This is a genomic window from Methanolobus sp. WCC4 (assembly GCF_038022665.1).
In the GTDB taxonomy this organism is placed as follows: domain Archaea; phylum Halobacteriota; class Methanosarcinia; order Methanosarcinales; family Methanosarcinaceae; genus Methanolobus.
In genome coordinates, this window is record NZ_CP150629.1 from 2,651,770 (window position 1) to 2,767,112 (window position 115,343).

At 44.9% G+C, this 115,343-nt stretch carries 113 protein-coding genes, 3 tRNA genes and 3 rRNA genes (2 of these 119 only partly in view); 61 read left to right on the top strand and 58 right to left on the bottom strand.

The window, feature by feature from the left end:
• The 5 genes from V7O63_RS12535 to truD form a co-directional block, all read left to right on the top strand.
• Positions 1-190, top strand: partial view of a DUF434 domain-containing protein gene (locus V7O63_RS12535; RefSeq protein ID WP_340818883.1) — the 3' portion only. Its footprint begins 518 nt before the window's first position; only the last 190 of its 708 coding nucleotides appear in the window; the start codon falls outside the window, past its left edge; the stop codon is at positions 188-190.
• 197 nt (positions 191-387) lie between these two features.
• Positions 388-1,296, top strand: coding sequence for a tetrahydromethanopterin:alpha-L-glutamate ligase (gene mptN, locus V7O63_RS12540; RefSeq protein WP_340818884.1), 909 nt, complete (start codon positions 388-390; stop codon positions 1,294-1,296).
• Positions 1,297-1,316: 20 nt separating this feature from the next.
• Positions 1,317-1,664: a peptidyl-tRNA hydrolase Pth2 gene (gene pth2, locus V7O63_RS12545; RefSeq protein WP_340818885.1), complete on the top strand. Its 348-nt coding sequence runs from the start codon at positions 1,317-1,319 to the stop codon at positions 1,662-1,664.
• Between the two features lie 38 nt (positions 1,665-1,702).
• Entirely contained in the window at positions 1,703-2,881 is a 1,179-nt protein-coding gene (locus V7O63_RS12550) for a transglutaminase family protein (RefSeq protein WP_340818886.1), read from the top strand.
• Between the two features lie 14 nt (positions 2,882-2,895).
• Positions 2,896-4,209, top strand: coding sequence for a tRNA pseudouridine(13) synthase TruD (truD, locus tag V7O63_RS12555; protein ID WP_340818887.1), 1,314 nt, complete (start codon positions 2,896-2,898; stop codon positions 4,207-4,209).
• Between the two features lie 187 nt (positions 4,210-4,396).
• Here the strand turns inward: truD and pyrG are convergent, their stop codons facing one another.
• Genes pyrG through V7O63_RS12570 form a run of 3 tightly spaced genes read right to left on the bottom strand, consistent with a single transcriptional unit; the run spans position 4,397 to position 6,906 of the window.
• Positions 4,397-5,977, bottom strand: coding sequence for a CTP synthase (glutamine hydrolyzing) (gene pyrG / locus V7O63_RS12560; protein ID WP_340818888.1), 1,581 nt, complete (start codon positions 5,975-5,977; stop codon positions 4,397-4,399).
• A gap of 20 nt (positions 5,978-5,997) precedes the next feature.
• Complete coding sequence (locus V7O63_RS12565; RefSeq protein WP_340818889.1) at positions 5,998-6,705, bottom strand: hypothetical protein; 708 nt, start codon at positions 6,703-6,705, stop codon at positions 5,998-6,000.
• Between the two features lie 18 nt (positions 6,706-6,723).
• Positions 6,724-6,906: a methytransferase partner Trm112 gene (locus V7O63_RS12570; protein WP_340818890.1), complete on the bottom strand. Its 183-nt coding sequence runs from the start codon at positions 6,904-6,906 to the stop codon at positions 6,724-6,726.
• Positions 6,907-7,057: 151 nt separating this feature from the next.
• Here V7O63_RS12570 and V7O63_RS12575 point away from each other — a divergent pair, with 151 nt between their 5' ends.
• The 16 genes from V7O63_RS12575 (at position 7,058) to V7O63_RS12650 (ending at position 22,238) form a co-directional block, all read left to right on the top strand.
• Positions 7,058-7,996, top strand: a complete 939-nt coding sequence (locus V7O63_RS12575; protein ID WP_340818891.1) for a nucleoside recognition protein — start codon at positions 7,058-7,060, stop codon at positions 7,994-7,996.
• A gap of 338 nt (positions 7,997-8,334) precedes the next feature.
• Positions 8,335-8,691, top strand: a complete 357-nt coding sequence (locus tag V7O63_RS12580; RefSeq protein ID WP_340818892.1) for a response regulator — start codon at positions 8,335-8,337, stop codon at positions 8,689-8,691.
• Between the two features lies 1 nt (position 8,692).
• Complete coding sequence (locus V7O63_RS12585; protein WP_340818893.1) at positions 8,693-9,787, top strand: chemotaxis response regulator protein-glutamate methylesterase; 1,095 nt, start codon at positions 8,693-8,695, stop codon at positions 9,785-9,787.
• A gap of 69 nt (positions 9,788-9,856) precedes the next feature.
• Positions 9,857-11,914, top strand: a complete 2,058-nt coding sequence (locus V7O63_RS12590) for a chemotaxis protein CheA (protein ID WP_340818894.1) — start codon at positions 9,857-9,859, stop codon at positions 11,912-11,914.
• A 15-nt stretch (positions 11,915-11,929) separates the two neighbouring features.
• Complete coding sequence (locus V7O63_RS12595; protein WP_340818895.1) at positions 11,930-12,547, top strand: chemotaxis protein CheC; 618 nt, start codon at positions 11,930-11,932, stop codon at positions 12,545-12,547.
• A gap of 1 nt (position 12,548) precedes the next feature.
• Positions 12,549-14,669 (top strand): pilus assembly protein PilM, encoded by a 2,121-nt coding sequence (pilM, locus tag V7O63_RS12600; protein ID WP_340818896.1) that lies wholly within the window; start codon positions 12,549-12,551, stop codon positions 14,667-14,669.
• A gap of 14 nt (positions 14,670-14,683) precedes the next feature.
• A complete protein-coding gene (locus V7O63_RS12605; protein WP_340818897.1) occupies positions 14,684-15,493 on the top strand; it encodes a protein-glutamate O-methyltransferase CheR in 810 nt (269 codons plus the stop codon).
• A gap of 54 nt (positions 15,494-15,547) precedes the next feature.
• Positions 15,548-16,165: a chemotaxis protein CheC gene (locus tag V7O63_RS12610; protein ID WP_340818898.1), complete on the top strand. Its 618-nt coding sequence runs from the start codon at positions 15,548-15,550 to the stop codon at positions 16,163-16,165.
• An 11-nt stretch (positions 16,166-16,176) separates the two neighbouring features.
• Positions 16,177-16,791 carry a chemotaxis protein CheC gene (locus V7O63_RS12615; protein WP_340818899.1) on the top strand — a complete coding sequence of 205 codons (615 nt, stop codon included), beginning with the start codon at positions 16,177-16,179 and terminating at the stop codon, positions 16,789-16,791.
• Positions 16,792-16,793: 2 nt separating this feature from the next.
• Positions 16,794-17,267 (top strand): chemotaxis protein CheD, encoded by a 474-nt coding sequence (locus V7O63_RS12620; protein ID WP_340818900.1) that lies wholly within the window; start codon positions 16,794-16,796, stop codon positions 17,265-17,267.
• 49 nt (positions 17,268-17,316) lie between these two features.
• Positions 17,317-18,321, top strand: coding sequence for a DUF3795 domain-containing protein (locus tag V7O63_RS12625; protein ID WP_340818901.1), 1,005 nt, complete (start codon positions 17,317-17,319; stop codon positions 18,319-18,321).
• Between the two features lie 16 nt (positions 18,322-18,337).
• On the top strand, positions 18,338-18,964 hold the full coding sequence (locus V7O63_RS12630) for a chemotaxis protein CheC (protein ID WP_340818902.1): 627 nt from the start codon (positions 18,338-18,340) through the stop codon (positions 18,962-18,964).
• 35 nt (positions 18,965-18,999) lie between these two features.
• Positions 19,000-19,524 (top strand): hypothetical protein, encoded by a 525-nt coding sequence (locus V7O63_RS12635; RefSeq protein ID WP_340818903.1) that lies wholly within the window; start codon positions 19,000-19,002, stop codon positions 19,522-19,524.
• A 121-nt stretch (positions 19,525-19,645) separates the two neighbouring features.
• Entirely contained in the window at positions 19,646-20,272 is a 627-nt protein-coding gene (locus V7O63_RS12640; protein ID WP_340818904.1) for a hypothetical protein, read from the top strand.
• Positions 20,273-20,284: 12 nt separating this feature from the next.
• Complete coding sequence (locus V7O63_RS12645; protein ID WP_340818905.1) at positions 20,285-20,890, top strand: hypothetical protein; 606 nt, start codon at positions 20,285-20,287, stop codon at positions 20,888-20,890.
• Positions 20,891-20,957: 67 nt separating this feature from the next.
• Positions 20,958-22,238: a TRAP transporter large permease subunit gene (locus V7O63_RS12650; protein WP_340818906.1), complete on the top strand. Its 1,281-nt coding sequence runs from the start codon at positions 20,958-20,960 to the stop codon at positions 22,236-22,238.
• Positions 22,239-22,629: 391 nt separating this feature from the next.
• Here V7O63_RS12650 and fpoO read toward each other — a convergent pair whose 3' ends face one another.
• From fpoO to V7O63_RS12730, 16 genes are all read right to left on the bottom strand, one after another.
• On the bottom strand, positions 22,630-22,992 hold the full coding sequence (gene fpoO / locus V7O63_RS12655; RefSeq protein WP_340818907.1) for a F420H2 dehydrogenase subunit FpoO: 363 nt from the start codon (positions 22,990-22,992) through the stop codon (positions 22,630-22,632).
• 1 nt (position 22,993) lies between these two features.
• Entirely contained in the window at positions 22,994-24,445 is a 1,452-nt protein-coding gene (fpoN, locus tag V7O63_RS12660) for a F(420)H(2) dehydrogenase subunit N (RefSeq protein ID WP_340818908.1), read from the bottom strand.
• Positions 24,446-24,448: 3 nt separating this feature from the next.
• Positions 24,449-25,936, bottom strand: coding sequence for a F(420)H(2) dehydrogenase subunit M (fpoM, locus tag V7O63_RS12665; protein ID WP_340818909.1), 1,488 nt, complete (start codon positions 25,934-25,936; stop codon positions 24,449-24,451).
• Positions 25,936-27,951 carry a F420H2 dehydrogenase subunit FpoL gene (gene fpoL / locus V7O63_RS12670; RefSeq protein ID WP_340818910.1) on the bottom strand — a complete coding sequence of 672 codons (2,016 nt, stop codon included), beginning with the start codon at positions 27,949-27,951 and terminating at the stop codon, positions 25,936-25,938. Before fpoL ends, fpoM begins: the two co-directional genes overlap by 1 nt.
• A 2-nt stretch (positions 27,952-27,953) precedes the next feature.
• The gene (fpoK, locus tag V7O63_RS12675) at positions 27,954-28,256 is read right to left on the bottom strand and encodes a F420H2 dehydrogenase subunit FpoK (protein ID WP_340818911.1); all 303 of its coding nucleotides are present in this window, start codon (positions 28,254-28,256) and stop codon (positions 27,954-27,956) included.
• Positions 28,253-28,561 carry a F420H2 dehydrogenase subunit FpoJ gene (gene fpoJ, locus V7O63_RS12680; protein ID WP_340818912.1) on the bottom strand — a complete coding sequence of 103 codons (309 nt, stop codon included), beginning with the start codon at positions 28,559-28,561 and terminating at the stop codon, positions 28,253-28,255. The genes fpoK and fpoJ overlap by 4 nt, the downstream gene beginning before the upstream one ends.
• Positions 28,551-28,829 (bottom strand): NADH-quinone oxidoreductase subunit J, encoded by a 279-nt coding sequence (locus V7O63_RS12685; protein ID WP_340818913.1) that lies wholly within the window; start codon positions 28,827-28,829, stop codon positions 28,551-28,553. The genes fpoJ and V7O63_RS12685 overlap by 11 nt, the downstream gene beginning before the upstream one ends.
• Positions 28,814-29,257, bottom strand: coding sequence for a F420H2 dehydrogenase subunit FpoI (gene fpoI / locus V7O63_RS12690; RefSeq protein ID WP_340818914.1), 444 nt, complete (start codon positions 29,255-29,257; stop codon positions 28,814-28,816). Before fpoI ends, V7O63_RS12685 begins: the two co-directional genes overlap by 16 nt.
• The gene (gene fpoH / locus V7O63_RS12695; RefSeq protein WP_340820850.1) at positions 29,258-30,286 is read right to left on the bottom strand and encodes a F420H2 dehydrogenase subunit FpoH; all 1,029 of its coding nucleotides are present in this window, start codon (positions 30,284-30,286) and stop codon (positions 29,258-29,260) included. It abuts the gene before it with no gap.
• An 11-nt stretch (positions 30,287-30,297) separates the two neighbouring features.
• Positions 30,298-31,422 carry a F420H2 dehydrogenase subunit FpoD gene (gene fpoD / locus V7O63_RS12700; protein WP_340818915.1) on the bottom strand — a complete coding sequence of 375 codons (1,125 nt, stop codon included), beginning with the start codon at positions 31,420-31,422 and terminating at the stop codon, positions 30,298-30,300.
• A gap of 9 nt (positions 31,423-31,431) precedes the next feature.
• Positions 31,432-31,908 carry a F420H2 dehydrogenase subunit FpoC gene (gene fpoC / locus V7O63_RS12705; protein WP_340818916.1) on the bottom strand — a complete coding sequence of 159 codons (477 nt, stop codon included), beginning with the start codon at positions 31,906-31,908 and terminating at the stop codon, positions 31,432-31,434.
• 9 nt (positions 31,909-31,917) lie between these two features.
• Positions 31,918-32,478 (bottom strand): F(420)H(2) dehydrogenase subunit B, encoded by a 561-nt coding sequence (fpoB, locus tag V7O63_RS12710; RefSeq protein WP_340818917.1) that lies wholly within the window; start codon positions 32,476-32,478, stop codon positions 31,918-31,920.
• Positions 32,466-32,858, bottom strand: a complete 393-nt coding sequence (gene fpoA / locus V7O63_RS12715) for a F420H2 dehydrogenase subunit FpoA (RefSeq protein ID WP_340818918.1) — start codon at positions 32,856-32,858, stop codon at positions 32,466-32,468. Before fpoA ends, fpoB begins: the two co-directional genes overlap by 13 nt.
• A gap of 265 nt (positions 32,859-33,123) precedes the next feature.
• Positions 33,124-33,630, bottom strand: coding sequence for a hypothetical protein (locus V7O63_RS12720; protein ID WP_340818919.1), 507 nt, complete (start codon positions 33,628-33,630; stop codon positions 33,124-33,126).
• A 13-nt stretch (positions 33,631-33,643) separates the two neighbouring features.
• Positions 33,644-34,063, bottom strand: a complete 420-nt coding sequence (locus tag V7O63_RS12725; RefSeq protein WP_340818920.1) for a DUF22 domain-containing protein — start codon at positions 34,061-34,063, stop codon at positions 33,644-33,646.
• A gap of 98 nt (positions 34,064-34,161) precedes the next feature.
• Entirely contained in the window at positions 34,162-34,611 is a 450-nt protein-coding gene (locus V7O63_RS12730) for an Lrp/AsnC family transcriptional regulator (RefSeq protein ID WP_340818921.1), read from the bottom strand.
• 183 nt (positions 34,612-34,794) lie between these two features.
• Here V7O63_RS12730 and V7O63_RS12735 point away from each other — a divergent pair, with 183 nt between their 5' ends.
• The 8 genes from V7O63_RS12735 (at position 34,795) to V7O63_RS12770 (ending at position 41,563) form a co-directional block, all read left to right on the top strand.
• The gene (locus tag V7O63_RS12735) at positions 34,795-34,950 is read left to right on the top strand and encodes a 4Fe-4S binding protein (RefSeq protein WP_340818922.1); all 156 of its coding nucleotides are present in this window, start codon (positions 34,795-34,797) and stop codon (positions 34,948-34,950) included.
• Position 34,951: 1 nt separating this feature from the next.
• A complete protein-coding gene (locus V7O63_RS12740; protein WP_340818923.1) occupies positions 34,952-36,232 on the top strand; it encodes an NAD(P)/FAD-dependent oxidoreductase in 1,281 nt (426 codons plus the stop codon).
• A 65-nt stretch (positions 36,233-36,297) separates the two neighbouring features.
• Entirely contained in the window at positions 36,298-37,284 is a 987-nt protein-coding gene (gene cofG / locus V7O63_RS12745; protein WP_340818924.1) for a 7,8-didemethyl-8-hydroxy-5-deazariboflavin synthase subunit CofG, read from the top strand.
• Positions 37,285-37,337: 53 nt separating this feature from the next.
• Complete coding sequence (cofH, locus tag V7O63_RS12750) at positions 37,338-38,453, top strand: 5-amino-6-(D-ribitylamino)uracil--L-tyrosine 4-hydroxyphenyl transferase CofH (protein WP_340818925.1); 1,116 nt, start codon at positions 37,338-37,340, stop codon at positions 38,451-38,453.
• Between the two features lie 8 nt (positions 38,454-38,461).
• A complete protein-coding gene (cofC, locus tag V7O63_RS12755) occupies positions 38,462-39,094 on the top strand; it encodes a 2-phospho-L-lactate guanylyltransferase (RefSeq protein WP_340818926.1) in 633 nt (210 codons plus the stop codon).
• 120 nt (positions 39,095-39,214) lie between these two features.
• On the top strand, positions 39,215-39,391 hold the full coding sequence (locus V7O63_RS12760; RefSeq protein WP_340818927.1) for a 4Fe-4S binding protein: 177 nt from the start codon (positions 39,215-39,217) through the stop codon (positions 39,389-39,391).
• Positions 39,388-40,608, top strand: coding sequence for an NAD(P)/FAD-dependent oxidoreductase (locus V7O63_RS12765; RefSeq protein WP_340818928.1), 1,221 nt, complete (start codon positions 39,388-39,390; stop codon positions 40,606-40,608). Before V7O63_RS12760 ends, V7O63_RS12765 begins: the two co-directional genes overlap by 4 nt.
• Positions 40,609-40,720: 112 nt before the next feature.
• Entirely contained in the window at positions 40,721-41,563 is an 843-nt protein-coding gene (locus tag V7O63_RS12770) for a class I SAM-dependent methyltransferase (RefSeq protein WP_340818929.1), read from the top strand.
• Positions 41,564-41,597: 34 nt separating this feature from the next.
• Here the strand turns inward: V7O63_RS12770 and V7O63_RS12775 are convergent, their stop codons facing one another.
• The 8 genes from V7O63_RS12775 to V7O63_RS12810 form a co-directional block, all read right to left on the bottom strand.
• Positions 41,598-43,076: a hypothetical protein gene (locus V7O63_RS12775; protein WP_340818930.1), complete on the bottom strand. Its 1,479-nt coding sequence runs from the start codon at positions 43,074-43,076 to the stop codon at positions 41,598-41,600.
• A 187-nt stretch (positions 43,077-43,263) separates the two neighbouring features.
• Positions 43,264-44,697 carry a TrkH family potassium uptake protein gene (locus V7O63_RS12780; protein WP_340818931.1) on the bottom strand — a complete coding sequence of 478 codons (1,434 nt, stop codon included), beginning with the start codon at positions 44,695-44,697 and terminating at the stop codon, positions 43,264-43,266.
• 17 nt (positions 44,698-44,714) lie between these two features.
• A complete protein-coding gene (gene trkA, locus V7O63_RS12785) occupies positions 44,715-46,049 on the bottom strand; it encodes a Trk system potassium transporter TrkA (RefSeq protein WP_340818933.1) in 1,335 nt (444 codons plus the stop codon).
• Between the two features lie 154 nt (positions 46,050-46,203).
• Positions 46,204-47,358: a molecular chaperone DnaJ gene (gene dnaJ / locus V7O63_RS12790; protein WP_340818934.1), complete on the bottom strand. Its 1,155-nt coding sequence runs from the start codon at positions 47,356-47,358 to the stop codon at positions 46,204-46,206.
• Positions 47,359-47,455: 97 nt separating this feature from the next.
• A complete protein-coding gene (dnaK, locus tag V7O63_RS12795) occupies positions 47,456-49,312 on the bottom strand; it encodes a molecular chaperone DnaK (protein ID WP_340818935.1) in 1,857 nt (618 codons plus the stop codon).
• An 87-nt stretch (positions 49,313-49,399) separates the two neighbouring features.
• Positions 49,400-49,915: a nucleotide exchange factor GrpE gene (grpE, locus tag V7O63_RS12800; RefSeq protein ID WP_340818936.1), complete on the bottom strand. Its 516-nt coding sequence runs from the start codon at positions 49,913-49,915 to the stop codon at positions 49,400-49,402.
• A 156-nt stretch (positions 49,916-50,071) separates the two neighbouring features.
• Positions 50,072-50,476 carry a heat-shock protein gene (locus V7O63_RS12805; protein ID WP_340818937.1) on the bottom strand — a complete coding sequence of 135 codons (405 nt, stop codon included), beginning with the start codon at positions 50,474-50,476 and terminating at the stop codon, positions 50,072-50,074.
• 156 nt (positions 50,477-50,632) lie between these two features.
• The gene (locus tag V7O63_RS12810) at positions 50,633-51,418 is read right to left on the bottom strand and encodes a winged helix-turn-helix domain-containing protein (RefSeq protein WP_340818938.1); all 786 of its coding nucleotides are present in this window, start codon (positions 51,416-51,418) and stop codon (positions 50,633-50,635) included.
• Between the two features lie 1,136 nt (positions 51,419-52,554).
• On the opposite strand from V7O63_RS12810, the gene V7O63_RS12815 reads away from it, so the two are divergent.
• From V7O63_RS12815 to V7O63_RS12835, 5 genes are all read left to right on the top strand, one after another.
• Positions 52,555-53,484, top strand: coding sequence for an ATP-grasp domain-containing protein (locus tag V7O63_RS12815; protein WP_340818939.1), 930 nt, complete (start codon positions 52,555-52,557; stop codon positions 53,482-53,484).
• Positions 53,481-54,470, top strand: coding sequence for a hydantoinase/oxoprolinase family protein (locus tag V7O63_RS12820; protein ID WP_340818940.1), 990 nt, complete (start codon positions 53,481-53,483; stop codon positions 54,468-54,470). Before V7O63_RS12815 ends, V7O63_RS12820 begins: the two co-directional genes overlap by 4 nt.
• Before the next feature lie 61 nt (positions 54,471-54,531).
• A complete protein-coding gene (locus tag V7O63_RS12825) occupies positions 54,532-55,161 on the top strand; it encodes an amino acid kinase (protein WP_340818941.1) in 630 nt (209 codons plus the stop codon).
• Between the two features lie 90 nt (positions 55,162-55,251).
• Complete coding sequence (locus V7O63_RS12830) at positions 55,252-55,419, top strand: zinc finger domain-containing protein (RefSeq protein WP_340818942.1); 168 nt, start codon at positions 55,252-55,254, stop codon at positions 55,417-55,419.
• Between the two features lie 10 nt (positions 55,420-55,429).
• Positions 55,430-55,699: an elongation factor 1-beta gene (locus V7O63_RS12835; RefSeq protein ID WP_340818943.1), complete on the top strand. Its 270-nt coding sequence runs from the start codon at positions 55,430-55,432 to the stop codon at positions 55,697-55,699.
• Between the two features lie 168 nt (positions 55,700-55,867).
• On the opposite strand, the gene V7O63_RS12840 is transcribed toward V7O63_RS12835, so the two are convergent.
• Complete coding sequence (locus tag V7O63_RS12840) at positions 55,868-56,380, bottom strand: chemotaxis protein CheW (RefSeq protein WP_340818944.1); 513 nt, start codon at positions 56,378-56,380, stop codon at positions 55,868-55,870.
• Positions 56,381-56,396: 16 nt separating this feature from the next.
• Positions 56,397-60,986 carry a methyl-accepting chemotaxis protein gene (locus V7O63_RS12845; RefSeq protein WP_340818945.1) on the bottom strand — a complete coding sequence of 1,530 codons (4,590 nt, stop codon included), beginning with the start codon at positions 60,984-60,986 and terminating at the stop codon, positions 56,397-56,399.
• 678 nt (positions 60,987-61,664) lie between these two features.
• Here V7O63_RS12845 and V7O63_RS12850 point away from each other — a divergent pair.
• A complete protein-coding gene (locus V7O63_RS12850; protein WP_340818946.1) occupies positions 61,665-63,269 on the top strand; it encodes a hypothetical protein in 1,605 nt (534 codons plus the stop codon).
• Between the two features lie 189 nt (positions 63,270-63,458).
• A complete protein-coding gene (locus V7O63_RS12855; RefSeq protein ID WP_340818947.1) occupies positions 63,459-63,602 on the top strand; it encodes a hypothetical protein in 144 nt (47 codons plus the stop codon).
• 84 nt (positions 63,603-63,686) lie between these two features.
• Here V7O63_RS12855 and V7O63_RS12860 read toward each other — a convergent pair whose 3' ends face one another.
• Positions 63,687-64,457 (bottom strand): winged helix-turn-helix domain-containing protein, encoded by a 771-nt coding sequence (locus tag V7O63_RS12860; protein ID WP_340818948.1) that lies wholly within the window; start codon positions 64,455-64,457, stop codon positions 63,687-63,689.
• 202 nt (positions 64,458-64,659) lie between these two features.
• On the opposite strand from V7O63_RS12860, the gene V7O63_RS12865 reads away from it, so the two are divergent.
• The 5 genes from V7O63_RS12865 (at position 64,660) to V7O63_RS12885 (ending at position 69,279) form a co-directional block, all read left to right on the top strand.
• Positions 64,660-64,899 (top strand): MTH865 family protein, encoded by a 240-nt coding sequence (locus V7O63_RS12865; protein ID WP_340818949.1) that lies wholly within the window; start codon positions 64,660-64,662, stop codon positions 64,897-64,899.
• Positions 64,900-65,044: 145 nt separating this feature from the next.
• A complete protein-coding gene (locus V7O63_RS12870) occupies positions 65,045-67,051 on the top strand; it encodes a cation:proton antiporter (RefSeq protein WP_340818950.1) in 2,007 nt (668 codons plus the stop codon).
• Between the two features lie 720 nt (positions 67,052-67,771).
• Positions 67,772-67,948 (top strand): hypothetical protein, encoded by a 177-nt coding sequence (locus tag V7O63_RS12875; RefSeq protein ID WP_340818951.1) that lies wholly within the window; start codon positions 67,772-67,774, stop codon positions 67,946-67,948.
• A gap of 51 nt (positions 67,949-67,999) precedes the next feature.
• On the top strand, positions 68,000-68,824 hold the full coding sequence (locus tag V7O63_RS12880) for a nitroreductase family protein (protein ID WP_340818952.1): 825 nt from the start codon (positions 68,000-68,002) through the stop codon (positions 68,822-68,824).
• Positions 68,825-69,036: 212 nt separating this feature from the next.
• Complete coding sequence (locus V7O63_RS12885) at positions 69,037-69,279, top strand: hypothetical protein (RefSeq protein WP_340818953.1); 243 nt, start codon at positions 69,037-69,039, stop codon at positions 69,277-69,279.
• A 79-nt stretch (positions 69,280-69,358) separates the two neighbouring features.
• On the opposite strand, the gene V7O63_RS12890 is transcribed toward V7O63_RS12885, so the two are convergent.
• The 3 genes from V7O63_RS12890 to V7O63_RS12900 all read right to left on the bottom strand — a co-directional run bounded on the left by V7O63_RS12890 (position 69,359) and on the right by V7O63_RS12900 (position 71,633).
• Positions 69,359-70,141: a DUF1638 domain-containing protein gene (locus tag V7O63_RS12890; protein ID WP_340818955.1), complete on the bottom strand. Its 783-nt coding sequence runs from the start codon at positions 70,139-70,141 to the stop codon at positions 69,359-69,361.
• A 62-nt stretch (positions 70,142-70,203) separates the two neighbouring features.
• Positions 70,204-70,995 (bottom strand): ABC transporter permease, encoded by a 792-nt coding sequence (locus V7O63_RS12895; RefSeq protein ID WP_340818956.1) that lies wholly within the window; start codon positions 70,993-70,995, stop codon positions 70,204-70,206.
• A complete protein-coding gene (locus tag V7O63_RS12900; protein WP_340818957.1) occupies positions 70,995-71,633 on the bottom strand; it encodes an ATP-binding cassette domain-containing protein in 639 nt (212 codons plus the stop codon). The genes V7O63_RS12895 and V7O63_RS12900 overlap by 1 nt, the downstream gene beginning before the upstream one ends.
• 261 nt (positions 71,634-71,894) lie before the next feature.
• On the opposite strand from V7O63_RS12900, the gene bcp reads away from it, so the two are divergent.
• Entirely contained in the window at positions 71,895-72,374 is a 480-nt protein-coding gene (bcp, locus tag V7O63_RS12905; protein WP_340818958.1) for a thioredoxin-dependent thiol peroxidase, read from the top strand.
• A 19-nt stretch (positions 72,375-72,393) separates the two neighbouring features.
• Here bcp and V7O63_RS12910 read toward each other — a convergent pair whose 3' ends face one another.
• The 13 genes from V7O63_RS12910 to V7O63_RS12970 all read right to left on the bottom strand — a co-directional run bounded on the left by V7O63_RS12910 (position 72,394) and on the right by V7O63_RS12970 (position 83,538).
• Entirely contained in the window at positions 72,394-72,570 is a 177-nt protein-coding gene (locus V7O63_RS12910; protein WP_340818959.1) for a hypothetical protein, read from the bottom strand.
• A 29-nt stretch (positions 72,571-72,599) separates the two neighbouring features.
• Positions 72,600-73,217, bottom strand: a complete 618-nt coding sequence (locus V7O63_RS12915; protein WP_340818960.1) for a V-type ATP synthase subunit D — start codon at positions 73,215-73,217, stop codon at positions 72,600-72,602.
• A gap of 17 nt (positions 73,218-73,234) precedes the next feature.
• Complete coding sequence (locus V7O63_RS12920) at positions 73,235-74,614, bottom strand: ATP synthase subunit B (RefSeq protein WP_340818961.1); 1,380 nt, start codon at positions 74,612-74,614, stop codon at positions 73,235-73,237.
• A gap of 1 nt (position 74,615) precedes the next feature.
• The gene (locus V7O63_RS12925) at positions 74,616-76,352 is read right to left on the bottom strand and encodes an ATP synthase subunit A (protein WP_340818962.1); all 1,737 of its coding nucleotides are present in this window, start codon (positions 76,350-76,352) and stop codon (positions 74,616-74,618) included.
• Entirely contained in the window at positions 76,343-76,642 is a 300-nt protein-coding gene (locus V7O63_RS12930; RefSeq protein ID WP_340818963.1) for a V-type ATP synthase subunit F, read from the bottom strand. The genes V7O63_RS12925 and V7O63_RS12930 overlap by 10 nt, the downstream gene beginning before the upstream one ends.
• Positions 76,642-77,715, bottom strand: a complete 1,074-nt coding sequence (locus tag V7O63_RS12935) for a V-type ATP synthase subunit C (protein ID WP_340818964.1) — start codon at positions 77,713-77,715, stop codon at positions 76,642-76,644. Before V7O63_RS12935 ends, V7O63_RS12930 begins: the two co-directional genes overlap by 1 nt.
• A 7-nt stretch (positions 77,716-77,722) precedes the next feature.
• Positions 77,723-78,274: a V-type ATP synthase subunit E gene (locus tag V7O63_RS12940; RefSeq protein ID WP_340818965.1), complete on the bottom strand. Its 552-nt coding sequence runs from the start codon at positions 78,272-78,274 to the stop codon at positions 77,723-77,725.
• 46 nt (positions 78,275-78,320) lie between these two features.
• On the bottom strand, positions 78,321-78,554 hold the full coding sequence (locus V7O63_RS12945; protein WP_177187911.1) for a V-type ATP synthase subunit K: 234 nt from the start codon (positions 78,552-78,554) through the stop codon (positions 78,321-78,323).
• 4 nt (positions 78,555-78,558) lie between these two features.
• Positions 78,559-80,511, bottom strand: a complete 1,953-nt coding sequence (locus V7O63_RS12950; RefSeq protein ID WP_340818966.1) for a V-type ATP synthase subunit I — start codon at positions 80,509-80,511, stop codon at positions 78,559-78,561.
• Positions 80,504-80,830 (bottom strand): ATP synthase archaeal subunit H, encoded by a 327-nt coding sequence (gene ahaH, locus V7O63_RS12955; protein ID WP_340818967.1) that lies wholly within the window; start codon positions 80,828-80,830, stop codon positions 80,504-80,506. The genes V7O63_RS12950 and ahaH overlap by 8 nt, the downstream gene beginning before the upstream one ends.
• 218 nt (positions 80,831-81,048) lie before the next feature.
• Positions 81,049-82,239 (bottom strand): radical SAM protein, encoded by a 1,191-nt coding sequence (locus tag V7O63_RS12960; protein WP_340818968.1) that lies wholly within the window; start codon positions 82,237-82,239, stop codon positions 81,049-81,051.
• Positions 82,240-82,275: 36 nt separating this feature from the next.
• Positions 82,276-83,145 carry a polyprenyl synthetase family protein gene (locus V7O63_RS12965; protein ID WP_340818969.1) on the bottom strand — a complete coding sequence of 290 codons (870 nt, stop codon included), beginning with the start codon at positions 83,143-83,145 and terminating at the stop codon, positions 82,276-82,278.
• A 12-nt stretch (positions 83,146-83,157) separates the two neighbouring features.
• Positions 83,158-83,538: a cytochrome c maturation protein CcmE gene (locus tag V7O63_RS12970; RefSeq protein ID WP_340818970.1), complete on the bottom strand. Its 381-nt coding sequence runs from the start codon at positions 83,536-83,538 to the stop codon at positions 83,158-83,160.
• A gap of 344 nt (positions 83,539-83,882) precedes the next feature.
• Between V7O63_RS12970 and ahbD the strand changes: the two genes are divergently transcribed.
• The 11 genes from ahbD (at position 83,883) to V7O63_RS13025 (ending at position 93,699) form a co-directional block, all read left to right on the top strand.
• Entirely contained in the window at positions 83,883-84,929 is a 1,047-nt protein-coding gene (gene ahbD / locus V7O63_RS12975; RefSeq protein WP_340818971.1) for a heme b synthase, read from the top strand.
• Between the two features lie 6 nt (positions 84,930-84,935).
• Positions 84,936-85,391: an AsnC family transcriptional regulator gene (locus V7O63_RS12980; RefSeq protein ID WP_340818972.1), complete on the top strand. Its 456-nt coding sequence runs from the start codon at positions 84,936-84,938 to the stop codon at positions 85,389-85,391.
• Positions 85,392-85,424: 33 nt separating this feature from the next.
• A complete protein-coding gene (ahbB, locus tag V7O63_RS12985) occupies positions 85,425-85,883 on the top strand; it encodes a siroheme decarboxylase subunit beta (RefSeq protein ID WP_340818973.1) in 459 nt (152 codons plus the stop codon).
• A gap of 60 nt (positions 85,884-85,943) precedes the next feature.
• Positions 85,944-86,618: a bifunctional precorrin-2 dehydrogenase/sirohydrochlorin ferrochelatase gene (locus V7O63_RS12990; protein WP_340818974.1), complete on the top strand. Its 675-nt coding sequence runs from the start codon at positions 85,944-85,946 to the stop codon at positions 86,616-86,618.
• 52 nt (positions 86,619-86,670) lie between these two features.
• Positions 86,671-87,963 carry a glutamyl-tRNA reductase gene (hemA, locus tag V7O63_RS12995; RefSeq protein WP_340818975.1) on the top strand — a complete coding sequence of 431 codons (1,293 nt, stop codon included), beginning with the start codon at positions 86,671-86,673 and terminating at the stop codon, positions 87,961-87,963.
• Complete coding sequence (hemB, locus tag V7O63_RS13000) at positions 87,942-88,916, top strand: porphobilinogen synthase (RefSeq protein ID WP_340818976.1); 975 nt, start codon at positions 87,942-87,944, stop codon at positions 88,914-88,916. Before hemA ends, hemB begins: the two co-directional genes overlap by 22 nt.
• 13 nt (positions 88,917-88,929) lie before the next feature.
• Complete coding sequence (hemL, locus tag V7O63_RS13005; protein WP_340818977.1) at positions 88,930-90,195, top strand: glutamate-1-semialdehyde 2,1-aminomutase; 1,266 nt, start codon at positions 88,930-88,932, stop codon at positions 90,193-90,195.
• 37 nt (positions 90,196-90,232) lie between these two features.
• Positions 90,233-91,174, top strand: a complete 942-nt coding sequence (gene hemC / locus V7O63_RS13010; RefSeq protein ID WP_340818978.1) for a hydroxymethylbilane synthase — start codon at positions 90,233-90,235, stop codon at positions 91,172-91,174.
• Positions 91,171-92,076: a dihydroorotate dehydrogenase gene (locus V7O63_RS13015; protein ID WP_340818979.1), complete on the top strand. Its 906-nt coding sequence runs from the start codon at positions 91,171-91,173 to the stop codon at positions 92,074-92,076. The genes hemC and V7O63_RS13015 overlap by 4 nt, the downstream gene beginning before the upstream one ends.
• Complete coding sequence (locus tag V7O63_RS13020) at positions 92,076-92,855, top strand: dihydroorotate dehydrogenase electron transfer subunit (RefSeq protein WP_340818980.1); 780 nt, start codon at positions 92,076-92,078, stop codon at positions 92,853-92,855. The genes V7O63_RS13015 and V7O63_RS13020 overlap by 1 nt, the downstream gene beginning before the upstream one ends.
• A 187-nt stretch (positions 92,856-93,042) precedes the next feature.
• On the top strand, positions 93,043-93,699 hold the full coding sequence (locus V7O63_RS13025) for a PEF-CTERM sorting domain-containing protein (RefSeq protein WP_340818981.1): 657 nt from the start codon (positions 93,043-93,045) through the stop codon (positions 93,697-93,699).
• Between the two features lie 106 nt (positions 93,700-93,805).
• On the opposite strand, the gene V7O63_RS13030 is transcribed toward V7O63_RS13025, so the two are convergent.
• On the bottom strand, positions 93,806-94,042 hold the full coding sequence (locus tag V7O63_RS13030) for a FeoA family protein (protein ID WP_340818982.1): 237 nt from the start codon (positions 94,040-94,042) through the stop codon (positions 93,806-93,808).
• Between the two features lie 221 nt (positions 94,043-94,263).
• Here V7O63_RS13030 and V7O63_RS13035 point away from each other — a divergent pair, with 221 nt between their 5' ends.
• The 3 genes from V7O63_RS13035 (at position 94,264) to V7O63_RS13045 (ending at position 96,615) form a co-directional block, all read left to right on the top strand.
• The gene (locus tag V7O63_RS13035; protein ID WP_340818983.1) at positions 94,264-95,487 is read left to right on the top strand and encodes a peptidase U32 family protein; all 1,224 of its coding nucleotides are present in this window, start codon (positions 94,264-94,266) and stop codon (positions 95,485-95,487) included.
• A 219-nt stretch (positions 95,488-95,706) separates the two neighbouring features.
• The gene (locus V7O63_RS13040) at positions 95,707-96,024 is read left to right on the top strand and encodes a B12-binding domain-containing protein (RefSeq protein WP_340818984.1); all 318 of its coding nucleotides are present in this window, start codon (positions 95,707-95,709) and stop codon (positions 96,022-96,024) included.
• Between the two features lie 159 nt (positions 96,025-96,183).
• On the top strand, positions 96,184-96,615 hold the full coding sequence (locus V7O63_RS13045; RefSeq protein WP_340818985.1) for a nucleoside deaminase: 432 nt from the start codon (positions 96,184-96,186) through the stop codon (positions 96,613-96,615).
• A 4-nt stretch (positions 96,616-96,619) separates the two neighbouring features.
• Here V7O63_RS13045 and V7O63_RS13050 read toward each other — a convergent pair whose 3' ends face one another.
• The gene (locus tag V7O63_RS13050) at positions 96,620-98,452 is read right to left on the bottom strand and encodes a PAS domain S-box protein (RefSeq protein ID WP_340818986.1); all 1,833 of its coding nucleotides are present in this window, start codon (positions 98,450-98,452) and stop codon (positions 96,620-96,622) included.
• A gap of 322 nt (positions 98,453-98,774) precedes the next feature.
• On the opposite strand from V7O63_RS13050, the gene V7O63_RS13055 reads away from it, so the two are divergent.
• Genes V7O63_RS13055 through V7O63_RS13065 form a run of 3 tightly spaced genes read left to right on the top strand, consistent with a single transcriptional unit; the run spans position 98,775 to position 101,051 of the window.
• Positions 98,775-99,548, top strand: coding sequence for a GTPase (locus V7O63_RS13055; RefSeq protein ID WP_340818987.1), 774 nt, complete (start codon positions 98,775-98,777; stop codon positions 99,546-99,548).
• A gap of 49 nt (positions 99,549-99,597) precedes the next feature.
• Positions 99,598-100,479, top strand: coding sequence for a zinc metalloprotease HtpX (gene htpX / locus V7O63_RS13060; RefSeq protein ID WP_340818988.1), 882 nt, complete (start codon positions 99,598-99,600; stop codon positions 100,477-100,479).
• On the top strand, positions 100,479-101,051 hold the full coding sequence (locus V7O63_RS13065; RefSeq protein ID WP_340818989.1) for a hypothetical protein: 573 nt from the start codon (positions 100,479-100,481) through the stop codon (positions 101,049-101,051). The genes htpX and V7O63_RS13065 overlap by 1 nt, the downstream gene beginning before the upstream one ends.
• A gap of 39 nt (positions 101,052-101,090) precedes the next feature.
• On the opposite strand, the gene V7O63_RS13070 is transcribed toward V7O63_RS13065, so the two are convergent.
• Positions 101,091-101,369 carry a hypothetical protein gene (locus V7O63_RS13070; protein ID WP_340818990.1) on the bottom strand — a complete coding sequence of 93 codons (279 nt, stop codon included), beginning with the start codon at positions 101,367-101,369 and terminating at the stop codon, positions 101,091-101,093.
• On the bottom strand, positions 101,366-102,064 hold the full coding sequence (locus V7O63_RS13075; protein ID WP_340818991.1) for a PspA/IM30 family protein: 699 nt from the start codon (positions 102,062-102,064) through the stop codon (positions 101,366-101,368). The genes V7O63_RS13070 and V7O63_RS13075 overlap by 4 nt, the downstream gene beginning before the upstream one ends.
• A 141-nt stretch (positions 102,065-102,205) precedes the next feature.
• On the opposite strand from V7O63_RS13075, the gene V7O63_RS13080 reads away from it, so the two are divergent.
• Positions 102,206-102,724 (top strand): NYN domain-containing protein, encoded by a 519-nt coding sequence (locus tag V7O63_RS13080; protein ID WP_340818992.1) that lies wholly within the window; start codon positions 102,206-102,208, stop codon positions 102,722-102,724.
• A gap of 67 nt (positions 102,725-102,791) precedes the next feature.
• On the top strand, positions 102,792-104,234 hold the full coding sequence (locus tag V7O63_RS13085) for a dicarboxylate/amino acid:cation symporter (RefSeq protein WP_340818993.1): 1,443 nt from the start codon (positions 102,792-102,794) through the stop codon (positions 104,232-104,234).
• Between the two features lie 359 nt (positions 104,235-104,593).
• Here V7O63_RS13085 and rrf read toward each other — a convergent pair.
• From rrf to V7O63_RS13125, 8 genes are all read right to left on the bottom strand, one after another.
• Positions 104,594-104,715 (bottom strand): 5S ribosomal RNA (gene rrf / locus V7O63_RS13090).
• Positions 104,716-104,741: 26 nt separating this feature from the next.
• Positions 104,742-104,813, bottom strand: a tRNA-Cys gene (locus tag V7O63_RS13095).
• Positions 104,814-104,911: 98 nt separating this feature from the next.
• Positions 104,912-107,835: ribosomal RNA gene (locus V7O63_RS13100) — 23S ribosomal RNA — on the bottom strand.
• Positions 107,836-107,956: 121 nt separating this feature from the next.
• Positions 107,957-108,029, bottom strand: a tRNA-Ala gene (locus tag V7O63_RS13105).
• A 99-nt stretch (positions 108,030-108,128) separates the two neighbouring features.
• Positions 108,129-109,602 (bottom strand): 16S ribosomal RNA (locus tag V7O63_RS13110).
• Together the 16S, 23S and 5S rRNA genes with 2 tRNA genes alongside form the textbook arrangement of a ribosomal RNA operon.
• Positions 109,603-110,197: 595 nt before the next feature.
• Entirely contained in the window at positions 110,198-112,444 is a 2,247-nt protein-coding gene (locus V7O63_RS13115; RefSeq protein WP_340818994.1) for an amino acid permease, read from the bottom strand.
• Between the two features lie 200 nt (positions 112,445-112,644).
• Positions 112,645-112,729: transfer RNA gene (locus tag V7O63_RS13120), tRNA-Leu, on the bottom strand.
• A 137-nt stretch (positions 112,730-112,866) separates the two neighbouring features.
• On the bottom strand, positions 112,867-115,343 hold the 3' portion of the coding sequence (locus V7O63_RS13125; protein ID WP_340818995.1) for a cohesin domain-containing protein. It continues 217 nt past the right edge of the window; 2,477 of the gene's 2,694 nt are visible here — the last part of the coding sequence; its start codon lies beyond the right edge, outside the window — the gene reads right to left on this strand; it ends in the stop codon at positions 112,867-112,869.

Here is a 115,343-nt window from a genome sequence, read left to right on the forward strand (position 1 = left end):
GATAACAGGTGATGCAAAAACATCAAAACATGTGGACCATGACCTGAAAAACTGTGATGGTTCATATATCGTAGCCACTGCAGATGGGATAATTATCGATTCTGTCGGAAAGGTCATTGATATCCCCGGATGCATATACAGGAATAAGGCCTCTGTAAAAATCCCCTATATTAGTACAAACCACAGATGAACACAGATAAACGCAGATTCAAATTATCGATATCTGCGTGACCTGCTGAACGAAAGTTCAGCAGGCATCCAACTCCGAAGGAGATGGATGTATCTGTGTTTATCTGCGGTTATTAGTGTAGCTCATCAACAAGTAGGATTTCTACAGAGCCGGAATAAGCAACAAATCTAATAATACTGAATACTTTAAGTGCTCACATGAAAAAGCTGGGAATCGTTGTAACCGATCCTGATGATTGGACTGCAAATGCATTGATACAGGAAGCCAGAAAAAGAGGTTTTGAAACATGCTGCCCAAACCTTGGAAAACTGGAAACCTCTATCATGAAGGAGACCGAGCATACTGCAGATGATGTGAACCTCTCTGAACTTGATGCCATAATCATAAGGGATATGGGACCTGGTAAGAACGATGCCCACATATTCCGTTTCGATGTACTTCAGGAACTTGAGGAAAGCGGAAAGATAATGATCAATCCTCCGGTTGCGATCCAGAATGCCGCCAACAAGTTCCGTGCAAGCTGTCTGATAGCAAAGGAAGGGATTCCCACACCTGATACATTTATCACACAGGATACCGAAACAGCCCTGAAGTTCATAGAGGAGAGGAACGATGTTGTCCTCAAACCGGTTTTCGGGTACAAGGGAATTGGCATCAAGCGCATAAAGGACAATGTTGTCCTTGGCCCTGACGGAAACCGGGAAGGAACAGATGCCTGTGACCTTGTATCATCTTATATAGAAGAAAAAGGAATTGTTTATATACAGGAATTCATCGAGAATCCCGGCCAGGATATCAGGGCATTCGTGGTCAACGGAAAGGTCACAGGTGCTATCTATCGAAAAGCACCGGATGGATGGTGGCTGAACAATCTCAGTCAGGGAGGCACTCCGCAGGAATGTAAGCTTTCCACAGAACAGGAGAATATGTGCCTGAAAGCTGCAAAGGCTATCAATGCCGTATATGCCGGAGTAGACCTCATTGAGAACGAAGAAGGATGCTATGTCCTTGAAGTGAATGCAACACCTTCAGGAGCAGGCATCTACAGGTCCCTGAACATAAACGTTGCAGAACATATATTGGATACTATTGAGAACAGGCTATGAAATGCCTAAAAGGAAGAAAAATGAGCGAATATAAACAATGTATTGTCATCAGGGATGATCTGAAACTATCCAAAGGCAAACTGGCCGTACAGGTGGCACATGCTGCCGTTTCTGCTTCGGAGTGGGCTGACCGTAACACCCTGGACAAATGGAAAGAAGGTGGACAGAAGAAAGTAGTTCTCAGAGTTCCCACATTGAAGGACCTTTTCGCACTGAAGGAAGTGGCAAGGAGAGAAGGACTTCCAACTGCACTCATACAGGATGCAGGACGCACGGAGATAGCACCCGGAACAGTTACTGTACTTGGTATCGGACCTGCGAAGGAAGAGGAACTTGACAGAGTTACGGGAGACCTGAAGCTTCTTTAAGGGACTTTCCTGTGCCTGCAGGTTTTTCGGTGGTTACAATGAAAAAGGATACAAAAACGAACTTGCTGATGTATGCAATAATTTGTGTGGCATTGACAGGAGCTATACTGTCATCCGGATGCCTCTCAGAACCGATGAGCAAGGTGGGGGATATCTTCAGTCCCTCTTCCGGGAACCTTTTCCAGAAAGATGATCACTATATACTGGATACAGCCGACCTCACCATTCCTGTTGTCACGACCGATCAGATAGATAAATATGAGGATATGCCTGACGAGCTTTCAGACAGGTCCCCTGGTTTTGAACTTTCGAGTTACTACAAATACATGCAATTCTATGAAGGAAGCGAGAGTGTTGTCAGTGTAAACGTTAAGAACACTGGAGATAACTCCGTCTTCGTATACCAGTTCGGCTTAAAGCTGACATCTGAAAATGAACTTATAGCACAGGATACTGGTGTGACCATAGAGCCGGGTGAAGAAAAGAATATCGGCATCATAGCACTTGATGTTCCCAAAAATGTAGAGGAAATAGAACTTGAGCTGCAGTTGTCAATGCTGGCACAGACAAAAACAGACAGATGGCATGATTACAAAGAACAGTACTTTGAGGAGATAACTATAGACGTTTCCGAAGCCCAGGCCATGCAGGAACCAGAATACACATCCAACCCCGAGAACCTGTTCACGCAGATCAATGAGATGATAGACCCTTCTGATGTAGGTGTCCGTACCATGGCTGCTGCCTCAGCAAAGAAATATCCCGGACAATACAACATATATCAGATATGTGCCCTTTTCGACGATACGAAAGAAGAGATACAATACATCAGCGACCCAAGAGGCAAGGACCTGTGGTGCGCTCCGGGAGATACGATAACAGTAGGTGCAGGGGATTGTGATGATTATGCCATACTCCTCTCATCATTGATAGAGGCCATCGGAGGAACCTCAAGGGTCTACCTTACAGACACGCATGCCTTTACAGCAGTATACATAGGCAATGAAACGGAAGAGATAGCAAACGCAATTGGAGAATACTACGGCCCTGTACCGATATATTACACTACGGACCAGTACGGTTCATGGCTTATGCTGGACCCCACATCAAGCATATATGCAGGAGGACTTCCCGGAGGAACTGCTCCCACAGATGAGGGATGGACCTTCCTGGACACCACCACGGTCACAGTGATCGACATTGCACCCAAGGAATAACAGGATGATAACAGATGATACCACCGATCGAAAAGAAGATGGGAATTGACCTTTATAGTACAGACACCAGCGGAATAGGAGGTGTATTGAGACAGGTCCCTGAGGATTTCATTGTCAGGGAGATTACCAACCGCGAGGAAGGTGACAGCGGAAAACAGCTCATCCTTGAACTTACAAAGACCAACTGGGACATGCACCACCTCATCAGGGATATGTCCCGCAAACTTGGCATCAGCCAGAAGAGGATCGGTTTTGCCGGTACCAAGGACAAAAGGGCAAGGACCACCCAGAAGATCAGTATATACGACATCTCTAAGGAGGATATCGAGGGATTCTACCTTAAAGATGTTGAATTGAAGGTGATTGGAAGGTCAAAGAGGTCCATCGGACTTGGTGACCTCTATGGGAACGAGTTCATGATCACAATAAGGGACATAGATCTCAGTCAGGATGAACTGGAGAAAGAGCTCAAGAAGACCACAGACGAGATCGTTTCCTTCGGTGGTGTGCCTAACTTCTTCGGCATCCAGAGATTCGGGGCTATCAGACCTGTCACCCATTTGGTAGGTGAACAGCTCCTCAAAGGAGACTTTGAGAAAGCAGCCCTCACTTATATTGCACAGTCCTTCCCTGATGAGACAGATGATGTGAAGGAAGCAAGGGACTTTGTGATGGAGACCAGGGACTTTGTTGAAGGACTCAAGATATACCCTCTGCGTCTCAGGTATGAGAGAGCCATGATGCATTACCTCGTTGAGAATCCGGGTGATTTTGCCGGTTCTTTCGGTGTACTTTCAAATAACATAAGCCGGATGTTCATCCACGCCTACCAGTCATACATCTTCAACCGTATCATATGCAGGAGAATAGAGAAAGGACTCGCCCTTGATAAGGCATATCCTGGAGATATCATCTGCTTCAAGAACAAGGAAGGTCTTCCTGATGTCACAAAGATGCAGAAGGCAGACGAAGACAACGTTGCTGGCATGAACAATCTTCTCAAAAGAAGAAGGGCATTCATCACAGCACCACTTGTGGGATATGAGACAGAGTTCGCATCGGAACTCTCCGGTGAGATCGAGAAAGAGATGTTCGAAGAGACAGGGATGGAACAGGAAGATTTCAAGATCTCGCAGATATCAGACCTTTCATCAAAGGGTCTTCGCAGGGAGATATTACTCTACTGTGAACCCGTTTACGAGACGGGAGAGGATGAACTCAACCCCGGAAAGAGCAAAGTCACGCTGACATTCTCCCTTCCAAAGGGCAGTTATGCCACTACGGTACTCAGAGAGTACATGAAAACAGAACCTTTAAAAATGAGTTAGATGTCCGAAAATATTTCGGGCTTTTTGACTCTGTAGGGGAATCCTCAGTAATATTAAACCACAGATTAACGTAGATACACACAGATAGTGTTTGTTCGCATCTGTGTTGATCTGCGTGTATCTGCGGTTTTTGTAAAATGAGATAATTCTACAGAGCCGACTTTTTATTCTTATTTTAATTGATTATTTAGTCCAGCATTGACTGGATGAAGGCCTTGAAAGGTGGGGATGGCCTGCCCGGTCTGGACTTGAATTCCGGATGGAACTGGGATGCGAAGAAGAACTTCTTGCCGGGTATCTCAGCAATCTCCATCCTGTTCCTGTTCTTGCCGGAGAACACCATGCCACTTTCCTCTATCCTTTCAACGTAGTTAGGATTGACCTCATACCTGTGCCTGTGACGCTCTATTATCTGGGACTGACCGTATATCTCCTCTGCCAGTGAACCTTCCTTCAGGTCCGCATAGTAGTCACCAAGACGCATTGTCGCACCCATGTCAAGCACACCCTCCTGTTCAGGAAGGATATCGATAACAGGATAAGGTGTGTCCTCGTCGAACTCGGTACTGTTGGCATTCTCAAGACCTGCCACATTTCTGGCGAACTCTATAACGGAAAGCTGCATACCAAGACAGAGACCAAGATATGGGATGTCATTCTCCCTGGCAAACTGTATGGCTTTTATCTTACCCTCGGTACCCCTTTCACCAAAGCCTCCCGGAACAAGTATACCGTCATATTCCGAAAGTGATGAAATGGATGCAGGGTCATCCTCGAAGGATTCGGCATTGATCCAGCAAACATCATAATTCACACCGCATTCGATAGCGGCATGTTTAATGGAAGCACTGATACTCAGATAAGAATCCTCCAGGTGTGTGTATTTTCCCACTATACCTATCTTTACCTCACCTTTAAGGGAGTGCATCCTGTCGACCATCTTAGCCCAGGAATCATCTGAACCAGTAGCTGTCAGTTTGAGATGCTTCATCAGGAAATCGGTAAGTCCTTCCTTTTCCATCATCAAAGGTACATCATAAATATCCTTTGCATCATGGGCGCTGATGACAGCTTCTTCAGGTACATCACAGAAAAGGGATATCTTTGAGACAGTACTTTCAAGCAGAGGTTCAGGACATCTTGTTACTATAATATGGGGTTTCAGGCCAAGTTCCCTTAACTCTTTAACGGAATGCTGTGTTGGCTTAGTCTTCTGGTCACCCTGTGGGTCCATGGGTACAAGTGTAACATGGACAAAAGCCAGGTTCTCTGCCGGTTCTTCCCTGTACATCTGCCTTACAGCTTCAAGGAAAGGCATACTCTCGATATCACCAACAGTACCTCCTACCTCTATAAGACAGACATCTGCCCCGCTCTTAGCAGCCACCCTACGGATCCTGTCCTTTATCTCATTGGTTATGTGAGGAATGATCTGTACGGTCTTTCCGAGGTATTCACCCCTGCGTTCCTTGGAGATAACGGCCTCGTAGACCTTTCCTGTGGTCAGGTTGTGTTCTCTGGTAAGCTCTGTGTCAAGGAAACGCTCGTAGTTCCCAAGATCAAGGTCAACCTCACCTCCGTCCTTAAGTACGAATACCTCTCCATGCTGGAAAGGACTCATAGTACCCGCATCGATATTGATATAGGGATCGATCTTGATGGCTGTGACCTTGTATCCCTTGTTCTTGAGGTTACGCCCGATAGAGGCAGTGGTAATTCCTTTTCCTAGCCCACTCATTACGCCGCCGGTTACTATGATATATTTCATATTGATCATCTACACCTTGATTATTTTCTAATATTGGGAAGTCGTATTAACAGATAAAACATAAATGCTGTCAGTAATATCGAATAGAATACTGACTGATAGAATCCAAAGAACTGTGAAAGGTCAACTGACCTTATGGCAACAACAAGAACTGATAGTACCAGCAACAACAGGACCAGTCTTACTAGTATTCCCAAATGCGAACCAACCATTCCTGAGATAGAGTTTATCATCTCAGCCGAAAGTGCAGGAAGCTGAGCACTCCAGTGGTCCCTGTCATACATGCCGGTAGAGGATGGTTTTGATGGTTTGGAAGGCTTTGCTGCTTTAGATACCTGTGCAGGTTTGTACAACGATTCGTCAACATCCACCACAAAGTTCTTTTCATCTGGTCCCGGATAACCCAGATTCAGATTAAAAGCCTGTCTTTTGGAACCGTAACCAACGGTTATGAAGATCTGACCTTTGGTATATAGCCTGCCATCATAGGGTATCCTTGTTATCAGCGGGATATACTCCTCATGTCTGACATAAGGATTGTCCTCAAGGATCGTGATATTCTCCCTTAAAGGGTCACTCACAGATATATTTACATGGGTCGGTGCACCGTAGTTGATCATCACGATCTCAAAACTACGTTCCTCGCCGGGAGATAACGGTAACTCCACCGTATCCGTCTCGAACTCTATCGAATTAACTCCCAGTCTGTTAATATGCACCTGCTGCAATGGATTTCCTCACTTAGTTCATTCCCTGAGGTCAGGAGGAAGCATGTTTGGTATCCCATCCTCTATAGGGTAATATTCATTGCAGACAGAACAGTACAGGGTGCCCGAAATAACCTCATCCCCTTCCTCTTTCTCTATATTGAGGACAAGGTCCCCTTTGCATACAGGACATGCCAGAATATCCATAAGGTTCTTTTTCACTCGATCACCACCCTTCAATACGTTATCATCAATATAAGGTTTTTCTATCGCATGTCCAGTATAATAGTTCAGACAATGAAACTCGCAATGACAGACACTATCAACCAGATAAGAGATAATTTAATCTACTTCCAGACATGTACAATAACCCATGTTCTCGATCTTCCTTAAGGTGCTGGAGTTTGCCATTCCCATACTTATCATGATCTTTGTGGGACTTTTCGGCACAGGCATCCTTATCGAACTTGGATTCATGCAGAAGTTCGCAGGGCTTGTCAGGCCTATTTTCAAATACACCAACCTTCCTGACACATGTGCATCCTCTTTTCTTGTAGCATTGGGTTCTACTGTAGCTGCAAATGGTATGGTTGTCAACTTCAAGGAAAGCGGTTGTATCAATGAGAGGGAGACAATGCTCTGTGCATTGCTCAACAGCACTCCCGCCTATGTAAGGGAGATAATAACCTACCAGATACCCATAGTCCTTCCTGCACTCGGACCTGTTGTAGGTGGGTTCTATGTAATGGTGTTCATAATTACAGCGATCGTCAAGGTCAGTGCAGTGATACTTCTCAGCAGGATATTCCTGAAGAAGAACAGATGTATGTATGACGAGAATATCTCATCTAAGAAAGTGACACTGAGAGATGCAATCAAAGGCTCCATGAAGCGCAATCGCAGACTGTTCACAAAGATAGCTGTCATATACCTTTCAATGACAACACTGGTTTTCATACTCAGGGAAAAAGGAGCATTTGAGATATTCAGTGTCCTGCCACTTGCAGATCTCTTCGGGATCCCATCCGAGAGCATAGTGCCCCTTACCAGCTACGTTGCAAGTCCCATACTTGGCATCTCACTCCTGGGACCAATGATAAGCAACAATGGCATATCCAACTTGCAGGCAATGATAGTCCTTATGCTCGGAAGTATGTTCATGCTCCCCATGTTCAGCATTAGGACACTTTTGCCAAGATACATATCAATATTCGGAGCACGGGTCGGGATAAGGATCGTTGCTTTCTCTACAGGGATCAGCATACTCGTGAGGTTCTGCATATTGCTAATACTATTATCGATAGCACCCTGAAGTTGTACATAGTCCTGTAGTAATTAGTTGTTCTGTCAGCATGGAGTCCGGATACCCCTTTATTTACAGGGATATATGCTTGCATATATACTTTACCGGAACTTCCATATACAATTGATCAAATGTAAAATTTGCACATTATTTCTTAGACGTTTTACTCAAGAAAAAGTATAAGTGAATACATCAGGCCTTCACTATAAAGGCAAAAATCATATTGAACAATAAATTAATATAATATATTAGCCTCTATATAATAACATAGAGATAGAATACTCTTTCTATCTATTCGCTGTGCAAACTTTGCATATATTGTACCAAATATGGGAGATATGAATAAAATGGTAAAAGTAATGATCGTTGACGATGCTGCATTTATGCGCATGGTCATCAAGGATATTTTAACAAAAAATGGTCACGAAGTAGTTGCCGAATGTGTTGATGGTCTTGATGCCGTTAATCAGTATCCACAGGTAAAACCTGAGCTTGTCTTTATGGACATAGTCATGCCAAATATGGAAGGGATCGATGCTCTCAAGAAGATCATGGAAATGGACCCTGCTGCAAAAGTTGTCATGTGCTCATCCATAGGACAGCAGTCTGTTGTGACAGATGCCCTTAAAACAGGTGCCCTTGACTTCATAGTCAAACCGTTCGATGCAGCTAAGGTGCTGGAAGTAATCGGAAAAGTAGTCTGATATGACGATCAATGTACTTGTAGTCGATGACTCTGCGCTCATGCGTAAAGTAGTCTCTGACATCTTAACAGAAGATCCGGAGATGAAGGTTGTAGCTACTGCAAGGAATGGACAGGAAGCCGTAGAAAAGGTCGAGAAATTCAGGCCTGATGTTGTAACTCTTGACGTTGAGATGCCAGTTCTGGATGGATTGCATGCTCTTGGATATATTATGAGTGAGTGTCCAACCCCGGTAGTGATGTTAACAGCGATCGACTCCAGGTCAGCAGAAACTACATTGAATGCATTCGAGTATGGAGCGGTGGATTTCATACAGAAACCATCAGGAAATATAAGTTTGAACATCGCGGATATTGCTAAAGAGATCCGCATTAAAGTAAAAATGGCCTCTAAAGTGGACCTGAAGAAATTGGGGTTCATGGAAGAACACGTGAAGAGATCACGTGAAAATGAAGGGAAAAAAGTGCGTCCCACACAAAGAAAACAGGCTATCAAAAAGAACAGACACCATGCAAATGGCAAGATCATTGCTATTGCCTCTTCAACAGGCGGACCTCGTGCTCTTGAACAGGTCATACCTAAATTACCAGGAAACCTGAAAGTTCCTGTAGTGATCGTCCAGCACATGCCTGCAGGATTTACAGCATCACTTGCACAAAGACTTGATGGACAGTCCCAGATAACTGTGACCGAGGCAAAGGATGGAGATGTACTCCATGCAGGACATGCATACCTTGCTCCGGGGAACTATCACATGGAGATAGTATCCAGGGAGAAGGGAGGCGTTTTCCATGAAGTCATCAAACTCAATCAGAACCCAAAAGAACAGGGAGTTAGGCCCTGTGCCAACATATTGTTCAAGTCACTGGTACCTATCTATGGATCAAACATAGTAACTGCTGTTCTGACCGGTATGGGGACAGATGGGGCGGACGGAGTAGAGGATATCAAGAAAGCCGGTGGCAAAGCAATTGCAGAGGATGAAAGATCATGCGTGGTCTATGGCATGCCTAAGGCGATTGTGCAACGAGATCTTGCAGACAGTATCGTGCCACTGGAAAAAGTATCAATTGAGATACTCAGGATGCTGGAGTGATCCGGTGATCGAAATGTTCAGGGAAAAAAAGAAGATCATAATGATCCCAGGGTTGGTGTGACCATGGATATGTCAGAATACAAAGAAATATTTAAAGCAGAATCAGAAGAACATCTTCAACAACTTAATGATTCTTTACTGGGGCTTGAACAGAATCCCAATGATCTGGAATACATCAATACCATGTTCCGTTCAGCTCATACATTGAAGGGAATGTCAGCAACAATGGGTTTTAACACCATTGCAGAGCTGACCCATGAAATGGAGAATCTGATGGATATGGTGAGGAAATCACAGGTAGCTGTGAGCAACGGACTCATTGACATTCTTTTCGAGTGTCTCGACACGCTTGAAGCTCTTGTGGAAACAGTTGACAACAATGATCAACTGGACATCAGCACCCTTCAGGCTACGCTTGCAAAAGCAATGGAGGGAAACCTGCCTGCAAATAATGCAGCAGTGAATGTCACTGAAAACGTGAATAACATAGAGAATGATACTGGAGAAGAAACGATACCTGAAGAGGAAATATCTCCCGAGATAGGTATTGAACTATCAGATATTGAAAAACAGGCGATCCAATGCGCTGCTGCCGAAGGTAACAGGGTTGTTTCTTTAAAGGTCGTTCTTGATGATTCCTGCGTCCTCAAGTCAGCCAGGTCCACACTTGTACTTATCAACATCACAAAGATGGGAGAGATCATAAAGTGCGAGCCCAGCGAAGAAGAGCTGGAGGATGAGAAATTCGATCTTGATTTCACAGTTATATTTGCTACGAAGACCGGAGATGAAGAGATAGTTGCAACCCTGAAGAAGATATCCGAGATCAAAGATATCATTCCGACAACTATAGCTGATGAAAACTCCGCTTCTGAAGATGCAGAAGAAGATGCTGCTGAGAAAGAGACAGAGAGTAAGAATGACAATGAACCACAGCAGAAGAATGCTTCCACGGTTAAAAGATCGGACGCAGTAAAAAGCATACAGAGTGTCAGGGTCAATATTGAAAGACTTGATAATCTGATGAATCTCGTGGGAGAACTTATCATTAACAAGATCAGGCTGAACCAGCTTGCTTCCGATCTTAATGCCAAGGATCTCGATGAATCACTTGCAAACCTTGACCGTCTTACAAATGAGATACAGACCGAGGTCATGGAATCAAGGATGGTCCCTATAGACCAGATATTCAGCAGATTCCCGAGAATGGTAAGGGATCTGGCCAAATCCGAAGGGAAGCAGATCAATCTGATCATTGAAGGAAAAGAGATCGAACTTGACAGAACGGTCCTCGATGAGATAGGAGACCCGCTCGTCCACCTGCTTCGTAATGCGGTCGATCACGGTATTGAACCTGAGGAAGAGCGTAAGAAGCTTGGAAAACCTGTTGCAGGTCTTGTCAGACTGGCTGCCTCACGTCAGAGGAACAGTGTCCTTATTGAAGTAGAAGATGACGGAAAGGGAATGGAACCCGGACATCTGAGAGATGTGGCTGTCAAGAAAGGGATTATGACCAGGGAGGAAGTGGACAAGCTCTCTGATACAGATGCCCTTAACATTATTTTCATGCCTGGATTCAGCGGGGCCAAAGTGGTCACTGACGTATCCGGAAGAGGCGTGGGAATGGACGCTGTCAAGACAAAGATAGAAGCCCTTGGCGGAACTGTGAAGATTACTTCAGTACCCGGACAGGGTAGTATCATGAGATTACAGCTTCCTTTGACAGTAGCTATCATCCAGTCCCTGATGGTCACTGTTTCCGATGAGACATATGCCATTCCACTTGGTAATGTTATCCGCGATGTAGGGATCAAGGCCAGTGACATAAAAAGCATAGAAGGAAAAGAAGTGATCATGCTGAGAGGCGAGGTGTTGCCACTCCTCAGACTGCATGATGTACTTGACTGTCCGGCCGAACAGGAAGACAAAGAGAACCTGATAGTTGTTGTTGTCGAAAAGATGGGAAACAACATAGGATTTGTTGTTGACGACCTTCTTGGACAGCAGGAAGTAATAATCAAAACACTTGACAATAAAATTTTGAAGAATACCAGGGGATTTGCAGGTGCAACCATTCTGGGAGATGGTAGTGTCGCACTTATCCTGGACATTGCTACATTGATCTAAAAATGAGGGAATAACATGGCAGAAATGGACGAAATGACAAAGGGAGCATTTCAGGAAGCAGGAAATATTGGAATGGGCCATCTGGCCACCTCACTTTCAAAAATGGTGAACAGGGACGTTAAGATCGACATCCCTACTGTTGAAATGATGAGTCTGGAAGAGATAATCACAAAGAGTAATGAAGAAGGCAGGAACAAGAGCGTCGTAGGTATACATCTGCATATGACAGGTGATGTTACCGGTGGGACCCTTATACTGCTTCCTAAATTCTCAGCACTTTCATTTTCAGACCTGCTTATGAAAAAATCCATAGGCTCTACAAACAAGATAGAAGAACCACAGATAAGAAAACTTCGTGAGATGGGACTTAACCTCTGTAGTTCCTACATGCGTGTTGTAAATGAGTTCTTAGGAATAAACCTCAAGATAGGTGACCCGAACATCGAGGTGAACCTGGAAGGAGTAGGTGACTTCATTAGGCAGGAGATCGGTGACCTTGCTGATGAGTTCATAGTTGTGAAAGGAGAATGCCTGATACCTTCCACAAATTCAAAGAATGAATTCAACATGCTCTTCGAACCAGGTGCATCAGACATTATCATGGCAGCTGTTATGAAAAAGATGATGGGATAAGATGAGTGGTTCCCATTTTGCGCTGGATATCGGAACAAGGACCGTTGTTGGGCTCATTACAGATCAAGAGCACCTGAACATCAGGGCTGCCTGCATACACGAACATGGCGAGAGAAGTATGCAGGACGGCCAGATACATGATGTTGACAAGGTAGCGAAAGTAGTGAGTGAGGTCAGGAAGGATCTGGAAGGGCAAATAGGACACGAACTCTCAAATGCATCTGTCGCCGTTGCCGGCAGAGCATTAAAGACATCAAAAATAAGACTTTCTCTGGAGATCCCCTACAGGGAGATCACAAAACAGGATATCTCCGAGCTTGAGTTCGAAGCTGTTGCAAGAGCAGGGAATGAACTGGGAGCTGATGAAGGGTTCAACTGTGTGGGATACTCTGTTGTCAGTTACGAGCTTGACGGGCAGAGGATATCCAACATAATAGGACAGAAGGGCAATTCCATTTCCGTGGAAGTACTGGCAACTTTTCTACCCGAGGCTGTGATCAATAGTATGTTCGCTGTCCTTGATAGGTGCGGACTTGAAGCCTCCAGTGTGACACTGGAACCGATCGCTGCATTGAATGTGGCCATACCGGCAGATATGCGCAAGCTCAACATTGCACTTGTGGATATCGGGGCTGGTACATCAGACATTGCAATTACGGATAATGGAACTGTCATCGGCTATGGAATGGTGCCGGAGGCAGGGGATGAGATCACGGACTTCATCTGTGACAGGTATCTTGTGGATTTTAAAAAGGGAGAGATGATCAAAAGATCCCTTACTACGCAGGAGACAATTGAACTGGAGGACATCTTTGGAGTGGTCACGGAAGTTCCTGTTAGCCAGGTAATCTCTGACATCGAGGAAGAGGTAGACAAACTGGCGCTACATATCGTTGAAGAGATAAAGAAGCTCAATAACAGAACTCCCAGAGCTGTAGTGCTCGTTGGAGGAGGGTCACAGACAGCAGGACTGAAAGAGCACATATCCAGACATCTGGAACTACCGATACAAAGGATAGGATCCCGTCTTCCAAAACAGGTGGAGGACTTTTCAGATAGCACCGGTATGATCAACGGTGCGGACATGATAACGCCCATGGGAATAGCAAGTATGGGCATCAGGAAAGAAGGGATGGAATTCATCGATGTTACTGTGAATGGTTCCGATGTGCATCTTCTGGATGTCAACGGGGCATCCATTATGGATGCACTTGTTGCTGCAAAGATCAAACGCCTCTACCCGCGCCCGGGAATGGCACTTAGTTTTAATGTTAATTCAGAATTCATCACCGTTGAAGGTGAGATGGGAGAACACGCGATGATCACCATCGATGGGGAGAAAGCAACCCTTGGAGACCATATTCACAAGGGAGCTGCAATAGACTTCACAGCACCGGTAGATGGTAAGGATGCGCATGTGAAGATAAAAGACCTCATCGAAAGGATCGGGATCAGGAACGATATCAGGATCACGGTCAATGGAGAGGGAAGAGAACAAGATCCTTTTGTCACGATAAATGACAAAAAAGCATCTATTAACGATAATGTTCCTGACAGGGCACAGGTAGTGATAAGAACTGCCAGTTTACAGGACATCCTTGAACAGGAATTCGACACTGCAGAAGCAGAGATGATCACGATCACGATCAATAACCGTATACAGTATTTTGACAGCACAAAGTTCGTTGTAAAACTTAACGATGAGGTGATCGACCCCTCCATGCTCGCAGATACACTAATCGAGGATGAAGATAGGATAGATATCAAAAAGGCCGAGTTCGAATACAGGCTGGAAGATATCCTTTCAAAACCCGAAGATGGCAGAAAGATAACCGTGGTCCTGAACGGCGAGGAAGTCATCTTCGATGGTTCCATGCCGTCTATCAGCCTTAACGGGAAGAGAACGGACCTTTCTGCGAAGGTGAAGGATGGCGACAATGTCAGCTTCAAGAATGGAGATGAAGCGGACCCCATTCTTTCTGATCTTTTTGAATTTATGGATATTAAAAAGGAAGAACTTGTTGGCAAGAGGATGAGACTCCTTGTGAACAATGTTCCGGCCAGGTTCACAACCCCACTGAGAGATGGAAACAATGTGACTATAGAATTTGTAGAGGGATAAAAATGCTTGATACCATGCAAAAAAAAGATGCAGACTATGAGATGCTTAAGAAACTCATACACCAGAAGCTTGGATTCAACTGTGAACAATACAAGGATTCACACTTCAAGAGAAGGATCGATGTCAGACTACGTGCCACCAATTCGAAGACATACGGAGAATATGTTGCATGCCTGCAAACTGACAGGAATGAATTTCCGGAACTAATGGAGACACTGACCGTTAACGTAACGAATTTCTTCAGGAATCCCGAGGTTTATGATGTCATTGAGAAACAGGTACTTCCTGCGATCATCAAAGCAAAGAGCACTGGTCTGCGATCAATTCGCATATGGAGTGCAGGATGTTCCATCGGTGTCGAAGCATATTCCATCGCAATGTTGTTGAAGCACCTTCTGGGTGATGATTTCAAGAGATACAGTATCAAGATCACGGGAACTGACATTGACAAGGAAAGTCTTGCCAGGGCCCAGAGAGGTGTTTACTCCAGGATGGAGGTGAAGGATGTAAGACCTGCTTTCCTTAATAAGTTCTTTACAAAGGAAGGTAACGATTACGTCATCAACGATGAACTGAAGAAAATCACACAGTTCAAGAAACAGGATCTCATATCCGGACCAAAGATGAGCGGTTTTGATGCAGTCTTCTGCAGGAATGTAACAATATATTTCGAGAAGGAACTTCAGGAAAAGCTCTACATGGATTTCTATAATGCCCTTTCAAAGGATGGGTTCTTCGTAATGGGAAAGACAGAGACATTACTTGGACCTTCAAAGGACACTTTCAAACCATTCAATTCCAAAGAAAGGATCTACCAGAAATGACATGCGTTGTCCTTGAGAAGTGACAACATCTAAAATGTGATCAGGAGTTAGCAAATGAAAGATAAGATAGCAGATCTGACCGAATTACAGATCAGTGCACTAAGAGAAGTTGTTAATATCGGCGTTGGTAATGCTGTTACTTCCCTTTCAAAGATGATCTCTAAAGAGGTCAGGATAGAAGTTCCGGGACTTAAGGTCGAATTGATCGAGAGAGTGCCGGAAGTTTCTGGCGGAGCAGATGCTGTCGTAGCTGGTGTTATTATACAGGTAGCAGGTGACATTGAAGGATACATAATGATGATGCTTTCCGAAGAATCTGTAAAGACCGTATGTGCAACCATCACAGGTGACCATAATGCGGATATCCTGGATCCTTTGAGCCAGTCCCTCATAGAAGAGGTGGGGAACATACTGGCAGGATCCTATGTCAGTTCACTTTCAGATTTCCTTAACCTGGGCATTAAGCTGTCGCCCCCTATGCAGACCTTTGACATGCTTGGTGCGATAATCGACCATATCCTGATAGAGATGAGTAAGAAAGCTGAGCATGCACTGCTCTTTGACACATTGTTCACGATCGAAGGACATGAGATGGATGGAATACTCCTGACACTTTTCGATCCGGATTCAATGGATGTACTGCTTGAACGCATAGACGGAATGATGGGATAGGAGAGAGAAAGATGAACATAATACTTGATAAATTCTATTATGATGCATTGAATGAAGTAGGGAACATCGGGATGGGAAATGCGACCACTGCCCTGTCACAACTTGTCGACAAGACAATAAGCGTAAGCGGTTCATCCCTTACCCTGCTGGACGCACGTGACCTTAGCAAGAATGTACACCTTGACAGAGTCGGAGCGATCGTACGTGTAATGGGAGACCTGAACGGCGGATTCATACTCAGTATCAGAAAACAGCATTCAGATGCACTTACTGAACTGCTGGTAAAGGATAGTGAACATGCAGAGGATGAATATCTGAGAAGGTCGGCTTTTGTCGAGGTCTCGAACATCCTTGCAGGAAGTTACTACAATGCACTTTCAAAGTTCCTGAATCTCTCAATAGTCCCTTCGCTACCAAAAGTAACAGAAGGAACCTCTGATGAGATTTTCACCAAGGCAAAACAGCACATCAACGGGAAGATGGAACATGTTTTCGGATTGACAACGCTTTTCGAGGTTATGGGAGAAGATGAATACCACAGCCTGGGAGGGGACATGTACATGTTACTGGATTCAGCTTCATTGCAGACCATACTTGAAAGGATAGAAGAGATGCGTACGAGATAGACATGATAATAGTGGGAATGGCAGATAGTGCGGTGGCGAAGAAGCCTTTGAAGCTCACGACCCTTGGACTTGGGTCATGTGTAGGTATCTCACTGTATGATAAGAGCACTGGTGTTGGCGGAATGGTACATATCATGCTTCCAACCGTTGAAAGTGCAAGATCAAAAGAAAATATTGATAAGTTTGCCGATACCGGCATACCCGCACTTCTTGACAGTATGGTAAAAGAAGGTGCATACAAGCACCGCACGGTCGCTAAGATCGCAGGTGGTGCGAGCATGTTCTCATTCAATTCCAACTCCAATCTCAATGTAGGAGAGAGGAACATAGCAGCTACAAAGACAGCTCTTAAAGCATTGAAGATTCCCATTGTTGCAGAAGATACAGGACAGAATTACGGACGTACGATCATACTTGACACAGAGAATGGAGAACTGACCGTCAAGAGTGCGCTTAAAGGCATAAAAACATACTAATATATAAAAGTAGAATAATATATCTGAGATAGATACAGGTGGCGGCAGGATGTTAACCCCGGAGATTACAATAATACACATAATATTCGTTTCCATATCGATGGCATGCGGATTGGCAGCGATATACTTCTGGCTCAGGGTCTATTTTGAGACTAAGAAAGGATCCATTGCCTGGTTACTCCTGGCACTTACAGCCATATTCCTTATCACAACATCAGTATTCCCATCGATCGCCATAAGTTCCCAGGATGCGGATATAACCGAAATGATATTGTTGTTCATGGGTCTGTGGAGTATGGTCTATACAGGCATCTTCGCTGCGGCCGGAATTATGATGTTCCAGGCATTCCAGACAGTACCGAGGGAGAAACTTGGAGATTTCCTGATCGAAGGAATGGTATTCACTGAACCTGAAGAGGGAATGGAGACACTTCCGGAAGTAGAGCAGATATCCACCCTTCTTAGCAGGTCCACCCTGATAGAGTACACACCCAGGACCAGGTATGAGGATTCTGTCATAGAGATATGCCTGCGTCTTTACGGAGAAATGGTGAACACCGTCCTTGTATCCACACAGCCTCGTACCGCCATGTACCAGGAAAAGATCGGAGACCTCATGGATATCGGTGCTATGAAATTCATAGAGATCTCATCCACCAACAAGAATCTCAGCAACGAGGAAGGGATCATCAAATTACCAGATGATGAACTTGATAAGTTCTTCGAACTTACCAGCAAGCTTCCAAAGGGTTGTGCTGTTGTCTTCGAACCGATCACCCAGCTACTCCTTACAGAAGGAGAAGAGAAGTGCTATACATTCATTTCAGAAATGGTTCAGAGGTTTGCATCCAGCGAACTTCTGCTTGTAGGTATGATAAACAAGGCCGCCCATGATGAACAGACTATCTCACGCTTTGAAGGATTATTCCTGAACCTTGCAGAGGAAGAAGATGCAAAGATACGACTGGTAAAGGGTGGAAAAGAGGAATACATCAGATTCTATGTTGGAGATAAATTCTACATGGAACCGGATGTTGAAGTAAAACTTGAATGATACAGGAGAATTGCAGATGGATAAAGAACTGGACAGTTTGTCAATTGATGCTTTCAAGGAAATAGGAAGCATTGGAATGGGGAATGCTACAACATCCCTTTCCAGACTGATAGAGAAAAGGGTCCAGTTGAATATGTCGGATGCCAGGCTGTTCGAACCATCCGGCATCATTGATATGATCCCTGAATCGGTTACCATGACAGGTATAATGGTACCTCTGAAAGGTGACCTGAAAGGACTTGTTATGCTGATGTTCGAATTCAGCAATGCTGTATATCTTAGCAACCTGCTACTTCAGGGTTTTGAACACGATGATGATCCTAACCTGTATGAATCAGCGCTTCTTGAGACCGGAAACATCATCGCGGGATCATACCTTAACTCACTTTCATCTTTCCTTGGAATGGAATTACTACATTCCGTACCTGACATCAGTATAGGGAATATAAAGGACATACTTGACAAAGGAATGAGTAAACTGGGAGATAAACCTGCAAAGATATTGAACATTGAAACGATGTTCGTGGTCTATTCCTCTGAGAAAGATGTTGGAGCCGGAACTATCTACGGAGATATGTTCCTTTTATTAGATTCAGATTCACTTGACAAATTACAAAGCTCACTCATGAATATGCTGGGATGAGACTTAATTGACAAAATAACCGATGGTTGAACTCTATGAAGAATATATGGACACAGCATCTTGAACGGTCTGCAGATAATGACCGTAGCAGGAACACTACATTCCCCGGGATGCTGCATTCCCTTGTAAAGAACAGTGTAGAAGCAGATGCAACTGCCGGAACAACTCTTTTCCTTCCGGATGATGTTAGTTGCAAAGAGATACCGTACCCTGTCAGAGATAATGCCGGAAATGAAGCACTGACGGAAGAGACAACACCTGTATTGAACGATGATGGTGTTGATGTTTCCTATGCGGCTGAGACCGAACTAGCGGTCTGGACCGCAAAGAGCCAGAAAGGATACGAGCTTGGACTTACAAGCTGTGACGAGGATTCTGTAAAGCTCCTTATGAGTGAAGGTGGCAGACTGTTCCTGCGTTACGATGTTGCCGGAGAGAGTCCCTTTGAGATGAACGTGAGATCAGAGGAAGAAGCCGAACAGATAATAGAGGAAGACAATTCGACAACTGAACAATTGTATCCATCTGAGCCAGAGTTGAAATGGATTAAAATAAATTGAATTTAATAAATTTCAGCGAATTCAATGGCAAAGATTAAAAACCATTACGACAATAAATATATAAATATACAAATATAGTGTGAATATAAATTATACCGGACGATAAAGGAGAGCTATAATCATGATGGACATTGCAATATACTCACTTGTTGATGATATGGTCAGCAAGGCAGGGACTGAAGGTGTCGTGGAATACTGGCTTCGTGTAGGTGAAAGCTACGCTGAGAGGATGGGAAAAGAAGCATACGTAGGATGGCCAGCCTTTAATGTAGCAATGAAGGATGGAAGGACATCACTTACAGTTGAGGGAGATGTCAATGTCCAGACCGATCTTGCTATCACAGATAAGGACGGGGATGTCATCGGTTACGTTTATGCCCTTAAGGTCTGCCCGATGGCACCAAGTATGGGACGATATATCTCAAGGATAGGACCTATCCCGGATTCAGACACCGATGTTGCGGACAGCTATAACAATCGTATCAGGGATTCCGCAGTTTCAAATTATTGTATAACACACCAGAAGTTCAGAGAAGTTGCAGCTAACAACATCACTGTTGCAAAACAGGCACTTGAATGCCTGCAGCTTGCAAATAAAGGAATGACCGGTGAAGTGAAGATGGTACCTGAGAACCTTGCAAGGATCAATGTGGATGAGAGACACATCAAGAGTATACTGCGTAATGCATCCTGTGTCTTTGCCCTCATTGTGAAAGGTAAGAGTGCAGGTGAAGAGATAATCGATTAAGGGTGATCACACATGGCTGAGAATATCGAGTCAAATCCTTTTGTTGATGTATCGGTTTTCCTCTTCTTTGAGGATATATCGGACAAACAGGGTGTTGAAGGTTTTACGAACTATATGGTAGGACAGGCAGAGTCACTTGCAAAATCAGTACCAGAGGAAGAATACAAGACCTGGGAAGATTTCACAAATGCTGTTATTAACGGAGAATCCGTCCTTTCATCTTTCGAACACATAGGACAGATAAGTGAATACGGTTTCGTTACAAAGGTATGTCCATTCTCCAAGGCTATCAGAGAATACATCAAACGTATCGGGAATTTCAATCCTGTACACATGGAAGCTACCGACCACTATAACCATACTATCCAGCCTTCCGCTGCACACAGTGCATGCATGATGCACCAGACATACAGAAAGGAAGTCGCAAAGAGAATAAAGATCGGCGGCAAACCACTCCAGTATGCCCAGATAGCAGCAAAGGCATATACCGGAAAGATAGCACTCCCACCTGAATCATGGAAGAAGGTATTACTGGAAAAAGCAGGAATATCAGAAACCCAGGGATTCATGGAGATGCGTGAGAACAGCTGTCTTTATCTCCTCTACGTTGAAGAATAAATTTCCTGACATAGATCGGTCGGGCAGTATGGGAAACTATATACTGCCCTAAACCGAACATCTATTGATGCACCCTATACTCATTTTCCTTTTCTCTTTAATCCTTATCCTCATCCTCACCGCAAAGCTGAGGATACATCCTTTTCTTGGACTCATCCTAACATCGGTCATCACCGGAGTACTTGCAGGTGAAGCATCGACCACCATCAGTACAATAACCACCGGAATGGGAAAGGTCTTTTCCAATTTCGCGATAATCATCGCTGCAGGAAGCATCATTGGACTGATACTACACAGAACCGGCGGTGCAAGGCTCATTGCAACTGATGTCATTAAGCTATCAAGAAAACCACTTTTCGGACTGAATATACTTGGATTCATCTTCTCAGTGCCACTTATGTGCTGCATCCTTGCCTATGTGATATTTATCCCTGTGGCAAAGGAGATAAGGATAAGACAGGAGTTGCCAAAGGTACTCACTGCATCGGTACTTGTCTTCGGTACACTGGCATCCTATAATCTAGTTTATCCTTCCCCGGTGGTCTATTCCGCAGTGTATGAACTGGGACTGAAAAGTAGCGATATACTGATTCCGGGAATTGTCATAGCATTTATTGTTTCAATTGCAGGATATCTCTATGCAGTTAAATTCTGTAACACTGGTGATCTGTCAGGTCTCCTTGATGATATAGAGAATGATGACCAGACAAATGGAGAGCCTTCCAGGATCGCTGCCTATTCACCTATCGCCATCCCTGTTACCCTCATATTCGCAGATGTATTCACAAACATACAGTTCTTCGACATCCTTGGTGAACCTGACATGGCACTCCTGATCGGTGTTGTCCTTGCAATACTCTTCGCTTACAGACAATATGATATCAGTAATGTCAGGGAATGGCTGGAGAAAGCTGTCAGAAGAAGCGGCGTGGTTATCCTTGACATGTGCGGAGGAGGAGCGCTCGGAGCAACTCTTGCAATGACAGGAGTTGGAGAAGAGATGGGAACCCTCCTTTCAGGACTACCGTTGCCTGCGATACTTGTCCCATTCCTCATCGCCGTTGCTATACAGAGCGTTCAGGGTTCCCGTGTGGTTACCTTGCTTGTGGCACCTTCAATAGTTATACCACTTGTGCCGGTCCTCGGACTACCACCTGAGATAGTGCTTTTCTCAATGACTTCAGGAACATTTCTCATCTCACATTTCAATGACCCTTTCTTCTGGATCTATAAGGATCTGGCAGAGCTGGAGACTTCCGAGGTTCTTAGAAGTTATACACTGGGTGGAGCTGTGATGGGGGTTGTCAGTCTGGTGCTGACTGGTGTGATGTATCTGTTGTTCTATTGATCAAGTAACACAAAAACAATCTACAAACTAAAAACAAGGCAAGCATCCGCCGAAGGCGGCACATTCCAATACCACTGTATAGAAATATTTCAAAAAATAATTGGATTTTTGCTTCCAAGTCTGGGAAGTACACAATAATTTCGTTAATAACACATTCAAAAGTACTACGCAAATTGTTTTGTTTCATCTTCTGGGAAAGCGCCGGCTTCGCCGGACCCTCCGGGATGGCTTTAGTAATCCATAATGAAAATTGATGAATCCAAAATTACAGCAATTGCAGAATTCTACAGATTTGATATTAAATAAGTGCTATATCGAGAGCAACAATAAAAACAGTAATCCAAAAAAAGAAAAGAGCTGACCGGCCAAAGCCGGTCTTCTATTTTAAAATTTAATGATGTGCGTGTTCGTCTTCAGCCTTCTGTTCTTCCCATGCCTCGTGTGCTTCGTTGATAGAACCTAGACACTTCTTGCAGAGCTTGACGTTGTCCTCTTCAGCACCCATTGAGAATGAAGGTCTGCTGATGGTCACATCGTAGAGCTGTGCGATTGCACCACAGAAATCACACTTGCCTGCTTCGCCGCAGCCTGGTGATTCTTCCAGTGCATCATGGGTTTTTTTTCCGGCATTCAGGCATCCTTCGCAGAGTCCCTGCCACATTCCATGAGGATATGAGTGGGCGTACTTTGGTTTGTACACCCTTACAGGAGCTACTGTTGGGATTCCTACTCCACAGAGATCACAATCTGTCATTTTACATACCTCCAGGAATCAGTACTTTTGCAGCTTCCATTGCCCAGTAGACAAATGGCTCGGACCAGAAACCAATTACAAGTACACCAATTGCTGCAATTATCAGTGCAACAGTGTATGGGAATGGTTCTGAGACCTTCTCCTGGTCAGTTGGAAGGAAGTACATGTACTTGACGATCTTCGCATAGTAGCCAAGTGAGATCGCACTGTTGAGGATAGCGATCACTGCAAGCCATACGAATCCTGACTGGATGGTTGATGAGAACAGTACGAACTTGCTCATGTAACCTGCTGTGAGCGGGATACCTGCCAGTGCGAACACGAACAGTGTCAGGCACACAGCAGTTATTGGCATTCTCTTACCGAGACCTCTGAAGTTATCGATGTGGTCAGGGTCAGGAGAGTCCTTGTTCTCTGAAAGTACCATGTATGTCACTGCGGCTGTTGCAATGAAAGCTCCTGCCTTCATGAAACCGTGTGACAGTGCATAGAATATACCACCACCAAGTGCCAGTGGTGTGAGTACCACGAATGCCATTGTGATGTAACCTGCCTGTGCAAGTGAGGAGTATGCAAGCATTCTCTTTACACTTGTCTGTTTGAGAGCTACAACGTTACCGTATGTCATTGTGACAACTGCGAGTATCGCGAATACGGTCTGCCATTCAGCCTGGAGTGCTATGAGAGCCACTACGAATACCTTGAGAGCTGCTACAATACCCATCTTCTTGGATCCTGCTGCAAGCAGTGCGGATACAACTGATGGTGAACCCTGGTATGTGTCAGGTGCCCACATGTGGAATGGTACAAGAGCGATCTTGAAACCGAATCCTGCGACCAGGAGAACAACTGCTACAATACCCATTGGGCTTGATGCAAGTACACCTGCGCTGGCTGCGATAGCCGGAATGCTGGTGGTTCCTGTTGCTCCGTAGACATATGAGATACCAAGAAGCATAAGTGCTGCTGAAAGTGAGCCGATGATGAAGTACTTCATAGCTGCTTCCAGTGACTTTGCGTTCTGTTTCTCAAAGCCTGCAAGTGCATAGGTTGCAAGACTTGCAAGTTCGAATGCGACGAAGAGTACCATGAGGTCGTTTGCGGATGCAACGAACATCATACCGATCGTACCGAATATACCGAGCGCGAAGAACTCCTCTGTGTGACTGTTGCCTTCAGTGTATTTGATACCTGCGATCGTAAAGAGCAATGCGACCACAAGGAACACTATCTTGAAGTACTGAGACAGGGCATCGATGGATACCGTGTCATTGAATGCTGTTGCTTCGGTTCCGAGACTGGAGACAGTGAGAAGCAGGGCAATTAAGACACCAATGGATGCCAGGTAGCCGAGTATCTTCTTAGAGTCTGTCGGAATGAATAATCCGATAAGCAATACTGCCAGTCCTGTGAGAACAAGGGTAATTTCAGGTGCGAATAACATTACATCCATACCTTACACCCCCATTACAGCCATAAGGCTGACTATCTGATCAGAGTTCGTCAACATCATTTCAAGCACCGGGCTTGGGTTAAGTCCGAAGTACAGTATGAGTATCGCAATGACTCCCATGGAGAATGTCTGGAAGGTATTGATATCTGCCACTGTACCGAGTTTCTTATTATATACACCAAACATTGCCCTCTGGAGAGCCCACAGGTGATATGCTGCGGTTATCACGATTGCCAGAAGTGCGATCATCACATATGATGGCAGGTTCACGAAGCTTCCTGCAAGTACTGATACCTCTGCAATGAAACCACTGAGACCTGGAAGTCCGAGTGATGCCATGAAGGTCATTACCATAATGACTGCAAGTTTTGGCATCTTCTGTGCAAGTCCGCCAAGGTCGTTGATGATCCTTGTGCCTGTTGCATTGTTGATAATACCGCATGACATGAACATAATGCTCATGATAAGTCCGTGTGAGAACTGCTGGAACATTGCTCCTGAAACGGAGAGTGATACCATACCGGCTGCACCGAGTGTTACGTAGCCCATGTGGCTTACACTGGAGTATGCAACCATTCTCTTGAGGTCCTTCTGTGAGAGTGCAAGGAATGCACCGTAGAGAACACTCACTGAACCAAGGGCTGCCATGATGGTTATCATCAGGTTTGGTGATGCTGTGAATGGCAGCATTGGAAGCATGACCTTGAAGAGTCCGTATCCACCGATCTTGAGCATGACAAAGAGCACACTGCCGGCAGTTGGTGCCTCAGTATATGCATCAGGAAGCCATGAGTGGAATGGGAAACTTGGTATCTTGACAATGAAACCGAAGAGCAGTGCAAGGAAGATCATATCCTTTGCAATTCCGGATTCAATGAACTGGAACTGGGCAATGAGTGTTGGTATGTCCAGTGAAGGGGTTCCTGTCAGTTTCCATGCTTCGAAGTAAAGTCCGAATATACCCAGAAGCATCACAAGTGAAGCTACGTGAGTGTAGATAAAGAACTTAATTGCTGCGTTGTGTTTGTTGGGTCCTCCCCATATGCTCACCATGAAGAAGAGCGGTATGAGAGTAAGTTCCCAGAATACGTAGAACAGGAAGAAGTCCAGTGCGGTGAATACACCAATTACTGCACCCTCTGTTGCGAGTATGAATGCGTAGAACTTGTTCGGTGATTTTCTCTCGTCGTTCCATGTGAAGAGAACGAGAAGTGGAAGAACGATAGCATTGAGAAGTATCAATGGCATTGCAATTCCGTCAACACCGAGGTGGTAGGTAATTCCAAGGGATGGTACCCACGGGATAAGTTCCTCGAATTGGTTATCTGCTATAGTGCTGTCGAAGTTAAAGTACATGTATACTGTGAGCAACAGTACGATAACAGTACCGGTAAGAGCAATTACTCTTGCCTGTTCCTTTGTTTTTGTAAATAATGTAAGTGCTGCGAATATCAGAGGTATCAGCACGATCATTGAAAGTATCGGCATCATCAGATTACCTCCATTACCACTTTAACAAGAATCACCAGGAGACTTACTCCGGTTATTACTGCTGTGGCGTAATTCTGTACTGCTCCTGTCTGGAACTGGCGCAGTGATTCACCGGCCTCCAGTGCCAGGTCACTGAACCACTTGGTCATCCAGTCAAATCCTCTGTCAGTGGCACGTCCTGCGAAGGCCAATCCTTCGTAGATGAACTTGACGGAGAAGAAGTTGGTGAACAGGGAGTTCTGGTAGTACCTGTTGTACAGGAGTTTGTAAATTGGGTTGTTTCTTGAAACAAGACTGTCCATGTTGACGATCCTGAGTCCGTATACAAGGTAAGCAATGACCAGACCTGCAAGTGCTACTATAAGTGGCATCCAGAGGATGATCAGTGGTTCGTGGTGACCGCCATGTTCTGCAAGGTGATAACCACCGAGTGTTGCAAGCTCATGGATGTCCATGTGTACGAAATCGTTCACAAATGTCTCACTGACAAATGTGTTGAATGTCTTTGATGTCAGGGCTCCGAAGAACAGTGACAGCAGTGCAAATATTGAAAGTGGGATCGTCATAGATGCAGGTGACTCATGGCCTCCGTAATCTGTACGTGGTTTTCCGAAGAATGTCATGAAGATCAATCTGAAAATGTACAGTGAAGTGAGCAGAGCTGCAAGGATGGAGAATATGTATGGCAACCATGTACCTGTTGTGTCTCCGAAGAGGTATGCGCTCTCGATGATCGCATCCTTACTGAAGAAACCACTTGTACCTATTACCGTACCTGGAATACCCATACCAGTGAGCGCCAGTGATGCGATGATCATTGTTGCTGCGGTTATCGGCATTACCTTTGCGACACCTCCAAGCTGTCTCATGTCGTGTGTACCTACAGCGTGGATAACGCTACCTGCACACAGGAAGAGAAGAGCCTTGAAGAATGCGTGGTTGACCAGGTGGAAGATGGATATACCGACTGCCTCAGCACCGATAGCTGCTCCAACACCAAGTCCGAGCATCATGTAACCGAGCTGACTTACTGTGGAGTATGCGAGTACACGCTTAAGGTCGTTCATCACGATACCCATTGTTCCTGCGAACAATGCAGTGAATCCACCTACGTATGCTACAACCATGAGTGAATCAGGAGCTGCGATGAACATTGGGAATGTCCTTGCAACCAGGTAGACACCGGCTGTAACCATTGTTGCTGCGTGTATGAGAGCTGAAACTGTGGTTGGACCTTCCATTGCATCAGGAAGCCACACATGGAGTGGGAACTGACCTGACTTACCAACAGCACCACCGAAGAACAGGAGTGTTATCAGGGTGATGTGGCTGACCTCTATTCCGAGGATGTTCGCATTCATTGCTGCGAGTTCCGGAATGTGGGCAAATATCTCGTCGAACCTGAGTATATAGACACCATCAGGGATGGTACCGTTGAATATCTTGAAAAGGTCTGAGAACAGGACGATTATACCTGCAAGGAACATTACGTCACCGATCCTGGTGGTGAGGAAAGCCTTCTTAGCTGCTGTTGCAGCGGATGGTTTCTCGAACCAGAATCCAATAAGCAGGTATGAACAGACACCCACAAGTTCCCAGCAAATGAAGAGCTGGAGGATGTTGTCAGAAAGTATCAGACCAAGCATTGAAGCTGTGAACAGTGCTGTCTCGGCAAAGTACCTGGAAGGTGCCTTGTCGTGTGACATGTAACCTGTAGAGTAGATGTGGATAAGCAGACTTGCGAATGTTACCATTGTAAGCATGACTGCTGCCAGTGGGTCAACAAGGATACCTATGTTGAGCATGGCAAACCAGCTATATGACTGGCTCACTACCTCTTCAGGGTTTGCAAGCAGTTTCAATGTAATTAACAGTGATATCACAAATGATATTGCAATAGCTGTTATTGGAATTATTGAACCGCCATTTGGTAATTTCTTCCCGAGGAAGAATGTCAGTACAAAGGCCAGTGCAGGCAGGACCGGTATTAAGAATGCATAGTTTTCTACTGCCATTTTTACCACCTCAGTACGTTAATGTGGTCAAGACTGATCGTATCCTTCATTCTGTAAAGGGCCATCAGTATAGCAAATCCGATAGCTGCCTCACATGCTGCCAGTGCGATAGAGAACAGTGCGAAAACCTGTCCTGTAAGGTCACCGTTGTAGCTTGAGAACGCCACAAGGTTGAGGTTGGCGGCATTGAGCATGAGTTCCACGCACATGAGAATACGAATACCACTGCGCTGTGTCATAAGTCCGTAGAGACCTATTGAGAATATTATTGCTGCAACAGCAAGATAAAGTGCAATTGGTATCATTTGTTATCATCTCCTTTTGCCATGTAGATGGCACCCATCAATGAGGACAACAGTACGATAGACATTATTTCGAACGGAACCACGAAATCTGTAAAGATAAGCACTCCGATACCCTCGATGTTACTCTGATCCCCGATATTCTGAGGGAGCTGATCGAGTGATGGCCAGTTTGTAAAGGCGATTGCCACTATCATAACTGACAGGAACAGAGCAGCTATTACCATTCCAAGGATACGTGGTCTAAGGTAGTCATACACAGATGTGATAATGTCCATTGCTGTGAATGATATCTCTTTATTCAGCATCTGTACCAAACTCCTTCTTTGTAAGCATTACAGCGAACAGGATCAATACTCCTACTGCACCGATGTATACCAGTACCTGGGCAACACCAAGGAACTGCGCATTCAGCATTATGTAGAAAGCTGCAACAACGAACATTGTCACTACAAGCCCGATCGCGGCCCTTACTACATCCTTAGCTGTCACGACAAATATTGCGAACACTATCGATACAAGAGCAAGGATCACAAAGATGATCAATTCAATTATATTACCTATTGTGGGGTCCATCTGCTCACCTCTTCACCAGCCTCTTCTTCAGCATTGATATCAACTTCCCTTGCCAGCATGTCCGGCGTGAAGAGAAGATCCTCATGGTTCCAGCGGATAACACCTGTCAGGTATACCTTTGTGCTCTCGAGTGCGTCCTTTGGACACTGGTCGATACAAAGGCCACAGAACAGACAGTGACCAATATCAATTGCAGGGAACCATCTCTGCTTGTCACTTTGTGGATTGATACGTGCTCTGACTATCTTAATAGCATTATTTGGACACGTGTTGGCACATATTCCACAACCGATACATTTCGTTTTATCTAACTTTTGCAAGCCCCTGAACCTGTCTGAAAGTTTCGTTGGTACTTCCGGACACATTCTTGTAACAGGCGGGCCGAAATAAATGTTCTTTACTGCTGTTATGATATTTTTAATAACCATTTAGTATACCCCCAGCAGACCAAGTCCGATAACCCATCCGAGGTTAAGGAGGGACAATGGCAGAAGTTTTTTCCAGCTCAGGTCTACTACCTGATCGATCCTGTACCTTGGAACAGCCCATCTGATCATGATGATAAAGAGGATCACCAGTGCTACCTTCAACAGGAAGAATGCTGTTGGAAGGATAATACCAAGGATCGTGATATCAGTCAGGAATGCAGGCAGATTCCATCCACCAAGGAACAATAGCACAACAAGCATTGAACCAAGGATCAGGTGAATATATTCTGCAAAGAAACAGTAACCGAATCTCATACTTGTGTACTCGGTCATCCAACCTGCAATAAGCTCTTCCTCGGACTCGTTCTGGTCAAAAGGAAGACGACCCATATCAGCCATAAGAGCGATGAAGAACACAAAAGCTCCAAGAGGCTGCATTATTATGAACCAGAGAGGGCTCTGAGCCTCGGCGATCTCTACTATGTTCAGTGAACCTGCCATGATAGCAACACTCACGATACAGATACCAAGAGGGACTTCGTATCCGATCATACGTGCAAAGTTCCTGAAAGCTCCGAGAACAGAGAACTTGTTGTTCGCACTGTATGCAACCATGAAAATACCGATAATTGAGATAGCGGACATCGCTTCAATATAAAGGATACTTATATCCATCTCGGTTGCTGCGATCACATAACTCTGACCATCTATGATGATAGCGCCAAAAGGCATTGCGACAAGCATCAGGAAAACAGATCCCATAAGGAGGATCGGTGCTGAAACGAATAATAACCTGTCAGCGTTCTTTGGTATGATATCTTCTTTCGTGAACAGCTTGATAGCATCGGCAACAAGCTGAAGTAATCCGTGGGGACCTACCCTCATAGGACCGTATCTCTGCTGGACATCTGCAGAGAGTTTACGCTCGAACCAGACAGCTACACAGGCGCCACCGAAAACTGCACCCATGATACATAATCCCAGGATACCTCTTAAAAGAGGGTTATAGATTATTGATTCTATATCCATTGACATCATGATCACCTGTCAACCTCACTGGTACATGTGTCCATACTGCCGGCAATTGCCACAATATCTGCAACAGGCACACCTTTAAGCAGTGGTGGCAGTGTCTGCAGGGTTGGGTACACAGGTCCTCTTATCTTTACACGGTATGGTTTGTCCGATCCATCGGATACCATATAGAATCCCATCTCTCCTCTTGGGTCCTCTACACGGTGGAAGACCTCTCCGGCTGGAACTCTCATTACAGGGGATCTCTTACCATACGGAGTGTTCTCCGGGAAGAGTGGTCCTGAAGGGATCTGGTCAAGACACTGCTCGATTATGTACATGCTTTCACGCATCTCATCGAGACGGACCTGGATCCTCGCGTAGACATCACCATCTGTCTGGGTACATACCTTGAAATCAAGGTCCTTGTACACAAGGTAAGGTTCATCCTTACGGATATCAAAAGCAACACCTGTTGCCCTGAGCGGAGGACCGGAAACACCAAGGTCCTTTGCAACATCTGCTGTAAGTACTCCGATACCTTTTGTTCTTGCCTTGTAGATCTGATCGGTACTGTACAGCTCCTCATAATTGTCAATTGCCTTTCTAAGGTTTCCGAAAACGTATGCAACGTCATCCTTGAATCCTTCAGGAAGATCATCCTTTACACCACCATAACGCAGGAAACTATGTGTGACACGTGCTCCTGTTACGGAGTCGATAAGTGACATCACATCTTCCCTGTCCCTGATGGTGTACATGAACATACTCACAAAACCAATGAAGGATGCATATTCACCCATTCCAAGGATGTGACTCTGTAACCTTGAAAGTTCTTCCATTATAACGCGGATGTACTGTGCTCTTTCAGGCACTTCAATGCCTGCAAGCTTCTCAACACAACCAACGTAAGCTTCTTCGTTTGTCATTGCTGCAAGATAACATATCCTGTCAACAATGGTGATACCCTGGAGATAGGTCTTGCTCTCAAGGATCTTCTCGATCCCTTTGTGGATCCAACCCATCTCGACCTCGGAGTCCACAACGGTCTCACCCCTCAATTTTGCATTCAGCCTGAATGGTCCTGGCATCATGGGGTGTTGCGGGCCAAGGTGTACTATCATTTCAGAAGGTCCAACTATTTCATCCATATTTAACCCTCACACCAAATTCCTGGCAGTCTTGTTTGGGAAGCCTCCGTAATCCTTACGCAGTGGCCACTCACCGAGCATATCCTCCGGAAGTACAAGAGGTCTAAGGTCAGGGTGGTCAAGATACTTCACACCAAACAGTTCGTACGTTTCTCTTTCGTACCAGTTAGCATTCCAGTAAACAGGCACTACGGACTGGATCACCGGGTTATCCCTTGGAAGGAGAGCCTTCATGGTAAGGATGACCGGGTGTTCGTAGGAACCTATTACGTATATTACTTCGATCTCATTCCTGTCAGGATAGTCTGCTCCGAATTCACAGCAGAGGTGTCCGAAAGACAGGTCTTCCTTGAGGTAGCGGCAAACTTCCACTACATTTTCCGGCTTCACTTTGGCAACGGTCCTTATGTCAGACTCGATGTCTGCATCATAGATGTCTTCAGGGAACTTACCTGTAAGTGAAGAAATTATAGAATTAGCGTCCATCAATTCACCTCAATAATCAGTACCTTTGTCCTTCTTTGCTTCGATCTTTTTCTGAAGCTCAACAAATCCCTGAATTAGAGCTTCACATCTTGGTGGACATCCGGGTACAAAAACGTCTACAGGGAAGATATCATCAACGTTCTGATGGGTGCTGTATGATTCATAGAATGGGCCACCACTGATAGCACAGTCACCGAAGCATATTACCCACTTTGGTGCTGGCATCTGATCCCAGACCCTCTTCAAAGCTGGAAGGTACTTCTTTGTAACGTAACCACTGATGATCAGTACGTCGGCGTGTCTTGGGGAGTTACGTGGGATAATACCAAAACGGTCAGTATCGTAGTGAGCCATACCTGTAGCAAGCAGCTCTACACCACAACAACCCATTGCATTGACCATAAACCATAAAGAGTTCTTACGACCCCAGTTGAGAACATCCTGGACCTTTGTTTTCTTAATGAATTCGCAGATCGCATTTGAGTCGGTAAGCATCGTTCCCGGAACGTCGGTATACCCAACGTCTAAAACATCATTTTGTTCGACATTCGTCTGCTCTATTTCATCCATTTAAGAGCCTCCTTCTTGATCAGATAAACGTAGCCAAACAATACAACAAAAATAAAGACTAACATTTCAACGGTTGCTATAAAATCAATATTATGTCCTTTGAAGATCGTAGCCCATGGATAAAGGAAAAGGACTTCAATATCAAAGAGAACAAAAGCAATGGCATAGAGGTAATACTCGACATTGAACTGTATTCTGGCAGTTCCTATCGGTAAGGAACCAGCCTCATATGTCGTGTACTTTGCTGATGCTTTACTCCTTGGACTTAACAATTTAATGATAAGCATTGTCATAGGAGGCATCACTAGTGCCACAATGAGAATTATTGCAACCGGTATGTAACTATTGGCTATGTTACTAATATCGATTATTCCTGACATAAACTATTCTCCTGAAAGTTATAAAGGTAGATAGACTATTTGTATAAAACACCTTCGTGTATGAAAGACACAAACAGTGCTATGTCCACGCTTCGATAAACCATATCTGCCGACATATTTTTCAATAGATAGAGTTCTAATAATTGATAATAATTCATCATATTTAAATTGTCTCAATTACGATAGTAAGAGACATTGAAGTGGACCAAAATCCTAATAAGAAAGAAAAAAGGAAATTATAGATGCTCAAAAAAAGAGGATGAACTCAGACCAGTTTTGGAGAGAAATACTTCTTGATGACCGTCTCACACTCCGAGCATGAGATGACCATCCAGTCACCCATATCCATACGGGCGTATTTATCAAAGATAGATGCACCGCAGTTGGGACATACATAATAATCCTTGAAATAATAGTGATAGAACTGCGGGGTTGATCCCAGCCAGTCCAGAACCTTCTGCATGTGTTCAAAATACCTTTTCCTGGAAGGATGGTCGCTGCCATTCTCAAGAACACCTGAAACCCGGGCACTTATGTCCTTTATGTGCTTGTCGGACTTCTGTGACAGTTTCTTGTAATCTGATATGTACTTCGTAGTGTTATTAAGATAATTCAGGTATGCTCCATGGGCCTTAGGTTCACTTTTCCATATAGTACGAAGGAAGTACTCGCCCATGACATCCTCCATGATATCGGCACAGGTCGTACAGATATTATATTCGTTAAAGTGTTTGAAATCCTGAAGTTCCCCACATATAGCACAGGTTTCCATGAAATACCTCCATTTATCTGATAGAACGCGGCGTCATTGCTTCACGGGTGAACATTATTGGGAAGATGTTGAGTACCGCAAGCAGATCACCCTCTCTTATGCGACCACTTTCCTGGCCTATCACATAAGCCGAATTTATGGTACGTTCACTATCTACAGGTTTGGCGCCTCCCTTTGCACCGACCTTGATGAGTGAGACGACCGCATGATGGGAGAACGTACATGGAAGTGCAACCATGTCCGGATCAAGCTGGATCTCTTTTACATTGACCCTTTTAAACTCGCCAGCCCGTATCTCTGCATCTTCGTCCGATATGACCATCTCCCATTTAGCCCGTGTAGCCATGGTAAATTCATATGGTGCAGCCTTTACTTGCTTTGATGTCAATTCCCCATTTTCCCTGGAGACGACCTGGATAACTTCTTTCTTCATAAGGTCACCTAAAAATTAAACGTACCTGCAACTATAAAAATGTTCCGCGAATCGTTCATGAATAATCATGACATAATGTGTATCTGTGCTCATAAGAGTTATTTTTGAAGGATCACACAACTTCTCTCTTTATGACATTTAGTTGTCAGGATGCTCTGAGAATCCTTTATACCATCCATATTACCAATGACCTGAAGAACATTTTCCTTCAATGAATGTATATCGAATGTCCTTACCTTCAAAAGCATATCATAGGGTTCAAGAAGCTCATATATCTCAAGCACATCATCTATGCCCTTAAGGCGGTTCAGTATATTGATCCTCTTACTCTGTTCGATATTGACACCAATGAAGGTCGTGACATTCAGCCCCACTTCTGCCGTGTCCACCTTGACCGTGAATTCCTTGATCACACCTGTTTCACGCATTTTCTCAATTCTCTTATGCACCGTTGATGTAGCCAGCTCCAGATCGGTTGCGATCTCAGTACTATGCATCCTTGAGTTTTTGCAAAGGTGATCCAATATAGCAAGGTCAATTTCATCCATGAAATATAATTACACCTCGATAATAATAAATATTTCTGTTTGGAACAGGAAATGACCAATATGATCACACTACCAGAGTAATGGAACTTAAAGATCATCCATGATAGAATATCAACACAAAAAGAGGACAATAAGACTTTTTATTGTTGAAAACCTTATACAACGAAATCCGGTGAATATACTATGAAAGTGAACGAGAACTGTGTAGGATGCGGTCAATGCACTGCTTTTTGTAATGTTGGTGCAATCGAAGTAAAAGGTAAAGCAACGATCACCTCCGCATGTGTGGATTGCGGATCATGTGTCGCGTACTGTCCGGTCAAAGCAATAGAGGCATAGGATGAAAGCAATAATTATCGGGTCCGGGCTGGGAGGTTTGCTCAGTGCAGCAAAGTTATCAAAGGAAGGCTATGATGTCGAGGTCTTTGAGCGTCTCCCCATAATAGGAGGAAGGTTCACGAATTTCGACTATGATGGTTTTCAGCTCAGTACAGGGGCATTACACATGCTTCCACATGGACCTACCGGACCACTGGCACAGCTTCTTAGTGATGTTGGGGTCAATGTGGAGATCGTCCGCAAGAAACCAACTGCAGTCATAAGGATCCCAAGGAAAAGAGGAGATACCGATTATAAATACGGACATAAGGACCTTCTTTTCGAGGACTTTAAAGTTCCTTTCTCATTGTGGAACCGCATCAAGCTGATATATTACGTAATAAGTACCCGGAAGAACCCACCATCAGGAAAGTCCTTCGAGCAGTGGTGCAGAGAACACATTGACCAGGACTGGACATACCGCATATCGGATGCATTCTTTGGATGGGCACTGAGCCTCAAAGGCGCGGATGTACCGGTGGAAGAAGGCTTTGCGATCATTGAGAAACTCTATCATTTTGGCGGACCCGGCGTTCCAATGGGAGGATGCAAGGCGATCACAGATGCACTTGCAGACATCATCAGAGCAGATGGAGGAAAGATCCACACCTCTTCAGAGGTCAGTGAACTCAGGGTCGAAGATGGAAAGGTCACAGGCGTCGTTGTTAATGGAGAAGTACACAATGCAGATCTTGTCCTCAGTGATATCGGTCACCCTGCTACAGCAAAGCTCATGGGTGAAGTGGAAGGCATCAATGGACTTGACAACTATGGAAAGAAGGCTTCTGAACTGAAACCATCTGCCGGGATAAAGATATGCCTCTCATCTGACAAGCCACTTATAGGACACGGAGGAGTACTGCTCACGCCTTATGCAAAGAGAGTGAACGGGATAAATGAGGTCACGAATGTCGACCCGAGCCTTGCACCAAAAGGAAAACACCTCACAATGGCCCATCAATGTGTACACTGGGATGACATAGATGACCTTGACAGAGAGATAGAGCTCGGACTTGAGGATCTCAGGGACATATTTGCAGGAAAGGAATACGAAGTACTTCTGATACAATCATATTCCAACGACTGGCCTGTTAACAGGTCACCATCAGGAGCGGATCTTAAGAACAGGACACCGATCCCAAACCTATATGTAGTAGGAGATGGAGCGAAAGGAAAGGGTGGCATAGAAGTGGAAGGTATTGCACTTGGAGTAAAGAACTCCATGCAGGATATTCTGGCATGAACCAAGCTATAAAAGACATAAGTGAATAAACTTATGTAACTGATCATCCAATCAAGGAAATAACTATGAATGAATTTGTCACATTCTGTAGAAATGTTTTCATACCGGTAACGAACATCTGCCGCAACAAATGCGACTACTGTACGTTCCGTCGCGAGCCTCAGGATACAGAGGCAAAGCTCATGAAGATAGAAGAGATCACCCCCATACTTGAGCAGGGGAAAAAAGCAGGATGTACAGAAGTTCTTTTTACTTTTGGGGAATATGCAGAAGAAGTACCCGAATACAGGGAATGGCTCAATGAACTTGGTTATTCCAGTACAATCGATTACATCTGTGAGCTTTGCAGGCTCGCCATAGACATGGGCCTGTTACCACATACCAATGCAGGTGTCATGAACTACACAGAGATGGAAAAGCTCAAGCCATTGAATGCCAGTATGGGACTGATGCTCGAGACCACTGCAGATGTCAAGGCGCATCAGGGATCACCCGGAAAGGAACCTTCACAGAGGATCAAGACGATACGCTATGCAGGGGATCTGAACATTCCTTTTACAACCGGTCTGCTCATCGGCATTGGAGAAACACTTGACGACAGGATAAATTCCCTGCTCTCGATAGCGGAGATACATGAGGAGTACGGCCACATACAGGAAGTGATAATACAGAACTTCACTCCAAAACCGGACACTCCAATGGCTGATGTACCTGCACCAACTGAAGAAGAGATGATGCAGACGATACTGATCGCAAGGGAGATACTTCCTGACGATGTTGCCATTCAGGTTGCACCAAATCTTATCGACCCTTACATCCTGATACAGTGTGGTGCCAGTGACCTTGGAGGGATATCACCCACTACAAAGGACTGGATCAACCCTGAGACCGAATGGCCAAGTGTGTCTGAGTTGAAAGGAATGGTGCGTGAGTTCACCCTCAGGGAAAGACTTCCAATCTATCCTCAATACATAAAGAAGGGTTGGTACAGCGATGAACTGAAAGACCTCATAGAGAGTCTTGCAGATAATGATGGATATCGGAAAGTTTGATCCCCCAACGGGGCACATCTTTTAAATACAAAAGAAAGGTATCAGTGAGAACTATGAACCCTATTATTCCGGAAGAGATCATTGAACGAGCCAATAAGGGCATGACCACAAAGGAAGACGCGCTTTTTCTATTGGAAGTGCCGCCGTTCAAGCTGTTTGAACTTGCGGACAGGTTGCGTCAGGAGACCATAGGAGATACTGTAACCTATGTGGTCAACCGCAACATCAATTTTACCAACCGCTGTATCGGGAACTGTGGGTTCTGTGCGTTCTGCGATAATACCGGCTATATCCTGACCATTCAGGAGATACTTGAAAAAGTAAGGGATGCAGTGAGCCAGGGAGCAACTGAGGTCTGTATTCAGGGTGGACTTCTTCCTGATGTCGATATTAATTTCTATACAGACATAATCAAAGCTGTCAAGGCAGAATTCCCACATATTCACACACATGCATTCTCCCCTATGGAAGTGTACCATGCTGCTAAACAGACAGGTATTACTGTCGATGAGGCACTTATAATGCTTAAGGAAGCAGGACTGGACACTATGCCAGGAACTGCAGCAGAGATACTTTCCGACAGGGTAAGGGAGATCATTTGTTCCAGCAAGCTCAAGACCGATGAATGGGTGGATGTTGTCACAAAGGCACACCAGACAGGGATCAATACAACTGCAACTATAATGTACGGCCACATTGAGACTGTTGAGGAACGTATTGACCATATAATGCTCATCAGGGATATACAGAAGAAGACCGGTGGTTTCACGGAATTCGTTCCACTGACGTTCATGCCGTATAACAATAGGATCGGCAGTGAAATGATAAAGCAGGGCAGATATGCGACCCCGGGAATACAGGACCTCCAATTATATGCGCTCGCACGCATCATACTTAACACTCATATCGAGAACATTCAGGCAAGCTGGGTCAAGCTCGGCAAGAAACTTGCGCAGGTGGCACTTTACTGCGGCGTCAATGATCTTGGCGGAACCCTCATGGAAGAGAAGATATCAGCTTCCGCAGGTTCTACAACTGGCCAGTTCATGTCCGCAGAAGAACTTGAATGGTTCATCAAGTCCTCAGGAAGGAAGCCACTTCAAAGGAACACCATCTATAAGCCGATAATCAACAGTGATCAGGAACAGATGAAACTCAAGGTTGCCTGAGGAAGCCGATGAAAGCATTGATACCATACAAGAAGAAAAATGCCAAATCAAGGCTTTCGCCTGCACTTACCCTTGAAGAAAGGGAGAGTTTCGTGGAGCTTATGTTAAGGGATGTTGTCAGCAGCCTTCAGGAAGCAGGAGTAAAAGAGATAGACATACTCACAACACCTGATAACGGCGTACCAAAGGACATCAATGTGAATGTGGTGCTGAACGAGCATGACCTGAACGAGGCCATCAATGAATACCTGAGCCATGAGAAAGAACCGATATTCATAATCATGGCAGACCTTCCGCTTGTAAGAGCAGAACATGTGAAGGATATATGTTCAAGACCAGAGGATGTTGTCATTGTTCCGGGAAAGGGCGGAGGTACGAATGTCATATTCATAAAGGACCCTTCCAATTACCACGTGAAATATTACGGCTCCAGTTTCCTTAATCATTGCAATATAGCAAAGGACAGGGGCTGTTCGGTATACATCTACGATTCTTTCCTGCTGAGCACCGACATAGACGAGCCTCACGACCTTGTAGAGATAATGCTTCACGGGCATGGCAGATCAAAAGAATATGTCCTGGACAGGTTCGATATGGAAACCGGCAAGACAAGAGCTAAGATCAGCTCTTCTAATGCATAAACAACATATAGTCCCTGTACCATAATGAGTTCGATATTCATGTTATTCTAATTCATGCATCAGAAAGATATATTTCCTTTTAAACAATTAGAGACAAATTATACAAATCTATAGGTGATAATGGTGACCATTAATGTAAACAAGTTCAAATGCGGATATTGCGGCGCATGTGTAAGTGTATGCCCGACGGGAGCACTTGAATTGGTCGAAACCTGGATCGAGGTCAGTGAGAAATGTACCACATGTGGCATTTGTTCAAAGATATGCCCGGTTGGCGCTATTGAGGTGAAAAAGTGAAGAGCGAGTATGATGTTGTTGTGATCGGTGCAGGACCCGGTGGATCCATTGCCGCAAAGACAGCAGCTCAGAAAGGTCTGGACGTACTCCTTATCGAGAAAAGGCAGGAGATAGGGGATCCTGTAAGGTGTGCAGAAGGCGTCAGCAAGATATGGCTCAGGAAGCACATAGAACCAGACCATCGATGGATCTGTGCAGATGTGAAAGGATCACGCATATTCGCACCTGACGGCACCATGATAGAGATGTCAGAGGAGATCGCTGGCGGAGAGGTCGGATATGTACTTGAGCGTAAGATATTCGACAGGGCACTTGCATATGAAAGTGCAAATGCAGGTGCTGAAGTTATGGTCAAGACAAGGGCCACAGACCTCATAATAGAGAATGGTTTTGTCAAAGGGGTCAGGGTAATGCACCTTGGCGAGACACACGACATTCGTGCAAAGGTGGTCATTGGTGCTGATGGTGTCGAGTCGAAAATCGGAAGATGGGCAGGGATAGATACCTCACTAAAGCCCGCAGACATAGAAACCTGTGCACAGTACCTTATGAGTGGTACAGGCATCGATCAGGACTATTGTTATTTTTACATAGGTAATGAGATAGCTCCGGCAGGATACATATGGTTGTTCCCAAAGGGCAAAGGCCTTGCTAATGTAGGTATTGGAATACTTGGCAGCAAGTCCGGTGAGAAACATGCGATCGATTACCTGAACGAGTTCGTCGAGAAGAACTACCCTGAAGCAAAGATACTCGAAATGGATGTAGGAGGAGTCCCTGTAAGTGGTTCCATCGAAAAGACAACAGTCGATGGACTGATGCTTGTAGGAGATGCAGCCAGACAGTCCGACCCGATCACAGGAGGAGGCATCATCAATGCAATGGAAGCCGGGAAGATCGCAGGTGAAGTTGCATATGACGCCATATCCAGAGGCGATGTATCGGCCAGTGGACTTCAGGAGTATGAAAAAAGGTGGCGTGATTTCATTGGACGTGAGATAGACAACAGTCTGATAGTAAAGGACATATTCACAGATTTCAGTGACAAAGATATCAACTCCCTTGCGCATTCACTGGAAGGGGTCAATTTCTCAAGCATGAGCCTGTTGGATCTTCTTTACGCACTTTTCAAGGCTAACAAGAAACTCCTGTGGGACCTGAGAGTCCTTTTCAAGAACGTTGTCAAATACGAACTTGATTTTGAACATGAGAAGTGACCGACCGGTCACTTACCCCTATTTTCATCCTATCTTTTTTTGCATCTTCTGCATAATCTTTTTTACATACCCCACATAGACAATACTACCAGTATATTCTGTGGAGGACATCATGGGAAAAAGGAAGATGACAATCTCCGAAATTGAGGAAATGAACTATTATGACTTCATGAGTTATCTGGGAGTTCAATATTTCCACATTGGGGGACCGCGTTCAACCGAAGAGATGGCAAAGCTATGCCACATAGACAGAACAAGCAAAGTACTGATGGTAGGTTGTGGAAGCGGTTTCAGCGCCTGTTTCCTTGCAAAGATAACAGGCTGTTACGTCATCGGTATCGATATTGCAGAGATGCCGATAAAGAATGCAAGAGTGCGGAGCATTGATGAAAGGGTTGAAGACAGGACTGAATTCATTACGGGTGATGCTTATAACCTGCCTTTCAAAGAAGATTCCTTTGATGTCGTAATTACAGAGTTCGTTTCCCAGTTCCTTGATAAGGAAAGAGCATTCGGAGAATTTATGCGGGTCCTTGGGCCCGGAGCTTATGCAGGGATCAATGAGATGTACAGGGACGATGACATTGAACCTCATCTTAAAACAAAGATAGATGAAGCTGAAGCTCTCTTTACAGAAGTTACCGGGCTGCACTTCAATATGCATACACCCGAGGAATGGAGATATTATTTCGAAAGAGCAGGATTCAAAGACATAGAGATCCACAAGCACAGACCGTTTGAAGGATTCAGGGACATGCTTGATACCTTCAGGTCCATGGGAGGGATCCTGAATACGACGACCTTAATCGTGAGAATGTTGAAATATATGATATTAAGCAAGAGGATCAGAGCTCGTTTTTCAAGACTGGATAAAGGAAAAAGGATCCTGTTCAATAATAAAGATACGCGAGAGCATGTCGGTTACATACTAGGTATCGCAAGAAAATGTCCTTGAAGTGACCAGTTGGTAACTTTATCATTTTATTTAATTATTCCAAAAATTGACCCTTAAAGCTTTCAAAGTCCCTGCCAAGCTCTTCGATGTGCTTCTTTGCTGCTTTGTTTTTTCCCATTTTCAAATTAAGGAGTGCATATCCTTCATGATATGTCTCCTCCCATGAGGATTCAAAAGGAAAATCAGGATCTTTTGTTATAATCTCCTTGCGGATACTTTTTGATCTGTCAAAAGCATATTTTGCCTTTGTTAGCTGATCATTTGCACTCAGCGAGTTCGCAAGCCGGATATATATGTTTGCCATTTCATATTGCAGTATAAGATCATCAGGAGAGGACTTGAGATATTTACGACACAAATGAAGGAGTTTTTTGTAGACTGCGATTGAATCCTCTTGTTTGTCAGTGTTGTAGTATATGATTCCAAGAGCATGCAGAATTTGACGATAAGTACTAATCTCCAGGGCACTTGGTACATGAAATTCTGCATAATCAACAATAATTTCAGAGTATTCCCGAAGGCGTTCATAATAAGGTACTGCTGCCCTAAATTTGTTCTGTGAAAGATAGTAAGCCCCAATGCCTTCCATTTCTTTTCGTACTTCATATGGGAACCAATCCATACCATGACGTACAATGAGATGATAAGTCCATGCTGCATTTAAATTATATTCCATAGACCTTTTTTCCTTTCCCAGCTTGTCAAATGTTATTCCCAGAGAAGCATAGACATACCCCAGCAGTTTTATTTTCGCCCAGTTTATTTCCTTTTTCGTAACAATGGTGAGCAGAAAAGCATCCCTATATTGAGCAGACCCATAAACATCCTCTATAGAATCGATTATTTTTTTATGTAATCTAAGAATCTTCCTGAATTTCCCTTGGTTTTCATAAATTCCAGTAATGTACCTTACTGTTTTTCCATGTTCCAGGTTGAACTTTTCATCCTGGAAAAGATTATCACTAATTCTTTCATATGTATCCAGAGCCATTTCGAGGTACTCTTGAGCCGCACCTTCATCACTATCTCTCAAGAGATACCCCAATGAGGAAAGAGCAAAAGCAATATTCTTTTCATACTGAGAGTCATGCGGATGATGATGGGCAAGTTTGTTGTAAAGCAGCATTTCTTTTTTGTAGATTTCCTTTGCATCTTCAATTGAATGATTGTTTGCATATAGTGTAGCCAATCGATTGAAAATTCCTGCAACACATTTTGTATTCTCAATAATATCAAAATTTCGTGACAGAAGATGTTCGTAGATTCGAATTTCATTCATATAGCATGCTTTTATTTTTTCATATGACCCTTCATCCTCAAAAATAACTGCAAGGTCTGAAAACGACTGAATAAGAGACAAAAGAAGCGATTCTGATGGAGTTTTATTCAATGAGTTCTTTGTTGATTCTTCCAGAACAACAAGAGCTTTTGCATAATCTCCATCTTGAATGTTTCTTGCGCTTAATATGAGTGATTGCTTAATTGAAGCAATTTTTTGATGCGACACATCCATACCAACTATAATTTAACTGATTTAATATAAATTTTTAGTATTAATTAAAAAAATATCAATCATATTCGCTGTTTTTCGACAAAAGTAAAAATATGATGCATAAAAAAATGTTGATGCTTTCTGCTGTGCTGAAAGTTCAAAAAAAGTTAGAATCGGAATCAATGAAACAATAAATGATGAAACAATATCATCGTTTCCAGAACTCAGGCGTCAGCAGTACTATTACTGTGAAAACCTCAAGCCTTCCTATCCACATATTAGCTATAAGCAGTAGCTTCCCGACAAATGGTATCATATCGAAACTAGCCATCGGCCCTACAAGACTGAATCCCGGACCTATATTACCAAGTGTTGCAATGGATGCCGTGATCGATGTCAGCATATCCATACCCATGAGGGCAAGAAGTGATGCTGAAATGGCAAATATCATCAGGTAGATGACCACAAAAGAAACTATTGCCTGCATCACGTCATCAGGAACGGTCTTGTTGTTGAACTTAATGGGTTTTACAGCCCTTGGATGTATGGACTTGAAAAGAGCACGCTGACTGTATTTGAGCAGAAGAAGGAACCTCATGACCTTTATACCGCCTGCCGTTGAACCTGCACTTCCCCCTATGAACATGACCGCCAGCAGAACTATCCTTGCAGAATCAGTCCAGAGATTGAAATCAACCGTTGCATATCCGGTTGTGGTCACAATTGAGACTACCTGGAAGATAGCATACCTGAAGGCTGTAAAAATGTTCTCACCAACATCATTCCAGAGAGAGAATGTCAGTATCAGGGTAGCTACCAGGACTATCAATGTATAGAAACGGAACTCGTTATCGTTAATGAGACTCTTACGGTCGGAGTACAATGTTTTGTAATGAAGGGCAAAGTTCGCACCTGCAATGAACATGAAAAGTGTGATAATACCTTCAATAAGAGGACTTCCGAATTCTGCAACACTGTTAGCATAAGGTGAAAATCCTCCACATGCCATGGTTGTGAATGTATGGGTCACTGCATCGTATGCATCCATACCGGCAAGCATCAGGGCAACTACCTCTATAGCAGATATTACTACATATACCAACCACAGTACCTTTGCAGTCTCCCTTATCCTGGGTTTAATCTTGTCCTCGGTTGGGCCCGGTGCTTCGGCACGGAACAGCTGGCGTCCGGCAACACCAAGTTTAGGCAGGATGGCAATGAAAAGCATGATGATACCCATGCCACCTATCCACTGGGTCATGCTACGCCAGAAAAGAATGCTGCGAGAATGGTTTTCTATATCCAGCATGATGGTCGCTCCGGTAGTGGTAAAGCCGGACATTGATTCGAACAATGCATTTACAGGAGTGAAGCCATCAAACAAATAAGGAAGTGCTCCAAATACAGCAGCAAGGAACCAGCTGAAAGCAACAATAGCAAAACCTTCCCTCTTTTTCCAGTCCCCCTCTGATCTGTACCTATTAGAGAGGAACAGACCTGTTATTCCCGTTATGACAACGGAAAAAGCAAAAGGATACGGAGAATCACCATAATACAGGGCTACGAGTAAGGGGATGATCATCAATAATGCAAGGAGAGAAAGGAGATTGCCCATTACGTTTAAGATTACCTTTTGATTCACTGCAGCACCCGATCAGCTTACTTGAAAAGTTTTTCCACTTCTGCGTTTGCGGACTGCAGGGCAAAAACAACCACCCTGTCGCCTTCCTCGATCACATATTCACCACGAGGGACTACAGTATTGCCATTGTGCACCACAATACTGACAATGGCATCATCAGGGAAGTTAACATTTTTTAAAGGCTTACCTACGATCTTCGAACCTTTTGAAGCCGTATACTCTATGATCTCTGCCTTCTCACCCTCGATAGTGGTTATGGATTCAATTCCATGACCCATGCTCAATTTCAGTACTTCGTTAACAGTGGCCTGTCTTGGACTTACTGCACTGTCAACACCAACCATTTCGAAAAGAGAGACATAATCAGAACGGTCAGACCTTGCTATGACCTTCTTAACACCCAGCTGTTTGGCAAGCAGGGAACAGAGCAGGTTCTTCTCATCACTGTTAGTAACTGCGATGACAACATCCATCTCGGACACATCCTCGTCCTTGAGCAGGTTTATGTCCGTGCCATCCCCGTTCAGGACAAGTACATCAGGCAGTTCCTCTGCGATCTCAGCAGAGCGCTGTGCATCGGATTCTATTATCTTGAGGTCGAATTCACTGTGCTCTATGAGATTTGCAAGATAGAAACCAACGATACCACCGCCTATGATCATTACCTTGCTGCGTTTTCCGGACTTATCGCCGAACTTGTCACGAACCTCTTTCATGGCAGCAGGTTTTCCGATAACAACGAGATGGTCGTTCTCCTCGATCGTATCCTCGCCACGGGGAATTATGACATCTGAATCTCTGAAAAGAGCACTTACGATACAGCAGTTGGCAAGATGCAGTTCCTTCATATCCTTACCCACAAGGGCATTATCCTCGGAGACTACGAATTCCATCATCTCCACCTTGCCGTCTGCGAAATATTCTGCCTCTATGGCAGATGGTATGGCAAGGATCTCTGCAACTTCCGATGCAAGGGACAGTTCGGGGCAGATCATAGTATCTATGCCTATCTGGGTACGTTTTGCCACAGGCCTGTCGATATAATCCGGATTACTTACCCTTGCAACCGTTTTAAGCTTCTCTTTATCCTTGACGATGAGCTTGGATGCCATACATGCAACTATGTTCACCTCATCGGAACCTGTGACTGCCACAAGCAGGTCTGCATGATCAAGAAAATTACTTAGAATAGAGACATTCGCACCGTTACCCTGTATGACCTGAACATCCAGCTCATCCACTCGCTGACATGCCTTTTCATCAGAGTCTATAACCACAACATCATGTGACTGGTAAAGTGCCTTTGCAATATGGTAACCGACCTCGCCAGCACCAATAATAATAGTTTTCATGATATTCCTTCATAAAATTCCTATAAAGCATACCCTCAAAACAAACACGCCTTATAGCAGGTACTTGTTTTTAAATCTTGCTGTATGAAGGTACAAAAAGAAAATTGAAAAAATGACGATAGGGAACTGGCAAAGAAAAAAAGTAAAAAAGATATTATGCCTCAAAAGCACCTTTTACTTTTTCAAAGATACCTTTGCCGCCTTTCGTGCTCTTTACATCAGGACCATCCTCAAGCTCCTGAAGTTTCTGGAGGAGATCCTTCTGTTCACCGCTGAGCTTTGTTGGGGTCTTCACAATGATCTTCACAAGCTGATCACCATGCGCATGACCATGGAGATGAGGCATACCCTTACCCTTCAGACGCAGTATGGAATGTGTCTGCGTTCCGGGTTTGATGTGCATCTTGACCTTTCCATGAAGCGTCGGCACCATTACATCCCCGCCAAGTGCAGCCTTGGTGAAAGAGATAGGCTGTTCATAGACGATATCATCGCCCATGCGCTGGAACTTATCATGAGGCTCCACATGTATGACAACATAGAGGTCACCGGATGGTGCACCCGGACTTCCGTCCTCACCTTCGCCCCTTACCTTGAGACGAAGACCGTTGTCAGCACCCTTTGGCACCTTGACAGAGATCTTACGGACCTTCTTCATCTTGCCGGTACCCTTACATGCAGGACATGGGTTATCTATTGTCTGACCACGTCCGTGACAGGCACTACAGGTGGTTGTTGACATGAATCTTCCGAATGGAGTGTTGCGTGCCTGTGTGACCTGACCTGAACCATGGCATGTGGGACATGTCTTCGGACTTGTACCTGCCTTTGCACCGGTACCGTCACATGACTCACAGTTCTCGGCCCTCGGGACATTGAGAGTTGTCTCTACACCCTCTGCTGCCTGCTCAAGAGTTATACCCAGATCATAGCGAAGATCGGAACCCCTCGTCGGACCCTGTCTCCTCTGTCCGCCACCGAAACCTCCGAAACCTCCAAAGCCACCGCCGAATATACTTCCCAGTATATCCCCGAGATCACCGAAGTCAGCACCTCTGAAGATATCCTCCTGACTGTAGCGACCATCGATACCTGCATGGCCGAACCTGTCATACTGTTCCCTCTTCTCAGCGTCGGAAAGTACAGCATAGGCCTCGGAGATCTCCTTGAACTTCTCTTCAGCGTCCTCTTCCTTGTTCTTGTCCGGGTGATATTTCATTGCAAGCTTTCTGTAAGCTTTCTTTATCTCGGACTCTGTGGCATCCTTTGATAAACCTAAGATCTCGTAATAATCGCGTGTCGTGGACATGGATGATTCCTGTGATAATATATGATATTCATTGAATTAAAAACTAAAGTAAGATACTCGCCTTCAGGAGTATCCTACTGTGTTATCCATGTTTAACTTATTTGTCTTCATCGACCACTTCGTAGTCAGCATCCATAATGGTCTCATCTTCATCTGAGCCTGTGGAGCTTTCAGTGTCCTCAGCAGCAGATGCTGCAGCTGCAGCTTCTTCCTGAGCCTTCTGGTACATTGCAGCGGACACATCGTAGACAGCGGTCTGAAGTTCTTCGGTCTTGGCCTTGATATCCTCGATATCGTCACCTTCAAGAGCAGTCTTAAGAGCACCTATTGCTGCCTCGATCTTTGACCTCTGCTCATCGGTTGCAACCTCGTCTGCTTCCTTGAGTGTCTTTTCAGCAGCATTTACAAGGGATTCGGCCGTGTTCTTAACCTCAACCTCGTCCTTACGCTTCTTGTCCTCTTCAGCATGCATCTCTGCATCCTTGACCATCTGGTCGATCTCCTCATCTGTGAGACCGCCTGGCTTCTGGATGGATATGGACTGCTCCTTACCGGTTCCCATGTCCTTTGCATTTACATGGAGGATACCGTTAGCATCGATATCGAATGTGACCTCGATCTGTGGAAGTCCTCTTGGTGCTGGTGGTATACCATCAAGTGTGAACCTGCCGAGGGACTTGTTACCTGAAGCAACACCCCTCTCACCCTGAAGGACATGGATCTCCACAGATGGCTGGTTGTCAGCTGCTGTTGAGAAGATCTGGCTCTTCTTTGTAGGGATGGTGGTGTTCCTTTCGATAAGAGGTGTTGATACTCCTCCAAGGGTCTCGATACCGAGGGTCAATGGAGTTACATCGAGCAGAAGTACATCGTGGACCTCTCCACCAAGTACACCAGCCTGAATTGCTGCACCAACTGCTACAGCCTCATCAGGATTGATATTCTTGTACGGATCCTTTTCTGTTGCCTTCTTTACAAGCTCGGCCACAGCAGGCATCCTTGTGGAACCTCCTACAAGAAGTACCCTGTCAATGTCCTTTGCTGAGAGCTTTGCATCCTTCATTGCCTGGTTGACAGCTACAAGTGTCCTGTCAAGCAGGTCAGCGGTCATCTTCTCGAACTGTGCCCTTGTAAGATCGATGTCAATGTGCTTTGGCTGTCCATTGGCATCTGCAGTGATGAACGGAAGGTTGATGTTGGTAGAGGTCACGCCGGAAAGCTCGATCTTTGCCTTCTCTGCTGCATCCTTTAAACGCTGGAGTGCTGCCTTGTCCTTTGAAAGGTCGATACCTTCGGTCTTATTGAACTCCTCAACAAGGAAGTCAACGACCCTCTGATCAAAGTCATCTCCACCGAGGTGGGTATCTCCTGCGGTTGCGAGTACTTCGAATACTCCGCCACCAAGCTCAAGGATGGATACATCGAATGTACCTCCACCAAGGTCGTAGATGAGGATCTTGTGGTCTTCCTCGTCCTTGTCAAGACCATATGCAAGTGATGCTGCGGTCGGCTCGTTGATAATTCTCATTACCTCAAGACCTGCAATGGTACCTGCATCCTTTGTTGCCTGTCTCTGTGAGTCATTGAAGTATGCAGGAACAGTGATGACCGCCTGTGTGATGGTCTCACCAAGGTATGCTTCCGCATCTTCCTTCAACTTACGAAGGATCATTGCAGAGACTTCCTGTGGAGAGTATTCCTTGTCATTAAGGGTTACTTTGTAATCACCTTCACCGATATGTCTCTTGATAGAGCTTACACTGTTATCGGCATTGGTAATGATCTGCCTTTTAGCAACCTGACCTACCAGTTTCTCCCCCTTTTTGGAAAAACCTACTACAGAAGGAGTCGTCCTTCCACCCTCTGCATTAGGGACGATTGTAGGTTCTCCACCTTCGATCACAGCCATACATGAGTTTGTAGTTCCCAGGTCAATTCCCAATATCTTTCCCATATTATTACCTCTTATGAATTAATTGCAGTATATGTTAATAATTATTTTCACTTATATTGAAAGTATCCTTCGTTCCTGATCCAGAACCTATTTCTCAGGTTTCTTTGAAACGGTCACCATAGCAGGCCTTATGACCTTTGTATGCAGGTAATACCCTGGCTTGCAGACATCTATGACCGTGTTCTCATCATGGTCGGGATGTTCCACATGCATCATAGCTTCATGAAGGTACGGATCGAACTCATTTCCTACACACTCGATCCTTTGAAGACCTTCCTTCTCAAGTATTCCTGTAAACTGTTTGAAGACCATTTCAACTCCCGTGATAACAGATGAGATATCATCGGTCTGTTTTGCAGAGTCGATCGCACGCTCGAAGTTATCATAGACCTCAAGGAGATCCATAATTATCTGCTCCACAGCAAACTTACGATATTCCTCTTTTTCCCGGGAACTTCTCTTTCTGAAATTATCGAACTCGGCTGTCAGGCGCAGGAGTTTATCCTTAAGCTGTGCAGCCTCGTCTTCAGCAGAGTTACCTTCGACAGTTTCATCTACTGGTTCAGTATCTAAATTCTCACAATTCTCTGATCCATTAGCCATTATCAATATCTCCGCATAGTCTATGCGCGGTAATGTGCATCCGAGCTAATGATTGTTTGAAGTTCTATAAATAGTTTTCGCATACATCCCTTGTTTTATCGAAATGATATGCACAAAACAGAAAAAAAACCTACATATTGAATGCAGGCCAAATGTTCAAAAAGCATTCTTCAATTTATGCTGCAGAATCCGGATAATGAACATGCTGGCCACCATACAAATAGCAAGAGCAGAAACTACCTGCCCGGGACCAAGTTCAACTATACCACCCTCTATGCCATACTTCACACCACTGAAAAAAGCCGTTGTAGAGAATGTTGCAACCAGAGAAGCTATTGCCCCGCCTGCAAGGGAACCTATATAATCGGCACCCTTTGATTCAAAATAGACCGAACCTGCTATGAAGATCACTGCAAAGATAAGAAGAATGAGCGGTATCGGAACATCAAGGCCTTCTTTTGCCATGTCCATAAGCCCAAAGGCCACACCGACCATGAAGATCGCCATTGTGGTTGAAACTACCATTGCCTGCACAAATGGATTCTCAGTATTTACATCCATATTCATCCCAGCCCTCTATCAGTGATCATAGTATATAGATATTGTTAATATATAGATATAAACTATATATAAGTGGATTCATGAGAAAGCACCACAAAGGCCCTGTTGACATCCCGGCATATTGTAAAGACGAACAACATTACGACCAGGCTTTGACTACAGGTCAGTTATTGGCTTTGACCTCAAAAGATAATACTCGAACAGTTCCCTTCCCCAGTTCAGTGCATCTTCATTGCAGAATACGAGATCTTTGCGGTCATAGTTCCCACTTCTGTCGAAAAGACACATCATAAGGAATTCATCAGTGATAAAAAGCGAAGCAAGGTCCAGGTTCCCGGGATAGACGAAAAGCTTCCCCTTTTTACTTTTAAGGAATACCTCTAGCTCATCCTTATAGTCCTGTATATGCTTTTCCAGAGCAGGTTCGGACATCACAATAGAAACATCGATACCATTTTTTACAAGATCCAATAGAAATGAAGGAAAAGCAGGATGTAAAAATGAAGTAGCACCCATTATAGATCCCGAGTTCAGTGCCTGTTCAACCAGTTCCCGGTTAAGTTCGAACATGTCATTAAGATCAGGCTCCAGCACATGACAGCTATGCAATTCCCTTATCCTTCTGAGAAGATGAAGAGGAATAGGACTTAGATCGTGTTCCATCCAGTACTGGTGATTCCCCTCAAGAGTAGCAATCGTGCCTACCAGAGGTGACATATCATCTACTATGATCTCACCCATTTCAGTGAGTCTGCAAATATCTTTACTCTTGATCACAAGACCATGTTCAGATAATATCTTTATCTGAGGAAGCATGGCATGGCGAGTGACATCAAGGGTCTCAAGTATCTCTTCCATTTTACGAGGGCCATTCCTGAGGAGCAATAACAGATTCTTTCTTTTCTCTGACATGAAAACAACATCTATCAGTGAACGTCGCATAACAGGAGCCTCCTTTTTTCAATTATAATTATGTATTCAGCCAGTATAAACATTATCCATCAGAAGCCATTGATACCCTGAAAATAACAATAGGATCTAAAAGAGCATGAAAAATGAGAATATATCACTCAAATCCCTAAAAAGAGTGAAATAAGACATAATTTCGAATTGATCGCTTATTTCAAATAAAATGAGCACTGGTCATGCTGCCACATTGAGGACAATAGTAGACAATATTCACGCCCAGTTTTTGTTTTTTCAATGTGCCCCTGCAACGTCCACATGACCTCTGTGATTCTTTTTCCATTTTAAACAACCGATTATAGTAACGCTGTAACTTCGTCATAGATCATCAATGACCCAGTTCTAGCTGTGTTCTCCCCTGTCCAGTACCCACATACCTTACAGACCAATACCCCTTTTATTCCGGTTTGAAATTCACCATGACATTCCGGACATTTTTTTAATGACCCCATATTTGATACTCCACTTTTTTACACTTGAATCCTGAACATTGTCAACCCACATACGAAAGGTGACAGGATGGCAATGATCCATCCTGTCCATTTATGCCTGGTTCTGTTCATACCACCTGAAAATGACAGCAGACATTCACCTTTCTATGGATTCCCTTATTCAGTCCCTTAATTCCTTACTCCACCCCCACGGCTCATGCTGGTCGATCTGAATGGCACCGCCTCAGTGACATATACCGTTTCAGTAGACCCGCATAGCTGAAGAAACCCCTCCCCAGCCCGCAGATGATTTCGATCGAAATGCCTTATTCGATCGCCACTATATCGATTACAATTCTTTGTATATAAGGTAATTTTGATGTAAAATGTCAGGCCTTACTAAATTATAACGACGTTATAATTTCAGATACAACATTAAAAGCGTGTGAACTTTAAGAAATTGAGAAAAATACCACTATTACATTAGCACACTATTGATTGCCAATAATACCGTACTATCATTAGTATGTTACGCCAACTCAGGAAACTTCAGGGAACTATCCGGATAGAACACTGGCCAGTGATCGATACACTTTAAAATCAGGATCTAAAAATACCTGATCCAAAAATGATGGCTACATAATAGCAAAGGATATATTAAATAATGCAGTTGCATCCAACATGAAGATACTGCTTGCAGAATACGCCATGGGAATAGGACTTGAAGGAACACTGCTCCTTGAAGGAAAAGCAATGTTAAGCACACTTGCTGACAGCTTCCATCGCCTTGGACATGAGGTCACATACCTCAGCGCAGGCAGCATTCTCAAGAGTGGGAACATGGTAGGTTCGGACGAAGCAACATTCGAAACGGTTCTTGAAAAAGTATCAAAGGAAAGTGATGCAGGTCTTGTGATAGGACCTGATGAACTCCTCGGAGACCTAACGAACATAATAGAAAAGAACACAGTGAATCTGGGATGTTCTTCCGTGTCTGCCAGAATGTGTGCAGACAAACTGACATGTACACAGATACTGGAATCCGCTTCTATAGATGTTCCGAAGATACTGGGTGAAAAAGATAACTCTGAGTGCGTTACAAAACCCAGGTTCGGATGTGCATCCGAAGGGGTCCGCATGGGCCAGACTGACAGACCAGAAGAAGGTAATGAAGAATACATCGCAACCGAATACATTGAAGGAGAGCACCTCAGTGTAAGCATGATATGCGGGCAGAGAACACTTCCAATGAGCCTGAATAAACAACTTATTGAGATGATCCGGGACGATAGCGGGACGATATTCGATTACAAAGGGAATCAGGTACCTTATATAACAGAATACGAGGATGAAGTGTTCAATGTTGCAAAAAGGACAGTTGAAACACTTGATTGTAATGGTTTTGTAGGGATAGATGTGATATACGGCGATAGACCGTACGTCATAGATGTCAATCCCCGACCTACAACAGCTATATTAGGCCTGGCAAAGATACTTGATCATGAGATAGCAGAACTTCTGCTTTTGAATATGTTCGGAACACTTCCCGATTCAGTAACCCTTGAAGGGGAGTGTTATTTTACCAAAGATGACATTGAGGACATCATATGAGAATAATAGGGATCGATATTGGCGGTGCAAATACCAAGATAGCATCTGCCGACGGAGAGATCATAGAACTTCACTATATACCGTTGTGGAAGGACACAACATTGCCAACCTCCCTGGAGGACATTGCAGAAGAACTTAAACCTGATATGGTAAGCGTTGTAATGACAGGAGAACTTGCAGATTGCTTTGAGGACAAACTCCAGGGAATAGATTTCATTATGCGCTCTGTCAATGATGCATTCGATTGCGATGTCAGATACATTGACAGTAATGGACATTTCTTTAAAGAAGCAGAGAACATGCGGGATCTGGCTGCAGCGAACTGGGCAGCATCTACAAGGCTGATAGGCTCGGAGATGGGAGATTGTCTTTTCGTTGATGTGGGAAGCACGACCAGTGATATAATCCCCATAAAGGACGGAAAGCATGCTGCAGGACTTACGGATTTCTCAAGGCTGGTGCGCAATGAGCTTTTCTATGCAGGGACACTCAGGACGAATCTGGCTTACCTGCTGGATAAAGTGAATGTAGCGGATGGAGAGTGCAATATCGCATCTGAGCTGTTCTCCACCACTGCCGATGCATACCTCCTGCTGGGGGACATCACAGAAGAGCTATACACCTGTGAGACTGCCGACGGTGCAGGCAAGAGCAAGACCGATGCCATGAGAAGACTGGCACGTGTTATATGTGCTGACCTGTCAGAGGTCTCTGCAGACGAGATATACAATCTGGCACAGCAGGTCAGGGAAAGACAGATAACGCTTTTGAGCGAGGCTATAACGGTTGTCGCCGAAAGGAACCGCCTGAACAGGATAGTCTGTGCAGGTCTTGGAGAGTTCCTTATCAAGGAAGCTGCTGCAAGACTTGGTTTTGAATGCACTTCCGTTGCTGACATATGGGGAGCTGATATCTCGAAAGTATTCCCTGCATATGCAGCAGCAAGGATACTTGAAGAAGAGGCGGAATATCCGGGAAAAGAATAAGTCATGTCAGGACAGATATCTAATATCTGAGGATATTCGAGTATCCAGGGGGCAAGGTTGAATGAGGGCTGTTATAAAGATAGGTGGAAGCCTGATGAGGGATTCTCCCTCCATCATAAAGGCACTTCAAGATTATTTTGCGGACAGGGAAGGGGACTCTATACTTATAGTACCAGGAGGAGGAGTGTTCGCCAACCACATACGTTCCATAAGCGAGAGATGTTCTATCGGCGATGATGCATCCCACTGGATGGCCATCCTTTCAATGGAACAATATGCGTACTACCTTATTGACAAGACAGAGGCGACTCCTATAGATGCCATAGATGAACTACCATCTGGTGTATCCGTACTTTTCCCTTACAGACTTCTCAGGGAGAGTGACAGGCTTCCACATTCATGGAATGTCACATCCGACACTATCGCAGCATGGGTGGCAAGAGAGACAGGATCACGTTTTGTCAAGGTCACCGATGTTGACGGGGTCATGGCAGACGATATAGTCCAGACCTGGATGACAGCAAAGGAACTTTCAAGAATGGGAGTTACCTGTATCGATAGCTCACTCCCCGGTTTTTTGATGGAGAGCATGATGGACTGTGTCGTTGTCAATGGGCTATATCCTGAAAGGGTCATTGATGCCGTTATCGGAAAAACTGTCCTGGGCACTCACATCAAGGGGAATATTTAAATTATATACTGCGTATGTACTGAAATCACTGACATGCTGATTTTTCAGTATTTATATTGATCATATATCATTTACAGTAGGAGATTATAAATGGCAAGTAAAGTCGATAATTGCACCACATGTAACAAGAGTCTTGTGGAAACAGGCTATGTACGCTTCCCATGCCCGGTTTGCGACAAAGAGCTCGGTAGATGTACAAGCTGCAGACAGCAGAGTAATCCATATGAATGCCCAAAATGTGGCTTTACAGGAGCCTGAGGTGAATTAAATGGGAGAAGTAGCAGCAACAATGAAGATCATGCCAGTCGATGTCGAGACAAACCTTGAGGACCTCAAGGACAGGCTGATCGCAGCATTGCCGGAAGGAGCAAAGTACGGCACCCACGAAGAAGAGCCTATCGCTTTCGGACTTAAGGCTATCAACATGGTCGTCCTTGTAGGAGACCTTGAAGGCGGCACAGAGAGCGTAGAGGAAGCCTTTGCAGCAGTCGAAGGCGTAGAGAGCGTACAGGTTACCAGCCTCGGTAGACCAGTATAATACTCTCGATCTTTCTTTTTTTTATTCATTTTTCAACTTCATAATTTTTTTCAGGTGCGTCGACCAGGGACTCATCATTACGTTCGCAATGTAAAGACCGCGAGTTCAGACCCCACCCGACCCAGTGAAAAAAAGAGGGACATATCGTCCTCAGTTCAAAAAATGGGATCATGCAGGAATAGCACCTGCACCATCCATGTTGGCCATCATCTCTTTCTGTTCATCGGTGAATATCCTTTCAATATCCAGAAGGATGAGCAACCTTTCATCTATTTTCCCAACGCCCTGTATATACCTCTCACTTACACCTCTTGTAATGATATCAGGTGCTTTGTCAATATTGTCAGGAGATATACGGAGCACCTCACTTACAGAATCAACTATCATCCCGGCAGTAAGGTTACCAAGTTCCACAACAACTATGCGTGAATCCTCATCCGTTGTGCTCCGTTTAAGGCCGAACCTTTCAGCAAGATCGATCACAGGAACCAATGATCCCCTCAGATTGATAACACCTTCCACATAATTGAGTACCTGGGGGATCCTGGTGATCTCAGGCATACGGATGATCTCTTTAACTCCGGATATCTTAATGCCGAACTCTTCACCGGAAAGTTGACATATGACCAATTGTAGCAGCTCTTCAGAAGAGCTGCTTTCCCTCGTATCTAATTCTGCCATCAGAATACCCACTGAATCATACCAATACATTCCGGGAATAGTCTGTAGACAGTTCCTGGTCCTCTAATGATCGGACCTGATCGATGTCAACAGTTGAATCCTTGCCTGCAGTATCCAGTTTGAACTTGGAAACTACCAGTTGCATGTTGGCTGCAACATCTGAAAGTTCCTGAGCTGATCTTGCCAGTTCCTGCATAGAAGCTGTCTGCTCCTGTACAGATGCAGAAGCCTGTTCTGAACCTGCAGCTGATTGCTCGGATATAGCAGATACCTCTTCTACAGATGATGTGACCTCTTCGATAGAAGCGGACTGTTCTTCTGCAGCGGCAGCAATCTCCTGGACCATGTTAACGATAGTATTTCCAGCCTCTACCACCTCACCGATCGCAACTACGGAGTTCTCAAGGGAAGCTGCACCTGTATCAACTTCTTCAGCACCTCGCTTCATTGAGGAAACAGCATCCATGGTTCCTTTCTGCATCTCAGTAATAAGTTCTGCGATCTGCTTGGCAGCATTACCCGAATCCTCAGCCAGTTTCCTAACCTCATCAGCAACCACGGCAAATCCTTTGCCATGTTCTCCTGCCCTTGCAGCCTCAATAGCTGCATTAAGGGCAAGCAGGTTGGTCTGATCAGCAATACTTGTGATCAGGTTCACGATCTGTCCGATCTGATTGGACTTCTCATCCAGCTCATTGATAACATCTGATGAATCACCAACAGCAGATTTGATACTGTTCATCTTTAACATGAGATCCCTTGACATCTCTCCGAGGTTCTGTATCAATTTGTTGGATTCAACGGCATTCTGTGCAGCCTTATCAGAATTTGTAGCTACTTCCTGAACAGTACGATTCATATCACCCATTGCCCTTGATACTTCTTCAGCCTTGCTGGACTGGACCTGAGTACCTCTTGAGATCTCAGCCACAGTACCTGTGATCTGTTCAGCGGTAGCAGACATTTCTTCGCTGGATGCAGACATCTCCTGAGCGGTTGATGCAATAGCCTCAGCGTTATCCGTTACAAGACTTACCATGTCATTAAGTGAGGACCTGCAGTTCTCCACACCTTCAGTGAGCTGGACAAAGTCCCCTACACCATACACGGATACCTTTCTTGTGAGGTCATTTGATGATATAGCATCAAGAACAGCACATGAATCGCCAATGATACCCTGTAATGTGTCACCGAAACCATCAAGCGTGTCCCCAAGGACCTTGAAGTCGCCCCTGGCATCAATAGCAACCCTTGCGTCAAGGTCACCTTCTGCATAGGATGTGATTATCCTTGAAGCCTCATTCACCGGACCTACAACAGCATCAAGACAGTTATTGACACCTTCGACGATCTTGAGATAATCGCCCTGATGCTTTGATGCATCGGCACGAGTGCCCAGTTCACCGTTAATACCGGCCTGTGCCAGGACATCTGCATCGGCAACCAATGTGTTTATCGCATCAATACAGGTGTTAAGGTTATCCTTTATCTCATTGAAATCACCATGGTATTCATCTGTTATGTGTTGAGGGATATCACCATGGGCGATACGGTCAACATATTCAGCAGCCACGTTGAGTGGACCGATAACGGCATCAAGAGTATCATTAACACCTTCGACAATAGCTCTGTAATCACCATGGTGCCTGGAAGCATCGGCACGAGTATCGAGCTTACCTTCGACCGCTGCTACGGAAAGCATATTGGCATCCGAAACAAGCAGGTTTATTGCATCGATACACTGATTGAGGTTGTTCTTGATGGTGTTGAAATCACCGTTGTAGTTATCAGTGATCCTTTCAGGAACATCGCCTCTGGATATCTTATCGACATAATCGGCTGCCACATTGAGCGGACCGATGACAGCATCAAGAGTACCATTAACACCTTCAACAATGGCCCTATAATCACCGTGGTGCTTGGAAGCATCGGCACGAGTATCAAGCCTTCCCTCTACAGCAGCCTCTGATAACATATTGGCATCGGCAACTAGTTCGTTTATTGCAGTGATACACTGGTTAAGGTTGTTCTTGATAGTGTTGAAGTCACCGTTGTAGTCGTCAGTGATCATCTCAGGAATGGCACCTTTAGAAATGTGATCGACATAATCGGCTGCCACATTAAGCGGACCGATAACAGCATCAAGGGTATCATTAACACCTTCAACGATAGCCCTGTAATCACCGTGGTGCCTGGAAGCATCGGCACGAGTATCAAGCTTACCTTCAACAGCTGCTGCAGAAAGCATATTGGCATCAGAAACAAGCAGGTTTATTGCATCGATACACTGGTTGAGGTTGTTCTTGATGGTGTTGAAGTCACCATTGTAATCATCAGTGATCCTCTCAGGAACATCGCCTCTGGATATCTTATCGACATAATCGGCTGCCACATTGAGCGGACCGATAACGGCATCAAGGGTATCATTGACGCCTTCAACAATAGCACGATAGTCACCGAAGTGCTTGGAAGCATCGGCACGAGTATCAAGTCTGCCCTCTACAGCAGCCTCCGATAACATATTAGCATCAGCAACAAGCTCATTTATTGCATCGATACACTGGTTAAGGTTATCCTTGATCTCATTGAAGTCACCATTGTAATTGTCAGTGATCTTATCAGGTATCTCACCATGAGATATACGATCAACATATTCAGCAGCCACATTGAGCGGACCGATGACAGCATCAAGGGTATCATTAACACCTTCGACAATAGCACGATAATCACCGTGATGCTTAGAAGCGTCAGCACGAGTATCAAGACGACCCTCAACAGCAGCCTCTGATAACATATTGGCATCATCAACAAGCAGGTTTATTGCGTCGATACACTGGTTGAGGTTGTTCTTGATAGTGTTGAAGTCACCATTGTAATCATCGGTGATCCTCTCAGGAACATCTCCTCTGGATATCTTGTCGACATAATCGGCTGCCACATTAAGTGGACCGATAACAGCATCAAGAGTACCATTCACACCTTCAACAATGGCCCTATAATCACCGTGGTGCTTGGAAGCATCGGCACGGGTATCAAGCCTACCCTCAACTGCTGCTTTGGACAACATATTAGCATCAGCAACAAGCTCGTTTATTGCATCGATACACTGGTTAAGGTTGTTCTTGATCTCATTGAAATCACCTGAATATTCATCACTTATCTTGTCAGGTATTTCTCCATGTGATATACGGTCAACATATTCAGCAGCCACATTAAGCGGACCAATAACAGCATCAAGGGTATCATTAACACCTTCGACGATAGAACGATAATCTCCCTGGTGTCTTGAAGCATCAGCACGGGTATCAAGCTTACCTTCAACAGCTGCTGCAGAAAGCATATTGACATCTTCCACCAGAGCACCGACAGTATCTATACACTGGTTTAGATTGTTCTTGATCTCATTGAAGTCACCTCTGTACTCATCGGTGATCCTCTGGGGAATGTCACCATTAGAGATACGTTCGATGTATTCAGCAGCTACATTGAGTGGGCTTATCACAGCATCCAGTACCTGATTGAAGCCTTTTGGTATCTCCTCGAAGTCAATGCTTACATTGGTATCTGCCCTTCTGTCAAGCTTACCATTGATCGTATCATCGGTCAGTTGCTTAAAGTCATCTACTATCTTGTTTATTGGCTTTGATATGAGCTTAGAGATAAAGAATGCCATTGCAGTTCCTGCAATAATAGCTACGATGACCATTATGACCAGTGTAGATATCGCACTTTGAATTTCCTGGTCCATCTTCTCTTTCTGGTCAGCACGTGCCTCCTCCGTTATGACCTGAACAGCGGTTGCTTGCTGCAGCATTGTCTCCTTTGCAACTTTCTGCTCTTCTGAAAAGGATACATAATTATTGAAGTCCTCTTTGTACAGGGCTGCTGCGGCAATTATTCCCTGTGCATTAGCTTTGTCTTCAGGATCCTGGAAACGTGAATCCAGGGTTTCTGCAAGAACTATGATCTCATCCATGCCATCGTTGACATTATTCACGTGCTTGTCTTCACCATAGAACATGTAACGCAGTGCTTCACCACGGGATATAAGGGTCAACTGCATAAGCTGATTGGCATAATCCACATTTGCGGTCTCGCTCTGTATGATGGCAGCATCTGCGTTTTGTTCAATTGCATTTGAAAGGTCTTTTTCCTGACTTGCAAGAATCTGATCGATCTGATCACCAAGAACAGTTCCCTGCTCAATCAGAACTGCTTCAGCTTCCTTTTTTTGAAGCTCCATATCTACATAATCATTGAATGCGCCATTATAACCTAATGCCGCTGCCTGAACATCATCCATCTGCTGGTCGTTCACAGGATCAGTGAAGACTTCCTTTGATGACTCTGTTTGAGCTACAATGTCAGCTACAATGCTGTTCACTTTTTCAGAATACGTAGCATCATAGGTCAATTGATAGTTCTCTTCTGCAATGCGGGCATCTTTCATATATTTAACAAGTCGGTTCATATCATCTGCTTTATGAACCCTGTCATCCACATTTGTCAATCCATTATAACCGCTATATCCTACAATAGCAGTTAATAAGAGCAATACTGCAAAACTTCCTATTAGAATATTTTTTATCCTTACATTCTCAAACATCTCTACCTCTCCTGAATAGCAAAGTACTATTCTCTCCTGATGAAATTAGATTGTCATTTTTTTGTTCATTTGTTACAATAAAACACACTGCATTCGTTAACACAGTTAACAATTATAATATAAATATTTTATTATAATTACAAATAGATTAGTAGAGTTATAATAATTTTTTTATTAATAAAAAATAAAATTTGAAAAAAACGATATATTTTCAGGCTTTGAACCTAACCAGATTCATCGATAAATGCTTGTGCTACATCACAAAACCGCATATTAGCATCGTCAGATCATATGGTTTACCAGACAACACCTGATAATATCGCTTCAAACTGAATAATGAAGGGAGTTGAAATAACCAGTTGGCATATCATGGACCCTTGTTCAACAGTATATATATGAGACACATATACACATAAGAAAAACATATACAAATATATAAAGATTATTATTTTCAGAGAGTTTTATTCAGAAACTGCTAACTTAAAGATTATACACCCTAATTAGAATTAATTTAGTGATGGTCTGAAACGAACATATCATCATCATTAACATTATAATATACTAAACTATACATATATTTAAATACAATAATATGCGCCACTATAATTATACACTAATAAAAACAGGCGAGATGGTGCGATCCTAAAGCCAGTTCTAAAAACAAATAGAGGCAGTATTATGAAAAACTCAAAGAACATATGGCTCCTGACTGCTATATTCCTTATCATTTCATCCTCATCGATTGCGTATGCTGATGAGAACGATACGATCACAACCCAGGCACTCTATGCAGCCAAGAACATAGATGTCGGTACTCTGAATGTTTCAAATGATACCGAGTATCTGTATATCACATATGAGACAATGAATGGCTGGACAATTCTGGAAACACATCTTGAAGTAGTAAATGACTCTGAAGACTTCCCGGTTAACGGAGGAGGGAACGTCGTTCCCGGGCATTTCACTTACAAGAACGATAGTATCCCTGCCGGAACCACTATTCAGGATTATGTGATCCCGCTAGAGGCATATTTGCCTGCTAAGAACAACACACTATACATAGCAGCTCATGCAGTCGTTTCAAATGGAACCTCCGAAGAAGGTGCCTGGGCAAATGGAACAAGATTCAGCGATAAGAACTGGGCAACCTATTTTACTTACACCATCACTGATACCGATGAAGATGGTGGAAGAGATAAGGAAGACCCGGATGACCTGAAGATAAGCATGGATAAGATCGCAAAGTTCAACGATGAGAATGCGGACGAGATAGCTCAGGCTGGAGAGAATATAACATACTACTTCTTAGTGGAAAATACAGGAAACGTGACACTCACAGAAGTGAATGTAACCGATCACATGTTCACACCAGCTCTTATCGATGCACCGGGTGGATTCAACGGAACCCTTGTACCAGGAGAGAATGTAACATACACTATGAATTACACTCTGGTGCAGACGGACATTGATGAAGGATGGGTCAACAATACAGCAACTACCGCGGGCCTGAGTCCTGAAGGTACGATCGTCACAGACTCTGATACAGAGAACTTCATGATACCTGTGGAAGACACCGGTGAAGATGTGGAAGATCCGAATGACCTGAAGATAAGCATTGACAAGGTTGCAGAGTTCAATGATGAGAATGGAGATGGATCCGCCCAGGCCGGAGAGAACATAACATACTATTTTGTTGTAGAGAACACAGGAAACCTGACTCTCACAGAAGTTAATGTAACAGATCACATGTTCACACCTGCCCTGATCGATGCACCGGATGGATTCTATGGAAGTCTTGCACCTGAAGAGAATGTAACATACACTATGAATTACACTCTGTCCCAGACAGACATAGATGAAGGATGGGTGAACAATACAGCAACAACTGCAGGTATAAGCCCGATGGGTACGGTCGTCACTGACTCGGACACTGAGAACTTCATGGTACCGGTGGGAGATATCGACGCAAGTGGAGATGTCGAAGAGAAGGACGATGATGAAGGTAGCTCTGGCAGCACAGGTGGTTCAGGAGGGTCATCAGGCCCTGCAGGCTACATAGAAGAAGTTACAACACCTGAGGACAATAACAGATTCTTCAGTCCACCAGGTCTTGCAGAAGAGAATGAAACTGAAATGTCCGCACCTGACCCTGTACCAGAACCTGTTGAACAGGAATCAGACGCATCAAATTACTGTGTTCTTACAAAAATACCCTGGTACATTGCATGGATACTCCTGAGTGCGATCTGCATAATGTCCGGTTACGGACTTACACAACCATAATAGATAGGAATATCCATCGGACAAATATCTCTCCAAAATACAGGCATTGTCACGGGAGAGATATGCCATCTATTTTTACAAATACTAAAACCAGGAAATATTCCATCCTTCTTGCACGAATATCCTTTAGCAGTTCCACCTGTTGCCCAAGCAATATTACGTATCCACTTTTTTGGTTTAAAGGTATAAATGACAAAAACTATCAGAAACTTTCTTTACATCTCTTTCCTTTCACAAACAATAGCTGTGGGTTCCGACCCTGACCATCTAAAAAAGAAGAAGAAGAAGAACGATATGAGCTTTAGTTCAAAAAATAGGATCATGCAGGACTAACGCCTGCATTCCCCATATTGGCCAGAATCTCCTTCTGTTCATCGGAGAATATCTTTTCAATATCCAGAAGGATGAGCAGCCCGTTCAGCTATCTTCTGCTGGCTCCTGGGGTGTCAGTGCGGAATAGATGCTGCTCACACCTTCCATGACCTTGAATCCCTTACCGGTTATCATATAGTCTCCTCTTTCATGACGCTGGATGATCATACCTTTTTGCATTAGTTTCTGGAGATGGAACAGAAGGTTCCCTCCACGCAAACCTGTAAGATCGGACAGGGAGGAGAAACTTTTCGTTTCTGCTGAAATGGCCTTCAGTATCTCAAAGCGCTTCTGATGGCACAGGGGCTCAAGGATATCACCGACGACAACATCAGGAGGAAGCTGGCTAAGGTCCTGCCGTTTCTCGCTGTTGGTCTCGTATATCTTCATGGAGCGCATAAGGGTTACCTGTTTTGACATTATTTCAGAGGCCTCTGCAAAACAGATGTCACATTTATCATAGGGAACCATGGTACGAAGCTTCCTGAGTTCAAGGCGGTTCTCTTCTATGGATGCTTCATTGACAGTGCCATCCCTGATAAGACCCGCATTCTTCTGCAGGACATTTGACAGAAGGCCCTTACATTGGCCTCGCATCTCACATTTCTTCACCATATTCTTCTCAAGGTCCTTCCCGGCATCATCCATCAGATGACGGACAATGACACCTGAGTAATCATCCTTCACACTACGTACAACAGAATCAAGATGCTGGTGATTAGTAGATTCCATAAAGGACCTGATGTCATTGTGGATATCAGAGAGCTTCAGCTTAATATCAGAAAGCTCGGACTCATAAGCAGTATCCTGTTCCATAGGATATTATATGAGATATCGGGTTAAAAGGTTTTTGTATGATACATAAAGGTCATACAAGTATACCCCACTATATCTAGTATATTTCATTGCAGATTAAGTATATATGAAAAACTGTCATATTATGTACTGTTGATACGCTCCGGAGAATAGCATCATCAAAAAACCTGAAATGAACTGAAAAGACAAGGAGACATAAGATATGAGCGTAAAAGAAGAGATCCATTCCCAGATCATTGGCGGACTTGCAGATGCAACATTCCCTATAAACACACCCGAAGAACTTCTTGCAGCATTCCCTGCAGGTGCAGACACAACATGTAAAGCAGGAGATGTATCTGTTACCGCCGGTGAAGCAGGAGGATTGCTCAAGGAAAGTGATTTCCCATTCAAAAGTGCAAAAGAAGTAGCAGATGTGATCGTTGAGAGAGCAGGACTTTAAGTCCTGTTATCTTTTATGATCTTATATAACTATTTTTCCAGACCCACGTACTCCCACGGACACAATCTTTTTCAATTTCCAGTGACCACATATGCAATAACAATGTCCTGAAAAGTGCATTGACAACAGAGGTCACGGGAAAAGCATGGAATTGACACTATTTACTGATATAGGGATCATCTTTGGATTGTCCATAATAATACTGCTGTTATTCAACAGAATGAAACTGCCATCTGTACTTGGTTTCCTTGTCACAGGCATGCTTGCAGGACCTCACTGGCTTGGGATCATCAGCAGTATAAGTGAAGTAGAAGCCCTTGCAGAGATAGGGATAATCCTCCTCCTTTTCACGATCGGTGTGGAAATGTCCATAAGAGAACTATGGGACATCAGGAGGTCAGTCCTGCTCGGAGGAACCATGCAGATAGCCATGACCATTCTGCTGGTCTACTCAGTTGATCGCTATTTCGGACTCAGTTTTAATACATCATTGTTCATAGGTTTCCTGATATCACTCAGCAGTACGGCCATAGTTCTTAAACTGCTTCAGGAAAGAGCGGAACTTGACACACCACATGGGAAGACATCCCTTGGAATACTGATATTTCAGGATATTATCATCGTGCCAGTGATCCTTATAACGCCGATACTTGCAGGTGCATCCACTTCATCAGGCGATACCCTCTCATTGTTCCTGCTCAAAGCCATAGGAGTCATAGTACTTGTCCTTGTAAGTGCAAGATGGATCATTCCATCCCTGTTGTTCCAGATAGCAAAAACAAGGAACAGAGAATTGTTCCTTTTGAGCATAGTATTCATCTGTCTGGCAACCGCGTGGCTCACATCCAGCATAGGATTATCACTTGCATTAGGAGCCTTCATGGCTGGCCTTATAATATCAGAATCTGAGTACAGCCATCAGGCAATGGGAAATATAATTCCGTTCAGGGATATTTTCATGAGCTTTTTCTTTGTATCCATAGGAATGCTGCTGAATATCGGATTCTTCACCGATAATGTTCTTTACCTTCTTCTTCTGGCACTGGCAGTGATTATCATAAAATTTGCTACTGCAGGTCTTGCGACACTCATACTAGGATATCCACTGAGAACGATAATAATCACTGGTCTGGCTCTGGCACAGGTCGGAGAATTCTCATTTGTACTCTCGACATTCGGGCTGGAATACGCCCTGCTGGACCAGGACATGTACCAGAAGTTCCTGGCAGTCTCGATCATCACGATGGCAGTGACACCATTCATTACAGAACTATCATATGGAGTCTCTGACAGAGCAACAAAGACCATACCTTATCAGAAACTGGTCAATGGTTTCTATGCAAATGCGCTCACAAAGGACAATGAAGAGAAAATAAAGGACCATCTGATCATAGTAGGCTACGGATTCAACGGCAGGACACTGTCCCATGCAGCAAGGAATGCAGACATACCTTATGTGATAATTGAGACAAATCCTGAAACTGTCCGACAGGAGAAGAAGAAAGGAGAGCACATTCATTATGGAGATGCAAGTCATGAGGCAGTGCTGAAGTCTGCAAATATTGACTCTGCAAGGATACTCATTGTTGGTATATCAGACCTTGTTGCCACAAGGAAGATAATCAATATGGCAAAGAGTCTGAAACCGGACATTTACATAATAGCCAGGACACGTTATCTCAGTGAGATGAAGAAACTCCATGAACTCGGAGCAGATGAGGTCATCCCCGAGGAATACGAGACATCGGTGGAGATATTCGTGCGCCTGCTGAAGAAATATCTTGTACCTGAAGAGGACATCGATAAGTTCACAAGGGAAGTTCGTGCCAATGGATACTGTATGCTCAGGAAGTCATATTCCAGTGGCAAGGAAAGGAGCTTTAGTTTAAGGGAAGAACTTCCGGGGATGGAGGTCAGTACTTTCAAAGTAGGGGATAACTGCCATGCCAGTGGAAGGACACTGAAGAACCTAGAGATAAGGACAAGACATAAGGCGACTATCCTGGCGATCAGACGAGGGGACGAGACGATCACAAACCCTTCTGGTGACATTCCCCTCTATTCAGGAGATATCTGTATAATTTTCGGGAAGCCTGAAGACCTTCATAGGATCAGGGAACTTTTCAGGGGACCAGCATGTGATATACCCTGAGAGAACTCTGACCCGTGGCAGAAAAGATCACATTATATAGATACAGTCCAATTGTGTGGTGAGCAGATCACACAGATAGCAGTTATTCTGATAAGCGTATATCTGCTTCATCTATGGTTTATAGTTGTGGAGGATCCCTACATAGCCCATATTCAGTAATCTGAAATTGTGAAAGTGTCGCCTACTTTTTGGATGTATATCCATATAAAGCTTTTCCCCATGACCTGCATGTTATGTTCAAACATACATAAAATAGTACCAAATCTCTGGTCATCATAGTTTAGTTCATGTACAAAACATAGGATTGTGTGTAGAGACACATAAATTACAACAGCTTATGAAAATAATATGCGATTACCTTATATGTAAGGAGATAGAAGCCTTAAGTGTAAAGGGAAACCTGAAGGCTGGTCCTGAAAATATGAGGATCAAAAGCCATATAATAGGAGAAAAGAATATGGGATGGAAATTGTCAAGAAGAACGCAACAGCGTTACAGACATTTCAGAGTCTGGAAAGATTATGAACAGACAGAGAATAGCCCCGAAAACCATTTACACCTAACCTCTAAACGTGCCTCACACGCCGTTGGATTCTTAAAACCTTCTTCCATCATGTGTTTATGAGAAGGAGGAAAATGATCTTTGCTTGCCTTCCAGAAAGGTAAGCAAAACATACTCCCACTTTTTCTGTGAACGACTGGTTCACAAAGAGGACTTTGATGAGAGACTACAGGATCGATGATCGACGATCTTCTGTTCATTCTCTTTCAGGGTCGGTTTTTTATGAAGGAACATCAAGGAACCTGAGTTATCTCGGATACCAGCCCGGGTTCAAAGTGCTTGACCTAAAGAAGGATCGAGAGATAAATAAAAATGGTATGGTCCATATAGTTTGATCACTCAATGAAAAAGAGATCTTTTTATTCAAAATAATAGGAAGTACCCATATGGCCAAGATATCAATTAATCCTGAATCCTGTACTCGCTGTGGAATATGCGTGAAGATATGCCCGGTTGGAATTATCGTCCCCGGGGCTGATGCCAATGTACCATTCATTCCTGCAGAGGCCGAGGCGTTCTGTTCGGAATGTGGTGCTTGCGAGGCATACTGCCCCGTTGAATGCATCTCCCCTGTCTTTGAGACAGAACACTATGGTACAACAGAAGCCGGTGCCGCAGGTATCACACCGGAACAGCTTGGTACTTACATGGTCAGCCGCCGTTCCATTCGTAACTATCTGGGCAAGCCTGTTGATAAGGCAAAGATCGAGGACATGCTGGACATAGTCCGCTATTCCCCTTCAGGAATGAACGGCCAGCCTGTGAACTGGACCATCGTTCATGATGCTGAGAGAGTAAAGAAGCTCACAGCCCTGACCATCGAATGGATGCATAACGTACTTGAAAGCGATGTCGACCATCCGGTAAGACCGTTCATGCCAGCACTCATTGGCAGCTTTGAAGCAGGCAATGACCCCATATGCCGTGGTGCTCCCCATGTGGCAATAGCCCATGCTCCTGCCGAGAACCCACTGGCCTTCACGGATTCCATCATCGCCCTCACATGGCTTGAGCTAGCAGCTCCGGCATTTGGTATTGGGGCCTGCTGGGCCGGTTTCCTGAAAATAGCCGCAGACTCCTATGAACCAATAAGGGAAGAACTTGGCCTGCCCGAGGGTCATGCAGTGCACTATGCCATGATGTTCGGTTATCCCAAGTACAAAGCAACAAGAGTTCCCGGAAGGAATCCTGCGAATATTAACTGGAGATGATCATTCAGGGAGGAAGATACAGGTGAAGATCTGCCTGTATTTGCCCGAATAGTCTCTTTATTTTATTTTTACCTGAATCTTTGATTATATATTACCATAAAAATAAGTGCATACTTTTTTATATTACTTACTAGTACATAAGAATCCGATGTATGATTAAAACCCATACATGAAATGATTTAGAAACGACCACTTTGAATTAAGGTGTAAAAATGAAAGATACATGGGAAAAAGTATTTGAGTATGCATCGTCCCCGCTCCACGGAACGATGTCAAGGAAACTCAGAGAAGGAGTGAGTATCCAGGTGAACGAAGGAAAGACCTATGCAAAGGCAGTCCTTTTCCTGGGAGAGCAGTTCGTACGTATCACAGAGGAAGAAGCCGGTCAGAAGATCAATACATATTATGACTGGGAGAAGATCGACTCTGTAAGAACGTACAGCAAGGGAGAATAATATCCCTGAATAAATCCCGAATAATGGATAATGATATTATCCATTTATTTTTTAGGCAAGCTCCTCAGGAAGCTAACATTCAAGGCTGGCAAACCTCATCCCTCAATCGCTCATAGCAACGTACCAGCAGGTCAGGACTTGCTTTCATATCAATTACATCAAACTCGAAGAGCCTTGCGAACTCTTCCACCATTGGTTCGAACTTCTTCTCATAATGCAGTCCGGTGTCCATTTTAGCTACATTCCTGTACCCTGCATAGTCAAAGACGAACTTTGAGAGCTTTATATCATCCGGATTGGGCGTCATTCCCGCAGACACCACCATCTCACGCCAGTGGGCTGCCCACATTGGCGTCATGAAGAAAGTACCCACACCATTGAAACTCTTCAGCTTCTCCAGATATGCAGCCCGACTTCCCAGAACAGCACCGATACAATCATCGATGACATCCCCATTATCCTCTTTCAGTATACGCACCGGACATGGGAGGTCTGCAAGCTCTGTATCCACCTTGCCAAGGACATTACCACAGAGGCCGTAGAAGAGCAGGATACCATCTGAAAACTCTGCCATCTCACGGGCCTTTCCATAGACCACCTCTTTGAGATGTTCAGGTTGGGCATGCAGGGCAAGCTCAAGCATCTCTACAACAAGAGTAAGACCCTCGTCCTTCGGACCCTCGATTATCCCATTTTCCGAAATAAGGGAATAATTACAATCAGCATCCCTTAACTTATCCACCAGGCCAGCGGAATCAACATTATCCACTATCAACAGTTTCTTTATCGAATCATCTTTTTCAGCAATGTGGACTATCTCGTCCTCGAACATCCTGCAGGCAATAAAAGTAACGACTGGCATTCGGTGGCATCTCCTTTTAGTAGTAAAAAAGTGGGATCGAATACTATTATAAATTGACGCTATCAGGCATTCCTGAGCAATTCTTTCCTGAACATCCCGTACTCATCGAATCCCCTGTACATCAGGACAAGTACGCCAAGCAGCACATTCACGGTTGTAGACACATAGATAGCTATCATAATGGCTATCTGGTATTCAATGGCAACCAGTGGGCTTGCACCGGCAAGGATCTGCCCGGTCATCATTCCCGGAATGAAGACAATACCTATGGTAGCCATGTTCGCAATGGTCGGCTTTAATGCAACCCCTATGCTTTTCCGAAGGTATGGGACAAGTGCCTCTGTCTTTTCCGCACCCATGGACAAACGGAAAAGGTAGCGGTTCTCATTCCTCTGGATCTCGCTACAGAAATTCTCTATACCTATGATATTGGCCCTCAGGGAATTGCCAAGCACCATGCCTCCTATTGGTATGAAATACCTTGCCTCGAAAAGGTTGTTCAGGTCCAGTATGAACCTGTTGAAATAGAGCAGCATGGCATAGTTCGTAACTGCCATGAAAAGCGCAAGTAAAGGAAGCAGTTTACTGGTTTTCAGTTCTGCATTCTTCAGTACATTGTGCGATGCAACGTATATCATCACAAGAACCCATGCAATGTTCAGCAGCGCACTGTTCAGATCGAACACGAAGGTAAGGAAGACACCGACAAAAAGGAGCTGAAGCACCATACGAAAAGCACTTTCAAGGGTCGACGACGTTAATTTAAGACCAAGATAATAACTTATGATGACCGGGATCAGCAGGAGAAGCAATGCAAAGAGCATACCTTCCAGACTTATATCATAACTTTCCATCAGTCCACCTTACCTGAAAGATCGATAACCTTCGTAGCCCTGTTCTCCCATTCCCTGTCATGAGATATGGCTAACACTGTCCACTGAGGATCGTCAAAGAACATCTCCACGACCTTTTGCTTCAAACCGGAATCAAGTTCAGCTGTAACCTCATCAAGAAGGAAGATATCCTTCCCGGATAACAATGCCATCAACAGGGTTATTCTTTGTTTTTCCCCACCTGAAAGCTTCGTAAATTCCTTGTTCAGTATCCGCGGAGACAAAGACAGGTCAGACATTATCCGTTCCAGATCATCTTCTTCATATGCACCCCTGTTTGCTTTGAACGAGAATATTTCCCCTATAAGGTCAGCTACTTTACCCTCTCCAATATCCGTATCCTGGGATACATAAGCAATTCTTTTCCTCATATCCCATATGTTGTCAGCATCTACCGGAACCCCATCCATGGATATCCCTCCCGAGTCCTGAACACCGAATCCCATTATCAACCTGAAAATCGTTGATTTTCCAATACCAGACCTTCCTTTTATGAGGATCTTCTCTCCTTTTGAAACAGAGAGATCGAAGCCTGAAAGGATCGGTCTGCTATCATAACTGATCGAAAGGTTTTGGATATCCAGTATTCCCATTTTCATTTGCTCCGAATATGCAGGTTGATGCATTTATCAATTGCACAGGTTACACTCAAATATAGCTTACCAATATAGATTATTGGGCACTATATACATAATGATGCTCAAATATATATGGATCCATAACCTTTACACGGCGGGTTGGTCTTAGATCAACTTACAACTCTGCCCCCGATCATTATGAACCAGCCCAAAAACTTCCTTTTTCCTGAATTACACGCATCTGCCTAAAGACTTTAAGTGAATAGATACATAGGACATATCATGAGTAAGAATTCACTTACAGAAGGACAAAAAGCTCCTGATCTCTGTCTCCCCGACCAGAATGAGAATGAAGTATGCCTGAAAGAACTTGCTGGCAAATGGGTTGTACTTTATTTCTATCCAAAGGACAACACTTCAGGATGTACAAAAGAAGCACAGGATTTTACAGCCCTCAAAGCAGATTTTGAAGCAGAGGGTGCAACAATACTGGGAGTCAGCAAGGATAGCATCAAGTCACACATCAGGTTCATAGAAAAGAAAGAACTTGGGATCACACTGCTATCAGATGAAGATACCAGCGTTCACCAGAAGTATGATGTCTGGAGGACGAAAAAGAACTATGGCAGGGAATACCTTGGGACTGTGAGATCGACATTTCTCATTGACCCCGACGGAAACATCGCTAAGATATGGGACAACGTCAGGACAAAAGAGCATGCGGAAAAAGTGCTTGAGACCCTCAGGTCAATGAAAGAATGATCATTGAGAACAAAGTGCCTCATATGAAGTCAATGTACTGTGATATTTTACTGAATATAATAACATAGCCCATTGCCAGCATAAATAATGATATGAACCAGGCCCACCTGAGAATCCTTCCAAGGTTCTCGGGTTGCATTAATCTCAGAAAGAAACGATCGACAATATTAGGACGATCTTCAGGATCTTCGGTCATAAAAACAGTCAAAAAAAGATATCAGAGGATTATCCTTTAATCCTCTTAAGTCTGAAGGTGTTTTCCCTCTCCATCTCTTCGAGACGGAGCTGTATGAAGACCATTGCTTCCTGCAGTTCAGGTATGACCTTGAACTCAAGAGCATTGACACGCCTTTTTGTCTTCTCGATATCATCAAGAAGCTTTTTCATGGTCGTCTCAATCTCTGCTGCAAGAATGATCTTTTCTACAAGTTCTTCATAAGCATCTGCTGCCTCATCTGTGTATGAACTGGTACCAAGAATACCATAACCACGCTCAGTTATGGATTTCTTAACACTGGATGACTCGATCTTTGGAACGACAACACCCATGATGTTACGGCTTTCCAGCTCGATCTCAGGCTTGCTCTGAAGTGCAAAAGCTGTGGACTTGACGGTGATAGTACCGTCAACAGCATTTGCAATACCTATCGTACGGGAGGCACCTTCATAGGCGGCATCCAGCTCAGTTCTGACATCCTTTGCTTTGCTGAGGATCTCAAAGAACTCAAGAATAAGACCATCTCTTTTCATCTTGAGAAGCTTGTGGCCACTCTGGGAGAGCTTGATCTTTTTCTTGATCTCAATAAGTTCTGAACGAGTTGGTTTTACATCTTTCACGCCCATGTTGGATCACCTTTCATTTAGTTGCTCTTCTGAGCAGGGTGGTACTTGTCGATATACTTGTTATCGATCCTGGTAAGCAGAGACACTGGAAGCTCAGAGAGAATATCCCAGCCAACCTGAAGTGTATCTTCAATTGACCTGTCCTCATCTCTTCCCTGACGTACGAACCTGTCCTCGAAGAGGTCAGCGAACTCAAGGATCTTCTGGTCCCTTTCAGACAGTGCTTCCTTACCTACAATAGCTACAAGACCTCTGAGGTCACGACCTTCTGCATAACCAGCATACATCTGGTCAGATACAGCCTTGTGGTCGTCTCTGGTCTTTCCTTCACCGATACCTGAGTTCATCAGACGTGACAGTGATGGAAGTACATTGATAGGTGGGTAGATACCCTTCATGTGAAGTTCTCTGGAAACTACGATCTGGCCTTCTGTGATATATCCTGAAAGGTCAGGGATCGGGTGAGTGATATCGTCACCAGGCATGGTAAGGATGGAGAACTGTGTTACAGATCCCTTTCTTCCCTTGATTACACCTGCACGCTCGTAGAGTGATGCAAGGTCAGTGTACATGTAACCTGGGTAACCACGTCTTCCTGGTACCTCTTCACGGGCTGCACCCATCTGACGGAGTGCTTCACAGTAGTTTGTGATGTCAGTAAGGATAACAAGTACGTGCATGTCGTGTTCGTATGCAAGGTACTCTGCAGCTGTAAGAGCCATCCTTGGTGTGATGATACGTTCTACAGCAGGGTCGTCTGCAAGGTTAAGGAAAACCACAGCTCTTTCAAGAGCACCGGTCTTCTCGAAGTCCTCCATGAAGTACTGGGCTTCTTCGTTTGTAATACCCATTGCAGCGAATACTACTGCGAAAGGCTCTTCTGAACCTGGTACCTTTGCCTGACGTGCGATCTGAAGCGCGATCTCGTTGTGTGGAAGACCTGATCCGGAGAAGATAGGAAGCTTCTGTCCACGCACAAGTGTGTTTGTACCGTCGATTGTTGAGATACCTGTCTGGATAAAGTCCTCTGGTGGCATCCTTGAGTATGGGTTCATTGATGCACCGTTCACATCGATCCTGTCCTCAGGAACGATACGTGGTCCGCCATCGAGTGGTTCACCTGCACCGGAAAGGATACGACCGAGCATGTCCTTTGATACAGGGAGTTTGATAGTCTCACCGGAGAACACTACACCTGACTCTTCGTTGAGTCCGCCTGTACCTTCGAATACCTGAACTGCTACAACGTCAGCAGAGGTATCGAGAACCTGACCTCTCTTTGTTGTACCGTCTGGAAGGTTGATGTGAACAAGTTCACCGTAGCCTACCGGTTCAGTCTTCTCGAGGAACATCAATGGTCCTGAGATCTCTGTGATCGTCTTATATTCCTTGGTCATCTTAGTTGCCTCCAAGTGCTGCAAATTCCTTGTCCATCTTTTCCATGACAACGTTCAGTGCAGCGTCGAAGTCCTCTTCGAATTTGACCTTTGCAAGTTCATCCTTGGACTCTACTGAAAGGATATCCTTCATTGGGATACCTGATTCCAGTGCTGCCTGTGCCATGTCACTGTACCTGGAGATTGCTTTCAATAATTTGTACTGCTTGTCGAACGGACAGTATGTGTCAACAGGGTGGAACGCATTCTGCTGAAGGAAATATTCCCTGAGCATACGGCAGATCTCAAGAACAAGCTGCTGGTCTTCCGGAAGTGCATCGGAACCGACGAGCTGTACGATCTCCTGAAGTTCGGATTCCTGCTGGAGAAGGTCCATTGCATTGTCTCTGAGTGGTACCCAGTCAGGTGCAACGTTCTCTGCAAACCAGTCAGAAAGACCCTGGGTGTACAGACTGTAACTTGTAAGCCAGTCAATGGATGGGAAGTGCCTTCTCTGTGCGAGTTTTGCATCCAGTGCCCAGAACACCTTTACAATACGGAGTGTGTTCTGTGTTACAGGCTCTGAGAAGTCACCACCAGGTGGTGATACTGCACCAATAACTGTAATTGAACCTTCTTCTGCTGCAAGTGATTTTACTGCACCTGCACGCTCATAGAACTCAGAGAGCCTTGCAGAAAGGTATGCTGGATAACCTTCTTCACCAGGCATTTCTTCAAGCCTTGAGGAAATTTCTCTCATTGCTTCTGCCCATCTGGATGAAGAGTCAGCCATAAGTGATACATCGTATCCCATGTCACGGTAATATTCTGCAATTGTGATACCTGTGTAAACAGATGCTTCACGGGCAGCTACCGGCATGTTGGATGTGTTTGCGATAAGAACTGTACGTTCCATGAGTGGACGACCGGTCTTTGGGTCCTGGAGTTCAGGGAACTCATTCAGTACATCAGCCATCTCGTTTCCACGTTCTCCACATCCGATATAAACTACAATATCAGTGTCACTCCACTTTGCAAGCTGCTGCTGTGTAACAGTCTTTCCTGAACCGAATGGACCAGGGATAGCTGCTGTACCGCCCTTTGCAACAGGGAAGAGACCATCAAGGATCCTCTGACCTGTAATAAGTGGTGTCCTTGGGATGAACTTCTTGTCTACAGGACGTGGCATTCTTACCGGCCACTTCTGCATCATGGAGATCTCTGTGCCATCTGTGAGCACACAGATCGTCTCATCAACCTTGAACTTTCCTGATTTTATTTCTTCAACTGTACCGGAAACTGTTGGTGGCACCATGATCTTGTGCTCAACATTCATTGTCTCCTGTACAACACCAATTGTCTGACCGCCCTTTACGGAATCGCCACTTGTTACAGTAGCCTTGAATTCCCATACCTTATCACGGTCAAGACCATTGGCAGTCACACCTCTATTAATGAAGTCTCCCATCTGTTCCTGGAGAACTTTAAGAGGTCTCTGAATACCATCATAAATACTTTCTAATAATCCTGGACCGAGCTCTACAGAGAGGGACATTCCAGTGTTCACTACAGGTTCACCTGGTTTGATACCAGCTGTATCCTCGTATACCTGAACAGTAGCTTTGTCGCCTTCTATCCTGATAACTTCGCCCATCAGACCTTCATGACCAACATGTACCACATCGTACATCTTTGGCTTGATACCCATGATAGTAACGACAGGTCCGGCCACACGATAAATTTCACCTTTCATTTCCACAGATCAACACCTACTGATTGTTTTATTTTTTCCCTTAAGTTCGAACTTTCACCACTACCTCCGAGAGTGACAACTGTTGGTTCAACAGAGTCATTGATAGCATCTCTCAACATTTCCGGTAGTTTGATCAGATCATCACCGTGCATTACCAGAATGCCGACTTCTTGATCCTCAAGTATCTTCTCTACAGTAGGTTCAAGTTCGCCATTATTAACTTCAAATATCTTCTTGACACCGGCAAGTCTGAAACCTGTTACAAACTCACCACTGCCGACCACTGCTAATTCCATCAGATCACCAACTGTCCCTTGATAGTCTCATCATCGAGGTTGGCAGCTTTGCCACGTATTATTATCCTCAAGTTGCTGATCTCATTCTTCTTACTTAGCATGTAGTCCATGATTGGTACAATTGAGATCGGATAAACATGTGAAAAGCTTGCTGCAGATTTAAGCCTGTGTTTTTTCAGTCGGCTCTCGACTTCGATCAAAGATACCATATCCGGGTTTGCAACATCTGCTATAGCTTCCCAGTATGAGGATTTCTCAAGTTCAGATACAAAGTCTGCAAGGGAAAGGGGCATCAATTTCTCAATGTCCTTAAGCTTCAACTTGAGTCCGCCATCGAGCATCAGATCCATCATTTCAGGATCGGTGATACCGGACCTCTTCAAACGGAAGAGTGTTATAAGGTTCTTATGATCGATTCCCATCCTTGTGAATTCCGCAAACAATTTGCGGTCCTTGGATTTTGATTCTTCGATTGCGCCAAATAGCCCGGCATAGTACATTTTATCGAGCTGATTCTCAATATCTGAAAGATTTGTTCCATCATAGTTCTTCAGTATTGGATAGTACTCTGTATTTGCAAGTTCAGAGACGACTTCCTCGTATGTACCCATTGCTGCGAGTTCTGAAAGGAAAGTATAGCTCAACCTTCCCGCTGCAACAACGGCCTCAAGGATCTCCTCTGTGGATGCATTACAATACTTACCACGAAGAATGGTCTTTATGCTCCAGATATCATACTTCTTGAGCTGCTCACCTACAAGGAAGTTCACATCACCTTCAGAGATACTAAGTAGCTTTGTAAAGGTTACTGCGAGATTCCTGTTCAGTGCATGCTCGATAAGATCTACACCTTCGTACTGTCTTGCCAGTTCATCGACATCCATTTTATACTCAGATTCTTCAATGAATCTGGTAATTTCATCAATGCTCATGTTCATGAGCCTAGGATAGGTCTCCTTTGGCAGAATCTTACTTTTCATTGCACGTACACGTGCTGTAGTATATGCGTAGTTTGCATGACCCTTTGGTTGGGATTTTTTGTTACCACGCTTAAATTTCTGCAACAGCTGCATTTAGAAATCACCCGAATAAGATATCAGATGTCTGTTTCAACAACCGCTCATTCACGCTTTTAAGGATGCCATCGTAGGTATAATCCAATCTGATAGTACCATCTTCGTTCTCAATGACAATTCCGCCAAGACAATCGATATTGCCAGCGTACTCCAGTGAGGACAACTTCTTGACGATCTCTTCAGACTCGGCATTGGAATAGATCTTTGTGCCGTTTGCCTCATTATCACTAATGAGGGTCTTGAGGAGCTCTTCGTTCTTCTCAGGAGAGAACTTGGATATAGTCTCTACAGCCTGGACATAGACTCTTTCGAGGACTTCCTTGCGTGCATTGAGCAATGTGCGCTTCACTTCAAGATTTGCACTGGATATTTCTTGCTGCTTGATTTTTGCAATATCATCCTCTGCTTTTGCCAGACGTTCACCCATAATTCTTTTAGCATTCTGTTTTGCCTCATCAAGAATCAGGGAAACCTCTGCATCTGCCTCGGAGTCCAGTTTGGAAACCTCGGACTGGGCAGCATCCATGATATCTTTAACAACAGTTTCAAGTCCCATGCTCAACACCTTTGGAAAATTTAAGAGCGAGAAATACGCTCTTAAATTATTTGATCAACAGTGCAACTACCAGACCAAAGATAACAATTGTTTCTGGGATTACAGTCAGGATCAGGCCCTTACCGAAGAGACTCTCGTTCTCAGCCATTGCGCCAATTGCTGCACTACCGATGTCTTTCTCTGCGAGAGCGGATGCGATACCTGTAAGACCTACTGCGAGTCCTGCTCCAATTGCTTTTAATCCAGATGCGTCCATTGTTGTTACTGCTTCTGTTACCATATTCTTATTCCTCCGTGTATTTTCTGATATATCCAAATGGATCGTATTTGCGTCCCCCGCCTTCGTAGAATTTTCCGAAGAATTCTACATACTGTAACCTGAGTGAGTGTAAACCGGGGGCAATAATACTCAGTACAGTGTTTAATCCGTGTCCAAGTAAGAACACTATAATCGCGCCTATTGTTGCTCCACCTATTGGCGTTCCTGGTACCCAGATCATCTCGAAAGCGATCAGGTTGACAGTTGATGCGATGTAGATGGATGACAATCCTACAGCTATGATACGAGTGTAAGACAGTGAGTTACTGAGAAGTGAAGGCAACTCGATAGGTCCTTTGATACCTTCTCCCTTGAGAAGCATCACGAATCCTATTAAGAAGACAACGACACCGGCAATCGTTGCAACGGATGGGAGCATTGCTGCATATCCGAGTACTGCAATGATAAGACCGGCCTCAATAACGAACCAGCTGCCTTTCTCAAAGATAGCTGCTGACATTCCGTGTTTCCTGTTCTCATTGATGAAACCAAGGAGATAACCAATGTTGATATGAATGAAACCGACAAGTGCGGTAAATATTATCATGGTCATCACAAGATGGGTCCTGTGAACAGGGAAAGTTACCATTTCATCCCCGACCGGAGATGCTAAAAGGTTGATTGTTTCAAATCCAGGAATCAATCCTGCTACCGTTCCGTGATCGGTATGAAGACTTGCGAGTGGGAATCCCAGGAACTCACCATATATCACACCAAATATCAGAGTCGATATCTGACAGTATATGAGAATGTTCATGAGAGGTTTGATCGCGTCTGAAGACATCACCTTCTTAATACCAAGTGCTATTGTGAGCAATATCAATGCATATCCAATGTCACCGAGTATCATTCCGTAGAATAGTGGGAAAAAGATGAATATTAAAGATGTTGGATCAAGTTCCTTATAAACAGGTCGTGCATAGAGATCCATGATCTCCTGGAATGGAGAAGCAACCTTGGAGTTATTGTACTCGATAGGTACGATCTTCACGTCTTCCTTTGTCATCTCCTGTTTGGAAACGAAAGCACGTCCGTTGGTTGCTGCTTTAACTATGCGTTCAAGTTCAGCGAACTCAGCTTCCGGAACCCATCCATCGATCATGAATGTGCTGTCGGAAGTAGCTACCCTGAGAGGTGCCTCTGCTTTCTGTGCTTCGACCGAAAGGACCTCGTTACTTGCCATGATGAAGTCTGAATATTTAGTCTTGAGTGACTCCATATCTGCATCGATTGATCCGATCTGCTTCAACAATCCAGCCTCTTTAGAGACCAGACCGGAAAGGATCTGTGATGGTACTCCGCTCTCAGATGGAACTCTAAGTTCCCTGAAACCGAATCCTGCAAGCACATCTGCTACCTCATCTGCTTTCTCAGAAGTTACGAACAATACCAATGTGCCTTCTTTAGCATCATAGGACATGTCGTATGAGGATGTCACCCTGGAAATTGCAGGTCCAACATCTTCCTTTACAGCTCCTGCGAAGACAGAGAGATGCTCATAACCATGATAAAGGTCCAGATCAATAGGAATGTTAACGAATGGAAGTAATTCTTTCTTAAGAGAGTCGAGTTCTTTGAGCTCTGTTTCAAGCTTGCTCTTGTGCCCTGCTTTGACATCCAGCTCAGCATCCAGCTTTTCAAGGGTATCATCCAGTGAGGCAAGAACTGCGTTCTTATCCTGCTTCTTAGCATCGGCATCCTTTACACCGAGCAAACTGGCAATCGATCTTATCTTGATAAGTTTTTTGGATACTTCATCTACAGTCTCAAAAGGTCTGCCTATACGGAGACCGGAATCATCCTCATTGAAATCTTCGATCTGGAACAGATTTGCTTTGTGCAGAGCATCGACCGTTTCTTCAAAAATACTTTTATGGCCAACGATCACGGCACGGTTCATCTGCTTTAGATCAAGCATGTATTGTCCTCTCGAATTCGTTTATAATTAACTCGACAGCTTCATCGACCCTGGAAGAAGCAGAGCTTTCTATAACCTTTGCCTCATTTTCCCCATTTTCGACGATCTTTGCTTTATCTGAAGCGATAGACTCTTCTGCAGATCCCATTGCACTTTGTGCAGATTTCTGTGCATCGACCTCGGCCTGTTTTATGATCTCTCTGGCCTCGGCACGTGCACTGGCGATACGGTCATTTTTTCTTTTCTTACCGTCGTCAACCATTTTGCGTGCATTGTCTTCTGCCTCTTTGATTTCCGACAAGATTTTTTCTTTGGCCATGCTAATCCTCATGTGATGAATTGCTAATTATCCCGAATAAATCAACATCTCCTACTGCTAACTCACATATAAAGTATTCGGTTTTCCAGATACAAGCGAGCCACAAATAGTCATGATTTATCATGATATTGGAAGATCTTATTAGAGATCATATATTACAAATGTAAGTCCCCGATTATGATTATCAACCTACCATAATGAACAATTATTATGTTTTATTAATGCATAGATTTATCAAGTCTGACCGGAAGCTGTGTTCCTTCCGGGATAGTGTGAATATATTTGCTCCTGAATTCAGGGTTGCGCATCATACAGTACTCTGCAGAACAGTTGTATGCTTCATGCTTACCCATCCTTTCCCATATAGCAGAGAGCTTTTCCTCGCGAATATTCCCAAATGACAGAGGCGTATATGCACATGGAAGAACATCCCCGCCGGCTGTTGCGTGCATCCATCTTCGGCCTGCAAAACAACCGAACTGGTCAGGCCCCATGAAATTAGGGAACGATGTAACTCGTGGACCATCCTCTTTCCTGTTCATTGTACTCTGGAACTTCCCAAGACGGTCAACATCCTTAGAGGTCATTGTCTCATCCTCATGATCGAGCCAGCGTCCCACAGCTATGATCTCATAGATGGACATCTCCTGCATACCCATGTCCGATGCGAAGTTGTAGAAACCGTCAAGATCATCTATATTATCCGGAGAGACGACCACAAAGAGATCTGCAAGGATACCTGCATTCACAATGTGCTCTATACCATCTACCGTGTTCTTGAAAGCACCTTCACGTCCCCTCACACGGTCATGTTCTGCAGGGTCAGGACTGTCAAGGCTCATATGAGCAGCATAAAGACCTGCTGCCTTCAGGTCTCTGGCCCTTTGCTCTGTCAGACCGAAGCCTGATGTGAAACAGGTAGCTATTGCACGGGTCTTGTCCACCTTTGCGATCATCTCTTCAAGGTCCTTTCTGAGAAGGGTCTCCCCGCCATCAAAGGCTATGTAGTAAGAACCCAGGTCGATCGCCTGTTCTATAGCACTGTTTATCTCATCAAATGTAAGTATGGGGTCTGCCACGATCCCTGCCGCACCACAATGGATACAATCATAGGGACAGTGCGTAGTAATACCAATTGAGAACTGGTCAGGCACCCTTTTCTTCAGGATAGAGGCCACCTGTGCACTGATCATCCTGTTGAATACCCCCCCTGGCATAGGAGGAGCCCATGTGGAGAAGATGATATTCTCCCCTTCCGTAGAGATAGGCTTCTCTTCCAGGAATATCTTATTGATCCTCTTGATGATAGGTTTTGCAACCGGCGATAAAGGACCTTCCGTGTCAAGGACAACTTTTCCATTCTCAGTGCTAGCATTTACTTTGATTACTGATCTGTCATAAACCCTCATGAAGTCACCTGGCAATTAACTGATAATTAAATATGATCAAAGGACATCTTCCGGGAGCATATCGACCGTTATGAGGTCAGTTACCAGCTCCAGTTTCTCCTTTGCATCCGAAGATGGGAAAGATGCAAGGATATCTTTTGCATTCTGCACGAAAGAACGCACCTGCTCTACAGTCTTCTCAACAGCCACATCATCATCCATTAACCTGCTATATATTAGAGGTAATGTAACGGATTCATATGTCGAGCTTTTATCTTCCAGCTTATCAAGATACTCGAGCAGATCATCAACTATCTGATAGGCATTACCCACATACTCACCAAATGACCTTAATCTAAGCGCAGTCTCTTCATCAGCACCTGCCACATAGGCACCGATGGCAGTACTTGCAGCAAAAAGAGAGCCGGTCTTCTTGGTAATGCATTCAAAATAGTTCTTCTCCCTGAACTCCTCATTCACACTGGACAGGTCTATGGTCTCGCCTTCGGCCATATACATCCCGGCCCTGCCAAACTCATTGACAGCACTGTTACCATATCCTGATATCAACGAAATGGCCTTGGATATGAGAAAATCACCACACAGGATCGCTGCAGGGATACCATATTTCTTATGAGCTGATTCAACGCCCCGGCGCATAAGCCCTCCATCAAGGACATCATCGTGAATAAGTGAAGCAGAATGAATGAACTCGATCGCAAGGGCTGCATTGACACTATCTTTAGGGACCCCACCACACATCTCCGTACAAAGCACCAGCATTACCGGCCTGATGTTCTTCCCACCGGAACTGCATATATGTACAAGCATCTTCTTCATCTGGGAGCGGTCATCCATAGAACGGACCATCTCATCCTTTGCAGTTTTTATAAGCTGATACTCTTCCATATCCTCTATTTGCAACATACTACCGCCTGATCACTCTGAATACTTTGAAGGACAGCTCATTACTATCTGGTTCGCTTCAACCACATCCTCCGAGATCATCTTTCCGCTGATGCTGACACTCTGGCCTTCCACCAGATTTGCAGGAAGGGAACCTGTGTACTCAACATTCAGTTCATAAGATGGGTCCTCAAGGTCCTGAAGTACAAAGGAAGTACCATCAGTAGAGATGGAAAGCGTTCCGTTCCTTATCACACCCATAGTATTGACATCATGACCAACATATCCATCCGGATCGGAAGAGATGTCAGATATCATAAGATAGCCCTGTGAAAGGTCTACATTCCATAGACCCACCAGACCGACAATAACAATAAAAGCAACTGCAATGATCGTTTTTTGTTTTTTATCCATAAGAACTCCTCATTATGGCCTATTCATCATTTTGCCATTCTGTGGCATTGTCGCATCAACGCTATACGGGAACGTAACAGATATACAATATACATTGACAGTGCGATCCATGTGACAGAGAATGCAATTTCCAGTGCGCCTATAAAGAATCACCTCTATATCAGGTTAACCTTTGCACCTCATGGACATTAAGACAGAACCTATGCCAATATACGGACACAGATGAACTTATACATACATAGAGGGAGTTACCCTGATAATCAAGTATTAATATGGGTGTGCAGTAGTATAGTTCCATCCTATATATAGGTAAACATACGAACAAACAAACCTTATGATCAACTATGGTAAAACCTCCAAGACTCATAGCCTGGGAAACGACAGCTGGATGTAACCTTTCATGCAAACACTGCAGAGGGTCATCCACTGAGAAAAAACCTGAAGGCGAACTTACAACTGAAGAAGCATTCCATTTCGTTGACGAGATCTGCGAGATGGGCAACCCCATCCTTATACTGAGCGGAGGTGAACCGCTGGTCAGGGATGACATATTCGATATCGCAAAGTATGCTACAGAAAAGGGTCTTCGCGTTGCTATGGCTACCAACGGAACACTGGTGACTAACGAGATCGCGGAAAAGATGAAAAGTTCAGGCATACAGAGGGTCAGCATCAGCCTTGACGGAGCAAGTCCGCAGATGCACGATGATTTCCGCTGCGTGCCAGGAGCATTCCAGGGCGCACTTACAGGCATAGATAACCTTAAGGAAGCAGGGATAGGCTTCCAGATCAATCCCACTATAACAAAGAGGACCATAGATGAGATACCTGCCATACTTGATATGGCAAAGGAGCTTGGTGCTGATGCACTGCACATATTCCTCCTGGTACCAACCGGCAGAGGCAAGGACCTTGAGAACGAGGAGATCCCGCCTGTGGAATATGAAAGGATACTCAACTGGTTCTATGACAGACAGAAGGATTCAGGCATCCAGCTCAAGGCCACCTGTGCCCCACACTATTTCAGGATAATGCGCCAGCGGGCAAAGAAGGAAGGCATTGAGATAAGCGTCAAGACACATGGCTATGAGGCTATGACAAAAGGCTGCCTTGGTGGAACAGGATTCTGTTTCGTATCCAGTACCGGTGATGTTTACCCCTGCGGTTACCTTCCTGCACTGGCAGGGAACATAAAAGAAAAGAGCTTTAAGGATATCTGGGAGAACTCAAAGGTATTCAATGACCTCCGTGATGTTTCAAAGCTTAAGGGTAAATGCGGGATATGCGAATACAATACAGTATGCGGTGGCTGCCGTGCACGTGCCTATGCCGCCACAGGCGACTACCTTGATGAAGAGCCATACTGTATATATGTACCTAAAAAACAGTGATCTTAAATGATATCTCTTGATGATACCGATAAAACCATACTCAACACGATCCAGTTCGATTTTCCTCTGGAAACAGAGCCTTATGAGAAACTAGGAGAAGAGCTGGGCATCAGTGAAGATGAAGTGATAGAAAGGCTTGAGAGACTCCACACAGAAGGAGCCGTACGAAAGATCGGGCCGATAATCAACCGTAAAGGAGTAGGTGGTACCAGCACCCTGGTAGCTGCCACTGTTCCTGAAGAAAAGGTGGATGAGGTTGCAGGTTACATCAATGAGTACCAGGAAGTATCCCATAACTATCATCGTCCTGAGAAGTTCAATATCTGGTTCACCATATCCGCACCTAACAGGGAAAGGATCGACACTATATTAAAAGAGCTGAAAGAAAGAACAGGACTCGAGTTCGTGGACCTGCCCACCAGAAAACTGTTCAAGATCGGCGTCAGGTTCAACATCAGATGAAAGGGATAAGACGACAATAGTAAGGTGATATCCATGGACGAGATCGATGAGAAGATAATAAGACTTACACAGAACGGCATCCCGCTTAAAAGATCACCTTTTGCAGAAATTGCCAGTGAACTGGGCATCAGTGAGCAGGAAGTGATAGATCGTCTCAAAAAGATGAAGGACAGGGATGAGATCCGCCGGTTCGGTGCTTCCATTGGGCACAGGGATATAGGGATCGTTGCCAACGCAATGTGCGTCTGGAACGTACCCGATGAAAGGACAGAAGAAGTGGGGAACATAATGGCTGACTTCTCAGAGGTCACCCACTGCTACGAAAGACCCAGGGCCCCGGGATGGGATTACAACCTTTTCACAATGGTACATTCCTATACAAAGGAGGATTGTGAAGTAATCGCAGCAAGGATATCAGAAGCCACATGCATCACAGATTATAAACTTCTTTTCAGTGATAGGGAATTCAAGAAAACTGGAGTTCGATTGTAATCGCAATCTTTAACTAATTTCCAGAAAAAGCAGAAGGCAAATATTCCCGGAGATGGAGATATGAAAGACAAGAACCACTTCCTGCCACTGCTGATAGATATGAGCGACAAAAAGGTTGTCATCTTTGGAAGTGGGTCTGTTGGAGAAAGGAAAGCTAACCTGTTCTCAGAACATGCTGATGTGACTGTTGTCAGCAGGGGTTTTTCCGACTTTTTCTTTGAGCTTGAGCGTAAGAGCCACATCACCCTTATGGAGGCCGATGTTGGAAAGCTTAGCGATGATGACATCAATATGATCATTGAGGATGCATTCCTCGTGATACCTGCAACCAATGACAGGACGATCAATGAGAGGATCGTGCAACTTTCAAAGGGCTTCGGCATCCTCACGAATGAGGTTGATGCCATTGGCGATGTTACAGTGCCTGCTGTGATAAAGCGCGGAGACCTTACCATAAGCATATCGACCACCGGATCGAGCCCTGCATTTTCCAGATTCACAAGACAGCAGGTAGAGAAGATCATCACCCCTGAATTCGCAGACATGATACGAATACAGGATGAGATGAGAACATACCTTAAAAATGAAGTACCTGACCAGAAAGACAGAAAGGAAATATTATGGGATGTGCTGGAAAGCAAAGAAGTGTGGGGCGGGCTTGAAGATTCCTATGAAAAAGGGTTTAAGAGAGCACAAGGTATAGTAAGGAAGAAAATAAACGAGAAAGTCAGATGAACATGTACCGTAGCCACTTCCATTCAGGATATACATATTATACGAGGTACCCATGACCGAGATAACCAGTATGGTGATCACCCATTCCAAAGCAACTGTAGAGGAGATCGAGGAAGCGTGGGAAGGAGACATCGAGAAGATGCTTCTGGACCTTCATTCCAATGAACTGGTCTGTGAATGTGTTGTAATGAAGACATGCAACCGTGTGGAGATATATATCGTCTCACCAAAGGGAAGTACTGTCCTGTTCCAATTCGCAAAGAAAATGGGATTATCCTCCAATATAGTGGATTTCTTCGAGCACGAGGAATCCATCATGCACCTTCTACGACTGGCATCCGGCCTGGAATCCATGATAATAGGAGAGGACCAGATACTAGGACAGATCAAGGACCTTTACCTCGTTGCCAAGAAGCTGGGAACCAGCGGAAAAATGCTGGACACAGCATTCAGTAAGGCCATCCAGGTAGGAAAACGAGTCCGGACCGAGACCGAGATAAACCGTGGCGCACTTTCCATAGCATCAGCATCCGTTGACCTTGCAGAACATACCGTTGGCGACCTCAAGGACAAGATGGTACTTGTCATAGGTACCGGTGAGATGGGTACACTGGTAACCCGTGCACTCTCCCACAGGGAGATCGAGCTGATGTATATAGCTAACAGGACCTATGAGACTGCCTATGAACTTGCAGAAGAGATGGGAGGACATGCAGTCCACTTCGACCAGATAGATGAGAATCTCAGGAGAGCCGACGTCGTCATAAGTGCCACCGGTGCCCCTCATTTTGTACTGAAACATGAACAGATAGAAAAAGCAATGAGTTTCAGGGACAAGGAACTCCTTTTGATAGATATAGCCAATCCAAGGGATATCGACCCTTCTATCACAAGCATACCCCACGTAACGCTACATAATATAGATAACCTGAGAGTGATCAACGAAAAGAACCTCGAGATGAGAATGGAAGAGGCAAAGAAGGCACAGGCCATCATCGATGAGGAATTCGACCTGCTTATCAAACAATACAAGAGACAGAAAGCAGACGCACTTGTGTCCGAACTGTATGCCCAGTCCTACAAGCTCCGTGTGAATGAGAAAGAGAAAGCTCTCACAAGACTTAGTGCATATCATACGATAGGTGAGACCGAACAACAGATCATAGAGGACCTCACACATTCAATAATCAACAAAATGCTGGCAGAGCCTACCAAGGTACTGAGATATGCAGCAGAGATCGGAGACGATGAACTGCTTGAATCGGTCGGCAGGGTGTTTAGCGTAGACAGATCCATTATAAAAGAAAAGGATGAGCTGGTAAAATGTTCCCCGAGCGCAGAATGAGAAGGCTGAGAAGCGGCAAGATAAAAGACATGGTGCGTGAGACATCACTGTCCGTCAATGACCTGATATATCCGGTGTTTGCCAATGAGACAATAGACACTCCACAGGAGGTCGCATCAATGCCTGGCATCTATAACCTGCCAGTTGAAATGGTCGCCGATGAGGCTAAGGAAGCTGCAGACCTTGGAATACCAGCAATATTGCTTTTCGGGATCCCGGGAAAAAAGGATGAACACGGAAGCTCCGCATGGGGAGATGATGATGTCGTGCAGCGTGCCACACGCGAGATCAAGAATGAGCTCAGCAAGGATATGCTTGTAATAACCGATGTCTGTCTTTGCGAGTACACCAGCCACGGACACTGCGGAATGGTCGATAATGACACTGAGGAAATAATGAACGACCCCACACTCCCATTACTAGGAAAGACCGCAGTGAGCCACGTAAAGGCAGGTGCCGATATGGTAGCACCATCCGGGATGATGGATGGAATGATATCCGCAATTCGCAGTTCACTTGATGAGAATAATTACCATAACATTCCCATTATGTCCTACGCTGCAAAATACTCTTCATCATTCTATGGTCCTTTCAGAGATGCAGCAGGATCTGGATGTTGCTTTGGAGACAGGTCTACACACCAGATGGACCCTGCAAACTCCGACGAGGCCATCATGGAAGCGGCCCTTGATATAGAAGAAGGTGCCGACATAATCATGGTCAAGCCAGCACTTCCGTATTTAGATATACTATACCGCCTCAAGACCGAATTCGAGATACCAACAGCAGCCTACAATGTCAGCGGAGAGTACTCAATGCTCAAGGCAGCCGCACAGAACGGCTGGCTCGATGAGAAGCAGGTCATGCACGAATCACTTATGTCGATCAAACGTGCAGGTGCAGATATGATAATAACCTATTTTGCCAAGGAAATGGCACAGATGTTAAAATGATCAGGGTGTTCCTATGTCATTAGATAAGTCCAGAGAATTATACAAAAAAGCAAGTACTCTCCTGCCAGGTGGAGTCAGCAGTCCCGTAAGAGCCATAAAACCATACCCATTCTACACTGAATCTGCAAATGGCTCTAAGATCACTGATATTGATGGTAATGAGTACATAGATTACTGTCTTGCATACGGACCCAAGATACTTGGACACGCAAACCCGACCATCAAAGAGGCAATAATCAAACAACTTGACAAGGGATGGTTATACGGAACCCCAACAGACCTTGAAGTCAACCTTGCTGAGAAAATAGCATCACTCTATCCGAGTATCGATATGCTCAGGTTTGTCTCAACAGGAACTGAAGCCACCATGAGCGCCATACGCGCAGCCAGGGGATTCACAGGCAAGGACAAATTCATCAAAATAGAAGGCGGATTCCACGGTGCACATGATGCCGTACTTGTTCAGGCAGGCTCAGGTGCCACCACACTTGGAAAGCCGGACTCACTTGGAATTCCTGCAGATTTTACAAAACATACACTTCAAACCCCATTCAACGACATTGAGGCACTCACAGCAGTCATCGAGAAGAATGATGACCAGGTAGCTGCACTTATAATGGAACCTGTAATGGGTAACATCGGACCTATACTTCCTGAGAAAGGATATCTTGAGGAAGTACGCAAGGTCACAGAAGAGAACGACATCGTACTCATATTCGATGAGGTCATCACCGGTTTCAGGCTCGCAATGGGCGGAGCACAGGAATACTACGGCGTCACACCTGACATGACCACACTTGGAAAGATCATAGGTGGCGGTCTGCCAATTGGAGTATTCGGTGGAAAGAAAGAGATCATTGACATGGTAGCTCCATCCGGTGCGGTCTATCAGGCAGGCACATTCAGCGGAAGCCCGGCATCGGCTGCAGCTGGTCTTGCAGTACTCGAGGTTCTGGAAAAGGAAGAGGTACACAAGAAGCTCAATGCCACCGGAGATGCATTCAGATCCAGACTTACAGAGATAGTAACAGACCTTAATCTCGATTACAATGTTACAGGACTTGCATCTATGTTCATGGTATTCTTCGGGGACAAACCACTGAACTATCAGGAAGCCTTGAAATGTGACAAGGAAAGCTATCTCAAATTCTTCTTCAAGATGCTGGACAGCGGCATTTTCCTGCCACCATCACAGTTCGAGACAAATTTCCTCTCCACTGCACACACTGAAGAAGACATAGAGAAGACACTCTCTGCATACGAAGCAAATCTCAAGTAAGGTTGCAGACCAAATTACGAATAACCGGTGAATTCACATGATAATAGGAACCCGCGGAAGCGCACTGGCCCTTGCACAGACAACGACCATAGAAGGTCTTCTGTCCGAGCTGGGAGTTGACACGACCAGGAAGATAATAAAGACATCCGGTGACACATTTACAGACAGACCTTTGCACGAGGTCGCAGGTGTCGGAGCATTTGTAAGGGAACTCGATGACAGGATGCTTGATGGGGAGATCGACATATCGGTCCACTCCATGAAGGACCTGCCAACCATCCGTCCAGAGGAACTCTCAACATCCGCGGTGCTCAAACGTGATTCACCATACGACGTACTCCTGACGAACGACGGTTCAAGGATGGATGAGCTCCCTGAAGGGTCAGTCCTCGGAACCACATCCATGCGCAGAAGAGCCCAGATCCTCAGATACAGACCTGATCTTCATGTACAGGACCTCAGAGGTAACATCAATACCAGAATAAGGAAACTGGAAGAGGGACTCTATGACGGAATCCTGCTCGCTGAGGCAGGTCTTCAGAGAATGGGATGGGAACTGGATGTCGAGCGTCTTGACCCGCAGCATTTCTGCCCTTCCGCAAACCAGGGAACCATAGCAGTGGTCACTCCTGCCGGAACCGAGGCAGAAGAGGTCACATCCAACCTCGACCACCAGCAGACAAGGATCGAGACAGAGATCGAGCGCATTGTCACTGCTGATGTGGAAGGAGGATGTACAGCACCTATTGGCTCCTTTGCACACTTCATCAATGAAGATGAGATAAGCATACGCTGTGAGGTACTGGCACTGGACGGTTCAGAACACGTACTTATAGACGAGGTTATCCCTGTTGAGAATTACCAGTATCATGCAAAGATACTGGCAGAAGCACTTGTCCAGATGGGCGGCAGGGAACTCGTACAGAGAGCGGTCTGCCAGTTGAGTGCAAGAACAGATGAGGATGCAGGGACAATATGATCGATATTACAGGAATAGAATTTAAGAATCCCACCATCCTGGCTGCTGGGATAATGGGCACCACAGGTGCATCACTTGTCCGTGTTGCAAAAGAAGGTGCAGGAGCAGTTGTAACCAAATCCATTGGTCCCGAACCAAAGGAAGGTCACAAGAACCCGAGCATGATAGACCTTGGAGGATACGGATTCCTGAATGCCATGGGACTGCCAAATCCATCCTATCCTGATTTCAGGGATGAACTTGCCATTGCAAAGAAAGATGCAGGCACTCCGGTGATCGCAAGCATATTCGGTGGCACGGAGGAAGAGTTCGTGGCTGTGGCACAGGGGCTCCTTGAGTCTGAACCGGATGCTTTCGAGCTGAACGTAAGCTGCCCACATGCACTTGGATACGGCGCATCCGTGGGAAGCAACCCTGATGCAGTAGAGACCATCACAAAAGCCGTTAAAGATGCAGTAGACATTCCCGTGTGGGTCAAGCTCACACCAAATGTCACAGACATAGTATCAATAGGAGAAGCTGCACAAAGGGGCGGTGCTGATGCAGTGGTGGCTATCAATACCGTAAAAGGAATGGCAATAGACATCAACAGCGGATACCCCATACTTGGCAACAGGTTCGGAGGACTCTCCGGGCATGCCGTGAAGCCGGTTGCGATCAAATGCGTCTATGACCTTTATACCGCCCTCGATATTCCCGTAATTGGAGTAGGAGGGGTTTACACATGGGAAGATGCCATTGAAATGATGATGGCAGGTGCCAGCGCAATACAGATCGGCTCTGCAGTCTATGAAGGACTGGAAGTCTTCAGTTCCGTTGCAACAGGGATCGAGAACTTCGTTTCTGAAAAAGGATACAGCGATGTAACAGAGATCATCGGAATTGCACATGAGAGGATATAATGTACCCCATCAATGTCACAATCACTAAAGTAATCAAGGAAACCCCATCAACAAGGACATTCGTATTTGACAGACATTTCGATGAGGCCATTGCCGGCCAGTTCGTCATGGTCTGGATACGAGGAGTTGATGAGATCCCAATGGGACTGACAAACAAGAACTCCATCACTGTGCAAAAGGTAGGAGATGCAACTGAAAAGATATTCGAGCTTGAAGAAGGAGACACCCTTGGAATAAGAGGACCTTTCGGAAAGGGATTCACACTTCCCGGCAAGGATGAGAGGATACTCCTTATCGCAGGAGGGGTCGGAACCGTACCAATTGCACATCTTGCAGAGTATGCATCATCTGCTGGCATTTGTATGAGCACCATACTCGGGGCCAGGAACGCGGATGAACTACTCTTTGTCGACCATTTCACATCATGTGGCGAATTACACATAACAACGGATGATGGTTCAGCACACAGATGCGGTTTTGTTACCGACATCCTTGCTGAGACCGACATAAAAGCCTATGACAGGATATACACCTGCGGTCCTGAGATGATGATGAAAGCTATCTTTGGAATGCTTGAGAAAGAGGATGCTCTTGAAAAGACAGAGTTCAGTCTTCACAGGTATTTCAAATGCGGAATCGGCGTTTGTGGTGCCTGCTGCATGGATAAACAGGGACTGCGTGTCTGCAAGGACGGACCTGTTTTCAATGGATCACAGCTTATTGATTCAGAGTTTGGTAACTATATGAGAGGACCAAGCGGGAACAAGAAGCAGTTCTAATATCACTTTTTTCTTTTTCGTTCAGATACCACCCGTATCCCCGATCATCTTCCAGAGTTCATTCCACATGACCTCCTAAAAGTGCTCAGATGATGATGAGTAGTATGATGACATACTGAATCTTTTAGGAAAGTATAAATGATTGTGGGGAAATAGGAAAAATACTTATTGAACTTGGTGGTTTAATTTGAAATTCGATATAAAGAAGATAGCTTTGATGTTAGTTGCAACATCAATAATAATAGGAATAGCTTCTGCAGGACATGGACCAGGGCCCGGACCGTCTTCAACAGCATCCATAACTTATGATGAACAGGACACCACACCCGATATTTTTGTTTACGGAAACCCTGCATCAATAATAACTGGTTTTGAGAATTACTTCTCAACTACGATCATAGGAAGCACCTGGACAGACCCGGACGGAAGACTTGCAATCCTCGATAGAGGAGACTTTATGCTCATTGAGACAGAAGATCCAACAAGTGAATTCTGCATAGTTTTTGCAAGTGATAAAAATGATGGATATGCACGCGTATATGTAGATGGTAACAGAGTCTGGTCTGGCAATACATATTCCAACGTAGAGTTAGCACAATCCATAGATAAGCAGACTATCAGGACATTGAAGATAACAGGTCTTGAAAATAACAGGCACTCTATAATGATCAAAAATACAAATTGCAATAACTTCCATGTAACAGTCTACAAATATGGATATGACATTCCTGAGAATCCCGGAACAAATGGAGAGACCGAGGAAATACCTGAATTTCCAACAATCGCCCTCCCTGTTGCTGCAATAGTTGGACTTGCTTTCATATTCCAGAGAAAGGAAGAGTGAATCAATAGTAATGAAGCTCACTGAGCTTCAAACCTTTTTTTTATCTATAGCAAATTCAAGCTGGAAGCTGCTGAAGCATCAATTAAAAGAATATGTCAAAATAGAATCATGCAGTGCATTCCTGCACCATGATCTTAGAAGCCATTCCCATACCAAGTGCATAATCGCACCCATTGATGGAAACTATCAGAGAACCGTTAACGTCTTTCTTTACCTTGAGAGAACTGTTCTCAATAAAGCCCATGGACCTCAGACGTTTTAGCAGGCAACTACCTGCATTTATGGAAATGATCTTACTGTTCTTTCCTTCCGGCATCATTACGAGTGGCATAATAGGAGCCATGTTTTTTACCTCTTTCGTTTTAGTGTGACAGATATTCAGGCGAATGCTGTCGTTTTATTATTCCCTCGTAATATTAGGTCTCCCTAATCTTACTTGATACTGCAATATAGTGTTTAATCGTATATATATGTTCCCGGGTTCGAACAAAAATTGTTATTTAAACAATTTAACTTGTCTTTTCAACACAAGTGATTTAAGTCTTGATTGGAATCCATACAGCAATGTCCCCCGATAAAAGCGAAGTCAAAATACCGGAACTTGTGATGGGCGTAAGGAACCTGGCAGCCCTGAAAGCATGCAGAGAACATGCTGATGCGGCCTATTTCTCACTTGACAGGCTCAGCCTCAGGTCCAGAGCACAGGAGATCACCACCGATAAACTTGCAGACTTCGTTGAAGAGATACACAATAACGGGATGAATGGATACCTGGCAGTGAATTCAGTGATATATCCAGATAACCTCGGGGAACTGGATGAAGTGCTCGAATGTGCTGCATCCGCAAATGTAGATGCTGTCATCGCATGGGACCCTGCCACGATCATGAAAGCAGCAGATAAGGATCTGAGAATACACATCTCGACCCAGGCAAATGTATCGAACCAGGTAACTGCAGAGTTCTACAGGTCACTTGGAGCAAGCAGGGTCGTACTAGCACGTGAACTCAGTCTTGAGCAGATAAAAGAGATAAAAGAGGATACGAAGATCGAGCTTGAGGTCTTCGTGCACGGAGCGGTATGTCAGGCAATATCAGGAAGATGCTATCTTTCGGCATACCTTCTGGGAAAGTCCGGCAATTGCGGAGAATGCAGCCAGCCATGCCGATGGGAATGGTCCCTTCATTCGGATAACGGAGCAATTGTGGATCTCGAGGGAAAGTATCTCATGAGTGCAAAGGACCTTTGCATGATAGAGCACATACCGGAACTCATTGAAGCAGGGGTCGATGCCTTCAAGGTGGAAGGAAGACTACGAAATCCCGGATATACAGCTGCAGTCTCTGAATGCTACCGTAATGCCCTTGATCTTTTCAGGGAAGGGACATATGAGAAAAGCAAGGTCATCCCACTTAAAGAGAAAATGGCACTTGAATACAACAGGGGCTTTTCAACAGGATTCTATTTCGGCCATCCCGGACCTGACAGCCTGGCATATGACTTCGATATGAACGCCTCAACTGTAAAACGTGAAGCTGTTGGTATTGTAACGAATTACTATCCAAAGAAAAGAGCAGCAGCAGTCAAACTGCTGGAACAGGGAATGGAACTTGGGGACAACATCATCATTGAAGGCAACACAACATATCTTGAACAGGAGGTCAGTTCGATCTTCCATGAAGGAGAGAATGTCAATTCTATCGAAAGAGGAAACGATATAGGACTTGCTGTTGATGATATCGTCCGAAAGAACGATCGTATCTTCAAGATCAGCAAGAACATATCCTGATACATCTTTCACCACATTGTACCCTCTTTTTTCAGACCACTCTTTGGAGGGTCACTCTATAGTTTTTGCAGAAATATAGACCCTATATCTTTTACGAGTAGAATATATTTCAGGTAGATTAAGTTCATAGGAGAATAAAAGTAGTGCACACTGGATGCTAAGACATCCGGAAAGCAAATCTCGTATTTAATAGAAAACATCTGAGGATATGATCATACCATGAACAATAACAATTCTACAAAGATGGAGCTTATCAACAAAGCCAAGAACTCAGTGATCAACTTCAATGATGCAGAAGCAACAAATGCTGCAATGGAGACAATAAGAGCAGGGATCGATCCTGTAGAGATCATCGAGGAAGGTTTCATAGAGGGTATGAAGTCCATAGGTGACAGGTTCGAAGAAGGAAAACTCTCACTGATGGACATACTCACCGCATCAAAGACCATGAACAGAGGCATCTCAATACTCAAACCTGCAGCTATTAGTGCACATGAGGACAGTTGCTTCTTCGGAAACCTTATGCTGACATTATAAGGACTTAAGTATGCGCAAGCATACAATTACATTTCCTGTTTTTCCCGGGCCTTACGTTTAAGCCCATATTCACATATTTTCCAGCTTCTGTCGTATCAGGCAAAATAACCTAATACGGAATAATAGATTATACCTGTAAAGATAAAAGAGAGAGATAATATGGACAAATTCATGCAAACAGCCATCGAAGAAGCAAAGAAGGGACTTGAAGAAGGCGGGATCCCCATAGGTTCGGTCCTTGTGAAAGACGGAAAAATCATTGGAAGAGGACATAACAGGAGAGTACAACACGATGATCCGCTGGCACATGCTGAGATAGACTGCATCCGCAGCGCTGGAAGGATCGGCAAATATGCCGGAACCACCATCTATTCAACTTTGATGCCATGTTACCTCTGTGCAGGGGCGATAGTGCAATTCGGTATCAAAAAAGTGATTGCAGGAGAATCAAAGACTTTCGATGGTGCAGCAGAATTCATGAAAGAGCACGGAGTAGAGGTCATCGACCTTGATATCGATGAATGTAAGATGATCATGAAAGCTTTCATTCAGGAAAGACCGGAAATATGGAATGAGGATATAGGCAAATAGGATCTTACGCTTTCTTTACAGTTGCCCAGAAGACGCTTCCTTTTCCTGCAGGATTATCCTCCACACCTATCCTGCCACCATGAAGCTCGACTATCCTCTTCGCTATGGCAAGACCAAGGCCGGAACCTTTTACTGCCTTTTTCTTTTCGGTCAGGCGACTGAACCGGTCGAAGATAAGCTCTTTATCTTTTTCAGGTATACCTTCACCGGAGTCGGTTACCGATACCTTCCACTCATCCCCTGCATCCATTATATCGATACTTACTGCACTGTTCGATGGACCATACTTGATCGCATTAGAAATGAAATTCACGAAAACACCGTCAACAAGAGGATTCAGAACAGCAGGATGAGGGTCATCGAGCCTCATATCCAGCAATATATCCTTTGCCATAAGCTGAGGTTGTAATTCCTCTACAACATTGCGAATTATGCCATTGAGGTCCATTGGCTTGAACTCAAGTTTGTCGATATCCTCAAGTCTTGCGAACTTAGCAGCTGACTCTATCATCTCTATAAGACGGGAAGCATTGTTATCGATCAAATGGAGTTTATGCAGCTTGCTCTCATCAGACTCATCATGCAGGAGCATATCAGTAAAGCCTTTTATAATACCGGCCGGATTCAGAAGATCATGACTGAGTATATCGGTAAAGAGGTCCTTCAATTCATTCGAGCTCTTGAGCTCAGAAGCGTATTGATTGAGTTTGGCCTCTACCTCCTTACGTTCAGAGACATCCCTTACCACAGATACCATTCCATGATCAAGAGCAGTGATCGACACTTCCTGGAAAAAGCTGTTTCCATCCTTTTTCCTTCCAAGCAGCTCACCTTTCCATTCACCTTTTGAATAGAACTCAGGCAATATCTCATCAATGAACCTCTCTTTTTCATGCTCATCGTAAAGGAGTTCCCATGACTTTCCTATGAGTTCCGCAGGGTCATCATACCCGAAGATACTTGCGTGAGCATGGTTGACGTAAGTGTAGACACCATTCCGGTCCATGATACACATTCCATCGACGGAAGCCTCCATGGCACCGGTTTGTTCTTTGAGTTTTTCCTCTGCTTTTTTTCTTTTTGTTATATCCTGACCTGAACACAGGATACCTGTGACACGACCATTATCATCTGTAATGGGCTTTGAATACCATGATACTATGCGCTGCTCCTTCTGCTTTGTAAGAATAGGAGATTCATAATAATTTATCTCGTCACCATCATGGTCCAATGTGTCAAGGAGATGAGCTTCCATCTCAGAACAGCATTCATCAGGAATGAGATGTTCGAACAGGTTCTTACCCAGAACCTCCTCCTCTTCATAACCAAGTATCTCAAGTCCTCTCTTGTTTATGAGCTTGATAGTATTGTCCTCATCAAGGACCAGCATCATCACAGCTACAACATCGAGATAGTTCTGTGCCTGGTCACGTTCCTTTATCATGTTGTCCTGAAGGTCCTTTATGCGGAGTAAAGACTTGACCCTCATCTTCAGTTCAAGCCTGTCAACGGGTTTGGTCAGAAAATCATCAGCTCCTGCTTCCATACCTTTCAACCGGTCTTCCCTTCCGGACAAAGCAGTAACAAGGACCACCGGGATAAAACGTGTCTTTTCAGAGGATTTTATCTGATCACACACCTGATAGCCATTGAGTCCGGGCATCATAACATCCAGAAGTACAATATCAGGATTCTCCGCGTAGACAATACCCAGTGCTTCCTGTCCATCCAATGCGGAAAGGATTTCATAGTCCGTTTGAAGATAGGCCTGGAGCAGTTCAACATTCATCGGTTCATCATCTACAATAAGAACCCGGGGTTTATCAGATAGTGTCATGATCGAATTGTTTTAACTCTTTGCAGACAGACCGATCACGGTCCGTTGAGTAGCGCTGATCTTTGATAGTATAATATAAAGCGATATACCAAATAAATGATATATGTGACTTTGCGACTCCCCATAAGTTTTGTATTATACTTAAGGATTCCTAAGAAGTTCTGATGATGGACATAACATACCCGCTTCAGCAAAATTCCTGATCGTTCTTTGTTATTATCAGGCATAGGTACATCGTATCAAAGGGAATATATCCTTTTAAAGAATAAAGATGCTCAGAACGATTAATCCAATACCACTTTTCTGACAATGGGAACCTACCATGGCAAGCCAAAAGATGATAGTGAAGGATGTCATTAAGAAAGCAGACATTCTTCTTGAAGTAGTAGATGCACGATTTCCAAACGAGACAAGGAACAGCGAGATAGAACGGGAACTAAAACGTCTCAAAAAGCCATTCATCATAGTTCTCAACAAGTGTGACCTTGTACCGAAACAAAAAGTTGAGAAGGCAAGAACCCGTCTGGCAAGAATAGCACCTTCTGTGTTCGTATCCTCTAAAGAGAGGTTCGGAACCACCATGCTAAGACACAAGATACTGGAAGTCGCGGACATACAGGGACGTGACATAAAAGTGGGTTGCATAGGTTACCCGAATACCGGAAAATCCTCTGTGATCAACGGGGTTGCCGGAAGAGGTAAAGCTTCCACATCTGCGATATCGGGACACACAAAGGGCCTGCAGATAGTCAACGCAGGCTCAAGGATCGTTTTCCTGGATACACCCGGAGTCTTCCCGTTCGATGAACATGATGAGTACATACAGGGATTGCTTGGTGTCAAGGATTCCACACACCTGAAAGACCCCATAGGAGTTGCCATGAAGATCATCGAGAAACTTGTCGATGAGAACAAGGAGATACTTGAATCCGCCTACAAGGTGAACATCACGGATGAGAACTCCTATGATATACTCGAGATGATAGGCGAAAAATGCAATTTCCTGAAGAAGAAAGGATTGGTCGATGAGACCAGGGCTGCCGTCAGGATCATCAATGACTGGCAGAAAGGTGCACTTCTGGCAGAAGAGCTATAAGCCCATAAGTAATGATACATTGTATAGATCTCTAAAATGAGGTGCTGAAATGGTAGAGTGGAAAACCGATCTTGGTCTTGAAGGAAGGATGCTGTTCACCATGTTCCTGCTGGCTGCGGTCTATCTCGGATTCCTTGCATTCCTTACATATATGGGTACCCCTGCAGTGTTCATGCTATTGTTCATAGCATTGTTCATGGGAGCACAATACTACTATTCTGACAAGCTTGTCCTGTGGACCACAGGTGCACAGGTCGTTTCCGAGACAGAGGAACCGAAACTCCATGAGACCATTACCAGGCTCTGTGTGATAGCAGGCCTGCCAAAACCAACTGTTGCGGTTGTCAACACCTCTGTACCCAATGCCTTTGCAACAGGAAGGGGACCAAAGAGCGCGGTTGTTGCCGTGACCACCGGTCTTATGAACAGACTGGATCAGGGAGAGCTTGAAGCAGTACTTGCTCATGAACTGAGCCATGTTAAGAACAGGGATATGGCAGTACTGACAATTGCAAGTTTCATCTCCACACTTGCATTCTACATTGTGAGATACAGCTTCTATTTCGGAGGTTTTGGAGGCGGACGCAGGAACAATGGTGGTGCCTTGATAGCTATATGGATAGTTTCCATACTCGTATGGATCATCAGTTTCCTGCTGATACGTGCCCTCTCCAGATACAGAGAGTTCGCAGCGGACAGGGGTGCTGCGCTTATCACTGGAGAACCAGCAAATCTTATATCCGCCCTCAGGAAGATTAGTGGCACCATGGCCAAGGTCCCTACCGAAGATCTTCGTAAGGTTGAAGGAATGAACGCCTTTTTCATAATTCCTGCAATATCCGGTTCCATGATGAATCTGCTATCTACACACCCATCCATGGAAAAGAGGATAGCTGCACTTGAGAAGATACAGAGGGAGATCGAACTCTGATGGGTTTCCGTGATATGGTCAACTCAGTACTTGGAAGGAGCAAGGTCCCTGAAGCAAAGACAGACAGGCTGTTTGCCATATCCACTGCGGTCATAACACTTGAACTGGACCTGAACCTGAAACCCTCTGCAGTTGCAGGGATATGTTTCAAGGCAATGGACATGTCAAAATATGAGAACGCCAGAGGAGAGATAGAGCAACTCCTTCAGTTCAGCACTAAGGAAACAGGAACTGATTTTACCATTGAGAAGGATGAGTACAATTTCCTGTGGGTCATCCTGAAGGATAAGGACTTCGAGGACCTTGTGACCAATATACACATGATATCCCAGACACTTATAGAAGAGGGATTCGGCGAACAGATATTGTGCGCTGTCTACAGGTTCGAGAGTAAAGGGCCTGTATACTGGATATATAATTTCAAACAGGGAAGCTATTATCCATTCGCACCCCAGGGAAAGAGCAACAGGGACAACACCCTTGAACTCAGGTTGAAATCACTAATGGAAAAGGAACTTCCAATAGAAAAGGATGTGGGGAAATGGTATCCCCTCTGGAGCATGCCTTTTTAGATCTAGGCATAGACCAGTTTAAACATTCATATCCTGCTTTTAATCCTCGAATATCCCCACACCTGTAAAGACATCTTTCGCTTCTGCAAATGTAAGATCTGCAGGCGGAACGATGATATCCGATTCCACTATCAGTGAATCATCAAGCTGTTTTCCGCTATCCTTTATCTTTCCGATGAGGCTGGATAGTTCAAGTTTGTAACCCTCTTCATCATCCTGAGATACAAGTTCGACTATCCTGTTATCAATAACGTTCAGTTCATCAAAAAGAGCGCCTGGTACTTCATACTGGCCTTCACCAACTATCCTTATTATCATTTGCCTGCCTCCTTCCTGAGCTTCTCAAGTTCAAGATCCACACTGGACTCCGCACTTATCTTTGCAAGTTCCCTGTCGATATCATCGCCGCTGCTGGTAAGGTCATCGAGTGTACCTACCTCTATGAGCTCGTCAAGTGCTGATGCACGGGCCTTCATCTGATCGGTCTTGTTCTCAGCCCTTTCTATTGCCAGACCTACATCAGCCATCTCTTCACTGATGCCTGAAACGGATTCGTTTATCTTTACCTGTGCCTCGGCTGCGGAGTACTGGGCCTTGATGGTCTCCTTCTTTGTCCTGAACACCTCTACCTTGGTGGACAGACGTTTCTCGGCTGCAACAAGTTTCTCCTGTTCCTTTTCGAGGTCAGCGATCTGCTGGTCAAGACCCTGTATCTGGACCGTGAGACCACTCTTTCTCTCAAGTGCCAGGCGTGCCAGGTCTTCCCTGTCGACATTGATGGCTTCCCTTGCCTGTGCATCAAGTTTCTCTATGCTCTGTGATAGTTTTGAGCGCTGTAACTGAAGTCTTTTCTTGGATGTTGCAACCTCTGCAACACCCCGCTTTACATCCTGCAGCATTTCCAGCTGCCTCTCATAAGAATAATCCAGAGTCTCACGCGGATCTTCCATACGATCCACCAGTTTGTTCATCTTCGATCTGACCACTGTTCCCATCCTGTTGAATAAACCCATGTTATTCCTCCTGATAATATTAAATAAAGATATAAAGTGCAAACTTGCATAAATGCCTGACCCGAGCATAGCAGGTTCAGATAAATAGAAAGAATACATGATATCCCTTTTATAATCCGGATATTCTATGGAGACAGGGAAATGGCTAATTCATACAACAATGAGCACAACATATTCGAGAGTCAAAGGACTGCTGTTTTTGCCGATGTCCAGAACATGTTCTATTCTGCTAAGAATATCCATTCTGATACTCGTGTGGATTACAAGAAGTTACTTGCCACTGTACTGAAAGGCAGACCACTGGTAAGAGCCATAGCATATCTTGTGGAAACAGAAGATGTTGACCAGTCAGGATTCAAATACCAGTTAAGGAACTTCGGATGGGAGGTCAGGGCCAAGCAGCTTAAGATCAGACCTGATGGTTCCACCAAAGGTGACTGGGATATGGGAATCGCCATTGATGCAATAGCAATATCAGAAAAGGTTGACACCGTGGTACTCATCAGTGGTGACGGGGATTTCACCGCCCTTGTGGAACACCTCAAAGCTTGTGGTGTGCGGGTCGAAGTACACTCTTTCGAGAGGAATACAGCAGCAGAGCTGATTTCTTCGGCTACTGAATACTACCCGATAGATGAGAGCATACTGCGCAGAAAATAATGTGTAAACATTTTTGTCTGAGCGTAGCAACCATAAACCCATAAACAATGAAAAATAATCTATTTACATGTCAAGCAGGTATCAGATACCAGACCCTATCACCCTCATTCATCCGCGTTCATTGAAGAACCTGAACCACCATCTTCAGGAACTTGTTAAAGGCCGACTGTGGCTCAAGATCCTGATAGGAATGCTGCTGGGTATTGTCACCGGACTTATACTTGGACCATCGGCTGGCTATATAGAACCGAATATGTCATATACCATCGGGGAATGGCTGGCACTTCCCGGATATGTTTTCCTTGCACTCCTACAGATGATCGTGGTACCTCTTGTATTTGCATCAATTATCCGGGGAATTGCAGCTGGAGAGGACATGGAGCAACTGAAGAAAATCGGGCTCCGTACAGTCGGATATTTCCTTGTCACCACTGCTATCGCAATACTGATCGGACTGACACTTGCATTGACGATCGATCCCGGGACATACATTAGCAGTGAACTTGTTCAGGACACTATGAGCACTGATACAACGCAGGTTGATGACAGCACTCTTTCCACGCCCGAAGTATCCGAAGTTCCCGGAATGATTACCACCATACTTCCAACTAATCCACTTGGAGCACTTGCCACAGGACAGATGTTACAGGTGGTGATATTCTCCATAATAATAGGCGTGGCTCTTGTTTCCATGGCACCGAATCAGGCCAAACCTCTGCTGGAACTATTGGGTTCACTACAGGAAGTCAGCATGACCGTTGTAAGATGGAGCATGTTGCTGGCACCTATTGCGGTGTTCGGGCTCATCGCCAAGTTCACCCTGAATCTGGGAATCGACGCGCTGATGGGAATGCTCGTCTATGTTGGAACTGTACTTCTTGGACTGTTCCTTGTGCTTGTCATGTACATGATAATAATACTTGTAGTTACAAAGAAAAGTCCGATAAAATTCCTGAGGACAATAAATGATGTATTGTTGCTCGCTTTCTCAACATCCAGTTCTGCAGCGGTTATGCCACTCTCTATCAAGACAGCGGAAGAGAACATAGGCGTCAGACCTTCGATATCACAGTTCGTCATTCCACTCGGGGCTACAATAAACATGAACGGCACGGCACTTTACCAGAGTATAGCAGCCGTGTTCCTTGCACAGGCATTTGGCATCGACCTTGGATTCGGAGAACTGGTACTTATCATGATAACTGTGGTAGGAGCATCCATAGGTACGCCATCTACTCCCGGAGTAGGAATAGTTATCCTTGCTATGATCTTAAACAGTGTGGGAATACCAACTGCAGGTATCGCTCTTATAATAGGAGTTGACAGGATCCTTGACATGAGCCGTACTGCGGTCAATGTAACCGGTGACCTTGTAACATGTGTAATTATGGATAAATGGGTCAGCGGCAAAAAGACAGCTAATGAGGAGTTCATTGAAGTCGCGAACCGTGAGGCACAGAGAAGGGTACTCGGAGAGGATGTCATCGTAAACGGTGTCGAAGAACAATAGGTTTTTACATCTCTTTTTTCTATATGTGCCGTGCTTTGCGCGGTACCATATTACTTTTCCATGTTATGAACGTGAGGTCATAGAATCGCTATTGACCAGGGCATTCTTCAAAAAGTATAGCATAGATAGTCCTGTAAAAACTCTACTTTTCTACAGACCACAGATACACGCAGATAAACACAGATATAACTGACCATTATCTGCGTACATCTGCGGTCATAATTGGAAAAACATTGATAACTATGATTGCCATAGAGCCTTACGTAATTCCCAAAAACAAGAATCAAAAAACCAGAACTACAGAGCAGTTGCTCTGAGGTGATAGAAAGCCAGTAAAAAGAAGATAAGTTGTATGAGTGAGTTGGCAGCGTTCTATAGTTCCCAAAGACTCTCGTACTTAAGTACAGTATAGGACGCAGGCGGACTTATCTTCTGTGTTCGGGATGGGTACAGGAATTGCCCCGCCGCTATGGCCGCCAAACTCTCTCATGATGAAGGTAAACGTAAAGCCAAGATCCGGATTCGAACCGGAATGGAATCGCTCTGCAGGCGATTGCGTAGCCGCTCCGCCATCTTGGCAATGAGCGATTGATGAACGGATTCATACTATTTATACATTACCTTAGATAACGTGTATATTAACATGCACATATCAGATTTCGCCTGGACAAAGCAAGACGGACAGGCACGGATTTTTAGTAGCCGCGGACTGAACACCTCGTTGCCTTGGTGCGTACATCCCGACCCTATCAAACCGGTCTTATACCGGGATCCTTAAAGTGGTCTCTTTTCAAGTCAGATTTCGAGCTTAGATGCATTCAGCTCTTATTCCTTAGCGCGTAGCTGCTCAGCAGTGCCCTGTCGGACAACTGATACACCAGTGGCGCCGCTACTCTGTTCCTCTCGTACTAAAAGTAGCTTACCCTCAGACCACAGACACCTCTAGTAGATAGTAACCGACCTGTCTCACGACGGTCTAAACCCAGCTCACGATCTCCTTTAATAGGCGAACAACCTCACCCTTGGCCGCTGCTGCACGGCCAGGATGGAAAGAACCGACATCGAAGTAGCAAGCTGCCGGGTCGATATGTGCTCTTGCCGGCAACAACTCAATTATCCCCGGGGTAACTTTTCTGTCATTTTTGGCTCGCACCAAGCGAGCTCAAAAGTTCGCTAGAACCGACTTTCGTCTCGTCATCCACTACTGTGCTGAATAACGTCAGGCTGACTTATGCTCTTACACTCTTCAGTGGGTTTCCGACCCACTTGAGTCAACCTTTGTGCGCCCTTGATATCTTTTCAAGGGCGTCCCGCCCCAGGCAAACTGCCCACCTATCGGGGTCCTCTTCTCAGAGTAAGGGCCGTAATTTCAGAAGGGTAGTGTCCCAATGGCGACTCCATCGATGCTGGCGCACCGACTTCGACGTCTCCTACCTACACTGTACATCCAAAATCACAACCCAACGACAGGCTGCAGTAAAGCTCCACGGGGTCTTCACTTCCCCCTAGAGGTCTCTAGACTGTGCACTAGAAAGTAAGCTTCACCGGACTCTGGCTAGGGACAGTAGAGCTCTCATTGATCCATTCATGCGAGTCGCCAATTAAGCGACAAGGTACTACGCTACCTTAAGAGGGTCATAGTTACCCCCGCTGTTTACAGGCCCTTCGTCCCGTTGAAACGGGGTTTCAGGTACCTGCACTGAGCAGGATTCAGAGATCGTACTAGCCCTTACGGGTTTGCGATCTCCTATGTTGGTATTAGACAGTTAGAGCTCTCTTGTCACTGCGACCTGCTGTCTTCACAGCAGGCACTCCTTCTCCCGAAGTTACGGAGCTAATTTGCCGAATTCCCTTAGCCAAATTGTTCCGACACGCCTTAGCCTTTTCAGCTAGGGGCACCTGTGTCAGTTCTCGGTACGGACCCATGACTCCCTTTTCACGGGTTCCCGGGTGCAGCTGACTTTCGCCATTACATATTCGCCCGCTTCTCGCCATTACGGCTCTCCACGGGATTCGATGCTTAGACGGCGCGACGGCGCCGCTCAGCCTGCCCAAAAACGTCAGTTTATTGTCATGAGGTACAGGAATATTAACCTGTTTCCCTTTCGGCGTACTCGAATTACGGTACGTCTTAGGACCGACTAACCCTCGGCTGACGATCATTGCCGAGGAAACCTAGCCCCTTCGGCGGTTAGGATTCTCACCTAACTATGCTGTTACTATTACCAGGATTTTCGTTTCCGCCCGGTCCACAGGACTTCACAGCCCTGCTTCTGCCCGAACGCAACGCCTTCCTACGAGATCACCTTGCGGTGCTCCGTGGTATCGGTGGTCGACTTGAGCCCCGTCCATTTTCGGGGCCCCAAACCTCGACTGGTGGGCTGTTACGCACTCTTTAAAGGATAGCTGCTTCTAAGCTAACCTTCCAGCTGTCTAGGGCTTAGGACGCCCTTTAGTATTAACACTTAGTCGACACTTAGGGACCTTAACCACGGGCTGGGTTGTCTCCCTTACGGACTACAGGCTTACCCCAGTAGTCCGGACTCCAATTGTCTACGACGACGGTGAGTTTGGAGTTTGACAAGCGGCTGAGGAATTTCTTCCCCGGGACCACCAATCAGTGCTCTACTTCACCGACTATCTCAAATTAGGTCATGCTACGACATGTTTCGGAAGGAACCAGCTGATGCCGGGTTAGATTAGCCTTTCACTCCGAGACGCAGGTCACACGAATGATTTGCAGATCAATACCGCTTGCGGTCCTCCACGTAGCTTTCGCCACGCTTCAACCTGCCCACGCCTAGATCACCCGGCTTCGGGTCGTATCCTAATGACTCCACGCACTTGTATACGTCGCTCCTCACCTTGCGGTTGCGAGCATGTTGCTTTCGCTTCGGCTTCCTATTTGAAAGTTAGCCATCGCCATTTGAATACACTCCCTGGCCCGTTCTTCAAAACGTAAGATATGACATTGGCAATATTACCCGTACTGCGGCCTCGCGACCGTTTCCTTCGTAATAAAGATCCTTTAACGCCATATCGCTCCATCGCCTCCAGGTTTCAGGCACTTTTAACCTCCCTTCTTGGGGTACTTTTCAGTTTTCGGTCACCCTACTAGTTCGCTATCGGTCTCAAGAAGTATTTAGTTTTGGAAGTTGGTGCCTCCCAAATTCACGCGAGAATTCCAACTCACGCTACTCAGGCTGTTTTCCAGATCCTTTGGTTGTTGTTTACGTGACTATCACACTCTATGGTCTAACGTTCCAGAAAAGTTAAACTTCAACCAGGTCGGATCTTTAGAAAAGCCTACAACACCACATCTCCCGCATGTTTCCAGCGGGATTCAGTTTGAACTGTACCGTGTTCATTCGCCATTACTAACGGCATCTCTTCGATTTCTTTTCCTGCCCCTACTAAGATGCTTCAATTCGGGGCGTTCCCGATCATTGCTGATCAACACGCAAAACGTGTTAGGAAGACCCATTAGGAGATCCCAGGTTCATAGGCTCCATGCACCTACCCTGGGCTTATCGCAGCTTGGCACGTCCCTCTTCAGCTCTTGAGCCGAGCCATCCACCTGAAGGCATATTAACCAGAGTCCATCTCACTTTGTCCAGTGAGCGTCTGATATATGCATGCATATACACGATATCATTGCGGCCGTCGTTGCTTCGACCGCTTCATCCTTCCCCGGAGACATTACTCTCCAGGTGCACTATTAATGGACTTGCAGGGATTCGAACCCTGGGCCTTCGCCTTGCAAAGGCGACGATCTTCCAACTGATCTACAAGCCCATAGAAGATTCACTTAGAATCTTACCTTGTTATCTCGGATCTGACAGTTTTTCGATTTCTGACCGGTAAGTGGTGATGGACTTTGTGTCCATCATGCTTAGGAGGTGATCCAGCCGCAGATTCCCCTACGGCTACCTTGTTACGACTTAACCCCCCTTGCGAAATTTAGGTTCGAACACGGCACTAGTCCATGCCCTCACCCATACCTCACTCGGGTGGTTTGACGGGCGGTGTGTGCAAGGAGCAGGGACGTATTCACCGCGCTATATTGAAACGCGATTACTACGGATTCCAGCTTCATGAGGGCGAGTTGCAGCCCTCAATTCGAACTACGGCCGGGTTTATGAGATTACCAACCCCTTTCGGGGTAGGGACCCATTGTCCCGGTCATTGTAGCCCGCGTGTAGCCCTGGAGATTCGGGGCATACTGACCTACCGTAGCCCGCACCTTCCTCTGGTTTAGCACCAGCGGTCCCCACAGAGTACCCATCATCCCGAAGGATATGCTGGCAACAGTGGGCACGGGTCTCGCTCGTTGCCTGACTTAACAGGATGCTTCACAGTACGAACTGACGACGGCCATGCACCTCCTCTCAGCGATTCAGGTAAGACCTTCAGCCTGACCTACATATTGCTGTCGCCCCAGGTGAGTTTTCCGGCGTTGAGTCCAATTAAACCGCAGGCTCCACCCGTTGTAGTGCTCCCCCGCCAATTCCTTTAAGTTTCAGCCTTGCGGCCGTACTTCCCAGGTGGCTCGCTTCACGGCTTCCCTGCGGCACCTGAAACGGTCGCACCATCCCAGACACCTAGCGAGCATCGTTTACGGCTGGGACTACCCGGGTATCTAATCCGGTTCGTGCCCCCAGCTTTCGTCCCTCACCGTCGGACCCGTTCTGGTAAGACGCCTTCGCCACTGGTGGTCCCACAAGGATTACAAGATTTCACTCCTACCCCTGTAGTACCTCTTACCTCTCCCGGTCCCAAGTCCGACAGTATCCCCCGGAGGCCTAACAGTTGAGCTGTCAGATTTCCCGGAAGACTGATCGAACCGGCTACGGACCCTTTAGACCCAATAATAGTGGCCACCACTCGGGCCGCCGGTGTTACCGCGGCGGCTGGCACCGGTCTTGCCCGGCCCTTGCTAACACCTGCTATTTACACAGGTGGACAGCCAACATAATATGCTGGCACTCAGTATTCCCTTATCGCGGTTTCCCGCATTGTAAAGTTTTCGCGCCTGCTGCGCCCCGTAGGGCCTGGATTCATGTCTCAGAATCCATCTCCGGGCTCTTGCTCTCACAACCCGTACCCGTCGTCGGCTAGTAGGTACATTACACCCACTACAACCTGATAGGCCGCAGATTCATCCTAAGGCACCGGAGCTTTTGACCACAGAACATTCCAGTATCTATGGTATATCAGGTATTATCACCAGTTTCCCGGAGTTATGCCTGACCTTAGGGCAGATTATCCACGTGTTACTGAGCAGTACGCCATGTTCACGAAGAACATTTGACTCGCATGGCTTAGTCGAATACTGATAGCAGTGACCTCTGGCAGGATCAACCAGAATTGTTGATCACACACAAAGGATTGTATTATGGAAGTCATTTAAGGAATCATTAGGAAAGAACTCTCACTAGAGATTCTTTACACATGCACATTAGTTGGTTAATTCCTTCATTTAGTAGTTATACACTACCGGTCAGAATTAACCGAACTGCCAAATCCAACGTCGGACAGAAACAGCTTCTGTCCCCACTAATAAGGCGGTGATCGTAAGTGTTCCGCGCGATTCACGCGGACTCCTTCAAAGGACATCATCACATATATACCTTTCGAATCATGAGATTCGAAGGCAAAGGATGGACCTTTGTGATACCTGCCTTGATGAAATTGAATAATTACTTCATCGAATGTTTCTCACGAGCAAGTTTTCCGGCACGGGCACCGCACCAGTGGGCTCGTCGCGAGCACCCTTACATAACAGGCTTACTATAAAAGCGTTGCGGAGGAATTGGGACTTATCATCATTTAACAATTGTTACATACAAGAGAACTTGATAGCAACCACAAAGAATGATCCAGAATGAGCTAAAATAAACTAAAGAACAGAAAATATATCATAAAAATAAAGAAAGGGAAAAGGAAAGACCATTCAATTCCCTTTATTTCTTGATAACATCCCTGAGTTTGATCCACTTACGAGCCATGATCACAGTCGTATCAGTGTTCTTGATGATCTTCTCCGGGAATACGCCCAGCAGGAAGTTCTTCAGGAAAGGCCTCGTAGTGGCCCCAATGAATACCACATCCTGCTTCTTTGCCTCCTCAGAGAGACCTTTTTCGATATTCTCTGATACGGTGAACTTCCTCTCAGTATCAACATCCTCAAAGTAACTTTCCAGATTCCTGAAAGCCGCTATCGCCCTAGCCTCATCCTCTGAAGACCTGCCTACATTGAACATCGTAACAGTAGCATTCTCCACAGATGCAAGGTCATGCGCCAGCTCTGCGGCAAGTTCAGCATGCGGACCACCGGCTGTGGGCAACAATATGCTACGTACATCCCTAAGGCCCCTGCCTGGCTCGAACCTTGCCACAACAACGTCACAAGGCGCTTTGAGCAGAATCGGATCAAGTGTGCTTCCAAGGACGAAATCACGGCGGAAGGTCCTGCCCCTCCAGCCCATGATGACCATATCAGGTTTCTCTTCATCGATGGTATCAAGGATAGAATCGGACGCATCCCTTCCAACCTTGATGATACCTCCTGCAGGGACATCCACAGAACTGATGAGTTCCCTCATAAGGGACCTCCTTTCATCGACATATTCATCAGAAGCTGAAAGCGGTGTCTGCTCAGGGAATGTCAGGACCTTCAGGAAGACAACGTGCCCGTTCTTCTCTTTTGCAACCATATTGGCAAGCTTCGCAAGATCACCTGCAGTTTCCATATTCTTGATAGGCACAAGGATCTTGTAACCTTCCTCAGCGAATGGCTTCTCTTCATATACCTTCTTGCGAAGAGATGTTGCACGCCTCTTGATCTCCTTCTCAGAATAAGAGAAGTAGAAGAATGAACCTGCAAGTACCCAGAACACAGTGATGCCTACAATAAAGGTCGTATCCTTGATATTCGTCACAAGATAATAACCAATGACAAGCTGCACCACGATCGCAATTATAGGAAGATAGGGAGCAAATGGCATCTTAAAGGCCCTTTTCAGGTCAGGTCGCCTGAACCTCAGGATAATAAGCACGGAATTGACCAGAATGAACAATATAAGGAACATCACATTCGCTGCGGAAGCGACAGTCTCGATGGGAGCAAACGTCATGGTCGCAATGATGAAATAACTGAAAAGGATGGCATAGTGAGGCGTTCTTCTCTTTTCATTGATCCGGGAAAGGGTTTCAGGCAGATAACCCATCCTTCCAAGGGCAAAAGCCACTCTTGATGAGGAATAGACAGTAGCGTTCATGGCACTTATCGTGGAAACGAAACCACCTGCAATAATGAGAATGGAACCGAATGCCATGATCTGGTCTGCGACCCGTATCATACTGAACTCACCTAGCTGTCCGAGATAGATCCAGCTGGGGCCGTCTACCTTAATGGCACCTATCAGGGCAAAAGCGACCATGATATAGACAATAACAGCAACCCACAACGAAAGCAATACAGCCCGTGGTATGTTCTTTTCCGGATCCTTGACCTCCTCTCCACTCTGGGCGATTATCTCATACCCTTCGAATGCTATGAACGTGAGACCCATTGCAACAAGAAGACCACCAAAACCGTTCGGCAGGAACGAAGGGTCTGCAAAGAATGCAACTGCCCAGTCAGGTGTGAGGATGGTCCTGTAAATACCGAAACATGCGAACACCAGAAGAATAGCGACTTTGAAAAGGGTGACCAGACCGCCGATCCTTCCGCTTTCCTTTGCACCAAGGTAATTAAGGTAGGCCATGAGAGTGACAATAACGAATGCAGAGCTGCTCATCAGCGCACCCTGGGACATCCCTTCATATCCCAAGAAGTGGATCACGAACTCTGAAAAGAATGCACCGAATGTGACCGCATAAAGCGAACATGCAATGGTGTGAGCCGCCCAGTCGACCCATCCGGCCAGGAATCCGAAGTGATTGCCAATACCCTCTTTTACCCAGAGGTAACTTCCACCCGCCTCCGGAATAGCAGAACCAAGCTCTGCATAGGCAAGTCCCGTAAATGTTGCTACAATACCATTCAAAAAGAATGCAAGAAGGACAGCAGGTCCTGCAATTCCCGTTGCTATACCGGTCAGAGCGAATATGCCCGCCCCGATCATCCCGGCAATCCCTATCATTGTTATATCAAAGAGCGTCAAGTCCCTGCTAAGACTTACGCGAATACCATTCTCATCTGACACACCATGTTAGAGAAACACATTCATTGATAATATTTTCTATATATTTTCCGGGACCTTAACGAAAATTCCGGACAGGTAAACAGAAATACTTGTATCAGAGATTCTGGAAATAATAAGTTTGAATATGGTGAATCCTATTTGTTTTTGATATTAGTGTGTTTGAGATTATCTACGATTAAGAAATGGTATGTTAAAACTAGTGCGGGAGGTGCGATTCGAACGCACGAACTCCTACGAGACAGGGTCCTAAGCCCTGCGCCTTTGGCCAGGCTGGGCAACCCCCGCAAAAACGAACAGACAGTAAAGATATTGTTTACATATTAATATTACGCACTTATACATTATGATTGAAGAACTAATTGATGGTAACCAGTAAGTATTGTTTTCAGTATCAAAACCTCCCTGTAGTCCAATGTCCTTTTTCATTCTCCCCCTACAGCATTTTTCAAAATGATCCTGGCATCGATAGATGATACGCTTCCGTCTTTATTCACATCCATGACCGGATCTAGAGGGATCTTACTAACTGACATCTGAAGTGCATAGAGTGCATCCAGTGCTGTATACGTACCGTCACCGTCACCATCCCCCATACCTTCCTCTATGTTTATCACAGTGAACAGGCCATTCCAGGTTTGTATCACCACAGTTTGATAATCATCTGCTCTGTTCGCTGTGATGGAGACGATCCCAAGAGGAGATGATGAACCCTCTGCCCCGATAACATCAAAGTTAACGTAGGCAATCGAACAGTCTCCGCTAAATCCTTCCCTGTCAGCAAGACTTATCTTTATGGTTCCGTCCATGATATTGTAGTCGAAAAGGGAATCCGTGGTCAGGCCACCTTTGGTAACCTTAGTTGCTTCTAAAACGGATGGGTCATAACTCAGTGTCATATCCATATTTCCAATATTTTCATTGACCCCATTCAATGTCAGTGGGATCTGTATGCTACTTCCGGCAGGCTTGCTCCGGGATTCAAAGGTAAGTCCTGACATAATGCCATCCCATGAATCAATGAAGGATACTTTAAGTGACGTTGGATCCAATACTTGGTCAGTTTTCCCATCGTCATCCTGATCAATATTCATACGATAGTCCTTATGATCAGTACCTAAAGGGATTGTTGCAATTGTACTCTCTGTGATTGGAACGTCTAGGAACTCGACCTTTGTCAGGTAATCTGAACGGGACACATTAAGATCCTGGATTTTAAGATTGAAACTGCCGCTATCCACAGCCTGGATTACCAGTGTGTACTCATCATTAGCATTTTGAACAAAAATGGCTTGAGGATCCTGCTCCACCTCAAGATAATAATACGCATTTGGTATGTCCCTCTCAAATGCTCCACTGGGAGTAAAACCAACATGTCGATTCTGGCTATCATAAAGATGTAGATTTACAGGGCTTTCTACCTTAATATTAAATGCCCTATGCAGAGACCAAGGCTCGAAATTATCCATAAAATCATATAACTCCTGTGGCTGAACGGAAACCCAGTCATCCAGATGTTGTGGAACTGGATAACATCCAGCCCTCTCATAGGCTGCTATCCCGAGACTAACGCAATCCCACAATTCTATCCCAGCTTCAGGGTTTCCAGGTGCTCGAGCATGAAACTGTGTCGATCCTTGTTTTCCAAACCAGTACCTTGCTTTACCCTGCTGAGTGAGGTCAATCTTTTGCAATGCAAATGTGATGATTTCATCCACTTCATCTTCATGAGGAGGGGGGTTTGTTGTCTTCCAGTCAAACTCAGGTTCCCCCTTTCCCATGGTTCTTCTGGCTTCATTCTTCATCCCATCCACCGTATTAAAAACAATTCCATTCCATCGAGACTCCACAACACAACCTATAATCCAGTCCCCGGGTTCTATGTAATGGCCCACTTCGGTAAGCATAAAAGCCTCGCCGTTCCTAAATACTTTAAGAGGAAGTTGTGCTTGGTCCATAACCTTGTAACTTTTATTAGCCTCAAAATCGCCAATATAAATCCCCACATGTCCGTAATCAGGTTTGAAAACTGTCCCGGACACCCACCTTACATAAGCTGTTGTAACAATACCTTCTGAGAAGAGCAAATATCCTTTTTTGAGCCCTGGATACTGTTTAGCAATCCGTTCCCTCTCCACTTCAATGGATGTTTTCTCCACTACCTCCTTCTCTTCTTTTATGCATTTATCCCCCCATACACTCAGGTTCCAACCTTCTGGACACTCACATTCACTTCCGTTGGGCACCGCACCAGTGACACATTCACATGTTCCGTTATCTACATCCCATACGAATTCTAGCAGTTTACCCGTACAATTGCATTTGCATTCATCAGGATTACTTTCCTTAGAGTCGTAGTGAGCACGAGTATCCATCTTCTGGCACCAATCTTCACACTTCACGCATTCATCATCATTTTTTCCATAGCCTTTCTCGCATATGCAACCACATTCAGGCCATTCACTTTTTCCATCCCATACAAAGTGCTCATTCACTTTACTACACCAGTCCTGGCAGCTTTTTCCATCTATAACTCTTTTCGCATTTTCTTCCAGTGCAGCAAAAAAGGACTTAACAACATCTTCACTACCCTGAGATTCAACGCGAATATTTATCACTGAATTACGGTAACGAATGTTCCCCACCATTTCATGAAATTCAGGATTTAACTCTGGCCTTCCACATAATATGACAGACCTATCTTCCGTACTTTCCAGGGTCTTACTCCAACCACCCATCCAGCCAGGGATTACGCTATTACACTCATCTTTTTCCCCGCGAGTAAAAATTTCCTTCACTTTTTCTTCGCTAAGTTCGAACAAATGCAATTCACAATTTGCCTTCCCCCCGGTTTTTTCATTTTCATAATAACAGTACAGTCTGTGTACTTTTGCATAATCCC

What these genes read in the sequence shown, in the direction of transcription:
- V7O63_RS12840 (WP_340818944.1), bottom strand. Translation starts at nt 56,380, where the DNA reads ATGGCAGAATTAGATACGAGGGAAAGCAGCTCTTCTGAAGAGCTGCTA.
- V7O63_RS12890 (WP_340818955.1), bottom strand. Translation starts at nt 70,141, where the DNA reads ATGCCAGTCGTTACTTTTATTGCCTGCAGGATGTTCGAGGACGAGATA.
- fpoM (WP_340818909.1), bottom strand. Translation starts at nt 25,936, where the DNA reads ATGATGCCGATACTTTCAATGATCGTGCTGATACCTCTGATATTCGCA.
- V7O63_RS12920 (WP_340818961.1), bottom strand. Translation starts at nt 74,614, where the DNA reads ATGACCAAGGAATATAAGACGATCACAGAGATCTCAGGACCATTGATG.
- fpoL (WP_340818910.1), bottom strand. Translation starts at nt 27,951, where the DNA reads ATGGCAGTAGAAAACTATGCATTCTTAATACCGGTCCTGCCTGCACTG.
- V7O63_RS12815 (WP_340818939.1), top strand. Translation starts at nt 52,555, where the DNA reads ATGAAGATACTGCTTGCAGAATACGCCATGGGAATAGGACTTGAAGGA.
- V7O63_RS12845 (WP_340818945.1), bottom strand. Translation starts at nt 60,986, where the DNA reads ATGTTTGAGAATGTAAGGATAAAAAATATTCTAATAGGAAGTTTTGCA.
- V7O63_RS12810 (WP_340818938.1), bottom strand. Translation starts at nt 51,418, where the DNA reads ATGCGACGTTCACTGATAGATGTTGTTTTCATGTCAGAGAAAAGAAAG.
- truD (WP_340818887.1), top strand. Translation starts at nt 2,896, where the DNA reads ATGATACCACCGATCGAAAAGAAGATGGGAATTGACCTTTATAGTACA.
- V7O63_RS12915 (WP_340818960.1), bottom strand. Translation starts at nt 73,217, where the DNA reads ATGGGCGTGAAAGATGTAAAACCAACTCGTTCAGAACTTATTGAGATC.
- V7O63_RS12860 (WP_340818948.1), bottom strand. Translation starts at nt 64,457, where the DNA reads ATGGAACAGGATACTGCTTATGAGTCCGAGCTTTCTGATATTAAGCTG.
- fpoC (WP_340818916.1), bottom strand. Translation starts at nt 31,908, where the DNA reads ATGGACGCTAATTCTATAATTTCTTCACTTACAGGTAAGTTCCCTGAA.
- dnaJ (WP_340818934.1), bottom strand. Translation starts at nt 47,358, where the DNA reads ATGTCCACGACACGCGATTATTACGAGATCTTAGGTTTATCAAAGGAT.
- fpoA (WP_340818918.1), bottom strand. Translation starts at nt 32,858, where the DNA reads ATGTCAGGAATAATCGATATTAGTAACATAGCCAATAGTTACATACCG.
- V7O63_RS12980 (WP_340818972.1), top strand. Translation starts at nt 84,936, where the DNA reads ATGATATCTCTTGATGATACCGATAAAACCATACTCAACACGATCCAG.
- fpoH (WP_340820850.1), bottom strand. Translation starts at nt 30,286, where the DNA reads ATGGATATAGAATCAATAATCTATAACCCTCTTTTAAGAGGTATCCTG.
- fpoB (WP_340818917.1), bottom strand. Translation starts at nt 32,478, where the DNA reads ATGGATGAAATAGAGCAGACGAATGTCGAACAAAATGATGTTTTAGAC.
- V7O63_RS13045 (WP_340818985.1), top strand. Translation starts at nt 96,184, where the DNA reads ATGGACAAATTCATGCAAACAGCCATCGAAGAAGCAAAGAAGGGACTT.
- V7O63_RS13080 (WP_340818992.1), top strand. Translation starts at nt 102,206, where the DNA reads ATGGCTAATTCATACAACAATGAGCACAACATATTCGAGAGTCAAAGG.
- V7O63_RS13040 (WP_340818984.1), top strand. Translation starts at nt 95,707, where the DNA reads ATGAACAATAACAATTCTACAAAGATGGAGCTTATCAACAAAGCCAAG.
- hemL (WP_340818977.1), top strand. Translation starts at nt 88,930, where the DNA reads ATGTCATTAGATAAGTCCAGAGAATTATACAAAAAAGCAAGTACTCTC.
- V7O63_RS12830 (WP_340818942.1), top strand. Translation starts at nt 55,252, where the DNA reads ATGGCAAGTAAAGTCGATAATTGCACCACATGTAACAAGAGTCTTGTG.
- fpoO (WP_340818907.1), bottom strand. Translation starts at nt 22,992, where the DNA reads ATGACAGATTGTGATCTCTGTGGAGTAGGAATCCCAACAGTAGCTCCT.
- V7O63_RS12760 (WP_340818927.1), top strand. Translation starts at nt 39,215, where the DNA reads ATGGTGACCATTAATGTAAACAAGTTCAAATGCGGATATTGCGGCGCA.
- ahbB (WP_340818973.1), top strand. Translation starts at nt 85,425, where the DNA reads ATGGACGAGATCGATGAGAAGATAATAAGACTTACACAGAACGGCATC.
- cofH (WP_340818925.1), top strand. Translation starts at nt 37,338, where the DNA reads ATGAACCCTATTATTCCGGAAGAGATCATTGAACGAGCCAATAAGGGC.
- fpoJ (WP_340818912.1), bottom strand. Translation starts at nt 28,561, where the DNA reads ATGCTGAATAAAGAGATATCATTCACAGCAATGGACATTATCACATCT.
- V7O63_RS12825 (WP_340818941.1), top strand. Translation starts at nt 54,532, where the DNA reads ATGAGGGCTGTTATAAAGATAGGTGGAAGCCTGATGAGGGATTCTCCC.
- V7O63_RS12965 (WP_340818969.1), bottom strand. Translation starts at nt 83,145, where the DNA reads ATGTTGCAAATAGAGGATATGGAAGAGTATCAGCTTATAAAAACTGCA.
- V7O63_RS12775 (WP_340818930.1), bottom strand. Translation starts at nt 43,076, where the DNA reads ATGGATGTGTCGCATCAAAAAATTGCTTCAATTAAGCAATCACTCATA.
- V7O63_RS13030 (WP_340818982.1), bottom strand. Translation starts at nt 94,042, where the DNA reads ATGGCTCCTATTATGCCACTCGTAATGATGCCGGAAGGAAAGAACAGT.
- htpX (WP_340818988.1), top strand. Translation starts at nt 99,598, where the DNA reads ATGGTAGAGTGGAAAACCGATCTTGGTCTTGAAGGAAGGATGCTGTTC.
- V7O63_RS12635 (WP_340818903.1), top strand. Translation starts at nt 19,000, where the DNA reads ATGAAGAATATATGGACACAGCATCTTGAACGGTCTGCAGATAATGAC.
- V7O63_RS12935 (WP_340818964.1), bottom strand. Translation starts at nt 77,715, where the DNA reads ATGCAGCTGTTGCAGAAATTTAAGCGTGGTAACAAAAAATCCCAACCA.
- V7O63_RS12645 (WP_340818905.1), top strand. Translation starts at nt 20,285, where the DNA reads ATGGCTGAGAATATCGAGTCAAATCCTTTTGTTGATGTATCGGTTTTC.
- grpE (WP_340818936.1), bottom strand. Translation starts at nt 49,915, where the DNA reads ATGGCTAATGGATCAGAGAATTGTGAGAATTTAGATACTGAACCAGTA.
- hemA (WP_340818975.1), top strand. Translation starts at nt 86,671, where the DNA reads ATGACCGAGATAACCAGTATGGTGATCACCCATTCCAAAGCAACTGTA.
- V7O63_RS12885 (WP_340818953.1), top strand. Translation starts at nt 69,037, where the DNA reads ATGAAAGATACATGGGAAAAAGTATTTGAGTATGCATCGTCCCCGCTC.
- pth2 (WP_340818885.1), top strand. Translation starts at nt 1,317, where the DNA reads ATGAGCGAATATAAACAATGTATTGTCATCAGGGATGATCTGAAACTA.
- V7O63_RS12940 (WP_340818965.1), bottom strand. Translation starts at nt 78,274, where the DNA reads ATGGGACTTGAAACTGTTGTTAAAGATATCATGGATGCTGCCCAGTCC.
- V7O63_RS12850 (WP_340818946.1), top strand. Translation starts at nt 61,665, where the DNA reads ATGAAAAACTCAAAGAACATATGGCTCCTGACTGCTATATTCCTTATC.
- V7O63_RS12740 (WP_340818923.1), top strand. Translation starts at nt 34,952, where the DNA reads ATGAAAGCAATAATTATCGGGTCCGGGCTGGGAGGTTTGCTCAGTGCA.
- V7O63_RS12595 (WP_340818895.1), top strand. Translation starts at nt 11,930, where the DNA reads ATGGCAGAAATGGACGAAATGACAAAGGGAGCATTTCAGGAAGCAGGA.
- V7O63_RS12685 (WP_340818913.1), bottom strand. Translation starts at nt 28,829, where the DNA reads ATGGACCCCACAATAGGTAATATAATTGAATTGATCATCTTTGTGATC.
- V7O63_RS13065 (WP_340818989.1), top strand. Translation starts at nt 100,479, where the DNA reads ATGGGTTTCCGTGATATGGTCAACTCAGTACTTGGAAGGAGCAAGGTC.
- cofC (WP_340818926.1), top strand. Translation starts at nt 38,462, where the DNA reads ATGAAAGCATTGATACCATACAAGAAGAAAAATGCCAAATCAAGGCTT.
- V7O63_RS12550 (WP_340818886.1), top strand. Translation starts at nt 1,703, where the DNA reads ATGAAAAAGGATACAAAAACGAACTTGCTGATGTATGCAATAATTTGT.
- ahaH (WP_340818967.1), bottom strand. Translation starts at nt 80,830, where the DNA reads ATGGCCAAAGAAAAAATCTTGTCGGAAATCAAAGAGGCAGAAGACAAT.
- V7O63_RS12875 (WP_340818951.1), top strand. Translation starts at nt 67,772, where the DNA reads ATGAGAGACTACAGGATCGATGATCGACGATCTTCTGTTCATTCTCTT.
- V7O63_RS12970 (WP_340818970.1), bottom strand. Translation starts at nt 83,538, where the DNA reads ATGGATAAAAAACAAAAAACGATCATTGCAGTTGCTTTTATTGTTATT.
- V7O63_RS12930 (WP_340818963.1), bottom strand. Translation starts at nt 76,642, where the DNA reads ATGGAATTAGCAGTGGTCGGCAGTGGTGAGTTTGTAACAGGTTTCAGA.
- V7O63_RS12865 (WP_340818949.1), top strand. Translation starts at nt 64,660, where the DNA reads ATGAGCGTAAAAGAAGAGATCCATTCCCAGATCATTGGCGGACTTGCA.
- V7O63_RS12615 (WP_340818899.1), top strand. Translation starts at nt 16,177, where the DNA reads ATGAACATAATACTTGATAAATTCTATTATGATGCATTGAATGAAGTA.
- V7O63_RS12650 (WP_340818906.1), top strand. Translation starts at nt 20,958, where the DNA reads ATGCACCCTATACTCATTTTCCTTTTCTCTTTAATCCTTATCCTCATC.
- V7O63_RS12770 (WP_340818929.1), top strand. Translation starts at nt 40,721, where the DNA reads ATGGGAAAAAGGAAGATGACAATCTCCGAAATTGAGGAAATGAACTAT.
- ahbD (WP_340818971.1), top strand. Translation starts at nt 83,883, where the DNA reads ATGGTAAAACCTCCAAGACTCATAGCCTGGGAAACGACAGCTGGATGT.
- V7O63_RS12870 (WP_340818950.1), top strand. Translation starts at nt 65,045, where the DNA reads ATGGAATTGACACTATTTACTGATATAGGGATCATCTTTGGATTGTCC.
- mptN (WP_340818884.1), top strand. Translation starts at nt 388, where the DNA reads ATGAAAAAGCTGGGAATCGTTGTAACCGATCCTGATGATTGGACTGCA.
- V7O63_RS12610 (WP_340818898.1), top strand. Translation starts at nt 15,548, where the DNA reads ATGAAAGATAAGATAGCAGATCTGACCGAATTACAGATCAGTGCACTA.
- dnaK (WP_340818935.1), bottom strand. Translation starts at nt 49,312, where the DNA reads ATGGGAAAGATATTGGGAATTGACCTGGGAACTACAAACTCATGTATG.
- V7O63_RS13050 (WP_340818986.1), bottom strand. Translation starts at nt 98,452, where the DNA reads ATGACACTATCTGATAAACCCCGGGTTCTTATTGTAGATGATGAACCG.
- V7O63_RS12855 (WP_340818947.1), top strand. Translation starts at nt 63,459, where the DNA reads ATGACAAAAACTATCAGAAACTTTCTTTACATCTCTTTCCTTTCACAA.
- bcp (WP_340818958.1), top strand. Translation starts at nt 71,895, where the DNA reads ATGAGTAAGAATTCACTTACAGAAGGACAAAAAGCTCCTGATCTCTGT.
- V7O63_RS12575 (WP_340818891.1), top strand. Translation starts at nt 7,058, where the DNA reads ATGTTCTCGATCTTCCTTAAGGTGCTGGAGTTTGCCATTCCCATACTT.
- V7O63_RS12585 (WP_340818893.1), top strand. Translation starts at nt 8,693, where the DNA reads ATGACGATCAATGTACTTGTAGTCGATGACTCTGCGCTCATGCGTAAA.
- V7O63_RS12720 (WP_340818919.1), bottom strand. Translation starts at nt 33,630, where the DNA reads ATGGAAACCTGTGCTATATGTGGGGAACTTCAGGATTTCAAACACTTT.
- V7O63_RS12605 (WP_340818897.1), top strand. Translation starts at nt 14,684, where the DNA reads ATGCAAAAAAAAGATGCAGACTATGAGATGCTTAAGAAACTCATACAC.
- V7O63_RS12580 (WP_340818892.1), top strand. Translation starts at nt 8,335, where the DNA reads ATGGTAAAAGTAATGATCGTTGACGATGCTGCATTTATGCGCATGGTC.
- pyrG (WP_340818888.1), bottom strand. Translation starts at nt 5,977, where the DNA reads ATGAAATATATCATAGTAACCGGCGGCGTAATGAGTGGGCTAGGAAAA.
- hemC (WP_340818978.1), top strand. Translation starts at nt 90,233, where the DNA reads ATGATAATAGGAACCCGCGGAAGCGCACTGGCCCTTGCACAGACAACG.
- V7O63_RS12880 (WP_340818952.1), top strand. Translation starts at nt 68,000, where the DNA reads ATGGCCAAGATATCAATTAATCCTGAATCCTGTACTCGCTGTGGAATA.
- V7O63_RS13075 (WP_340818991.1), bottom strand. Translation starts at nt 102,064, where the DNA reads ATGGGTTTATTCAACAGGATGGGAACAGTGGTCAGATCGAAGATGAAC.
- fpoD (WP_340818915.1), bottom strand. Translation starts at nt 31,422, where the DNA reads ATGGATGAAATAGTTGGACCTTCTGAAATGATAGTACACCTTGGCCCG.
- fpoK (WP_340818911.1), bottom strand. Translation starts at nt 28,256, where the DNA reads ATGATACCAATTGCACTTTATCTTGCTGTTGCAGCAATAATATTCTCA.
- trkA (WP_340818933.1), bottom strand. Translation starts at nt 46,049, where the DNA reads ATGAAAACTATTATTATTGGTGCTGGCGAGGTCGGTTACCATATTGCA.
- V7O63_RS12950 (WP_340818966.1), bottom strand. Translation starts at nt 80,511, where the DNA reads ATGCTTGATCTAAAGCAGATGAACCGTGCCGTGATCGTTGGCCATAAA.
- V7O63_RS12725 (WP_340818920.1), bottom strand. Translation starts at nt 34,063, where the DNA reads ATGAAGAAAGAAGTTATCCAGGTCGTCTCCAGGGAAAATGGGGAATTG.
- V7O63_RS13020 (WP_340818980.1), top strand. Translation starts at nt 92,076, where the DNA reads ATGTACCCCATCAATGTCACAATCACTAAAGTAATCAAGGAAACCCCA.
- V7O63_RS12730 (WP_340818921.1), bottom strand. Translation starts at nt 34,611, where the DNA reads ATGGATGAAATTGACCTTGCTATATTGGATCACCTTTGCAAAAACTCA.
- pilM (WP_340818896.1), top strand. Translation starts at nt 12,549, where the DNA reads ATGAGTGGTTCCCATTTTGCGCTGGATATCGGAACAAGGACCGTTGTT.
- fpoN (WP_340818908.1), bottom strand. Translation starts at nt 24,445, where the DNA reads ATGGATGTAATGTTATTCGCACCTGAAATTACCCTTGTTCTCACAGGA.
- V7O63_RS12835 (WP_340818943.1), top strand. Translation starts at nt 55,430, where the DNA reads ATGGGAGAAGTAGCAGCAACAATGAAGATCATGCCAGTCGATGTCGAG.
- V7O63_RS13015 (WP_340818979.1), top strand. Translation starts at nt 91,171, where the DNA reads ATGATCGATATTACAGGAATAGAATTTAAGAATCCCACCATCCTGGCT.
- V7O63_RS12735 (WP_340818922.1), top strand. Translation starts at nt 34,795, where the DNA reads ATGAAAGTGAACGAGAACTGTGTAGGATGCGGTCAATGCACTGCTTTT.
- V7O63_RS13070 (WP_340818990.1), bottom strand. Translation starts at nt 101,369, where the DNA reads ATGATAATAAGGATAGTTGGTGAAGGCCAGTATGAAGTACCAGGCGCT.
- V7O63_RS12625 (WP_340818901.1), top strand. Translation starts at nt 17,317, where the DNA reads ATGTTAACCCCGGAGATTACAATAATACACATAATATTCGTTTCCATA.
- cofG (WP_340818924.1), top strand. Translation starts at nt 36,298, where the DNA reads ATGAATGAATTTGTCACATTCTGTAGAAATGTTTTCATACCGGTAACG.
- V7O63_RS12910 (WP_340818959.1), bottom strand. Translation starts at nt 72,570, where the DNA reads ATGACCGAAGATCCTGAAGATCGTCCTAATATTGTCGATCGTTTCTTT.
- V7O63_RS12620 (WP_340818900.1), top strand. Translation starts at nt 16,794, where the DNA reads ATGATAATAGTGGGAATGGCAGATAGTGCGGTGGCGAAGAAGCCTTTG.
- V7O63_RS12990 (WP_340818974.1), top strand. Translation starts at nt 85,944, where the DNA reads ATGAAAGACAAGAACCACTTCCTGCCACTGCTGATAGATATGAGCGAC.
- V7O63_RS13055 (WP_340818987.1), top strand. Translation starts at nt 98,775, where the DNA reads ATGGCAAGCCAAAAGATGATAGTGAAGGATGTCATTAAGAAAGCAGAC.
- V7O63_RS12640 (WP_340818904.1), top strand. Translation starts at nt 19,646, where the DNA reads ATGATGGACATTGCAATATACTCACTTGTTGATGATATGGTCAGCAAG.
- V7O63_RS12820 (WP_340818940.1), top strand. Translation starts at nt 53,481, where the DNA reads ATGAGAATAATAGGGATCGATATTGGCGGTGCAAATACCAAGATAGCA.
- V7O63_RS13085 (WP_340818993.1), top strand. Translation starts at nt 102,792, where the DNA reads ATGTCAAGCAGGTATCAGATACCAGACCCTATCACCCTCATTCATCCG.
- V7O63_RS12590 (WP_340818894.1), top strand. Translation starts at nt 9,857, where the DNA reads ATGTCAGAATACAAAGAAATATTTAAAGCAGAATCAGAAGAACATCTT.
- V7O63_RS12805 (WP_340818937.1), bottom strand. Translation starts at nt 50,476, where the DNA reads ATGGATGTAAATACTGAGAATCCATTTGTGCAGGCAATGGTAGTTTCA.
- V7O63_RS12945 (WP_177187911.1), bottom strand. Translation starts at nt 78,554, where the DNA reads ATGGTAACAGAAGCAGTAACAACAATGGACGCATCTGGATTAAAAGCA.
- hemB (WP_340818976.1), top strand. Translation starts at nt 87,942, where the DNA reads ATGTTCCCCGAGCGCAGAATGAGAAGGCTGAGAAGCGGCAAGATAAAA.
- fpoI (WP_340818914.1), bottom strand. Translation starts at nt 29,257, where the DNA reads ATGGTTATTAAAAATATCATAACAGCAGTAAAGAACATTTATTTCGGC.
- V7O63_RS13035 (WP_340818983.1), top strand. Translation starts at nt 94,264, where the DNA reads ATGTCCCCCGATAAAAGCGAAGTCAAAATACCGGAACTTGTGATGGGC.
- V7O63_RS12630 (WP_340818902.1), top strand. Translation starts at nt 18,338, where the DNA reads ATGGATAAAGAACTGGACAGTTTGTCAATTGATGCTTTCAAGGAAATA.
- V7O63_RS12900 (WP_340818957.1), bottom strand. Translation starts at nt 71,633, where the DNA reads ATGAAAATGGGAATACTGGATATCCAAAACCTTTCGATCAGTTATGAT.
- V7O63_RS12895 (WP_340818956.1), bottom strand. Translation starts at nt 70,995, where the DNA reads ATGGAAAGTTATGATATAAGTCTGGAAGGTATGCTCTTTGCATTGCTT.
- V7O63_RS12960 (WP_340818968.1), bottom strand. Translation starts at nt 82,239, where the DNA reads ATGAGGGTTTATGACAGATCAGTAATCAAAGTAAATGCTAGCACTGAG.